The sequence below is a fragment of the Megasphaera vaginalis (ex Srinivasan et al. 2021) genome, assembly GCF_000478965.1.
Lineage (GTDB): Bacteria > Bacillota > Negativicutes > Veillonellales > Megasphaeraceae > Megasphaera > Megasphaera vaginalis.
Genome location: NZ_AWXA01000037.1, coordinates 1 through 113,635, shown reverse-complemented (window position 1 = coordinate 113,635; position 113,635 = coordinate 1). Strand labels below are relative to the sequence as shown.

The window sequence follows — 113,635 nt, the reverse complement described above, 5'->3', positions numbered from 1 at the left end:
TTCATCGGCCGTACGGGCGCCGGACGTGTTCGGCAGGAGCGTAATGCCTTTGGGAATGAAATCCATGATGTTGTCTTTTTGGCCGGCTTCGACACGGCGCAGCGCCATCGTGATGATTTCGGCGCCGCCTGCTTCGACGGCGCTTTGAATCAAGTCGACGCTATATTTGCCGGAACCGAGAATGAAGCGGGACGAAAATTCGTGACCGCCGAGAATGAGTTTATCATCTGTCATCGTAAACACCTCGCTGAAAATGTAGTGAAATTGCAGTGATCCGGTCCTGTTCGTATTTCAGCCGCCGCCGACGAAGTGGACGATCTCCGCCGTATCGCCGTCTTTCAGCAGCGTTGCGGCATAATCGCCGCGCTTGACAATGGCGCCGTTCAGTTCGACGGCAATGCGGTCGGTCCGAAAGCCGCGTTCCTGCAAATACGTCAGCAACGGCAAGGTTGCAGCGGCAATTTCGCTGCCATTGATGTGAATCATCCTGTACGCATCTCCTTTCTCACAAAAATAGGCCGCACGAAGAAATACACCGACGGTGGTGTACCCCTTCGTGCGGCCTTTACGGTCTCACTCTGTTATGAATTATAAACGCTTGCGGAAAAAATTTCAATGATAAGTTGCGGAATTTTCGTTAAGGTGATACAGATTTTCTTGGTTTATGGTAAAATAAAGTAGTATTGTTTGGGCAGAGGAGGTGTCGCATGGCGACGATACGTAAAGATGACCGAAGCGCTTGGGCCGAGTGGTTTTACTGGACCGACGACAGGCTGAAAACGTTTTCTGCGGCGTTTCAGCACGAGCTGGAACGGGCACTGAACGGCGTGGAGGCGGCGTTTTCGGTGCAGCCGTCGTACTTGCCGCTGCCTGCAGGTACGGAACAGGGACTCTACTTGGCGCTGACCTTCGTCGGCACCAAGGTCAGCGTTGGCCGCGTCCGTCTTTTCGGCAAAGGGTACTATATCTTGGAAAAGACGGTGCAGCGTCCCGTGCGGAAGGCGTGTTACGATGACGCTGACGCCGGTACGACGGCAGCGTCGTTTTTTGATTTTCTCGCCGCCGCCGTTGCCGAATGCGTCGGCACAACGCCGCCTTGCGCGCTCGGACTGACCGTGCCGTTTGCCGTAGCGCCGCCTTCGCCGCGAGAAGCGCAGCTGCTTCGGCCGTTGACGGGAAAGGCCGCCGGCGAACTGCTGCAGCAGGCGCTGGAACGGCGCGGCCTGGCGCGGTGCCGCGTGAAGGCCGTCGTCAACGATGCGGCAGCATCGTTATTGGCTGCCGCGTACCGGTATGGCGATGTCGCTGTCGGCGTCGTTTGCGACGCCGGCTTTACGGTCTGCTGGTATGAACCGCGGCGGCAGATGCTCGTCCATGCGGCGGCAGCGTCGTTCAGCGAGCTGACGGGGACGGTCTGGGACCGGCGCGTTGATGAGGCTTCGCCGCAGCCGGGGCGTCAGGTGTTGGGGAAGATGATCGGCGGCGCGTATCTTGCCGAAATCTACCGGCACGTCTTGTGTGATTATTTCGACTGCGCCGATATTCCGTTCTTTACGACGGCAGAGATGAACGGACTGCTACAAACGTCCTGTCTGCGAGAGACGCGGCATTGTATGGGGCGCTTGTGGAATCGTCTCGTGCCGCCGGCGGATGTGGAGCATCTTTGCAAGATAGGGGCCTCTATTTTTGTCCGTTCCGCGCAGCTCGCCGGAGCGTCCGTTTCCGCTGTCTTGCGGCATGTGTACGGCAACGCTGTTATACCGCGACAGAAAATAGCCGTCGCCGGCGGCGTATTGACGGAAGTGCGCGGCAGTCTAGCGGTCATGGCTGACGGCATGCAGGCCTGTCTGGCGGCCGAGCCGAGCCGGACGCAGGCGCTCCCGGCGTACCCCGCCATCAGCCGGAATGGAGAGCTTGTCGGTGCCGCCGTCGCTGCGGCAATGGTCGGCGGCGAAGATCAGCATTGCGGCTGAACGGGTTTCCGTTTCAAGTCGGCCAGCATCTGCGCATCGACGGAAACGGCATTGCCGGAAGTCGTCAAATAGCCGCCGATCATCAGTCCGTTCAGGCCGCTTGTGAGGGCATAAGCCTGGAGGGAGCGCAGATTGGCTTCTCTGCCGCCGGCAGTGCGGATCTGCGCCTGCGGTAGGAGAAAGCGGAAGACGGCGAAGGTCCGCAAAATTTCCCAGGGTTCCAGATGAGGCGCCGCTGCCAGCGGTGTGCCGGCGATGGGGTTGAGGATATTCAGCGGAATCGAATCAACGCCGAGATCACGCAGCGTACAGGCCATTTCAATCCGCTGTTCCGGCGTTTCGCCCAGTCCGATGATGCCGCCGGAGCAGACGCGCAGGCCGGCTTCTCCGGCCATGCGGATCAGCGCGGCTTTGTCGGCGAAGCCGTGTGTCGAACAGATCGACGGGAAGTAGGACGGCGCCGTTTCGATGTTGGCGTGGTAGCGGCCGACGCCGGCAGCTTTCAGTTCGTGCAGCTGTTTGTTCGTGATCAGGCCGAGAGAACAGCACGTTTCGATGCCGACTTCGCTGCGGATGCGGCGCAAAGCGGTCAGGACGGCTGTGAATTCAGGGCCTTCGGTGACGGAGCGGCCGCCGGTAACGATGGAAAAGCGGGTGGCGCCGGCCGCTTTGGCCTTGGCCGCCGCCTGTAGAAGCGCAGTTTCGCTCAGCAGCGGATATTCGCTGACACCGGTGTCATAATGGGCCGATTGCGCGCAAAAACGGCAGTTTTCCGGACATTTGCCGGAACGGCCGTTGACGATGGCGCAGCAATCGACGGCGTCACCGTGAAAGTGCTGTCTGATCTTATCGGCGAAGGCCAGCAGCAGCGGCGTGTCGCTGTCGGGCAGAGAGAGCAGCTCCAGGGCTTCCTCCTTAGTGAGCTCGCCGCCGCCGTTGACGCGTTCCGTATACGTTATCAGTTTTTGAAGTTCCATGTCAGATTCCCCCTCCAGGCAAGTAGATATGGTTAGTATACGGAAGAGAAATCATAATGTCAAATTAATAAATGCAATAACGGGTTAACAATAAAGAGAGAACGAAACGAATATAACGAGTATACTGGCAGGAAATACTATTGCCAGGGAGTTGGGGAGTCGGAGATGCTGCAAATTGATCGGACACGGAAAAAACCGTATTATGTACAAATTTATGAATACTACCGCAAGGAAATCGAGCAGCAGCACATGGCCGGCGGCACGAAGCTGGAATCGGTTCGTGAATTGGCGCAGGCTGTGGGCGTGAGTAAAATGATCGTGGAAAAGGCGTATTACCAGCTGGCCAGCGAAGGGTATATTCTGCGGCGCCACAAGGCGCGGTATGAAGTGGCTCTGCTGGATAAACGGGGACAGGCGGCGCTGCCGCCGCAGCAGCCGGCAAAGCGACTGCAGGCGGAGTGGCAATATGATTTCGGCAGCGGTGCAATGGATCTGAATTGCTTTCCTCTCGATACGTGGCGAAAGCACATGAATCGCGTCCTGTCTTCACCGGAGCTGCTGTCGTCCTGCCAAGACGAGCAGGGCGTCTGGACCTTGCGCGACGTACTCAGCCATTATGCGTATGCCGAACGGGGCGTCCGCGCTTCGGCCGAAAACATCATCGTCGGCGCCGGGACGGCGCCGCTGTTGGCTATTTTGACGCAGCTCCTGCGGGACGACCACGCTTCCGTCGCCGTTGAAGATCCCGGCTTTCGGCTGGGCCGCGAGATTTTTCGCAGCAGCGGCTACGGTATCGTGCCGCTGACCTTGCATCAAGGGGATTTCGATCTTTCGCCGTTGCAGGCAAGTAAGGCCCGGCTGGCTTATATCAGTCCGGCCCATCAATTTCCGACGGGATCGGTCATGCCCGTCGGTTTGCGCTATCAATTGCTCCGCTGGGCTGAAGCCAGGTCGGGACTGATCATTGAAGATGATTATGACAGCGAGCTGCGGTATTACGGCCGTCCCGTACCGGCCTTGCAGAGCCTTGACAGCGGCGGTCATGTCATCTATATGGGAGCGCTTTCCAAGGTGTTGCCTTTTTTTCTTCGCCTCAGCTATATGGTCTTGCCGCCGCAGCTCATGGCCAGATATAATGAACGGCGCTCCCTTTTTCGACAGAGCGCGTCTGTTGCCGAGCAATGCGCGCTGGCAGCGTATATCCGCAAAGGCGATTTGACGCGGCAAATCAGGCGGTTGCGGAAGGAGTATCAAGATAAGGGCGGTCTCATGCGGCGCCTGCTGCAAGCCGCTTTCGGCTCTTCGCTGCATGTGGGCAAGATCGTTTCCGGCGTATACTGCCATGTTTCGCTGCGCAGCGACTGTACGGAAGAGGAACTGCTGCGGCGGGCGGCGGCAAAGGGATGCCGTGTTTTGGCGCTGGCGCCGTTTTATGAAACGAAAGAAGAAGGAGAGAAATGTCAGTTTCTCCTTTCGTTTTCAAAGATACCGGGCGCCGACTTGCCGGCTGCCGTGGCGGCGCTTAAAGCCGCCTGGTTGGGAGAAGGAGATTGATGATGGAAAAATCGTTGCGTTTTATTCAATGCGGTGATCTGCATCTGGGAAGCCCGTTCCGGCGTCTTCCCGAACTCAGCGACCGCTGGCGTCAGATCGTCGGCAACGCGCCGCTCAAGGCCTTTCAGAAAATTGTACAGATCGCTGTCGAAAAGGACGTGCACGCCCTTTTCGTGTGCGGCGATATTTATACCGGCGCCGAGCACAATCTGGCGGCTCAGCTCGATTACGTGCGCCAGCTTCACACGTTGGCGCAGCATAAGATTGCCGTCTTTATGGTTACGGGCAATCACGACCCCCTCAATTTGTGGAAAGCGGAAATTCCGTTTCCGCCCAATGTGCATGTTTTTTCCGCCGCTGCGCCGGAACGGGTGCCGCTGCTCGTAGACGGAGTGGAAGCGGCAGCCGTATACGGACAGAGTTACGGGCAGCGGGAAGTCAGGGAAAATCTGGCGCGACGCTTCAAACGCGGCGCCGACGACAGGTATGCCATCGCGCTGCTCCATACGCAGGTTGACGGCGGTGATTCGCCGTATGCGCCGTCTTCGCTGGCTGATCTGACGGCGACGGGGATGGATTATTGGGCCTTGGGCCATGTGCATAAAGAAGCGGTGCTGCAACAGGATCCGTATGTAGTCTACGCCGGCAATCCGCAGGGGCTCGACCGGACGGAAACGGGGCCGCGAGGGTGTTATTACGTCGAAGTCGGGCCGTACGGTTCGGCGAAGCTGCAATTTATCGATACCAGCGTCGTTCGTTGGCAGGAAGCGGAGATCGCCATCGACGAGTTGTATTCTACGGCTCAGCTGCGCGAGGCCGTTCGGCATTTGAAAGAAGACTTGCGGCGGTCTTTCGGCAAACCTGTGTTCCTGAATCTGACCTTTACCGGAGCGGGACAATTGTACTCCGTCCTCAATGACGGCGACGCCGTCCGTTATTGGCTGGACGCCTGGCAAGAGGAAGAAAAGGGGAAATATGCTTTCGTCATGATCGACAGGCTTCACAATCGGACGCGGCCGCCGCTGAACAGTTCCGAACGGAGCCGACTGCCGGATATGCTCGGTGATTATCTGCGCGCCGCCGATACGCTGTCACAATTGCCGGACGGAGAACGACTCGACAAGCTACGGGAAATTTTAGCGCAGCGTCCGGAATTCGACAGGCTCGGCGAATATGGAAGAAATCTCGGCGATGCCCGTATTCTGGGGGCCTTTGAACGGGCGAAATGGTTGGGAATGGAACGGCTCATGGCAGGCAAGAAGGGGACGGGGCAATGAAAATAGTGCAGATGAACCTTGATGATTTCGGCATTTATCATCAAGTAGAATGGAATCCGCCGCAGCGCGGTCTGATCGTCCTCCACGGTCAGAATGAGAGCGGCAAGACGACATTGATGAAATACGTGCGGTCCATGCTTTTCGGCTATTTGCGCGGCAATTGGCGCGGTTATTTCGGACATATGGATATCTGCCGTGAAGACGGGTCGTCTTATCGAATTTACCGCAATGAAAAGGAATCTTATATTACAGACGGCGCGACTGTTTTTCACGAAGAGCCGTCCGTGTTGTGGTGGCACGGTCTCGACCGCAACGCCTATGACCAGATATTTGCCATCGGCCTTGAAGATCTGCAGGGATTCGGCATTCTCGCCAATGAAACGGTACGCAGTCATTTTTTCAGCATGGAAGGCGGTATTCGCATGAGCGTGATCCGTCGTGACCTGCTGCGTCGTATGAATGATCTTTTTGTCGCTTCACCGCAGGGAAAAAAGCCGATCAATCTCTTGCTGGCGGCACAACAGGACATCGATAAAAAGATAGAGGCGTTAGCTTATGATGAAGAAGAATTTGCCAGATTGCAGGCGGAAGAACGCAAGACGCACGTCGACGCCAGAACCGTTCGCGTTGCCGTAGAGGAAGCGCGGCAGCAGCTGGAGCGGATCGCGATGCCGTTGGCGGCGTGGGAAGTCTATCAGCGCGGCTGCGATGCCTGGGAGCACATGCAGTCCCTCGCCGATGTGGCGCAGTTCCCCGCCGACGGCGCACAGCGCTGGAGAGAGCTGGAAGATAAGGTGAACGAATTCGATCTGGAGATCACGGGGATGAAACAGGGACTGCGCACGAAATCGGCGTTTCGGGAGGAATGGCACCGCTGGCTCAGCGGCAGTGAACAGATAGAAGAGCTGCACCGTCAGGCGGCGGCGTGGAGAGAAACGGCGCAGCGCGTGAACGACAGTGAGGATGCCGCCGTCGACCGCGCCTTTGCCAGCAGTCGCCTGGCCGAAACGCTGCGTCTCTGGTCCGGCTCGGCGACGATTCCGAAAGCGGTTGACTGGCAGCAGGCCGAGACGCTGGCACGGAAGCTGCATTCCGTCGCGCAGGAGCAGGAGAAGTGGCGGGCCGCCGAGCCGAAACCGATGGGATCGGCTCAGCCGGCAAGCGATGCGGCGGAACGGACGGCGGACGGCTGGCAGGAAACGGGACGCCATATGGAAAAGATCCGCCAGTTGCTGACCGTACGGCAGCAGACGGCGGAAAAGCTTGCGTGGTTGCAAGAGGGAATGGCCGGAACGTCGCATACGTACCTCGCCTTATCGGTTCTCTTCGTACTCGTTGCCGCCGTTTTCGGTCTTCTCATCGCGCTGGCCGCCATTGATATGCGGCTCGGCGGCTGCGGCGTTGCTGCCAGTTTGCTGTTGGCCGGTATTGCCGCCGTCTATCAGGGCAAGCGCCGAGGCCGTGTACCGCAGGAAGAACAGCGGCTGTCAGCGGCGCTCGCCGCCTGTGATCGGGAATTGAGCGGGCTGGCCGCGGCTGAAGGCATTGCCTTGCAGCCTACGGCAGCGGCCGCAGCGTGGGATGAAGCGCTGGACGATCTGCGGCGCCGGTACCTCGATTGGCATACACGGGAAAGCCGCGTTTCCTGGGAACGGGAGCAGCATGTCATGTATACGGCCTTGCAGCAGGAATGGCAAGAGCGCGGCCGGCATTGGCGCGAAGAAGCGGCCCGTCTGGATCGGGAATGGCGGGAATGGCAGCAGGGGAGCGGCTTCATTCACTTGAAACCGGCTGATTTGACTGCTGCGGCGACGAACTGGCGGCAGTGGCAGGCATTGGCCGATGAAGAACGCCATTGGCAGGAGACGAAGGGGGCGCTGAATCAGGAACTCGTCTATTATCGCGATAACGGGGAACAACTTTTTCAACTTCTCGGCATCCGCAAGGAGTGTACGCCGGAAACGACGGAAGAACTATATCGCCAATGGCAGCAAATCCGCGTGCAGGCGGAAGTGGCCAAAGAGCAGGACCGGCAGCAGGAAGAGCGACAGGAACAAATAGACCGCTTGGAGAAGGAGAAAGAGATTCGGCGGCAGCAGATGGGGTACCTGATGGAACAAACCGGCGCCGCTACGGCAGGGGAGTTCCGCAGCAAGGTGCTGCGTTACAAGCAATTCCGTCAATACGCCGAAATCCACGAACAGTCGGAGACCCATTTGCGGCTGATTGCCAAAAATCCGGCAGAACTGGCCGAATTGCGCCGCGAATTGAAGGTGCACGAACCGAAATTCTGGAACGAAGAATGTGCTTTTTATGAACGGAAGGCGGCGGAAGGAGAACAGAAACTGGCGGCCATTGCCGAACGGCGCGGCGTCATTGTTGAACGTCTCAGCCGCATGGCCAGGAATGACAGCGCCGCGAGATTGCTGCAGGACAAGGAAAACGGCGCCGCCGAATTGGAACGGCTTGTCGACGATTGGCTGACCGACGTATTTGCCGCCCATATACTTGAAGCGGCGCAGGCTTACTACGAACGGGTCCGCCAGCCGCTGATTATCAGCCGGGCCGGCGAATACCTGGAACGGATGACACAGGGACGTTATACGCTGCAGGCGAGCTTTGACGGACATCAGCTCTTTGCCGTCGACAATACGCAGCGCCGGGTCCCGGAAAAACAATGGAGCAGCGGTCTGGGAGACCAGATCTACCTGGCTATCCGCATCAGCTTGGCAGAAGCGTTTGCCAAACAGATCGAACCGCTGCCGCTGATTCTTGACGACGTTTTTGTCCGCTTTGATGAAGTGCGTCAAAAGGAGGCCCTCTCTTTTCTGGCCGATTTGGCGGCGGAAAAACAGCTGTTTCTCTTTACCTGCTCCGCCGAAACGCAACGATTGGCACGGGATATTGCTGCCGAGCGGGCCGGCGCCGTGCATTTATTTGAAATAGAAAAGGGTACAATTAAGGTAGGATCATGAGAAAGAAGGAATACTGATGACGGCATTGCTATTTGCTTTCGCTTCCGCTGTTTTCGCGGCGCTGACTGCTATTTTGGCGAAAATCGGCATGGATGGCGTCGATTCCACGACGGCCACTGCCGTTCGCACCGTAGTGGTTCTTGTCATGTCGTGGGCCATGGTGTTTATTGCCGGACACGGCAGTTCGCTGCAATCCTTTACGAGTCGGAACTGGTGGTTTCTGCTTCTTTCCGGTTTGGCGACGGGGGCTTCGTGGCTCTGCTATTTCAAAGCGTTGCAGACAGGCAGCGTAGCGCAGATTGTGGCTATCGACAAATGCAGCATCGTTTTTACGGTACTGCTGGCGGCGGTGCTCTTGGGAGAAGGTATTTCTCTGAAAACGGCGGCCGGCACGTTCGTCATGATCCTGTGAGACGGGGATAAAAAAAAGGACCGATGAATCCGTTTCGATTCATCGGTCCTTTTTCATTGGTCGGCAGGGAAATTACGGACAGAGTTTTACCAGCTCTTTCAGGCAAGGCTCTACCTGAACGCCTTCTCTGTAATCCGATTTTGCTTTGTACGTGTAACTGATGGCATGGCTGAGAAAGGTCGTAGCCGTTTTTACAGCATCGTGGAGCGTTTTGCCGCGAAGCAGCGCGCCAGTGAGGACACTGGTGAAAATATCGCCGGTACCGCAGGTGCTGAAGGGGATGCGATAAGTCTTTTCTTCATTGAAAGAAGCGGAGAGTCTGTCGTAGCTGATGTTGCGAATCTCGTCGTTGGCGCCGGGAACGCTGGTGATGACGACCTGCTTCGGTCCGAGCTGCGTCAGCTGACGGTAGACGTCGGTCACTTCTTTTGTGGTCAAGACGTCGGCGGAATACGGACGGTCCAGAAGCAGACAGGCTTCGGTATAGTTCGGAGTGATAACCGTCGCCTTGCCGATCAGCTTGCGCATTTCGCCGACAAAGGCTGTGTTGAAGACGGGATACAACGCGCCGTCGTCGGCCATTGCCGGGTCGACGACGATCAACGTGTCTGTTGTGCCGAAACGCGCCGCCGCTTCGGCGACAATGGCCGTCTGGCCGCCATCAGCCAAAAAGCCGCTGTAAATGGCGTCGTACGTATAGCCGAGTTCCTGCCATTTATCCATGAACTCTTGCATATGCGGCGTGAAATCAGTAAAGGTGAAGGTGCCGTACGTCAGATTGTTGCTGAACAGCGCTGTCGGGAACGGGCAGACTTGAATACCCATGGATGAAATGACCGGCAGCGCGGCCGTCAGAGAGCAGCGGCCGAAAGAACACATATCATGTATTGCAAGGACTCGTTTTGTTGTCATGATGCAACCCTCCATTTTTTATCTGTACTATATTTTACAGAAAAAATAAACAAAAGTAAACGGGACAGAAAGGGATGATTCTGTACTGTTACGGGATAGCGGCCGAAAAGGTGATGTGGTACAATAGCATCAACATATACGAGGGAGGGCGTCCATGGAGCAGGAGAAAAAAGGAAAAATGGGGCAGAGCGTGAAAGCGATGGTTTTTCACGGCGGGAAACTGCTGCTGCTTCAGAAAAATGACGGCCGCCGCCATCACTGGGAATTTCCGGGAGGCGGACTGGAGCAGGATGAAGACTTTATCGCGGCGCTCCGGCGTGAGGTCCATGAAGAAACGGGTCTTGCCGTCGCCGTGTTGGCGCCTGTCGGGATCTGGCATTATTGCTGCGGCGGCAGCTGCCTGAACGGGGTGATTTTCGCGGCGGCGGCGGAAACGGCGGCTGTCCGCCTTTCGCATGAACATTTGCAGTATGCTTGGGTCGGGCCGCAGGAGCTCGGCGGATACAGGCTTCACGGTTCTCTCTGCCGCTCGTTGCGGCAAATGAGGGCGTTTGCCGGTGCCGGCGGCTGGCGGCAGGTGCAGCCGTTTTTGCAGGCTTTCGGAGAGGTTCGTTATGACGGAGAATAGACAGCTGCAGGCGCCTTTTGCCGAAGCCTTGGAAGACTACTGCCGCCGGCGGATGGTGCCCTTTCATACGCCGGGCCATAAGGGCGGCAGAGGCGCTTCGCCATACCAGCGCGAGCTTTTCGGCGAAGCCCTGCGTCGGGATCTGGGTTTGATGTATGCGCTGGATGATCTTTTTCAGCCGCACGGCGCGCTTCGGGAGGCTATGGCCTTGGCTGCCGAGCTGTACGGCGCCGGGCGAACCTTTTTTTCCGTCAATGGGACGACGGCCTGTATTGCCGCCATGCTGCTGGCTGTCTGCTGCGACGGCGACGAGGTCATCATCCCCCGCGAAGCGCATGGCAGCGTGCTGAACGGATTGATCCTCTGCGGCGCCGCGCCGGTCTATATGGAAAGCCGTTTTGCCGCCGCCGAGGAAGTGACGCTGGGACCGACATTGGATTCCCTGCAGCAGGCGGTGGCGGCGCATCCCCGGGCGCGGGCCGTCGTCTTTACCTATCCCACGTATGACGGGATTGCCGTCGATTTGCCCGCCATGGCGGCTTATGCGCATGACCGGGGCCTTCTTGTTCTCGTCGATGAAGCGCACGGCGCTCATCTGGCCTTCGCCGAGGCGTTGCCGCCGGCGGCTCTGGCCTGCGGCGCCGATTGCGTGGCCCAGAGTACGCACAAGCTGTTGGGGTCCGTCACGCAGACGTCGATGCTTCACTGCCGCAAGGGGTTTCCGTATACGGACCGGGTGGCGCGGGCTATGGCGCTGGTACAGTCGACAAGTCCCAATTACTGGCTGCTCGCCTCGCTGGATGAGGCGCGGCGGCAGATGGCGGCAGACGGCGGCAGACTGGTGCCGGCGGCAGTATCGCTGGCGCGGTGCGTACGCCGCGAGCTGAATGCCATCAGCGGCATTCGCTGTTTCGGACGGGAGATCTGCGCCTATGACGGCGTAGCCGCCTTTGATGAAACGAAACTGACTATCGATGTGGCTGCTCTCGGTCTTGACGGTGCGGCGGCGGAAAAAGAGCTGCGCCGGGAAGGAATTGAAGTGGAACTGACGGCGGGACATCACGTGCTGGCATTGCTGACGATCGGCGATGACGCGGCGACGGCGGCGGCCCTGGTGCGGGCTTGCCGCGCCCTTGCCGCTGCCGGCGGCCGCGGTAAGAGTGCGGCGCCTGCCGAACCGCCGCTGCCGCAGCCGCGCGTGGTCCTGACGCCGCGGCAAGCCTGGCAGTCTGCGGTGAGACGCGTCGCCTTTGACGCGGCGGCAGGCGCCGTATCTGCCGAAACGATCACGTTTTACCCTCCTGGCATTCCCGTTTTGGCGCGTGGCGAAATGGTTACGGCGGCGGTGCTGGATTATTTGCGGTGCAAGCTGGCGGCAGGTTACGAGGCGCACGGAGCGGCTGACGGCACGCTGCGGACCTTACTCGTTATTGACGATATCCATGAAAAATGAAGAAGGAAAAACCATGACACGACATTTATTTATTATTGAAGGCGGCGACGGCAGCGGCAAAGCGACGCAGACGAAATTGCTTGCCGCTCGTTTGCGCCGCGACGGATTTCGCGTGAAAAGCGTTTCTTTTCCGGACTATGACAGCGAGTCGAGCGCTCTGGTCAGGATGTATCTCCGCGGCGATTTCGGAACGGCGGCGGATGCCGTCAATCCCTATGCGGCTTCGGCCTTTTATGCCGTAGACCGCTTCGCGTCTTATCAGACTGGCTGGAAAGATTTTCTTGCCGGCGGCGGCATCGTTTTAGCCGATCGGTATACGACGAGCAATATGCTGTATCAGATGATCAAGATTGACGATCAGGCGGAACGGAAGGCGTATTTACAATGGCTTTGGGATTTTGAGTTTACGAAAATGGCGTTGCCTGTACCGGAAAAGGTTTTTCTGCTGGATGTGCCTCTCGCCGTGACGGAGCGTCTCATGGCGCGGCGACAGGGCAAGACGGGCGGTGCTACCGGCGATATTCATGAGCGGGACAGGGCCTTTTTGCGCAAATGTCATGACGCCTATGGCGAACTGGCGGCGCAGTATGGCTGGCAGACCGTCACCTGTACCGCCGGCGGCGAGATGAAGACGGCGGAAGCGATCCATGACGAACTGTACCGTGCCGTAATAAGTGTCCTGGCCTGACGGTCGGGCTGTCGGGGACGGCAGCCGCCGTTTGCCTCGGCGTCCCGCCTTGGGGTGCCGGAGAAGGCTTGACAGGGGATGCGGATTTCTGCTATCATGAACGAGCGTTCTTGGCATCGGCGTTGCGAAGAATTGTAAAAAACAAGTCAAAAACATATTGACAATTGAGGATGGCACATGATAAAATACTTGTTGTCATGCGGAAGTAGCTCAGTGGTAGAGCACCACCTTGCCAAGGTGGGGGTCGCGAGTTCGAGCCTCGTTTTCCGCTCCATATATTCCTCAATAGCTCAGTTGGTAGAGCAATCGGCTGTTAACCGATTTGTCGTAGGTTCGAGTCCTACTTGAGGAGCCATCCAGGGGTATCGCCAAGCGGTAAGGCAACGGACTCTGACTCCGTCATCGTTGGTTCGAATCCAGCTACCCCTGCCAAATTTATGATCCACTAGCTCAGTTGGCAGAGCACCTGACTTTTAATCAGGGTGTCCCGAGTTCGAATCTCGGGTGGATCACCATAATTTCTGAATACGGCCCCTTGGTCAAGTGGTTAAGACACCGCCCTTTCACGGCGAGAACGTGGGTTCAAATCCCGCAGGGGTCACCATTACACGGGCGATTAGCTCAGCTGGGAGAGCGCCTGCCTTACAAGCAGGATGTCAGCAGTTCGATCCTGTTATCGCCCACCAGCAAAAAAGCACATCATGAGATGTGCTTTTTTTGTTTTTTCGTCAGATCCGCTTGTCTTTGCGCAATCGAGGAAAAATCCCCCCCTCTTGCGGGAACGGCAGGCGGAATTTTTTTGCCCTTTTGCGGCCTCTGTCAGTAGGGAGATGATATATCTTTTAAAAAGACAGGTGTATAATAGAAAATAACAGATATTGCCGTACACGACTGCTGCAGAGGAGAATGATGCTGATGATGACAGATGCCGCCACCGTTACCGACCTTTCGATCATGCTTGAACGAGGCTTATATACGCCGCGATTTCTGCGCCTTGCCCAAATGGATGCGGCAGAGATGGAGCAGTTGCTCGCTCAAGTCGACAATACAGTTCTGGCACGGACCGTCCTCGACTGTACGGATGAAAACGGCCGCTTTTTGCCGCAGGCCGTTTTGGACGGCGTACGTCCTTTGCTGCCGGTTTTGCAGGATGAACCGGCCTGCGGTTGGCTGAAATATTGTTATTATTATGTCCTGACACAAATCTATCCGGAGAATGCCGGTTCCTGGCGCGATGCCGATATTGCCGAAATCATCAGCCGTGATCAGCATTATCGGCGCGGTCGCTGTCTGTTTATGCAGCTTTTGCGCGCCCTCTTCCGGTATGAACGGCAGACGCTGCCGTTTGATCCGACGTGGGAGCTCGCCTTCCTTGCGCCGGAGGAGATAGAAGATAACGGCGATGATAAAGAGTATCTGCGTCTCCGCGAACTGAGCACGGAGTTGTATGCCTATGAATTCATGCGCCTCGGAATCGCCCTCACGCCGTTCCATACGCTCGGCCATATCGGCGGCGTTCATTACGTCGCGGTGTATGCGGCGCGTCAATTGCGGCGCGCCGGCGTCGGCGTCGATGTCGGGCTTGTTTCCGGCGCTGCCGCCTGCCACGATATCGGGAAGTACGGTTGCCGGAAATGTGAAGAGCGGCGTGTGCCGTACCTGCACTATTACTATACCGACCTTTGCTGCCGGCGCGTCGGTTTGCCGGCAATCGGCCATATTGCGGCCAATCATTCTGTGTGGGATTTGGAATTGGAGAATCTGCCGGTTGAAGCGTTGTTGTTGATTTACGCCGATTTTCGGGTCAAAAGCACGCGCGCTGACGACGGCCGGGAGATCATCCATTTTTACTCGCTTGCCGAAGCGTTTGATGTGATCCTGGGAAAATTGGATAATGTTGACGAAAAGAAGCGGAGTCGGTATCAGAAAGTCTATGCAAAGCTGGCGGATTTCGAAGCGTACATGACGGAATGGGGCGTCGTCACGGAATTGCCGGCAGATTTTGCGCCCTCGCCGGCGGAAACGAGGCCGCGCCGGCAGCGGGATGCGGCGCTCTTGGACGGGACGGACGTCGTGGACGCGCTGAAGTACGCCGCCATCGGACACAATATCAGACTCATGCGCCTCTTTCGAGATGCAAATGCCTTTACGGGACTGATTGAAGCCGTCCGCAGCGAGCGAAACTGGAAAAATGTTCGTACCTACATCAGTATATTTGAAGAATACTCGACGTATATGACGGAGCAGCAGAAGCTTTTGACGCTGCAGTATCTTTACGAAGCCTTGGCCTATAAGGAAATCGATATCCGCATGCAGGCGGCCAGAATCATGGGGACCCTTGTCGCCGGTTTCAATGAGACGTACTCGAAGGAATTGCCGGAAGGCGTCTCACTGCCGCTGAAAGAAGTGACCGGCCTTTCGCTCTTCGCCCATTACGTCTCGCTTATCACCAAGCCCGGCTGGCGCTTTACGGCACAGCATAAGAGTTGGATATCCTACTGTTTGGGGAGTTTTGTCCGCGCCGTGCTGGAGTCTTGCGACGACAAAGGGCGGCTTGCCTATATGCGGCTTCTGCAGCCGTATTATACGCGTACGAATTATCGCGCCGAGCTTTACATCGTGTTGTTGACGGCGTTGATGGAGATGGACAGCGCTTTTTTTGATGAAGAGTTCTTACCTGTCATTGCCGCTTTTATTGCCGCCGCCGCTGCCGGTGAAGAACTCAGCCTGCGCGTGGCCGCCTTGCGCTGCGGCACGTATATTTTCGATCGGCAAGAGCGGGACGATTACCGGCAGCGTCTGCTCCGCGTCCTGGATCTGCCGCAGGACGATGAAGATTTGGGGGAACGGGAAGGCGCGCTTTTTCTCGACAATCTGAAAACAGGTACACATTGGATTATCAAAGTTTCGAACATGGAGACCATGATCCGTCACCTGGAACGGAGCGATAAGGCTGCGGTCATGCATTTGGGAACGCATCTGGCCAATGTTCTGAAGGTCAGTGACAACCCCTTTGTTCGCCGTACTGCCGGAGAAGCGTTGCTGCAGGTGGCGGAGAAAATGACGTATACGCAGCGCAATGAAATCGTCGTCGAATTGTTCAACGGTCTGGAGCTCGGCGATCTCCGCATCTCCAAATACGTTCCCGAATATTTGGGGGAAATTATTTTACGGCTGTTGCCTCAGGAATTTGACGAATGCATTCTTTCGATGGAACAGCAGCTGCTTACGGCCAATACACAAGTTGCGGCATCGATGGTCCATACGATCGGCGTTATTCTCGGCAGTTTCGATACCTTTGCCGGCAGGCATCGGGAGACGTATGCCGGCGAACACGAAAAAAGGCAGCGGCGGCTGCTGTATCTGATGATCAAGGCCTATGCCCATTACGATACGGAACTCAGCCGAGATGCGTTCCGCTATATTGGCCGCTTTATCTTCAACAACCCGAAGCTGCCGGCGGAACGCGTTGATTTTCTGTTCATTCATTCGTATAAAAAGCTTCTCGTCACGTTGACGGAAAATCGGGAAGGACCGTTGGACTTTTATAGCAATGCCGCCGTATTGAACCATATTTACCGTTATATCGGGTCGCACCAATTCCGGTGCGGCGATTTCGAGCTGCCGAAACGGCAAAAGGTCTGTCTTTATCCCGGCACCTTCGATCCCTTCAGTCTCGGCCACAAGGCCGTGGCTGAAAAAATCCGCGATCTTGGCTTCGAGGTCTATTTGGCCCTTGATGAATTTTCCTGGTCCAAGCATACGCAGCCCCGGCTTATGCGACGGAAGATCATGGACATGTCCACTGCCGATCAGGAGGACATGTACCTCTTTCCCGACGACATTCCCATCAATCTGACGAATGCCGCCGATATGCGGCGTTTAAAAGAGTTATTCAGAGGAAAGGACGTATATCTGGCCGTCGGGACCGACGTGATCGAAAATGCTTCGGCGTATAAGGCAAGGCCGACGCTCGATTCGGTCCATATGATGAATCATATCGCCTTTGCCAGAGAGACGAGAGAAAGTCGTTACAGTACGGGGAAAAAAGAAAATTATCCCATTCAGGGGAAGATTATTACGCTGTTGCTCGATAAATTCTACGAAGATATCAGCTCGACGCGGATTCGTGAAAATATTGACCTGAATCGGGATATATCGAATTTAATCGACGCAGTGGCGCAGAATTTTATTTATGAGAATAACCTTTATCTGCGCGAGCCGGCGTACAAGCATGTCGTCGAAGCCAAGGACATGGGTATCGGCTCATTCAAACAGCGCGGCAGAGAAAGTCTCTGGCCGTTGCGGGAGACGTTGCTGGCTGACGGATATGATACGTCGCTGGTTGAAAATTATATTGAAAGCGACGCCGTGCGGACACTTTATATCGACAGCGCCGGCCAATCTAAGGAAATGGTGGCTTACGCCGCCGTGCACCGCATCGGAGCGCGCAGCCTGTTGACGGAATTCGGCGATCCGACATTGACCGCCCACATTCGCGATACGGCCGACGGCAGTATCGCCGCCATCGGCTTCCTTTATGCCCGCGAGAACGGCGCGATTGCCAATATGGGCGAGATTATCATTACGGAGATTATGACGGAATTGATTGCCAGAGATTTCGCCTATGCCGTCTACCATCCCGTCGACGGCGCCGGGTACCAGCCGGCGATCATTACGGCTCTCCGCAAGCAGGGTTTCGTCAATATCGCTCCTGCCGGCGCGGCGATGCCCGTCTATGCGGTCAGCCTGAAGGCGCCGGTCGTGTTGTTCCGTGACGTCGAAACGGTTATCAAGGCGCCTTTCAACAAGAACCCGCGTGTTTTGCAGGCGCTGGACAGGGCTCATCACAATCTGCTCGCCGTCATGCGCCGCCTTTATCCGGGCAAGCTTATCCTGTCCTTCAACACGAGTATCGTTCACAACAAGATTATCAAGAAGGCCGTCGAGTTGAACGGCGTTTCGCCGGTGCGCGACAATGAACGGCGTTACGGGCCGTACATGTCCGTGCCGTTCGGCAAGACGCTGAGCAGTGTGCTGATTCCGAATACGGTGACGAAAGCCTTGCATATCGAAAAATATTTCAACCGTTACGTCAAAGGGTTCACGATTGCCGAATCGCATCAATATTCTTCCGTCGATAATCAGCTGCGGACAATTAAATCCTTTAACCGTCCCGTTATCCTGATCGACGACTTGCTGCATAAGGGATATCGTATGCAGATGCTGACGCCGGTGCTGGAGCGTAATCAGATTGAAGTCAAGACCGTTCTCGTCGGCGTCATTACAGGTCGTGCCGTCGATATGATGGCGGCCAGAAAGCTCAACGCCGATGCGGCGTATTTTCTGCCGACATTGGAGATATGGTTCAATGAACGGGATTGCTATCCGTTTTTGGGCGGTGACAGCATTGACAATGCCGGCGATTACAGCAGCTATGGCCGCAATCCTTCGATCAATTTGGTGTTGCCTTATGTCAAACCGGGTTTCATCGGTCACGGCGATGACGATGCGGCATTTGCCTATTCCCTGACCTGTCTCGAAAATGCCCGCGCCATTATGGAAACCCTGCAAGAGGAATATCAGAAAAATTATGAAAAGAAACTGACCTTGAAGCGTCTCGGCGAAGTGCTGACAGCCGTGCGGATCCCCGATATTGACGTCGGCGTCCGCTTTGATGAAAATATGGCGCCGACACGTTTTATTGAAAACGACCTGGAACGGTTGAAACGACTGCGCTGGGGCAGCAGCCGCGCGCAACGGAGCGGCGTCCGAACGCCGGGGAAGGAAGAGGTGTAAAAGGTGAGCAAGTATATTCATGATTTGCCGGCAGCCGCCGGCATTGAGGCGCAGCAATGGCAGCCTCACATCAGACAAAGGCATAAAAAAATGCGCGCACATATTCTGGCTCTCGGCGATGTCGGCATGACTATGCTGTTGGGGTTGCGGTTGTTGGGCGGCGATGTCATTTCATCCATCGGGATCTGCGACTTGGATGAAAAGAATCTGGCCCGTTTGGAAATGGAAATCAATCAGGTTCGCTATCCGTTTGGAGAGGTCAGTCTGCCGCCCGTCGATATTGTGACGGAAAAAGAGCTCTTCGCTTGTGATGTGTTTATCTTCTGCGCCAGCAAAGGAGTGCCGCCTGTCGGCGCCGGCGGCGATGTGCGCATGGCTCAGCTTGAAGCAAACAGAGAGCTGATCGGGTACTTTGCCGCGTTGGCTGCCGCCGCGTCCTACGACGGCCTGGTTTGCGTCGTTTCCGATCCCGTCGATCCTCTTTGCGCCGCTTTCCTCGACGCGTCACAACTGTCGCCGACACAGATTCAGGGATACGGTCTCGGCGTCATGCATGCGCGGGCGTGCTATTATGCTGAACGGGAGCGGGAGTTCGGCGCCTATCTTACGGACGGCAGGGCTTTCGGCCCCCATGGGCGGGATCTCGTTCTGGCCAACAGTTTGGAACACTATGACGACGCCTTGTCGCGCCGGCTGACGGAACTCGTCGTCGCGGCCAATGTAGCTGTCCGCGATCTGGGCTATAAGCCGTATATCGCGCCGGCGCTTTCGTCGGCGGCCATTTCCATCGTGCTGACGCTGCGCGGCGCCTGGCATTATGGTTCCGTTTATCTCGGCAATGAACGGGAAGGGGCCTTCTTCGGACTGAAAAACCGGCTGACGTCCGACGGTTTCCGCTATGAAGATATAGCGGCGGCGGGACCGCTCTTCGCAAGGCTGCAGCAGGCCTATGCGCAGTTGTGCGAATTTCGCTGAGCGGCGTTTTCGGCAGGAAGGAGGCTTTTCCATGCTTTACGTCGTCAAACCGGCAGGGCCGGTTTCCGACCGTCTTGACACCGTTCTCGCCTATGCGCTGGCCGGTACGGAGTACTGCGTCGTTACGACTGTTGCCGAATTGACGGCATATTGCCGACGCGGCAGTGTAAAAAAAATTCTCTTTGCCGTTTCGTTAGGGTATGGCGGCATCAATCTTGCTTACGCCGAATTGGCGGCATACCTGGCTTTGGAAAAGGATGCGTTGCAACATACCTGCGGCGGCGTTCTGATAGACGGCGACAGCGAATTGTTTACGAAAAAAGTCGGCCGCGAACTGATCTTTCTGGCCAATCGGGCAGGTTGCCTGTTCCCCGGCAAGCCGCTGGTGGAGGCGACGGGAACGCTGGCGAATTTTGCCGTCCAGGCGGCTCTTCAAGGCGTCGACACGCTGCAGGCCTATAAGTTGAGCGCGCGCCGCCTCGTGCGCAAGGTGACGGCGTTTTCGCCGGCGCCGGTCAGCGCGGAGAACGTACTGGCCCTTCATACCAGCAGCCGCAGCACGTCCAATACGCTGCTGCTGTGGGAAATGGTGCGGCGGCATCTGTCTTCCGAGATCGCCGTCAACGAGATTTCGCTGCGCAACGGCGCCGTCGTGGATTGTCGCGGGTGCAGCTATGAAACGTGTCTTCACTTCGGTGAGAAAGGTGACTGCTTCTATGGCGGGCTCATTGTCGATACCGTTTATCCTGCCGTCAAAACCTGCGACGTCATGGTTCTGATTTGCCCGAATTACAATGATTCCGTCAGCGCTAACATGATGGCCTTCTTTAACCGCTTGACGGCATTGTTCCGCAAGGATTCCGAAACCTTTGCCGGTAAACGGGTTTATGGCATTATCGTTTCCGGTTACAGCGGCGGCGATCTGGTTGCAGAGCAGATATTGGGCGCCATGAACTGTAATAAGAATTTCATTTTGCCGCCTCGCTTTTCGTTGACGGAAACGGCCAATGATCCGCAACAGATTTTGTCCTGTCCGGGCATTGAAGAGCGGGCGAAAATCTTTGCGGCGCAGATCATGAACGGGCAGGCATAAGCCGCAGTCGTTCTCCGGTATTTGTTTTCCCGTATTCGGTGTCGCGCGTGGCGGCTTCGTCCTCGGCAGAGCCGCTCCCGCTCAAGTAAAAGGGACAGCTTGGTAATTCTTATGGAAACACAGGAAGGTAAGTATACAAAATAATCGGCTTCACCCTATTTTCTTCCGTTCCTCTTTGTATTATAATAAAAACCGTGTGAAAGGAAATTTTTGTATCCCTATTATTGACAAGGAGTGTATTTCAATGAGATTTACCGAAGACTTAAAAGCTCGTGTAACGAAGGCGCAGAAGAAGATCGTTCTTCCAGAAACGAACAGCCGTCGCGTGTTGAAGGCTGCCGAACGCGTATTAGCTGACGGCTTTGCCCGAATCATTCTCGTCGGCAAGCTGGATCAGATCAAAAAAGACGCATCCAAGTTCCAGATTGATTTGACCGGTGTGGAAGTAATTGATCCGGAAACGTATTATCGCATGGATGAATTGTGCGAATATTTCGCCAAACGCCGTGAAAAGAAGGGCATGACCGTAGAAAAAGCGCGTGAGATCATGACTGCCAACCATACGATGTTCGGTGCCGGTCTCGTTGCTCTCGGCGAAGCGGATGGCGTCGTATCCGGGGCGGCTACGACTTCTGCCGACGTTATCCGGGCCGGTCTTCAGGTTATTGGTCCAAGTAAAGGCAACAGGACTGTTTCCAGCGCGTTCATTCTCCTGACCAATACGCCGCAGTACGGTGATAATGGCATCCTCGTCCTCGGCGACTGCGGCGTTATCCCGAATCCGACGGCGGAACAGCTTGCCGATATTGCCTGCATCTGCGTATATCGGGCGCGTCGTACGGTGCAGATGTTGGATCCGAAAGTCGCCTTCCTCTCGTACTCCACGAAGGGCAGCGGCAACGGCGATTCGGTGGATAACGTGCGCCGCGCCATAGAAATTTTGAAGGAACGCAACGTCGACTTTGAATTTGACGGCGAACTGCAGGCCGATGCCGCTTTGGTTCCTGAAGTCGGTAAACATAAGGCTCCCGGCTCCAAGGTTGCGGGCTATGCCAATGTCCTCATTTTCCCGAACCTCGATGCGGCGAACATCGGTTATAAAATGGTACAGCGCTTTGCCAATGCGACTGCTCTCGGCCCCTTGGTTCAAGGTCTGGCCAAGCCGATTCTCGACCTTTCCCGCGGCTGCTCATCTGAAGATGTCGCTGACGTTGTTGCCGTATGCTGCTCCGACGCGATTACGGCCGATATCTATGAAAAAGAGTTTGCTGAATCGCAACAGACTCAGCAATCGCAGCAACCTCAATTATAAGCAGGCACTAAAAAACCACGCAGCCTTTCGTTTGCGTGGTTTTTTTTCGGATCTGCCTCTGCCCTTTAACGGCCGGGCCGCCGGCGTATATTGCCGATAACCATATGCGGACTGAGGCTGCGGTAAGCCATGAATGTGAAGAAGAGGAAACCGAAGAGGAAAGCGACGGCATATTCCATCGTCAGCGGTTCCCGAAGCATGTAGAAATAGGCGCAGATAAGGGTCAGCAGGAGACTGGCGTAAAGCGAGACGATAACGCACCAGGTGCGCTGACCGCGGTCGCGGAGCCGGAGAAAGTCCTTCCATTTTACGTAGGCCGTCAGCGTCGACAGCAGTAGCGCGACGGCGGCGACGGCGGAGAGAATCGGCGAGATTGCCGTGTAGAGGGAAATGAGAAGTAAGAGCATAAGCGCGAAGGTGACGAGAAAAATCCCTTCCTGCAGGCGCAGATCCTTTTTCAGTTCCGCGTCGGCAGGCGGTCTCCGTCTTCGTTCGGAACGTTCCATCATGAAGTCAGACTCCTTTCAAAACACAATACATTCTTTCGTTATTATACCACAAAGAGGAGCAGCCGTTCCTAGAGGAGGTATGGATTATGCATGCAGTGAAGCACTATGATGTTATCATTATCGGCGCCGGTCCGGCCGGGATTTTTACGGCCTTGGAATTGGCCGGCAAAGGCCTTCGGATATTGATTGTCGAAAAAGGGCAAGATATCCGCAGCCGTATTGAGACGAGCCGCAATACGAATGCGCTGCCGAAGGATAAGGTGCGTAACGTCGTCTGCGGTTGGGGCGGCGCCGGGGCTTTCAGCGACGGCAAATTGACTTTGACGACGGAATTCGGCGGCAACCTGACGGACTATATGTCGGCAGGTGAGCTGCGCGAAAAGATTGCCTACGTAGACGAGGTCTATTGCCGTTTCGGCGGCGCCGAGCGCAAGGTGTACGGCGGCGGCAATGAGGAAAATATCCGCCAGATTCAGCGTAAGGCCGCAGCCGCTGATCTGCGCTTTATTCCGGCCCGCATCCGTCATTTGGGAACCGACGTGAACGGTCTCATCTTGACGAACATGCGCGACTTCCTCGAAGGGAAGGTCGATATTATGGCCGATACGGCAGTGGAACAGATTGTGGTGGAACACGGCGCCGTCGTCGGCGTCATCATCGCCGAACAGCTTTATCGCTGCCGTTATCTCGTCAGCGCGCCCGGACGGGAAGGGTCGGAATGGTTTGTCAAGGAAGCCGCCCGGATGGGATTGCAGTTGACAAGCAATGCCGTGGATATCGGCGTGCGCGTCGAAATGCCGGCGGAAATCTTGGAGACCATTACGCAAGTCGTCTATGAATCGAAGCTGATCTATTTCAGTCGTTCTTTCGACGATCGGATACGGACGTTCTGCATGAATCCGTACGGCTTTGTCGTGACCGAAAACAATGACGGCCTGCTGACGGTAAACGGGCACAGTTATGCCAACCGCCGCAGTGAAAATACAAATTTCGCCATCCTCGTGTCGAAGAAATTTACGGATCCTTTTCACGAGCCGATCAAATACGGGAAATATATTGCCAATTTGGCGAATATCCTGGGCGGCGGCGTTATCGTTCAGCGTCTCGGCGATCTTCTCGACGGTCGCCGTTCGACGGAAGAACGGATCCGCCGCGGTCTTGTGCGCCCGACATTGCAGGAGGCGACGCCGGGCGACTTGTCGCTGGTTCTGCCGTACCGTCATTTGCAGGACATTAAGGAAATGCTGGAAGCGCTCGACGCCATTGCACCGGGAGCCAATTCGCGGCATACGCTCCTTTACGGCGTAGAAGTAAAATTTTATTCGAACCGTATCGAATTGAACGACAAGCTGGAAACGAAGATTCCCGATTTCTTCGCTATCGGCGACGGCGCCGGCATTACGCGCGGTCTCGTTCAGGCGTCAGCGGCGGGAGTCACCGTAGGCAGAGAGATTTTGCGGCGCGCCGCGCAAGAAAAATAATGAAGAACAGCACGGAATAGTGTATAATAAAGCGGTACCGGTTTTGTAACTTATGACAAAGGAGAGATCCAACGTGATTGAACGTTATACGAAAGAAGAAATGGGCAAGCTCTGGACGGAATACAATGAATGGGATACGCTGAAAAAGGTGGAAATTCTGGCCAGCGAGGCTCAGGCTTCATTGGGGAACATACCGCAGGAAGCTGCTGCCGCTATCAGAGAAAGGGCCGCCTTTTCCGTTGAACGGATTCATGAGATCGAAGCGGAAACCCATCATGATATTGCCGCTTTCGTATCCACGTTGTCCGAAAATATCGGAGATGCGGGAAAATATGTGCATCTCGGCCTGACGTCGACTGACGTCAAGGATACGGCGATGGGATATATGTTGAAAGAAGCAGCGGATATCCTGCTCAAAGATCTGGAAGAATTTCGGCAGGTCCTGCGCCGCCGCGCCGTGGAATTCAAATACACGCCCTGCATCGGCAGGACGCACGGAATTCACGCCGAAGCGACCACTTTCGGGCTGAAGCTCTGCAATTGGCTGGCTGAAACGGAACGGAATATTGAGCGTATGGAGCACGCCAAAAAAACGATCGCCGTCGGTAAAATTTCCGGTGCCGTCGGTACGTACGCCGACGTCGATCCCTTTGTCGAAGCCTACGTCTGTGAACGGCTGGGCATTGCGCCTTCGCCGATCTCTTCGCAGACGCTGCAACGCGACCGCCACGCCGAATTTGTCTCTACGTTGGCCGTAATCGCCAGCTCTATCGATAAATTTGCTACGGAGATCCGTCATCTGCAACGTACGGAAGTGCGTGAAGCGGAAGAATATTTCAGTCCGAAACAAAAGGGCTCTTCCATCATGCCGCACAAACGGAATCCGATTACTTGTGAACGAATGTGCGGTTTAGCCCGCGTTATCCGCGGCAATGCGCAGGCTGCGCTGGAAGACGTAGCGCTCTGGCATGAACGCGATATTTCCCACTCTTCCGTAGAGCGGGTTATCCTGCCGGACAGCACCATTGCGCTGGACTATATGCTGCAAACCTTTACGCGCGTCGTTGACCGCCTGATCGTCTATCCGGAAAAAATGCTGGCAGACTTGAATCTTACAGGCGGCTTGATCTACAGTCCGATTCTCCTCAATACGCTCGTCGAAAAAGGCGCTGTTCGCGAACAGGCCTACCGCTGGGTACAGCGCAATGCCATGAAGCGTTGGCTTGACGGAGAAGACTTCCTGGAAAACCTGAAAGGCGATGAAGATATAGCGAAATTCATGACCAATGAAGACATTGAGGCGACCTTCGACGTCGGCAAAATGCTCAGTCATGTCGATACGATCTTTGCCCGCTTCGGGTTATAAGAAAAAAAGGACAGATGAAAAGCAGTACCGTTATGAGGCGAGTGCCTTGGGCGGTACTGCTTTTTTGAAAAGGAGGCGCCGGTGTGGGAAAAACTATTTTACCGGCAGACTGCCTGTTTTCGAGAGAATAAAAAATCCCTTCGGAGCCAAGTTGTTGACCTGACCCCAAAGGGATTTTGCTGACGTCGCTTCCGTCCAGTAAGAAAAACTTATTTGGAGTACAATTCGACGATAAGTGTTTCGTTGATTTCGATCGGCAGTTCACTGCGTTCAGGAATACGTGTCAGTGTGCCTTCGAAGCCGTCGAAGTTCTTTTCAATGTAAGGAACATCGAAACTCTTCAATTCCTGGAAGGATTTTTTATACATTTCGTTTGTGCGGGAATCTTCTTTCAACGATACGACCGAGCCGACAGCCACATTGGCCGAAGGAATATCGCAGCGTTTGCCGTTGACCAAAATATGACCGTGGTTGACCATCTGACGCGCCTGACGAATGGAATTGGCGAAGCCGATACGATAAACGATATTATCCAGACGGCATTCCAGCAACTTGAGCATGTTTTCGCCCGTAATGCCTTCTTGCTTTCTGGCTTTGTCATAATAACGGACAAACTGACGTTCGAGCAAGTTATAATATGCTCTGAGCTTCTGTTTTTCCAATAACTGTGTACCGTATTCGGACATCTTTTTTTGCCGTTGATCCTTCTTGACCCGTTTTAATGCCTTCGGATGTCCATAGACGTTTACTCCGAAACGGCGACATTCCTTAAATCGGGGTTCTCTCCTCGTTGCCATTTTTCACATCACCTCATTAGTTTAATTTGATTATACATAATGCAACGTAAAAATTATAGCGTTTTGGCGGCTAAAAGTCAATGATGGGGAAGGGGAACGTTGCTTTCCGAGGGAGCGGAGGAGAAAGAGGGCAGCAGGGAGCGGAAGCGGCGTGCGCACGGGATCAACGGGGATGAAAGGGCGCTTCTGGTAACGATTTTGCGTGTATCGCAAAATCGTTACCGTCTTGAAATGATTCATTTTGAAAAAATTTTAATCTGTTTCTAATCAAAATTGCATTTACATTTACGGAATATTTGGTATGATATGGGTGTAGAAAGAATCATCTACGACATGTTGAAGATATAAGTTGTTCATATACCCCTCGAACACCCCTATCTTATATCTGTCAACCCTATGGTATCGTCTTCCCCCGATGATATCTTAGTAAAAGAAACCGGCAGAAATGCCGGTTTCTTTTTTTATATTATTCATGAAATGGTATAAAATATACAAGAAAAATCCAGCCCGCTATGAAGGGCCGATTTTTAACAATTACTGTAAAAGTATAGTTTTACAGTAATTTGAGAATCGATCGCATTAAACAAAACCTTGATAACCATGCCGATCTTTGCGATTTTTTGACGTTGACATTTTCAATATTTCGTGACATAATGTTGGTGACGATGGGGAAGAAAATCCTTCGTGTTATATTGATTTTGGAGGTGAATAAAATGCATGTAGTTTCTGATGAATGTGTAAAATGCGGCGCTTGCGCTGACGTATGTCCGGTTAGCTGCATTACTGAAGGCGAAACGAAGTATGTTGTAGGCGATGCTTGCATCGACTGCGGCGCTTGCGAATCCGTTTGCCCGACCGGCGCTATTGCAGCTGAATAATAGCAGTTTAACCGTCAATGCAGGTGCATTGGCGGTTTTTCTGTTTATCTGGCGGATATGTAAAAGGATTCTTGACAGAACAGAAAATATATACTATACTAGCTAGGTAATCGCCACTATAGCTCAGCTGGCAGAGCATCTCATTCGTAATGAGAGGGTCGTAGGTTCAAATCCTATTAGTGGCTCCAATCAAGAACTAAGCTCCCGATTCTTCGGGAGCTTTTATTATTTTTGCAAGACAGGAGCGTTTATAAACATGAGGAATAATGAAGATTGAAGCGTTTTCGTAGTGCGCTGTGAAGAATGAGAGGGTGTTAGGACCATAAGGTGCGGTACGACATAATAACAGTCCTGCCGGTAGCGGGAATCCTCGGTTGCGATAAGAGGCCTTTTATGTCCGTTTATATGAGTGACCAAAGGGGAGGTGCGATATTGTCGATTTCGTTGTAATACAAACCGCGATAAAAGACATCCTCCGGTATAATCAAGGCATAGCAAAGGAATCCTATGAAGAGATAGGCAGTTCGTACATCAAGAAGGAGGAAGGCTTTATGATTACCAAAGAACATACGTTGGCGCAGATCGTCAAAGAGTATCCGCAGACAATCCCGTATTTTAATGATCTTCATTTCGATTATTGCTGTGGCGGCGGCATTCCTCTCGCAGAAGCCGTTAAAGATACGGATCTGAATGTTGATACGGTTGTGAAGGAAGTGAACGCGTTTATTGCCGAGCATGAGAATAAGCCGGCGTTGGAAGTCGATTCCATCGATCGTTTTAAGCAACAGTCCGTTGCCGCTATGTTGACCGAGCTGGAGGCGACACATCATGTTACGGAAAGACGATTGATGGCGGCCGTTGAGGAAGGCTTAAATAAGATTCTTCTTGTCCATTATCCGCACCACGGCGAAGCTTTGACGCGGCTGCATCATACGTATGCGGCGTTGAAGGCGGAATTGGAGGAACATTTTGCCAAGGAAGAAAAGCTGGTCTTTCCTTTGATGCGCGAACATACGCATCCGGATGCAGCGACGTTAGCCTATGTGCAGCGTTTGGAAGAAGAACACGCTGGAGCTGGCGATTTGATTAAGGACATACAGCAGATGACGGATCAGCTGACCCCGCCGGCCGATGCCTGTCCGACGTTCAAACAGACGTACCGGCTGTTGGGAGAGCTCTTTGACGATGTTTTTGTCCATATTTTTAAGGAAAACGCCATCGTCTTTCCGGAGTATGCGGAACAGTAAGAAATGACTGCCGGTGGAGAAGCAGATCGCACTGCGACCGGTTCCGATGCAGATACGGGGATAAAAAATAATCGATTGACAATGAAACACGTCTATGCCGGTTATCGGCATGGGCGTGTTTTTGGCAGAAGACGCGGAGCGGCGAATGATAACGGAAGAAGCGGTGTTCTTTGCCGAATTACGGGACAAACCAAGATGCTGTTGACCATAGGTTGTTCTGTTGATATAATTATAAAAACAGATACGAACAAAAATAAACATAGCTATTTCAGAAAGAGGAGGAAACGATGCTGCAAGCCGAGCGACACCAGTATATATTTGATACGTCAGAAGCAGGCAAGGGGCTTACGGTGTCGCGTACGGGCAATACGATTCAATACGGTATTGACGGTACGATGATTGATTTATCTGGCAATAGCAGTATTACGAATGTCATCGATAAACTGGGCCAGGGGTTCAAACTAAAGAGCGGAACTACGGAAACAGCGGTGGCTCTTGACGGAACGGAAGCGCCGACTGTAGAATTTGCGTCGGACGACAACCTTTCCGTTAAGTTGGAAGACAAGAAGGTGACGTATGGATTAAATAAGGCCGGTATCATAACGACTTTGGGCGATACTTTTGCGAAAGTGGATGCCAGCAATCTGACAGATGAAAATGTGACCAGCTGGAAGGAAAAACTGGGGATTACCGGCGCACAGTCAGGCACTGCCGCCTCCTGGATGATTGCCGATAAAAACGGTACAGTGACGACGATTGCCAAAGATGGACAGGTGAAATTCGTCGACGGCAATAACACGACCGTTGAAGTTACAAAAGATGCCGACGGCAAAGCCACTGTCAAAGTCCATATGAGCGATGACGTTACGTTCGGGAAAGCAGGCGCAGACGGCAAAGACGGTCATATCGGCGTGAACGGCAAGGACGGTGTGTCCGGCGTCGGCATTGACGGTAAGGACGGCACACCGAGCGTAACAATTTTCGGCAAAGACGGCGTCGACGGTGTGAACGGAGCCGAAGGGCATATCGGCTTGAACGGCAAAGACGGCCTGACGGATATCCGGACGGGATCGGGCGCCGCCGGTGTTGACGGTAAGAACGGCGAAACGGCGACCCGCATCGTTTACAAGGACCCGAAAGGCATTGAGCATCAGGTGTCCACCCTTGACGACGGCATGAAATTCAACGGCGACGACGGCAAGGTAATCGCCAAGAAACTGAACGAGCAACTGTCTATCCGCGGCGGTGCGAAAGGGGCGCTGACGACGGGAAATATCGGCGTTACGGCAAAAGACGGCGGCTTGCAAATCGCTTTGGCGAAAGAGCTGACAGGACTGGCATCGGTTACGTCGCAGACCGTGACGGCGTCGGAAAAACTGGTTATCGGCACGGGTAAAGCGGCGACGACGATCCGTTCGGCGACGGTTACGAAAGGCGACGGCACGACCGGCACGGCCCTTGATCTCGGCGGCGCGCGGCTTACGAACGTGGCTGCCGGCACGGCGGCTACCGATGCCGTAACGAAGGGGCAGGTAGATGCTCTCCTCGGCGGCGTCAACTCGGGCATTGCCGGCGTGGAAAAGCGCATGAATAAGACCGGCGCCGGAGCGGCAGCGTTGGCGGCGCTGCATCCGCAGGATTTTGATTCTGACGACAAGCTGGATATTGCCGCCGGTTACGGGCATTACGGAAACGCCAATGCCCTGGCGGTCGGCGCCTTCTATCGGCCGAATGATACGACAATGGTTTCTGTCGGCGGCAGTTTTGGCGGCGGTGAAAATATGCTTAATGTCGGCGTCACTATGAAGGTCGGCAAGAGCAATCCCTATGCAGGGTATTCGAAGGCCGAACTGGTGCAGACCATCACAAGTCAGAACCGGCGAATTGAAGAAATCGGCAAAGAAAATCGGCAGTTGAAGGAACAGATGGATGAAGTGATGAAACAATTGGCCGCCTTGCAGCAAAAATAAGGCGCAGGCAATAGGAATCCCCGCCCTCCTGAGAGGGCGGGGATTGTTGTTGTCTGCGAAAAACGGTTCGGATTAGGACCGTTCGTTGCCGGACGGCGGCGTTTCGCCGGCCGGGGACAGGTCCTTTTCGTAGACGGGGAAGATCGCCGTGACGACGGTTCCCTCGCCGAGCTTACTGTCCAGTTTGAGGGCTGCATTATTGTTGCGGGCGATGTAACGGGCAATGGAAAGACCGAGGCCGGAGCCGCCCGTGTCCTTTGTCCGCGACGTGTCGACGCGGTAGAAGCGGTCGAAGACGTGGGGAATATCTTTTTCCGGGATCCCAATGCCCGTGTCGCGGACGCTGAAGCTGACCGTGCTCTTTACGACCCGGCAGGAAAGGGTGACGGTGTTGCCGGGGTCCGTGTATTTCAGCGCGTTGTCGGTGAAGATGCGCAGCATCTGTTTGACGCTGGCCGGATCGGCGTAAATGGGGGCGGATTCATTTTCTCCCAATATGATACGGCGGCCGTCGGCGACGGGCAGGAGCTTTTCATACAGGTCTTTGAGGAGTTCCGCCGAATCGATTTTCTCGAAGTGTTCCTGCAAGGTGCCGTTGCTGGAGCGGGCGAAGAAGAGCAGTCGTTCGATAAGCTGCCGCATATAATCAGTTTCCGACTTGATGGCGTCAATGCTCTCGTTTACGATTGCCGGATCGTTTTTGCCCCAGCGGTCGAGGAGATCAATGTAGCCCATGATCACGGTCAGCGGTGTCCGCAGTTCGTGCGAGGCGTCGTTGATGAAGCGCTGCTGGCGGTTGTAGCCGGCCTCAATCCGGTCCAGGGCCTGGTTGATCGTCACGGCGAGACTGCTCAACTCATTTTGTCTGCCTGAAAGAGAAATGCGTTTTCCAAGTTGCGGCACTTCAATTCCTTTCAGCGTCTCCTTGATGCGCTCGATGGGGGCCAGGGCCCGTTTCATCAGATACGTGCCGGAGATGGTCGTCAAGGCGATGCAGATGAGAATGGAGACGACGAGATATTCGGACAGGAGTTCGAGAAATTCATTTTCCTTCGTCGTATCTCGTTCGAAACGCAGATAAAAGGTTTGGCCTTGCGGATTTTTCCAGGTCTGGTAGTAGATGAATCGTTTCGCGTCCTGATTTTGCACGACCGAGGGCAGGGGAGGAGAGCCGTCGCCGGTAATGGTGTCGTCAATGTAGCGATCGCTCAGGTTGCGCATCAAATGGGCCGGCCCATTGTCCAGGAGCAGCTTGCCGGATTGATCGTAGATCTGGAGTTTGACGAAGGGCTGCAAGTTGGCGTGCGTCAGAACGGACGGATCCATTCTGCCGTATGCGTTCAGGTAGGCTTCGGTTGCTTCGGCGCTGGCATAAAGTGAGCTGCGCGCCGATTCGTTAATAAAAAGATGGATGCCCGTTACGGTGATGATGGCGACGAGGAGGAGAATAAAACTGACGATGGAAGAATAGAGAAGCACCATCTTCGTGGATATCGGTAGCGAGATCCGTGTTTTTCTCCATTCGCCGCGTTTAATCTTTTGCCACATAGCCGACGCCGCGAATCGTATAAATATACTTTTTGGCGCGCTCCTTTCCCAGTTTGCCGCGAATATACCGGATATAGACATCGACGACATTCGTATCGCCGATGTATTCATATCCCCAGACTTCTTCCAGGATCCGTTCCCGCGTGAGGACGATGTTCTTGTTGCGGATCAGATAAGACAGAAGTTCGAATTCTTTCTTTGTCAGCAAGATGCGGGTATCGTCAAGCTGTACTTCATGCCGGTCGAGAAATAGCTTCATGTCCTTCAGATGCAAGGTGTTTTCCGCCGGATTTCCGTTGCCCCGTTCCCGCAGCAGGACGCGGATGCGGGCGAAAAGTTCCTGACTGTTGAACGGTTTGGTCAGATAATCGTTGGCGCCGAGGTCGAGGCAGGCGACTTTGGTTTCGATATCGTCTTTGGCGGAGAGCATCATAATCGGCATATCCGTGTTTTCGCGGCTCTGTTTGCAGATCGTCATGCCGTCGATGTCCGGCAGCAGGATGTCGAGCAGCATCAGATCAAACTCTTCACGGCCCAGTCTGTCCAATGCGGCGGAGCCGTTGTATTCGATGGTACATTCATACCCTTCATGTTCCAGTTCCATTTGAATAAAACGGGCGATATGCCGTTCGTCTTCAACGACCAGAATGTGGGTTCTTCCAAACATAGATCCTCCTAATATAACGCATACAGATTATATATATCCTTATTATACATGATAGGCAGTCAAGAAGAAACGGTTATTTGCCGGCTGCGGATTCGCCCTTGCCAGACGGCGGATTCATTGAATTTTATGACGTTCTGTGGTAGCATGATACTATTCAGACGGTTTGTACACTTACTTTTTTCAGGAGGCTTTTGTGCAGGTTATCGGTATCGCCTTGTTGGTTGTTTTTCTCGATCAGGGAAGCAAGTTCCTGATACGGCAGGTCATGGTTCTTCACGAATCGGTACCTGTCGTTCCAGGAATTTTTCATATTTCGTATATATTGAACCGAGGGGCCGCTTTCGGTATTCTGGAGAATCAGCAATGGTTTTTTTTGGCTATTGCCGCCGTTCTCGTCGGTCTGTATGTGCTGTTCCGGCGCAAAATACCGCGGCAAGGCTGTGTGCAGTACGGGCTCGGACTGCTGCTCGGCGGTGCTTTCGGGAATGCCGTCGACCGTTTTTTCCACGGCGCCGTCACGGATTTTTTCGATTTTCGCGTGTGGCCCGTTTTTAACGTCGCCGATATGGGAATCGTCGCCGGCGTCGTTTTGTTGTTGTGGTATTCCTGGACGCATGATCGGGAAGGAGAGAGGAGACCGTGATGGAAACGCGAGCAGTTACGCTGACGGCGGCGGAAGAAGGATTGCGCCTTGATGCCTGTCTGGCGCGGCAGTTGTCCCTTTCCCGCGCTTTTGTGCAGACGCTGATCCGTGAGGGACGGGCGACTGTCGGTGGCAAGGCCGTAAAGGCCAATTATCGCGTGTCCGCCGGGGAGCTGCTGACCGTTTTGTTGCCGGAAGCGGCGGCGGAAACGACGGCGGCAGAGGATATTCCGCTGCAGATCGTTTATGAAGACAGCGATATCATCGTTATCGATAAGGCGCGCGGCATGGTCGTCCATCCGGCGGCGGGAAACCGTCACGGCACCTTGGTCAATGCCTTGCTCCATCATTGCCACGGCGAGCTATCCGGCATAAACGGTGTTATCCGTCCCGGCATCGTTCACCGCCTGGACAAGGATACGTCGGGGATCATGGTGGCTGCCAAGACGGATGCGGCTCATCGCGGACTGGCGGCGCAGATCAAGGCTCATACGGCGCGGCGCAGCTATTGGGCCCTCGTTCACGGCAATATTGTCGAGACGAAGGGGGTTATTGACGGCGCTATCGGACGGCATCCGAAAGACAGGATTAAAATGGCCGTCGTCGCCAAAAACGGCAGAGAGGCGGTTACGCATTTTACGGTGCAGCGGCGGTACGGCGAATACACGTGGGTCGAATGCCGTCTGGAAACGGGACGAACCCATCAGATCCGCGTCCATATGGCCTATATCGGCCATCCTGTCGTCAATGATCCGTTGTACGGCTATAAAAAGGACGCCTTCCCTATTGTCGGGCAGGCGCTGCATTCACATACGTTGGATCTGGTTCATCCCGTTACGGGACAGGCCATGCATTTTGAGGCGCCGGCGCCGGCCGATTTTCTCGCTTGTCTGGCCGCGGCTGCCGGCAGTGAAGGATAGGAGGGCGGAATGGAAAAAATCAAAACCGTATTGTTGGACGAAAAGGCGATCGGCAGGGCTGTTCGCCGTATTGCCCACGAAATTATCGAACGCAATAAGGGGCTGGAGAATACGATTCTCGTCGGGATTCACACGCGCGGTGTGCCGCTGGCCAAGCGACTGGCCGTGGAACTGGAAGCGATCGAAGGTCTGTCCGTGCCGGTCTTCGACTTGGATATATCGGCATACAGGGACGACGGCAAAAGGCGCATCGAAAAAGTCGGCAGCGGGCAGCCGGCTTTTGACGGCGACGGCAAGACGATCGTTCTCGTCGACGATGTCCTGTTTACGGGCAGGACGGTGCGTTCGGCGTTGAACGCCATTATGGAGTCGGGCAGGCCGCAGTTTATCGAGCTGGCCGTATTGATTGACCGCGGCCATCGGGAACTGCCGATTCGCGCGGATTATGTCGGTAAGAGCGTGCCGACGTCACGGCGCGAAACCGTTGCCGTTCGCCTGTCCGAAACGGACGCTGTCAATCAGGTCGTCTTGTGTGAAGAAACGTAAAAAGAAGAGAAGGATGCGCCGTGCATTCTTCTCTTCTTTTTTCGGTTTGGAGCAAGGAAAAAGCGGCCTTCTCATCTGCCGCTTTCGTGTTTGTCGGATACGTGCCGCCAGTACCGGCTTACGGTGACGATTGGGCGATGATTTCTTTGCCGTCAACGTAGACGATCGTCGGATTCGGCCGTTTCTTTTCCAGCAGATCCAGCATCAGGCGCATACATTCTTCGCCGATCGTGCCCATGGGAATGTCGATACGCGACAGCGCCGGTACGGCGAAGTCGTTCATTTCCGGCATGTTGATACCGACGGTAAAGATTTCCAGTTCATCGGGGATGACGGTTCCCAGGGAATGACAGGCATAAAGGACGCCGTGCGCCAAGACGTCGGATTCGCAAAAAAGGGCCTGCGGCAGCCGGTGCGCGGCGTGAAGTTCTTTGAAAACGTCGACGGCGCTGGCCGACGAGGTGCTGCAGAGGATGATCCGTTCGGTCGGAATCGGGTGGCCTGCCGCCGCAAACGTATCGAGGAAGCCGTTCATCCACATGCGCATAATGGGAAACGTCGTATCGTGCGTCAACACGCCGGCATCGTAGATTCCCTTTTTCAGGAAATGCCGTGCCACGTTGCGGCCCACTTCGTAGTTGTCCATCGTCACGCTGCTGTATTTTTCGGACGTGCGGTTAAAGAGCACGACCGGACAGGGAAGGCTGATGGAGTTTAAATAATCCATGTCGCTGTTGGACATGTTGGCAATGATAATGCCGTTAAAATACTTGTTCTGTTCCGTTTCCAGCTGTTTTTGCAGCTGATCGACCTTGTAGGGAACGACTGTCAGATGGGCAATGCGGTTTTGCCGCATCATTTCGCGCTGAATTCCCAACGTAATACGGGCCAAATAGTTGATACGGAAGTCCGTAGCCCAGTAGAAGGCTATGGAATAACCGTCGGCACTGGATGCGCGCAATTTTTTTGCCGATTGGTTCGGGACGTAGTTCATGGCATTGGCGATTTCCGTGATTTTCCGTTGCGTGTCTTGCGAAATTTTCCGTTCTTTTCCTTTTCCGTTCAGGACTATCGATACCGTCGCGATGGAGACGCCGGCCTCCTTGGCGATATCTTTGATTGTCGGCATAGGATCACCTCTTTTTTTTATTGTGACATAAGTAACGCAGTTTTTCAACTCTTTCCTAAAATGATGCGTATTTCATATGATATAATGGAAAAAACAGGATACGTTGTTAAGGAGAGAGAGCTGTGGAAGGAAACGATAAGCATATTAAAACGGCCCATATGGTGTTGGGCCGGGATCTGAATCATCATGACACGCTGTTCGCCGGACAGGGAGCTTCCTATCTGATTGAATGCGGTTTTTTTGCGGCGCAGGGATTTTTGGACACGACGGATATCGTGTTTCTCGGTCTTGACGGTTTCCGCTTTTGGCGGCCCGTCCGTAAGGGGGAAACGTTTGCGCTGGAAAGCACGCTTGTCGCGGCAGGCAGGACGAGTGTTGCCGTCCATGTGCTGCTGACCGTTCATGATGAGGCGGCGGCGGAAGCCTTTGCGACCTTTGTTCGCGTTGACGGCGGCGGCAACGCGACGGCGCACGGCCTGAGCCTGCCGCCGCTGACCGGGGCCGCCGCTCTGTTGCGGCAGCGGTATGACCGCTATCAGGAGGCCGGACGATGACCTTTGCTGCAGAAGTGGATGAACTGCTGCGCAACTTGGCGAAGCCGCCGGGCAGTCTCGGACTCCTGGAAGCACAGGCGCGGCAGGTATTCCTGGCCTGGGGCAATACGGAAACGGCGTTTCGGCCGAAACATATCATTTTTGCCGCCGACAACGGCATTACCCGCTCCGGCGCCGTGCAGCAGCTGGCGGAAATCACGTACATGCAGAGCCGGCAGATGGTGGAAGGCGTATCGGCAGTGACCTGCTTTTGCCGCTGCAACGGGATTCCGTACGAAGTTGTCGATGTCGGCATTGACAGTGATGACGGCGTCGGCATCGACCGGAAGATTCGCCGCGGCACGCGGGACTTCGCCGTTGAGCCGGCGATGACGGCGGCGGAACTGGAACGGGCGCTGGACATCGGCGGTGAACGGGCGGCGGCGGCGAAACGGGACGGCTATACCTGTCTTTCTTTCGGGGAAATGGGCATCGGCAATACGACGACGTCGGCAGCGGTCCTGACGGCGCTCCTGCCCGACCATACGCCGTGGCTGGCAGGCTACGGTTCGGCGCGGGGCAATTACCGACTCCTGCGGCACAAGGAGGAGCTGGTACGGCAAGGACTGCTTGCTTACCCGCAGATACGGGGCAATGCGCTGGAGGCGCTGCGCTGTGTCGGCGGCTATGATCTGGCCGCGCTCTGCGGCGCCATGACGGCCTGCGCCGAACTGCGGCTGCCTTTTTTTATCGACGGCTTTATTACGGCGGCGGCGCTGGCCTGCGCCGTGACGCTGGAACCGTCAGTTCGCGCTTACGCTCTTTTATCGCATTTGTCGCGAGAGCCGGGGATGGCGGCGGCCCTTCGCTATATCGGCCGTGATGAAAACGAGGTTATTTTGCACGGCGGCATGTCTCTCGGAGAAGGCAGCGGCGCCGTTTTGGCTGTCGTACTCTTGCGCTCCATGCTTTATGCCGTCCGGCATATGGCGACGCTGGACGGCATCAATGCGGCAGCGGCGCGGCGACGGGCGGAACGGGACGGGAAAGGAAGGAATGTCGGTGGAAATACGGATAGATGAAGACGTGCGCCGCGGCGCCGCTGCCGTTTTCGAGCGGTTGGGATTGTCGGAGGAAGAGGCGGTCACCCTGTTTTATAAGCGGACGATTGCAGCGGGACGGCTGCCCTTCGGGGCGGCAGGGACGGAGAGCAAGGAAAAGGTCAGGCGCAAGCGGATGAACGAGCGTTTTGCCGAATGGGACGCGCGGTGAACAGGATGTGCTTGCGGAACGGCGAGGAACAAAAAGGGAGTACCGTTACGGTACTCCCTTTAGTATGCCGTTATTTTGCCTGTAAAATGTGTGCGCCGCGGCAGATCTGTTCATCCGTCAGCGTCGATAAGGCGTCGAAGAGACGGCTGTGAAAGGAGCCCAATCCCGGCCCGGCGGCAGCGGCGATTTCGCCGGCAATACCGAGTGTTACGGTGCCGAGGATGGCTGCCCGGAAAGGAGTGCCGACGGCAGTGTAGACGGCGATGAGCACGCCGAGCATACAGCCCGTGCCGGTGAGCCGCGCCAACAGCGGCGTGCCGTTGGCAACGGCGCAGCCGGCGCCGGCAGCGGCGATGATGTCGACAGGGCCGCTCATGACGACGACAGACGTTGTCTTGGTGGCATAGGCTGTCAGCGCTGCCATTTTTTCCTCGTAATTGCCGCGTGTCGGCAGATCTTCGGCGCCGGCGTCAATGCCGATGCCGTGCTGCGGCAAGCCTGCAAGGGTCAGTATTTCCGAGCTGTTGCCCTTGATCACGCAAGGCCGGCAGGCGCTGATGAAGTCGACGGCAAAATTTTTACGCAGCGTGCTCGTCGAGATGCCGGTGACATCGATGAGCGTCGGAATTCCCAAAGAGGCGGCGCGGCTGCCGGCAAGGCGCATAGCTTCCATCCGTTCGTCAGTGATGTTGCCGAGGTTGACGGCCAGCGCGCGGGCCTGGCTGACGACTTCTTCCACTTCGCGGCAATGGGACGCCATGCTGACAGTGCCGCCGACGGCCAGGACGAGATTGGCGCAATCATTCATCGTGATCGGATGGGAAAGGCAGTGGATAAGCGGTTTTTCCGTTTCGATACGGCGGCGCAGCGGTATCAGGTCGGCTGCAACCGACAAATTATTTGGCAAATATATTCACTCCTAATTTTTCCTGCAATTCGCGCAGGACTTTTTGCCGCGTCAGGGCCATAAGCAGCAGGAAGGCAATGGAACCGCCGATCAGGGTGCCCGTAAAGAAGAGGGGAACATAAAAGAACCATGACAGGCCGGCACGGCCGAGAACGAAGGCCATAATGGGGTAAGAAACGATGGCGCCGATAACGCCCGTACCGATGATTTCCCCGACGACGGCAGCCCAGAGTTTTCCCTTTGAATAGCGGTATAAAAGGCCGGATAAGGTGGCGCCGAAGACGGCGCCGGTCAGAGCCAGCGGCGGAATGCCCATAAGCGTCATGCGGATGATACCGATTAGGGTCGCGCAGAGCAGGGCGTACCAAGGCCCCATGAGAACGGCGCAGACGATGTTGATGAGGTGCGCCATGGGGCACATGCCTTCAATGCGCAGAATAGGGGAAATGACGACACCGAGACCGATCATCATTGCCAGAAATACAAGACGCAGTACTTTCTTATCTTTTTCCATAAAAAAACTTCACTCCTTTATCTGTTCCCGTGCGTCCGGTCATGTGAAGTGAAGCCTTTTGGTTGTATACACGCAGGAACGCCCATAGGAAAGCTGAGTAACGGTCGGTACTTACGGTACCCTCTCACCCCGCAACACGGGTTCCCTCGCTGTGACGACATCAATCCAGGGCGCTCCCCCTCGATCCATTTCTTAGTATACACGGAATTTTCAAGTTGTAAAGGCGGCCGAGAGAAGGCCGTTCGCTTTCGGTGTTTTCCCGCATATCCTTTAAGGCCGATTTCTCAGAGTGTCTTCAGCTTCAAACCGGTCATATCCAGCAGCTCTTCCACGGACGAGGCGCCGGTTTCGGCGGCTGCCGCCGCGACGACATGGGCGCAGGCGCGGGCGTCGTCGAGGGCCTGATGGTGGCGGAAGGAAAAGCCGAGATGAGCGGCTACCGTATTGAGTTTGTGATTCGGCAGGTCGGGCCAGACTTTGCGGGAAATCTCGACGCTGCAGGCGTACGTCGTATGGAGCGGTTCCAAGCGGTAGGTCTTAATCAGACTGCGCAAGACGCGTGTGTCGAAAGCGGCGTAATGGGCTACGAGGATGTGGCCGTCCAAATGGCTGCGGATGGCGGGCCAGAGGGCGTCAAAATGATTCTTGTTTTCCACTTGTTGCGGCAAGATGCCGTGAATGCGGATGTTGTCGGGAGAAAAGACCATGAACGGCGGTTTGATAAGCGTATAGCCTTCGCGAATCGTCTTGCTGCCGGCAACGGTGACGGCGGCGAGGGAACAGGCGCTGTTCGGGTATTGATTGGCCGTTTCGAAATCAATGGCCGTAAATTCGAGCATCGGCGTTATCCTTTCTTTTTCCTTTTTTCCATTATACCATGAGACTGCAAAAAATCTTGCCAAGCGCTCCGTTTCGGAAGATAATGGAGAAAAAGCGACAGGAGACGGCTATGGGACAGAAATCAAGAGAGCAGTTGCAGCTGCGTGACGGCGTGATCGTCTATGAGCTGGAACGGAAAGCGGTAAAGAATCTGAATCTCCGTGTGCGCCGCGACGGTACGATCTGCGTGTCGGCCCGGCCCGGCGTCGGCAGAGAACGGATTGAGACGTTTCTGCGGCAGCAGGAAGCGTTCTTCCGGCGCGCGGCGGCGCAGAAAAACATACAGCTGACGTCGGGGACGCAGTTGTATGTCCGAGGCGAGCCGTATGTACTGTCTGTCAGAGAAGGCCTGCGCAGCGCAATGTATCTTGATGGCGGCAGGATTCTGCTGGAAACGCCTGCGCCCGAAGACAACGCGGCCTGCCTGGCTGTATACCGCGATTTTCTGGCGTCGTTGGCGCAGCGGTTGCTGCCGCTGCGCTTGGCGGCTCTGTATCCCCGGCTGGAGCCCTACGGGATCCCTTATCCCGCGCTGCGGCAGCGCCGCATGGTTTCCCGCTGGGGTTCCTGTGTGCCGGCGAAGGCCGTCGTTACCCTCAATACGTATTTGGTCATCATGCCGCCGCCGTGTCTGGATCAGGTCGTGCTTCATGAATTATGCCATCTGGTTCATGGCGATCATTCACGGCGTTTTTACTCTTTGCTGACGGCGGTCATGCCGGAATGGCGGCACTGGCGGCGGCTGCTGCGCGAATACGGGCCGTACTGCCTGTAATTCAGGCGGGGTCAAGGTGGATTGTCAGATCGCAGGGGGCGTAGGTCTGTTTCAATTTATGTTCGACGTTGTCCGAAATGGCATGGGCCGTATGGAGCGGCAACGATTGGTCGATTTCCAGATGCAAGTCCATGAGCAGCGTCTTGCCGACAGTGCGGGTCCGCAAGTTATGAAAGCCCTTTACTCCTTCCGTTTCCATGATCAGACGGCCGATTTCTTCTTCTTTTTCCTGCGGCAGTGAGGCGTCGGTCAAGGTCATGAAGCTGCGGCGGCACATTTTGTAGCCGACGCGCAGAATCGCGAGGGCGACGAAAACGGCGATGACCGGATCAAGCCAAGGCCAGCCGGTGAGCTGGATGAGGACGATGCCGATGAGGACGGCCAGCGACGTCCAGACATCGGCGCGAAGATGCATGCCGTCGGCTAGGAGAGCTTCGGAACGGGTCGCTTTGCCGACGTTGCAGAGGCGGTGGGAAACGACGCCGTTGAGTATGACGGAGACGGCCATGGCGGCAATGGCCCAGGTCATGTGCTCCGGCATGGCGGGGGACCAGAATTTTTCGGCAGCTTCGCGCAAAATGGACAGGGCGGCGACGATGATCAGCAGCGATTCGAAGGCCGCCGAAACGGTTTCGATTTTGCCGTGGCCGTATTCATGCTCCGCGTCGGGAGGTACGGCGGTGGCGCGGACGGCAAGGAGCGACAAAGCCGCCGCCAGCAAGTCGATGCCGGAATGGATCGCTTCGGAAATGAGGCTGACCGTGCCGGTCATTATGCCGATGCACAATTTTCCCGCCGTTAAGAACAAGGTGCTCATAACGGAGAGTCGCGCCGTTCTTTTTTTTATATCTTCCATGTTAGTAGCAGTCATGGCGTTCTCCTTTTCATTACGATAAAAAGCCTGCGGAACTTCGGTATGAGTCCCGCAGGCTTTCCTGCTGCTTTACGCCCGATTGTCTGAACAATCTGTTTCATAAGTCTATATTATCATTTACGTTCTCATTTGTAAAGACGGGGGAATGTAAATTTTACCAGCCCAGCAGATGATGGTGTTCTGTCAGGACCGGTTGTTTTTGCCAGAAGGTCATGATGCAGACGTCTTTTATCGCGTCATGATTGCTGTCAAAGCCGATTTTTCCGGTGGCGCCGATAAAGTCACGCGTATGTTCCAGGCCTTGGATGATTGCCGTATCGCTGCTGCTGTTGCCGCTGCGCATGGCATTGGCCAGCAGCAGCAGGGAATCGTAACTGAGCGCAGCCTTTGCCGACGGCAGTTCGCCGTATTTTTCGTAGAACCGTTCGGCAAAGGTTTCGGAAACGGCGTCGTTAACGTCATTGGCATAATGGTCTGTATAAAACACGCGATTCAGGTCTGCCTCCCGTAGTTGCGGCGCTGTCGAAAGCGCCTGCCAGTCATCGGCGCCGAGGATGACGGTCTCCTTGTCGTGGCGGCGGATGGCGGCGATCAGGGGGACGGCCTTCGTGATATACAGCGGCATGTAGACCGTATCGGACATAGCGGCGGCGGCAACGGCCCGGTCCGCGGCATTCGCGGCGGCCAGATCGATATGGGCCGTTACGGTACCGCCGTGAGCGGTAAAGGATTTTTCAAAGAATTTGGCCAAGTCGAGGGAGTACGGATCGGTACTGTCGCTGACGATGGCGGCCCGCCTTTTTTTCAAGTGGGAAAAGGCGTGTTCCGCAATGGCGCGGGCCTGGACGGAATTGATAAAGGTGGCGCGGAACATATGGGGATATACTTGATGCAGTTCGCTGTTGACGGTAATGTCGGGATGCGTGCCTGCAGGGCTGATAACCGGCAGCTTCAGGGCTTCGGCACGGGTAATGACGGCCAGGGCGGCGGGCGAACGATTCGGGCCGATGACGGCGCAGACGTGCCGTTCCGCAAGGGCGTCCATGGCGGCGGCGGCTTTTTCGGGACTGCCGTGATTGTTCATGGAAATAAGCTGTATCGGTTTGTTCAGAATACCGCCTTCTTCATTGATGACATCTTTCGCGAGTTCAATGCCTTGTTCGGCGGCTCTGTCGGAAAGGGGATCGTTTTCATTCAGGTTCATATTGATGCCGATACGGATTTCATTCGGTTCGGTCAGGCCGCAGCTGCTGCAAAGAAGCGCGAGGGACAGCAGGACGGCGGCAAGTGCGCTGCGCATGCGAAGGTCTCCTTTTACCGGGACGGGAACGGTTTTGACTGTATATGAGCGATATTACCGACAGTCTTAGGAAAAGTGTAGCAGATACGCGGCAAACTGTAAATATGTTCTCCCCATATGCCGGTGCGGCGGCAACGGCGCTGACCGTAAAACTCCCTGCCGTATCGTTCCGTACGGCAGGGAGTTTAGTACAGCATCAGATAGCGACAGGTTTGTCCGCGTTTGTCCAGATCTTGGCGCCGCCGGCAGTTTGGCGCAGCTGCAGCGGGTCGGAGACGCCGTAGAGTTCTTCCAGATCGGTCGGGATTCGTTTGTACGGCAGTTTTTCCAGCAGCGTGTCCATCGCATCGCGCAGGATAGCCGCCGGCGAGTTCAGTACGGAAGCGTCGTCGCGATCATGGCCGTGGCAGGTGTAGACGGCATAGGTGTCCGTGCGGCGGTTGTAGGCGCAGACGGCAAGGTCGTAGTTGTATTCGACGAACCATTCATCATCGTCGCCGTACCAGTCTAGGGAATGGAATTGGTTCCAGTACCAGTTGCGGACGACGGGAACAAGGACGATATCGGCGTCGTATTTTTTGGCGATGCCGTGAAGCGCAGACGGTGTCGCTTCTTCCGGGGCAATGAGCTCGGCAGCGTCCAGACGATTCCAATAGGGGATGCGGAACGGCTGCCGCAGGGCGCGGGACATATAGGCGGCGACAGGGCCTTCCTGCGTTGTGTCGACGATGATGATGTTGCGCATATGGTCGAACAACGGGGCACTGTCGGCGGCTGCTGCAAAACCGGTGAGCGCAAAGATCATTAAGAAAAGAGCGATACATTTCTTCATGATAAGACTTCCTTTCTCCGTTCAGTTTTTTTATATATTATACCACAAGCGGAGAAAGATGATGGAGACGGGACGGCACACGAAGGGAGCGGACAAAAAACAGGATGGCGCAGGGAAATTATTCGCCGCGCCATCCTGCCGATTTCAGCAGATGTTCAGAAATTGCCGTTGTCATTCAGCAGCGGTACCGTATCATCCAGCATGGGGATATACGATTGCAAGGCTGCCAGCATTTTTTCTTTGTCCATCGGCAAGGTGCCGCCGACGGGGTACAGATTGGAAACATGGTTGCTGCGGAAGATGCAGGGGTTCTTCATCTCCGTATGCTGCAAAATCATTTCCAGTTCTTTCAGGAAGCCGCGTGCCGTCAACGGCGTAAACGTCCCGTTTTGTACGTCGCCGTACAGGGGCACGTTATCGGGAATGATCAAGGTCAGGGCGCTGAGCATGGTCGGATTGATGGCTGAAATGACCGCCGCCGTATGCAAGGCGTGTTCCGTCGTTCGCTCTTTGCCGCCGAGCCCGAGGAGGATCATGGCCGAAAGTTTCATGCCCGCCGCGAGCGCTTTCTTTCCCGCCGCAATCGTTTCGGCCCCTGTCGTTCCCTTGTCGACGGCTGTCAGCACGCCGTCGTCGCCGCTTTCGATACCCATGTACAGGATCTGCAGACCGGCTTTTCGAAGGGCTTCCAATTCTTCCGGCGTTTTACGATTCAAGTCGGCAGGAGTAGCGTAGGCGCCGACCCGGGTCAGGGAGGGGAAGGAGGCGTAACATTTTTCCAAAATATGCAGCAAACTCTTGGTCGGCAAGACGAGGGCATCGCCGTCGGCCAGAAAGACGCGGCGTATGAACGGCAACGCGGCGGCGCCGCGTTCGATAATTCCGTCGATTTCCTCCAGAGGACGAATGCGGAATGCGGAGTTTTTGTACATGGCGCAGAAGCGGCACGTGTTATGAGAACAGCCGATCGTTACGCGGAGAATAAAGCTGCGTGCTTCACTGGGCGGACGAAATACGAGTCCGCCGGCATCATCAATTATCATTTGGATCACCTTTCTATATAATCAGCCAATATGGCCTAAGTGATAATAATACTAATTACATATTATACACATTGCGAAATAAAATGCCAATAACTGTTTTGCAATGCTCCTGCAATAACTTGCATGCGTTGGCGCAGACGGCAGGAAAAAACAGGCTGTGAACGAAAAAAAGTTCACAGCCTGTTGGGAAAGCACTTAGTCTTTACCGTATTTTGCCGCAAAGGCGATCATTTCCGCATCTTCGCGAGTATTGCCGTCCGCTTCGGCGGCGGCGATGAGCGTTGTCATTTCTTCATAGGCCGAAGGGATGACTCTGGTCAGGCGCGACAGCGTATCTTCCCAGTCGTCGAGCAGCCGGCGGCCCAAGTCACTGTTCGTACAGACGACATGCTGTTCCAACAGCGATTTGATCCCGGCGGCTTCCGCTTCATCGGTCACTTCTTCCAGTCGGACGAGTTCCGTATTGCAATGGGCCGGTTCCAGATCGTAGACGTAAGCGACACCGCCGGACATGCCTGCGGCGAAATTACGGCCCGTGGCGCCGAGGACCAGAACACGGCCGCCGGTCATGTATTCACAGCCGTGGTTGCCGATTCCTTCCACGACGGCCGTCATGCCGCTGTTGCGGACGCAAAAGCGTTCGCCGGCAATGCCGTTGATATAGGCCTCTCCTCGCGTAGCGCCGTAGAAAGCGACATTGCCGATAATGATATTGTCTTCCGGCGGGAAGAGACTTCCTGCCGGCGGCATGACGATGATCTTACCGCCGGAAAGCCCTTTCCCCAGGTAATCGTTGGCGTCGCCTTCCAACGTAAGCGTCAGGCCGGCGGGGATGAACGCGCCGAAACTTTGGCCGGCCGAACCGACGAAGGTCAGGTTGATCGTGTCTTCCGGCAGGCCGGTTCTGCCATAACGCCGAGTGATTTCGCTGCCCAGAAGCGTGCCGGTTACGCGGTCTGTGTTCTTAATGCGCAATTTGGCGCAAATGTGTTTTTGTTCCAGCAAGGCCGGCCGGCACATGCGCAGCAGCTTGGCCATATCCAAGGTCGCATTCAGCTCGTGATCCTGCGGCGTTGTGTAGTGATGGCTGAGCGCAGGATCCGTATAGGGGCGGAAGAGGAGCTTTTCAAGGTCGACGGAGGCCGCCTTCCAGTTCGGCGCTTTTGTCTTCTGCTTCAGACAATCATAACGGCCGATCATTTCGGACAAGGTGCGGAACCCCAGGCGGGCCATGATTTCACGCAGATCTTGGGCGATAAAGCGCATGAAGTTGATGATATATTCCGGTTTGCCTTTAAATTTCCGACGCAGGTTTTCGTCTTGCGTGCAGACGCCGAAGGAACAGGTATTCAAGTGGCAGACGCGGAGCATGTGGCAGCCGATAGCGACGAGCGGAGCCGTGCCGAAGCCGAAGAGTTCGGCGCCGAAGAGCGCGGCAATCGCCACGTCACGGCCTGTAAGCAATTTGCCGTCCACTTCCAGGCAAACCCGGTTGCGGAGGCGGTTGAGAAGAAGGGTCTGCTGTACTTCCGCCAATCCCAATTCCCACGGCAGGCCGGCGTGACGGAGACTGGTCCGCGGGGAGGCGCCGGTGCCGCCGTCGTAACCGCTGACGGTAACGGTGTCGGCCTTGGCTTTGACGACGCCGGCAGCAATTGTGCCGATGCCGGCCCCGGAAGTCAACTTGACGCTGATGACGGCGTCTTTATTGGCGTTTTTCAGATCGAAGATGAGTTCGGCGAGATCTTCAATGGAGTAGACGTCGTGGTGCGGCGGCGGGGAGATCAGCGTGACGCCCGGTGTGGCATGGCGTGTCCTGGCGATGTCGGGAAATACTTTGTTGCCAGGCAGGTGGCCGCCTTCGCCGGGCTTTGCACCTTGGCCGCATTTGATCTGCAATTCATCGGCATGGATCAAATATTCGCCGGTAACGCCGAAACGGGCCGTCGAGACCTGTTTGATCCGGTCATTCGACTCCTTTGTGAAGCGGGCGGCATCTTCGCCGCCTTCACCGGTATTGCTGCTGCCGCCGAGCCGGTTCATGGCAACGGCAACGCATTCATGGGCTTCTTTGCTGAGGGCGCCGTAACTCATAGCGCCGGTGCGAAAGTGTTTGACAATGGCATCTGTCGATTCGACTTCTTCAATGGGAATACTGCCGCCGGCGGGATATTGGAATGAGAGCAAGTCGCGAAGACGGAAGACGGCGGCGTTGTTTACTTTGGCGGCATACTGTTTATAGAGGGCGTAATCGTTTGTCCGGCAGGCTTTTTGCAGCATCGTTACGGTTTCCGGGTCGATAATGTGCGGCTGGCCGCCTTTGCGGTATTGATAGAAATCGCCGGGCGGCAGCGTGCCGGCGCCGGTGTAGGCCGTACTGTGGCGCAGTTCCGTTTCTTTAGCGATTTCGGCAATGCCGATGCCGCCGATGGGCGAAGGCGTATTGATAAAATACTTATCGATCAGATCTTGGCTGATGCCGACAGCTTCGAAGGTCTGGGCGCCGTGATAACTGCGGACAGTGGAGATCCCCATTTTCGACATGACGGCGAGCAGGCCGTCTTTAACGGCGCTCAGGTAGTTGGCTTGCGCCGCTGCGACGGTCAGGGCCGGCAGCTTTTTCTTATGGCACAGTTCTTTGACCGCTTCGAGAGCCACGTAGGGATTGACGGCCGTCACGCCGTAGCCGATGAGGGTACAGAAATGATGCACTTCGCGAGGTTCACCCGATTCGAGGACGAGGCCTACGTTGGAACGCAGCGCTTTGGCGACGAGAAAATGATGCAACGCTGCCGTTGCCAGCAGCGCGGGGATCGCTCCCATGCGGGAATTGATGCCGCGGTCGGAAAGGACGAGAATATTGGCGCCGTTGCGGATCGCTTTCAACGCGTCGATGCACAGGGATTCGATTGCCGTTTCCATTCCTTCGGCGCCGCTGTTGACCGGATATAGGAGTGAAATCGTATCGCTGTGCAAGGACGACGTTTGCAGGTTCTTGATAACGGTCATTTCCTCATTTGTCAGGAGCGGCTGACTGATGCGCAGTCCCGATGTGTTGGCCTCGTCGGGATCCATGATATTGGCGACATTGCCGAGGATAATTTGCGTCGACATGACGATATTTTCACGGGTGCCGTCAATCGGCGGATTGGTGACTTGCGCGAAGTTTTCCTGGAAATAATCGTAGAGAAGCTGCGGGCGTTCCGACAGGACGGCGAGGGGGACGTCGACGCCCATGGAGTCGATAGGCTGACTGCCGTCACGGGCCATAGGCAGGATGATTTTATCCATGTCTTCCCGCGTATAGCCGAAAACCATTTCCTGTTCTTTCAGATCATAAGGAAGCGGTTGATCCGTCTGGGGGAAGGAGCGCGTGGTCATCAACTCTTCCAGGTCGGTAATATGTTTTTTATACCATTCGCCGTAAGGATGCTCTGCGGCCATTTGTTCCTTGATCTCATCATCGTCAATGAGGCGCTGCGCTTTTGTGTCGACTAGCAGCATTTTGCCCGGTTCCAGCCGCCCTTTATAGAGAATTTTGTCAGGTTGCAAAGACAGGGCGCCGACTTCGGAGCTGGCGATAAGGTAATCGTCGGTAGTAATGTAATAGCGTCCCGGACGCAGGCCGTTGCGGTCAAGCATGGCGCCGACGACGGTGCCGTCGCAAAAGCCGATGGCGGACGGGCCGTCCCACGGTTCGAGCATGAAGCTGTGGTAGCGGTAAAAATCACGTTTGGAATGACTCATGAGCGGATTCTTTTCCCACGGTTCGGGGATCATCATCATCATGGCATGAGGCAACGAGTGGCCGGTCATGTACAGGTACTCCAGGCAGTTGTCAAACATGGCGGAATCGCTGCCGGTCGCGTCGATGACGGGAAACGCCTTTTCCAGATTCGGATAGAGCGGTGATTTCGATTTGCTTTCACGGGCATTAAGCCAGTTGATATTTCCTTGTATCGTATTGATTTCACCGTTGTGTACCATGTACCGGTTCGGATGGGCGCGGGCCCAGCTGGGAAAGGTATTGGTGCTGAAACGGGAATGAACCAGAGCGATTGCCGTTGTAAAATCCATATCGGACAGATCAAGGAAAAAATGGCGCAGCTGCACAGATGTCAACATGCCTTTGTAAACCAGGGTTTTTGCCGAAAGGCTGGCAATATAAAAGTCCGTTCCGTTTTCCTGACTGACGGGGATGATTTTCTTTTCGGCAACCTTACGGATAAGATAGAGATGGCGTTCAAAATCCATCGGTGCCAGATCGGACGGTTTCTGTATGAAGACTTGAAGAAAATGGGGCATCGTCGTTTTGGCGACATTACCGATAAGACTTTCGTCGACGGGAACATCACGCCAGCCTAGGATGGAGAATCCTTCGGCCGTCACGACTTCGGCAAAGGCCTGCATCTGTTTTTTGCGAAACGCTTCATAGGGATGCGCAAAGATCATGCCGACTCCATACGCTCCTTCTGCAGGCAAGGCGATATGAGAGACTTCACATTCGCGGCAGAAAAAACGGTGCGGTATTTGCACCAAGATGCCGGCGCCGTCACCGCTTTGGGCGTCGGCTCCCTCGGCTCCGCGGTGCTTCAGGTTTTCCAGTATCGTCAGCGCATTGTCGATCGTGTCATAGGATTTTTCCCCTTTGATATTGGCGACGATGCCGATGCCGCAGGCATCGTGTTCAAACTTGGGATGGTACAGCCCCTGCGCCTCCGGCAATCCATGTGTTTTTTTCATTTTTGCCATTCCCCCTCTAAACGTGATGCATTTTAAAAAAATAAGGAATATTAAAGTTAATGTTGCAATTATAAAATAAAAAGGAATAAAATACAATAAAAAAGCTAATATTATTTATCAAAAATAAATAATATTAGCGAAAAAGTAAAATGCAATTTATGCAATTCGATGAAGTTCAGCGATTCAGTTCGGTTTCCTGCACCCAGGCGGCGAATTGCTTGCGGAAGAGGGAAGCGCCGCCGTTGGCGGGATGACGCATAACGGCGGCGTCAATGCCGGCGTGTTGCAGCGTTTCTGCAGCTTTTCTGCCAATTGCGCCGACGTGCGGCGTCGTCGGGAAGAGGGCGAGAAGCCGGCGGGTATAGGATAAACCGGCGGCCAGCTCGGCATCGGACGGTGTGCGGTTCGTAAAGGGCGATGCCTTCCGGGGATGGAAGGGGAAAATATTCCATAAGATGACCGTTTCGGCAGCCAGCGCGTTTTGTGCCAACGCGCCCCAGACATAGGTATCGGTCGGTTCGTTCATTCCCTTTTCCCGTTGCGCCCGGGAGGTCATAAAAGCGCAGTCAGGCCGGCTGGTCCGTTTACCCTGCCGGCCGATGATGGCGGCGCCGGTAACCGTATCATGCCTGTCGAGCAGCATTCGTTCACAGGTTATGGCAATGCCCGTGAAGCGGCAACCCTGGTAACCGGCGGCTTCGGCGACAAGGAGATAACGGGCCCCGTGCAGGCGCAGTTGCAGATAGTCATGGAGCTGGCGGCAACGGATCTGCGGCGCTGACGGTCCGCTGTCGCAGCGTTCGTCATAGTCACTCCAAGGATTGAAGACTGCCGGTGCATGGTAGGTTTTCAGAGAGTCAATGAAGTCTGTTATGGTCATGATATTCTCCTAAGGCGTAACATAGAGATGAAAATTTCCGTATGTGCCGGCGGCGCGGAAGTAGTTCTTCAAGGCGGAATGGGCGAACTCCTCGCGGCGGTTGTCCTTGACGATGACCGTTACGGCCTTGCCCTGCTTGATTTTATCGATGATGGCCGTTTCCCCTTCTTCACGGTAAAGATGTTTGCGCTGCCAGACGGCGTCGCGTTTCGGCGGCGCCGCCGTTGCCGCGCTTTCCGGGGCTATCAAAACAGCGCTGCGGCCGGTGTAATAGACAAAGGAGGTACTGTATTCTCCGAAAAAACAGCTATCGCCGCGAAGCTGCGCTGCAGCCGGCAACAGCGCCGTCGTCGAGCGGTAGTCGTAAAAGGGGACCAGAACCTGATAGGTCAGCAGCAGATACAGTACGGCAGTGCCGCAGGCGGCAACAAAGGGGATTGCAGGAAATGCCCGGAAATACTGACAAACGGCCAAAATCGCCGCTGCAGCCGGCAGGAAGACGATGATACCGGTGAGGGGCGGTAAGGCGATATTCTTCGGATCGGACACGCAGGCGGCCGCGAAAAACAGCAGCCACAGAAACAGTACCGGCGCTGTGACGATGAACCAATATTTGCGGCTTTCTGAAGCATAAATACTTTTTATGGCGGCAACGCCGAAATAGAGGAGGGGCCAATTGGCAATATAGGCGTAAGTCGGGTATTTCGTCGCCATGAGGCTGTAGAAAACGACGGTACCGACGGCCCAGATCAGGAAAAGACGATGACTGCCGTCGTCGCGGCGGTGCTGCCATAGCCCGCAAAGGCAGGGGCCTGTCCAGGGCAGGAGACTGACCGGAACGAGAAGCAGATAATAGTACCAGACGTTTGCTTCCGGATGTTCCGAAACGGTGGCTCTGACGATGTTGTTCAAGCCGAGAAAGCCGTCGACGAACGCTGTGCCGTGGAGCGCGTACATCGCGCCGTACCAGGGGGCGGCGATGACGAGGAAGCAAAGGATTCCGAAAGGGTCGAAGATCAGTTTCAAGTAATCTTTCCTGCGGCTGAGCGCCGCAAAGAGGAGGAGAAAGAACCCCGGCAGAACGATTCCGACAGGGCCTTTGGTCAGGACCGCCAAAGCGGAAAAGACATAGGCCAGGCGGATGTAGAACGGCTTCGTCTCGGTCAGAGAGATAGCGGCGAAGAGCATGGTTCCCGTCGTGAAGAAAAAGAGCATCTGATCCGTAATGACGGATTTGCTGATGATCCAGACGGCAATGGACGTAGCCGTCATGGCAGCCATGAGCGCTGCTGCCGCCGTGCTTGCCGCGGCGCGTCGTACGTACCAGGCGCTGAGGACGACGGCTGCGGCGCCGAACAGGGCCGACGGCAGACGGGCGGCAAAGTCGGTAATTCCGAACAGCGTATAGGACAGGCTGATGAGCCAGTAGATAAAAATCGGCTTGTCATACCAGGGAATGCCGTAAATGTGGGGCGAAATCCAGTCGCCGGAAAGGACCATTTCTTTCGCCGTGAGGGCATAATTGGATTCAACGGGGTCGGTAACGGCCAAATAGGCGTTGCCGGAGAGGAAAAAGAGGAGAGAGAGGAATGCCACGAAGAGCAGAAATGAACGCTGTCGCATAGTTGCCTCCTAGAAATGATTGAGCAGAATGAGTTGCGCCGGCAGATCGGCGAGAACCGGAAATTGCGCTATCGCCGAGCCGGCAGCCGTCAATTTGCCGTATGTGTCTTTCGTGATGAGGATGTATACTTTGTCCGGTTTGCTGCGCAGCGATACCGGATCCAGGGCGCTGCAGCCTTTCCATTCCGTGCCGTATACGCCGCTGTAGAAGGCCAGGCCGGGACGCAGACTTTTTTCTATGTAGACGGGCGACGTGCCGTCATAGTGGGCGGCAAGGGCGGCGGCAAGGGGCTGTGACGTTATATATGGCGCCAGAGCGGGCAAGATGGCGGCAAAGGTAAGGCCCGTAAAAAGCAGCATGGAAAGGACTGTCGTGTACAGTGCAAGACGGCGCCGGCGCAGCCACAGGAGCAGACCGGGCAGGATGACGGCAGCCGCCAGCAAGATCGATACGGTAAGGATAGGCTCCTTATAGAAATGCGATCCGGTATGGAGCGGGAGCAGATTGCAAAGCAACAGCGCCGCGCCGACGATAAAGGACGTCGCCGGCCAGAGGCAGGGACGATTATCCGCCTTTTCCAAAGACACGGAATACCAGCCGAGAAGCAGGGCTACGGGCGGAAACATAGGCGCAATATAGGTGACGAGCTGCGTTTTCGAAAGGGAGAAAAAGAGGAAGATGAAGACGGCCCAAATCAGGCAAAAACGCAGTGCGTCGCCATCGGGACCGCTTTCCCGGACGGCCCGGCGAAACGCCGGCGCCAAAGCTCCCGTCCAGGGGAGAAGAGCGCCGAGCAGAATGGGGATATAAAAGAAAAGACTGTTTTTGCCGGGATGTTCCGGCGCCGTAAAGCGGGTAATGTTGTGGTAGCCGATGAAGGTGTCGACGAAGGCGTCGCCGTGTACGTAGGTCATGGCCAGATACCAGGGCAGCCCGATGAGAAAAGCCAGCGCAATGCCTTGTGGAAGCCACATCGAGCGTATGAGCCGCCAGTGCCGGCAGACGGCGATGTAACAGCACATGATTAGCGCCGGGAACGCGTAGCCGACAGGCCCTTTCGCCAGGACGGCAAGACCGCAGAAGGCGAAAGCTTCGGCATAACGGCGGCGATAGAAAGCGAGCATGGCGACAGTCAGCGTAAAGACTAGGGTCATGTCCGTCACGGCCGCTTTGGCGATGTAAATGAAGCCGAGACTGGTCAGGAGGATGAGCGCCGCCCGGAAGGCGACGGCTTTGTTAAAAATGGCCTTCCCCTGCCGGTAAACGGTACAGACCGTAGCGATTCCCATGATGGCGCTGGGGAGACGGGACGTGAAATCGGAAATGCCGAAGAGACGGTACGAAATCATTTCGAGCCAGTAGAAGAGGGGCGGTTTATCGTACCAGAAATCGTTGTAAATTCGCGGGGAGAGCCAGTCCGCGGCGGCGAGCATTTCCCGCGCCGTTTCGCCGTACACCGGCTCATCGGGATCGGTCAGGGGAAACATGCCCAAAAAAGGCAGCAAAAAGATTGCTGCCAAAATGAACAGGCCGATGCCGTAACGATTGTCGTACAGCCAATTCTTCATGATTGGTGAGCCTTGCTGCGGCGGCGCCAGAGAAAAATGGCGGCTGCAATCGCGCAGATGACGGCGATGACGATCAGGAAAATGTGATTGTACTGGATCAGGTCGCGCCAATGACTGCCGAGAATGGAGCCGGCCCAGACCAGGAGCAATGTCCAGGGGATGGTGCCGATGACGGTGTAGATCAAAAATCGACCGAAGGAATAACGGGCGACGCCGGCGGGAAAGGAAATGAAGGTTCGGACGCCGGGCAGACAGCGACAGATCAGGACGGCTGCGCCGCCGTATTTGTTGAACATGGACTCGGCCATGTTGAATTTTTTTTCGTTGAAAAAGATGTATTTACCGTATTTCAGCAGCAACGGCCTGCCGCCGTAAGAGCCGAGCCAATAACTGATGACGGAGCCGACGACGCCGGCAAGACAGGCGACGATAAAGGTGGTCCAGAAGGTAAAAATATGTTGGGAAATGAGAAAGCCGGCAAAGCCGAGTATGACTTCGCTGGGAATGGGAATGTTGGCATTTTCGGCGACCATGGCCAAAAACATAGCGACGTAGCCATATGATTCCATCAGCTGCAATAAGGTGTCCATAGAGATCTCCTGTTTGAAATAGTGATAATTAAGTATCAGTATTATAATACCACAGGAGCAGGTATGAAACCAGTTTTTTTCAGGCACCGGCGGACGCGGGAACGGTTCGTCGCGCCGCGGCTTTGTTATCAGGGCACTGTTACCGGCGTTGGAAACAGGTCAGGCGGAAGAGCAGATAGTTGGCGAGAAAGTAAACGTATACGAGTGTCAGGACGATGGCGAGGGTTACCTTCAAGACGGGACCGACGGTCAGCGGTAAGAGAAAATATGCGAGCAGTTGCAGGCAGGCATTGCCCAGATAGTAAAGGGGATAAGCGAAGAGGGCGAGTTTTTCCGTAGACGGAGAGGTCTTGCCGGCAAAGCGGGCGAAGATCGCCAAAAGAGAGAAAAGGCCTGTCAGCGAAATGAAGACATCGGTAATGGGAAGGCCGAACCCGACGAGAAAAAAGAAGTGCCAGTCGCTGCGGTAAAGGACCAGTGCAAGGAGAAGAAGGACCAGCCACGGCAGCGACGGCGTATAGCCCTGCGCCGTGAACCAGCGATGTTTCATGGCGTAAACGCCGAGGGCGAAATAAAGACAGGACGACAGGAGCAGGTAGGGCGTTACGGCCAGCGTATACATTTGCTCGATAACGTTTCCGTAGAAGCCGGGCAGGACGTACCAAATGAGCAGCGTTCCGGCACTGTGCAGCAGCAAAAAAAGAGGTATGACGTAAAGCGGCAGGAGACGTTGTCCCGGTACGCGGCGCAGGATGTTGCGGCGCAGCTTCTTTGCCGCCGTTAATACGAGCGTGCAGAGACAAAGGAGACCGAGAAACCAGTAATGCCCCTGCTCATAAGCGGGACCGAAGAAGGAAGTCGTCAGGAAAGTCAGCGGCGCGACGTCGGATTGGCGGCTCAGCGCCGAGATATAAGCCAGGATCGGCGCGATAACGACGGCGCCGGCCAGCCAAGGCAGACCGATGCGGTGCAGGCGCCGCTGCAGAAAGGGACGAAAGAGACGGACGCGGAGAGAAGCTGCCGTACAGTAGCCGCTGATAAAAAAAAGACAGGGGACGGCAAGCAGAAACAGGAAGTATGCGGCAAGGCTGACGGCGCCGCTCCGTTCTGCGGCGGGCATGGCGACAAAGGTGTGGTGCGGCGTCATGACGCCATAGCCGATGACGGCGGCGCAGCAAAAAAGGATGATAACGCAAAAGGTGCGGAGATTGTCGAGAAACGGGAGCTTAGGGCTCATAAGCGGCCTTCTTTCTGTGAACGTATATAAACGGGAATGAGTTTATTTTCATTATAATACTTTCGTGCAGGTCGTAAAGAGCGGCGCGCAGTTTGCCCGCAGGAAGCGTCAACTTGTCGGGAAAAGAGGGCGCGTCTCTTCGGCCGCTGTGAAAACGAGAACTCCCGCAGCGAGTACGGGAGTTCATATAGGAGAAGATTACACATAGGAGGCGAAGTAATACACGATGGTGACCAGTGTTTCGCACATGTATTTCAGAGCGCTGCTGTCCCAGTGGAACTGCGGCGAATGGCCGATGACCGGCTCATCCTTGTAAATGCCGACGTAATAAAACACGCTCGGCACGGCAGCCGCGAAATAGGCGAAGTCTTCGGAGCCGCTGCCGCGTTTCATGGGAACGACGGAGACGGAATCCAGACAGTGCTCTTTCAGAATCGCGCCGACTTTCTCCGTCGCTGCCGCATCATTGATGCAGACCGGAGAGAAGGGAGCGAGGTTCAGGTCGAAAGTGCCGCCGTACTGCCGGGTAACGGCATGGAGAATTTCTTCCATTTTGTCGAGAATGAGATGCCTTTTCTTTTCGTCATACGTCCGCAGCGTACCCTTCAGTTCCGCTGTGTCGGGGATGACATTCGGGCTCTGGCCGCTTTGGAATTGACCGAAGGTGAGGATGACGCCGTCGCCGTCGGCATGGCAGTGGTAGACGAAATTTTGCAGATCCTGAATGACGGACAGCCCCATCTGGATCGGACTGACGCAGAGTGAGGGCTGGGAACCGTGACCGCCTTTGCCGTGGAGGGTGATGATGAAGTCATCGCAAGACGAATTAATTTCACCGCTGCGCAGTCCGACGTAACCTCGCGGCAGGCCGCCGGCGACATGAAGACCAAGTGCATAATCGACGGGCGGATTGTTCAAAATGCCGGAGTCGATCATACGGGCCGCACCGCCGCTGCCTTCTTCGGCAGGCTGGAAGGCGAGGCGGACCGTGCCGCGCAGACAGTCGCGGTGGTCCTGGAGAATCTTGGCGGTGCCGAGAAGATTGGCGGCGTGTCCGTCATGACCGCAGGCGTGCATGATGCCGTCAGCGAGGGAGGCGTAAGGGCAGTCGAATTTTTCCGCCAAAGGCAGGGCGTCGATGTCAGCGCGCAGCAACAGCGTCGGGCCCGGCAGTTCGCCGCGGATCAGTCCCGTGACGCCTGTACCGGCGATGATTTTGACGTCTTCAATACCCATGAGGGACAATTCCTGGAAAATCATCTTGCAGGTGTCAAATTCTCTTTCGCTCAATTCGGGATGGGCGTGAAAATATTCGCGCATTTCCATCATATAGGGAAGAACTTTACGAACGGCAGCGCGTATCGTAAAGTCCGGTACGAAGTCTTTCATTGCCGTGACCTCCTTCGGGCAAGTGTGATGTATACTATCATATTCGTGCTGCTGCCGGGAAATTCCTGCTTGCCTGCCGGTCAAATGAAGGATTCGCCGGCGACGAGGCCGAAAAAGCAGAAAATAAAGGAACCGATCACATTCAGGCCGCCGTAGAGGAAAGCGGCGCTGAAATTTTCCGTCCGTATCAGCGTGATCCACTCGAGATTAAATGTGGAAAATGTAGTAAAACCGCCGAGAATCCCGGTGATGAAAAACAGCTTCAGCCAACCGGGAAGCTCCGTATGACAGGCAAAACAAACGGCCAGGACGCCGATGAGGAAAGAACCGATTACATTGACCAGTATCGTGCCGTACGGAAACGTAAGACCGCCGTGTTGGTTGGCCAGCACGGTGACGCCATAACGGAGCGCGGCGCCGATACCGCCTCCGGCAGCGACGGCGAGGATGTGACTCATAACGCAGAACCTCCCATATAATATGTTTATTTATAATTAGCATGAAACAGATACCTTGTCAAGATAGGAAAAACCGCTCCGCGTCTTTCCCGCGCGGTACAGTCGATGAACGCTGACGCAATGCGCGATTCATGCTATAATGGCTACGGCAAGAAGGCAATAAGGGAGGAATCGATTATGCATATCCGCGGGCAATTAGTGCCGACAATACGCCAATTAAGTCATTGGCCACGGTTTCGGCTGCGGCTTTTTTTTGAAGGTACCCTGGTCGGTATCGTCTCGGGGCTGATCATCAGTTTTTTTCGCTGGGCTCTGGAACAGGGAACGGCCCTTCGGATATCCGTATATACAGTTTTGCAGCAAGGAGGCTTGCCGGAGAATATCGCCTGGTTTCTCTTGCTCATTGCCGCCGGATATCTCCTCCATCGGACCGTCGTTTACGAACCGGATGCCGGCGGCAGCGGCATTCCGCAGGTAAAAGGCGTCATTTCCGGCGTTATCCGTATGCGCTGGCTGCGTATTCTGTGGGTTAAGCTGTTTAGCGGCGTACTGGGCATAGGCCTCGGCCTTTCGCTGGGACGGGAAGGCCCGTCAATCCAGATCGGCGCCGTAACAGCTCAGGGGATCAGCCGTTTTTTCGGCCGGACGCGTATGGAAGAACGGTATTTGATTACGGCCGGCGCCAGCGCCGGACTTGCCGCCGCTTTTAACGCGCCCTTGGCAGGCGTGATTTTCGCTTTGGAGGAGCTCCATCGTAATTTTTCCGGCGTCGTGTTGGCGCCGGCTATGGCGGCGGCATTAATGGCAACGATGGTTTGCCGTTTTATTTTCGGAAAGGATTCAATCTTTCAGTTCGGCATGTTGCCGCATTTTCCGCTGCGTTACATGTGGATCGCCCTGATCGTCGGCCTTGTCGCCGCATTTTTGGGACAGCTCTTTAATAAGGGGCTCCTGTCCATGTCGAAATTCTACGGAACGGATTTTTTCCGCAGCGGTTGGACTCGCGTCTCCTTCGCGCTGGTGACGGCCGGCGTGTTGGGCTATATTCTGCCGGACGTATTGGGCGGCGGTAATGATCTGATCAACAGGATGCATGAAATGCCTCTTTCTTTAGGCCTGTTTCTCTTGCTCCTCATCGGCAAGTACCTGTTCACGTTTATCAGCTACGGCTGCGGCGTACCGGGCGGCTTTTTTTTGCCGATGCTCGTTCTCGGCGCGCTTTCGGGAAGCGTCGTCGGCATCTGCCTGATTCAGCTGGGACTGATGGAACCGGCTTACTTATCCAATATCGTTGTCATTTCCATGGCGGCCTTCTTCACGGCTTCCGTTCATTCGCCGATTACCGGTACGATACTGATCATGGAGATGACCAATTCCTACGACCATCTTCTGGTCCTCTGCACGGCTTCGCTTATTGCGCTGATTGCAGCTAAACTTGGCGGCGGCGAGCCGATCTACGATGTTCTCCTGCAGCGGTTGCTGAAAAAAGGGGGGCCTTCGGCTATTGACGATGGAGAACGCAATATTTTTGAACTTACCGTTGCCAGCGGCAGTCGTGCAGACGGCAGGTTTATCGGACATATCGAATGGCCCGGCCATGTTGCCCTGATTGATGTCAAACGCGGTCACGAGGAGATTGTTCCGGACAACAAAGTAAGATTGCAGGCGGGAGATTATATTTATATTCTCACCGATTCGCCAGGTGCGGCGGAAGCGGTCAGGAGTCTCGTGGAAGAAGAAAATGCATAATAATTATAAAAATTATTACCTGGTGATAAAAATAAAAGGAAAACGATGTTTAAAATACAGATTATCATCTGTTTTCAGAATCAAAATATAAAATAAAAATTCAAAATGAATGTGTTAATATTTATTTTTTTGACTTACGAACCTGTTTTTTGCTATAATCGACGTGTGCCGATTTTTTGTATACAATTGTGAGGTGGTTTTTTGAATAAACGAATACGAATACTTTTCACAGCATTGTTTATTTTTGTTTGTTCCGCTGTAGTGTATGCGAAACTTGATGTAGGAATGACTGGCGCTGAAGTACAGAGCGTACAATATATGCTCAGCGATACGGGGTATTTAACCGGGGGAGCGGATGGTGTGTTTGGAAGCGGTACACAGGCAGCTGTAAAGCGGTTCCAAGCAGATCACGGATTAACGGTAGACGGAATCGTAGGCACACAGACGATGGCTGCGTTGTCTGCTGCGAGCGGCCGGGAGGTCAGGGCAGATTCGCAAGGTCAAAGTCAGAAAAAGATAGTTATGGAAGCAACGGCATACTCGGCTGAAGATCCGGGAAATTGCGGGGTCACCGCCATGGGGCATCAGTTGAAACGAGGCTGTGTATCGGTAGATCCGAATGTCATTCCCTTAGGCAGTCGGCTGTATATTGAAGGATACGGCTATGCCGTAGCCGATGATACGGGCGGTTCGATCGTCGGCAATCGCATTGACTTGGCCATGGATTCTAACGCGGAGGCGTTGAATTTCGGCCGGAAGGACGTCGTCGTCCACGTGTTGTAGTTTTTTGTTAGATGATAAAAAGGAGAGGCGAGAGTCTCTCCTTTTTCCTTGTCTGGGGACGATTGAAAAAATTCGGTAAAGTTTATTCCCCCATTTCTCCGAAAAAAGATATATTTTCCCCTTGTTTTATGGTATCCTAAAACAGGTGTTACGGTAATTCATTGCAAGGAGGTTTTTGCATAATGAATGATATAATCGCGTTGATTCTGGCAGCCGGCAAGGGGACAAGGATGAAATCCAAATTGCCGAAAGTGCTGCATAAAGTCGGCGGTGTGCCTATGGTGGAACGCGTGCTGCATACGGCGCAGGCTGCAGGCACGACACGACAGATCGTCGTTGTCGGGTTCGGCGGCGACCTGGTTCGGGATTCTTTGCGCAATCAGGCTGAAACGGCAGTACAGGCGGAACAGTTGGGAACCGGTCATGCCGTATTGCAGGCGGAGCCGCTGCTGCAAGGCATATCGGGAACGCTTTTGGTAACGTGCGGCGATACGCCGCTGCTCCGAACGGAAACGCTCGACGCTTTGCTGGCACAGCATTTGCAAACGCAGGCTGCGGCTACCGTTCTGACGGCTCGGCTGCCGGACCCTTCCGGGTATGGCCGCGTGATTCGCGGTGCCGGCGGGCAGGTCGCCAAAATCGTTGAACAGAAAGATGCAACGCCAGATGAACTGGCCGTTACGGAAGTGAATGCCGGTATCTACTGTTTTGCAATACCTCTGCTCTGGGAGCTGCTGCATGACTTGAAAAACGATAATGCACAAGGCGAGTATTACCTGACCGACATCATCGGCATGTTGACGGAACGAAAAGCCGTCGTCGGCGCCGTCGCCGCTGCCGATTATGCGGAAACGCTAGGTGTCAATTCCCGCCAGCAGCTGGCTGCGGCAGAAGCGATTCTGCGCCGCCGCAAACTTGACGAACTGCTGACCGCCGGCGTTTCGATCATTGATCCGGCGAGTACATACGTCGATACGACGGTTACTGTCGGCCGGGATACGGTATTATATCCCGGTACGATCCTGGAAGAGCGGACGACGATCGGCGAAGACTGTCAGATCGGTCCGTATGTGCGTATGACGAATGTTGTTATGGGCGATAACGACTGCCTCCAATTTACGTATGCACATGATTGTGAAATCAAAAATGGCTGTGAGATCGGCCCGTTCGTCCATTTTCGACCCGATACGATTGTCGGCAACGGGGTTAAAGTCGGCAACTATATGGAAGTGAAAAATTCGAAAATCGGTGACGGTACAAAGTTACCGCATTTGAGTTATATCGGTGACAGCGATGTCGGCAGCGGCGTCAATATCGGCTGCGGCACGATTACTGTTAATTATGACGGCAAGGTCAAGCATCGCACGACGATTGCAGATCATGCCTTTGTCGGTTGCAACAGCAATCTCGTTGCCCCGGTGACCGTCGGCGAGTACGCTTATGTTGCTGCCGGATCAACGGTTACCAAGGATGTGCCGGAACGGTCTTTGGCCGTAGGCAGAGCGAGGCAGCGCAATATTGAAGGCTGGGTAAAAGAGGATACATATAAGAAATGACCGGCTAATCATGTAGATTTACATTTTAGCATACATGCAGACAGTATTTAGGAGGCTGACGAATGAGTTACGAAGACGGGAAAAAGCTGAAAATTTTTACGGGAAATGCGAATCCGCAGTTAGCAAAGGAAATTGCCGCTTATTTGGGTCTGGAATTAGGGAAAGCCTTTGTCGGCAAATTCAATAATGGCGAAGTGCAGATTATGATTGATGAAAGCGTTCGCGGTAAAGACGTGTTTATTGTACAGCCGACCAGCCAGCCGGTGAATGATAACTTAATGGAGCTGCTGATTATGGCGGATGCGCTGAAACGCGCTTCGGCGCGCCATATTACGGCCGTTGTTCCTTATTACGGTTATGCCCGTCAGGATCGTAAGACGCGCGGCCGTGAGCCGATTACTTCGAAGCTCGTCGCCGATTTGATGGTCACTTCGGGAATCACCCGCGTCGTAACGATGGATTTGCACGCAGGACAGATTCAGGGATTTTTCGACATTCCCGTCGATCATCTCGGTTCGGCATCCATTATGGCCAAATATATCAATCAGAAAAAGGAAGATACCGATTTGGGCGACCTTGTCGTCGTTTCTCCCGATCTCGGCGGTGTAACGCGGGCGCGGGATCTGGCTGACCGGGTCAATGCGCCGATTGCCATTATCGAAAAACGCCGGCCCCGTCCCGGTGTTGCTGAAGTCATGAATATCATCGGTAACGTCGAAGGGAAGACCTGTATTATCATCGACGATATCGTTGATACGGCCGGTTCTCTCTGCGGCGGCGCCAAGGCGCTGCATGAACGGGGCGCGTCACGGGTTATTGCAGCCTGTGCTCATGCCGTTTTGACGGATCCTGCCGTACAGCGCATTAACGATTCCTTTATTTCCGAACTGATCATTACCAATACGATTCCCTTGCCGGAAGAAAAGAAGAGCGAAAAGATCAAGGCCCTTTCCGTAGCGCCGCTTCTGGGAGAAGCGATTATGCGTATCTTCCACGACGTTTCTGTCAGCAAGCTCTTTGAAAAGTAAGGAGATGCGCCGGTGCATATGATTGTGGGTCTGGGCAATCCGGGCCGTGAATACGAACGATCAAAACACAATACGGGCTTTTTAGTCGTCGATGAACTGGCGAAGCGTTGGGAAGTGAACTGTTGGCAGTCGAAGATGGAGGCACTGGTGGCGACGGCAACTGTGGGCGGCGAACCGGTTCTTCTCGTGAAACCGCAGACTTACATGAATGAAAGCGGTCGCGCCGTCGGTCCGCTGATGCGCTGGTATAAGATTGATGAACCGGATGTATACGTCATCTATGACGATTTGGATCTGCCCGTAGGCAAATTGCGCATTCGGACGAACGGCAGCGACGGCGGCCATAATGGGATCAAGAGTCTTTTCGCCAACGGCTGTCGTGACTTTACCCGCTTCCGTATCGGTATCGGTCGGCCTTTGCCGCACCGTGACGTCATCGATCACGTCTTGACACCGTTTCCGGAAGAATTGCAGGAACCCTACGGCGCGGGAATTCAAGCGGCGGCGAAGGCTGTCGAGGGTTGTTTGGCACTCGGTGTGAGCAAAGGAATGAATCGGTTTAATCCGAAGAAAAAGAATCGGTGACCAGGTAGGTCGCGTTGTTGCGAGTTGTCGTGACAGTATTTGCCGGGTAGGCGAAAGCGGTACGTCTTTAAAGACGTACCGCTTCTTTGTTCTTTTCGCTATAATCGGAGTTGGAAACGGATTCTTTTGGTAGGTTCGGCTTGTTTCGCTTATGTGCGGATTCGGCGTATTTCTTTTTAGTTTTCGGCGAGCCAATGAGCGGCAGCCAATGCGTGATAGGTAATGATGATATCGGCGCCGGCCCGTTTCATGGACAGGAGGGATTCGAGAACGACGCGCTTTTCGTCGATCCAGCCGTTGGCGGCCGCCGCTTTGACCATGGCATATTCCCCGCTGACGTTGTAGACGGCTACCGGACGGTCGATGCGCTGTCGCGTCTGACTGACGATGTCGAGATAGGTCATGGCCGGCTTGATCATGATGATGTCGGCGCCTTCGGCCAGATCAAGATCCACTTCTTTCTGCGCTTCGCGCGCGTTGGCCGGATCCATCTGATATTGTCTGCGGTCGCCGAATTGCGGCGCCGAATCGGCGGCGTCACGGAAAGGACCGTAGAAGGCGGAGGCATATTTGACGGCGTACGACATGATCGCTGTGTTTTTCAATCCTTTTTCGTCCAAGGCCGTGCGGATGGCGGCGATTCGGCCGTCCATCATGTCTGACGGCGCAATGATGTCGGCGCCGCTTTCGGCCTGGCTGACGGCGATTTTCTGCAGAAGCTCGAGCGTCGCGTCATTGTCGACGTAGCGGCCGTTTAATTTGCCGCAATGGCCGTGTGTCGTGTACTGGCAGAGGCAGACGTCGCCGACGATGATGCTGTCGGGCAGCTCGCGTTTGATGGCCTGCATGGCCTGCTGTACAGGTGAGGTCATATCCCAGGCGGCGGAACCGATGGCGTCTTTATAAGCGGGAAGGCCGAAAATTTCGATGCCGTTAATACCGGCAGCAGCGGCTTTCTTCGCCGTTTCCACGGCGTTGTCTACGGAAAGATGAAAACAGCCGGGCATGCTGGGGATTTCTTCTTTGATGTTGCTGCCGGCGACGACGAAGACAGGGTAAATAAAATCGTCGGCAGAAAGCGACGTTTCCCGAACGAGGGAACGAAGCGCTGCCGTAAGGCGGAGGCGGCGGGGCCGCAGGGATGGCAAAGGAAGCATTTTTTACTCTCCAATCTCTTGGTTTATTTTAGCGGCTAAGCCGGGAATCGTGTACGTGTCGGCAATGATGCGGGGCGCAAGGCCATATTCGGCGCAGGTCTGCGCCGTGATCGGGCCGATGCAGGCAAAGATCACCCCGGCGAGGCGGCTCTTATCGCCGCCGAGGAATGTCATCAGACTGGTTACGGTTGACGAACTGGTGAAGGTGATGACGTCGACGGCGCCGTCGTCGAGGAGTTGCAGCAGACGGGCTTTGTTTTCTTCGGCAGGAACGGCGCAGTAGGCTTCACAGACATCGACTGCGGCGCCCAGTGCGCGAAGGGTATCGGGCAATACGGAACGGGCCTTGCGAGCTCGCGGCAGCAGTATTCTGGTCGTTGTCGAAATGTGGGGAGCCAGGGCTGCGGCCAATTCTTCGGCGTGATAGTTTTTCGGAATGATGTCGGCGCGAAGGCCGTAAGGCCGTAGCGCGGCGTCGGTAGCGGAACCGATAACGGCGATTTTGGCCTGTCCCAAGGCGCGGCTGTCTTTGCCGCTGGCGGTAAGGCGGTCAAAAAAGGCGTGTACTCCGTTGGCACTGGTGAAAACGATCCATTCATAGGCCGGGAGGGTGTCAATGGCCGTATCCAATGCCGCGTAGGCGTCGGCAGGCGGCGTCAGTCTGATCGTCGGTACTTCGAGGCAGCAGGCGCCCATTTCTTCCAGGGCCGCCGTCAGGGCCGATGCCTGGGCCTGCGTCCTGGTAACGACGATGCGTTTGCCGAAGAGTGGTTTGGTGTCGTACCAGGCAAGGTGACGGCGCAGACCGACGACGGAGCCGACGACGAAGACGGCCGGCGGCTTCAATCCTGCTTTTGCTGCATCGGCCGCGGCGGTTCCCAACGTCGTTGTCAGGACTTCCTGATTGGGGCGCGTACCCCAGCGGACGAAGGCAGCCGGCGTAGACGGAGATTTACCGCAGGCCAGGAGGCGGGCCGTCAGGTGCGGCAGGTGGTGAACGCCCATGAGGAAGATCAACGTGTCAACAGCGCCGGCCAGTTTGTCCCAATGGACGGAAGACGTTGTTTTCAGCGGGTCTTCATGGCCCGTAATGACAGCAAATGACGAAGCTTCGCGGCGGTCCGTTACGGGAATGCCGGCATAGGCCGGTGCGGCAATGGCGGAGGAAACGCCGGGGACGATTTCGAATGGGATTTTTGCCGCCGCCAAGGCAGACGCTTCTTCACCGCCACGGCCGAAGACGAAGGGGTCGCCGCCTTTGAGGCGGACGACGGTCTTTCCGGCGTCGGCTGCGGCAATGAGCAGCGCGTTGATTTCTTCTTGGCGCAATATATGGCACGCCGCCGTCTTGCCGGCGTAAATCGTTTCCGCATTGGCGGCGAAAGAGAGGAGCCGTTTGTCGGCTAAGCGGTCGTAGACGACGACGTCGGCCCGCTCCAGCAATTCCTTGCCGCGCAGCGTCAGCAGCTTGTAATTGCCGGGACCGGCGCCTACGAGATAAACCGTCCCCGTCATGGTCGCTCTCCTTGGCAAGGGGCGGTAATGCCGAGGCCGGCAAGGATTTCGCGTCCGCCGGAGGCCAGCAGTTTGTCGGCCAGATTCATTGCCAGTCTTTCCGTATCGGCCGTGACCGGGCAAGTCGCTTTACGGCGGTACAGGACCGCGCCGTCGGCAGAAGCGATGACCGCTTCCAGACTGAAGAGGCGGCCGGAGATATGGCCGAAGACGCCGACAGGAACCTGGCAGCTGCCTTCAATACGGCGCAAAAAGGCGCGTTCGGCAGTAACGGTAAGGGCCGTTGAGGGATCGTTGAGACGGTGCAGCATTCGGCGCAGATCGTCGTCACCGCGCCTGGCTTCCACGGCGAGAACGCCCTGCCCGACAGCCGGCAGACAGAGCGCTGTCGGCAAGTATTGCCGGATGCGGTCATCCAGATCGAGACGCTGTAAGCCGGCGGCGGCCAGGATGATGGCGTCATAGTCTCCGGCATCGAGCTTGGACAGCCGGGTAAGGATGTTGCCGCGCAGGTTTTTGATCGTAATGTCGCGGCGGCAGTGCAGAAGCTGCGCGGCGCGGCGCAGGCTGGACGTGCCGACAATGGCGCCGGCAGGCAGTGTTTCAAAGGTTTTATACGTATTGGAGATAAAGGCGTCACGGTGATCGCCGCGTCTTGTCAAGGCGGCGATGCACAGATCAGACGGCAAACTTGTCGGCATGTCCTTCAAACTGTGGACGGCAATATCGATCGTGCCGTTGACCATTTCTTTTTCCAGTTCTTTAATAAATAGCCCTTTACCGCCGATTTTTGCCAGCGGCGCGTCGAGCAGCATATCGCCTGTAGTGACAATCGGTTTGTACTGTATCTGCAGCAGCGGCGCGATTTTTTTTATTTCAGCGCCGATAGAGAGGGCTTGCCGGACGGCAAGTCTGCTTTTCCTGGTGCCGATGACGATGGTTCGGTTTTCTGTCATATGGTTCTCCTTCCGGACATCCGTAGCGAACCTGTTCGGATGTCTGTTGCTGATATCATTGCCTGCAGTGCAGACGGCGTACTCGCGGAGCTTCCTGTTAACGCGGCGTAAGAAGGCCGCACGGAGGCGGTCTCTTTTGCAAGGGTAATGATTCCTTTCCGGCCAGCGGCGCCGCCTTATCATTCGAACCGGTAGCGGTCAATTGCATGGCGGAGCCGCGCCTCGGCCGCATCGATGTTTCCTGCGGCGACGAGGGCCATGACGTCGTCCGTCAGCGCCTGCCGCCAAAATTGCTGTCTTTCCTGCGGTGTCTTCAACGTTTGCCGCGCTTCCCGGCGAAGTTGAACGAGGCGTTCCAGGAAGAGCCCGTAGCCAGCGCCGATTTCCGCTGCTAAGACCCGGCGAAAATAGCGGGAGAGAGCCGGTGACTTTCCGCTGGTGCCGATCGTGATCAGCAGGTCGCCGCGACGGATGACGGCAGGTGCGGCAAAATCACTGATTGCCGGCACATCACAGACGTTGACCAAGATTCGCCGGCGTCGTGCTTCGGCGGCCGCAGCCCTGTTGACGGCCTGATTATCGGCGGCGCAAATAAGAAGGTCAAAGGCCTTCACGTCGCCGTCGGTATACTCTTTTTTTTGCCAATGCACTTGCCCGCTGTCGGCCAGCAGCCGCAATTCACGACAGAGCAGCGGCGAGATGATCGTCACCTGTGCCTGTGCCGCCAAGAGTCCTTGCACCTTTTGCAGTGCAACGTTGCCGCCGCCGATGACCAGGCAGGGACGGGCTGAAAGAAAAAGGTTGATCGGATACATGAGGAGGTCCCTTCTTTTTGCAAATCATTTCATCAGTATAACAAATATTATAGTATAACAAATATGCGGTAAATGCTATGCCGCAGTTAGAATAAATGATGTTCCGGCATATGAATCAGGCAGGAAAAGGTAGCAGATTGACGGAAGAATGCGGAAATAAATTGACAATATCCGTAATTTGGTAAATAATAACAAAAGATGGCATAAAATATTAATGATAACAGAAATCAAGAAATGAGGATGTGGCAAGGTGATGATTTTTTTTCGTAAACGAGTGCTTCCGACTGTAGTGATGGCTTTCTTTCTGCTTCTTGCCGCGGCGGCCGGTAACGGTGTTCAGGCGTATGTGCCGCCGACAGCGGCGGAAGCCGTGTGCATGCTTGATGCAGATACAGGCAAGATACTCTACCGCGTCAATCCCGATAAATGGGTTCATCCGGCAAGTACGACGAAGATCGTCACCTTTATAACGGCATTGGATCAGGGTGGAGATCGCTTGGATGATCAGCTGCAGATTTCGGCGGAAGCGGCCAATACGGAACCTTCCGTGCTGGGTATCAGTCCGAGCGATAAACTCACGATTAAAGAAGCGATGCGCGGCATGATGGTCGTTTCGGGCAACGATGTGGCGGTGGCGGTGGCGCAAACCTTAGGCGGCACTGTCGCAGGTTACGCGGACATGATGAATGCCGAAGCTGCCAAGATGGGGGCCAGGCATACGCATTTTGTCAATCCGAACGGCTTGACGGCGCCCCGCCATTATACGACGGCTGTCGATATGGCGCGTATGGCTGCGTACGGCTTGAAGCATTATCCCGAATTCCGTTATGCTGTTTCGTTGCCTTCTTACACGGTTAAATACATGGACGGTTCGACAAAGTACGTGACGACGACGAACAAGTTTTTGACCGGCGGGTATGAAGGCGCCGACGGCGTCAAAACAGGCTATACGGATGCTGCAGGGCCTTGTCTCGTCGCTTCGGCGACGCGAGGCGGGCATACGTTGGTCGTGGCTTTGTTTAATGACGACAATCGATGGGAAGATGCGCAGGCGATTCTCGACTACGGCTTTCGGCGCTTGCAGACCGGCGTATAACGGCTGCGCAGCGACAAGGGGGGGGAGGAAGGCATGGCCCGGGTTTTAGTAATTGAAAAAGATGAATTGATTGCCGCCATGGAGCGGGATTTCCTTGAAGACGGCGGTTTTGAAGTAACGGTGACCAAAGATGAAAACGGCGCTGCCAGCGCCGTTGCCAGAGGCAATATAGACGCGATTCTCATCGAGCATGATTTTCCTGCCGAAAAAGGACTGGCCCTGATTCAGCAAGTGCGGGAAAAGACGAATATTCCGATTCTGGCGGTGTCGTCGCTGCAGGACGATGAAGCTGTTTTGCAGGCCCTCGCCGCCGGAATTGACGATTATATCGTAAAGCCCTTCAATCCGACGCTGCTGGTTGCGCGCCTGAAGGCGCATCTGGCAATTCACGACCGGCTTCTGGGCAAGCGGCTGGAAATTGCGGACGGTCATGCGCCTGATATCGAGTGCGGCGATTTGCGGATCTACGTCCGCCGTCGTCAGGTATACAGAGGCGAGCAGGAGATTTTGCTGACGGGAAAGGAATTTAATTTGCTCGTTTTTTTGGCGCGCCATCCCAATCAGGTGTTTTCTAAAAAATACTTGTTTGAAACGATTTGGCATCTTGATGCTTATGGCGAGATGGCTACGGTAACGGTTCACGTCAACCGGCTCCGCGATAAGCTGAATGAGGTGGAACCGGAATTTACGGCTATTGAAACCGTATGGGGCAACGGCTATCGGTTTCGACTTTCTCCATAAAAATAATACCGCATACGAGTATCGTATGCGGTATTATTTTTATGGAGAGCCGGATTAGGCTGCTGTAAGGTAAGGCTCAATAATTTTCGTTCAAAAGTTCAAAAAATGCTTGCGGATGGGCACAGACGGGACATACGTCAGGCGCTTCGGGGCCTTCGAAAATAAATCCGCAATTACGGCAGACCCAGGTCTTGGATTCGTCTCGTTTAAAGGCTTTGCCGCTCTTGATGTTATCGAGCAAAGCGCGGTAGCGTTCTTCGTGATGTTTTTCGATGGCGCCGACTTTGTCGAAGAGGCTGGCAATGTGGTCAAAGCCTTCTTCACGGGCTGTCTTGGCGAAGCCGGGATACATTTCCGTATTTTCGTAGCATTCACCGGCGGCAGCGTCATTCAGGGCGCCGTCAACGTCGGGCATACCGTTGTGGAGAAGCTTGAACCAGATTTTGGCGTGTTCCTTTTCGTTGCCGGAAGTTTCTTCGAAGAAAGCCCGCACCTGTTCATAACCGGCTTTTTTAGCAACGCTGGCGTAATACTGGTACTTCGTATGGGCCTGCGATTCGCCGGCAAATGCAGCCAGTAAATTCTGTTCCGTCTTGCTTCCTTTAAGATCCATGGTAAAGAACCTCCTTTATTAACTAATAACTAATATTTATTATAGCTACATTATTATTATACTTGATATGGGAGAAAAATCAAGGTTTCCCTGTAAAATCCGAATATTACAAAAATTTTTCTGAGCTGCATTTCAGCGGAAACGTTCTTGCCGCAACGCTTTATGACAGCGCCGGCTGACGTAGGAGGTAATCAGAAGGGCGAGAAAAATCGCTGCGGCAACGGCGATCATCGTGGCCAGCTGAAGATCGGGAAGGGGCAAGACAGTGGCATAATTGGGAATATAGTAGATGCCGACGGCAAAGAGGATGGACAGAACCAGTGCGATGCAAAGCAAGGCGCTGAGCAGGCTGAAAATTTTTCCGACTATCGCGTAAAAGGAACGGGTAACGGCTGTCGCCGCCTTATTCATCGCGCTCCGCTCCGGCGGTGCGGCGCCGCCGTCTGCGGCAGGTGATGAAACCGCATCGTTAGCTGTTTTTACGTGTAATTCATCCATGGCGTATCGCTCCTGTCTGTATGAAGATGTTCTGCCGGTTCCGGCGGCTTGATCATAAAGGCCCCGCGGTGCAAGGCGGTTCGCGTCGGCAGCATATCGGGGATTCAGTTTCGCATTGTCGGCGCGGACAATGTGCTGTCCCATATAATAACGGTAAATATTTTTCGGCGAGCCCAGCTGATAACAGGTTTCCTCTTCCGGTATGCCGCGTTTGTCGCCGAGACGGAATTGCTCTTCGCAATCTTCTAAGATTCCCTTCAGATCATCGGGATCGCACTTGCGGAAGTAATAACGCAGTAAATCCATGAACTCATATTTTTGCACGATTCAACCCTTCTGTCCGTTTTTCTCCTTTTCGTACAATTGCTGACAAGTTGCACCGACTTGCCACGAAGCGACGGCAAGAACCATTAAAAGGATCAGAAAAATAAAAACGAAGATTGTCGGCATGGGCGGCAGAAATCTGATCGCTGCCAACGGCTCTTGCGAAGTGGCGATACAGAAGGCCGTCCAGACCAATAACGACACGGTAGTCAGCGAAAAAAGCGTTCCCAAGCCGTAAAGCGTACGGTAAATCAACTTGTAATATGCAGGTGTTCCGGCTGCCATAGAAGACCTCCTTTTCGCCGTACAGCGCAATAATCAATTCTATAGTACCATAGTTTGTATATCGTTTCCACCATTGTCGCCGATAACTTGCATCGCTGCCGCACATACGGTAAGATAAGAACATATGCAGTGAGTATTTGTGAGGAGTCAGTATGGAAATTATTTTCAATCATCCCTTTTGGCAAGGAATGGCAGCGTCTTTTTTGGAACGGGGAAGCCGTATCGCCTTGCTCCTTGTCGGCTTGTTCATCGTACATGCAGTCATTGCGCACGTTCTCGGCGGCGCGCTCCGTTTTCGCTTCGAGAATCTGTCATCGGAGCAGCAGCGCCGGCAGACGACGCTGCTTAAACTGGCGGAGCATTTCATAACGGTATTTTTTTGTTTTGTCGCCGTCGTCATGGTGCTCAACGAACTTTCCGTCGATACGACGTCACTGCTGGCCGGCGCGGGAATTATCGGCTTGGCTATCGGCGTCGGTGCGCAAAGTCTGGTTAAGGATTTTGTGGCCGGGTTCTTTATCATCGCCGAAAACCAGTATTCCATCGGCGATTTTGTTACTATCTGTGAGCATACGGGCACCGTTATGGAAGTTACCTTCCGCACGACGAAGCTCCGTTCTGCCGATCAGGTTCTGCATATTATTCCGAACGGCCTTATTGCCGTTGTCAGCAATTATACGAAAAATCTCTATTTGGCAACGGTACGCATTGCCGTTGAACAGACGGCCGACCCGGACACGGTCCTGGCGGTTTTGACTGCGGCACTGGCGGCATTATCGGAACGGTACGCGTCGGTAGAGGCCGGCGGCAGTATTGGCGGCATCAGCCGGATGGACGGCAATCAGTTCCTGTATGAAGTATATCTTCCTGCCCAACGGACAGAGGCGGCAGCTGTTTGTGCCGCTTACCGCTATGAAGTGGCTAAAGGGTTTTCGCAAAAACATATCTTGTTGTCCGATTTTATCGTAGCCTCAGGTTTGCCTGGACAGTAAAGGAGTTTATATGGCTGATTTTGTTCGTTATCAGGTCGGAGATGTTGTCCGGCTGAAAAAGGCTCATCCCTGCGGATCTGCTGAATGGGAAGTATTGCGTATCGGCGTCGATTTCGTTATCCGCTGCTGCGGCTGCGGTCACCGTGTCATGGTACCGCGGCCGAAGTTTGAGAAGGCGGTCAGGAAAATTGTGACATCCGCCGCCGGTGCTGACGAGAAATGACCGTCTTTGACGGCATTCGGCCACAGCGCCGCGGCGCGTTTCTTCCGCCGGGCGCACGTCTTGCCGCTTAGTTGTAAAGTTGTGCAATAAATCTGTTCAACAAGTGTTGTATTTCTCTGGGAGTGTGGTATAATATGCAACATAAATTCTTTAACAATTTAACGTAATAAAGAAAAGATAATTTGAGGAGATGTTTTCGTTGCAATACGATACCCTTGACGGTGTGAAGATGCTGCGCCATGACGAGATGAAAAATTACGAACGGATCCAGCGGCAGATCACCAAGGTTTTACAAGTACACGGCTGCAAAATTATCGAAACGCCGAGCTTTGAAGACTACGATGTCTATCAGCAATTTTTTCCCGACTTACGCCGTGAAATGGTGAAAACTATTGATACGGACGGCCGGGTTCTCGTACTGCGGCCTGACGTGACGCTGCCTCTCGTTGAAACGGCGGCGCGGGAGTTTCCTGAAAAAAACAGGCTGCTGAAGTTCGGCTATGTGAGTACGGTCTTTCGCGAGTACTGCGGTAAAACGGCGTACGGAAAAGAATTTTTGCAAGGCGGCGCGGAAATTTTCGGTGACGGCAGTGCCGAATGTGACGGCGAAGTTGTCGTGATGGCTGCAGAAATATTAATGGCTCTCGGCGTAGATGATATTCGCATCGATATGGGAACGGCCGCCTATACGCAGGCGCTGTTTTCCGGTTTGCAAATAGCAGAGAAGGAAAAAAAGAAATTGCGCCGCCTCTTGAATGAGCGGAATCTGGTCGCTTTTGCAGCGTATGCAGATACGCTGCCGTTATCGGAGACGGAACGGCAAGCGCTGAATGCCATGCCCGTTCTCTTCGGTTCTTATGAGGAAACGTTGGCGAAAGCCCGCAGCTATTGTTTAAATCCGGCAATGCAGGCGGCGCTGGATCGATTGGAGGCGGTGTACGCCTATGTTGACGCTGCCGGTTATCGGGATAAGGTGTATTTGGACTTCGGCTTTACAAGTCCGCTCGGCTATTATACGGATATGATTTTCAAAATATACGTGGCCGGTGCTTCGTACGACGTTATCGACGGCGGCCGGTATGACGACGTGTCGGCTTGTTTCGGCACGCCGCGGCCGGCGTGCGGTTTCGGAATGAACATTAACCTTTTATACGAATTTATGGATGATGCCGGCCTTTTGGCGGGAACGGAACCGACCTTGCAATTGCTCATCCGTTACGACCGCAGCGATCGGCGGCTTGCGTCTCAACTTGCGTCCTGGCGGCGACGGGGGTACCGCGTCGCCGCCTGCGGCACCGGCTGTCTTGTTGACAAGCGCGATTACAGTTTGGCGGCGGAGTATACTAAAGGAAACTATTATCGTCAGGGACAGGTTCTATCTCCGGAAGAATTGGAAGAATTGATAAGGGGGCTTTGCGATGGCGCTTCATATTGCCTTGGCTAAGGGACGTATTCATAAGGCCGTCATGAACTGTTTGCGAGACAGCGGCTATGACTTTTCAACGTACGCTGAAGACAGTCGCAAATTAATATTTGAAGATACCGGCAAAGCCCTCAAGGTGACTCTGGTGAAGTCGCCTGATGTGGCTGTTTATGTCGAGCGCGGCGCCGCCGATATCGGCATCGTCGGCGAAGATGTACTGGCCGAAGACTGTGCCGGTGCGGCCGTCTATGAGGTGTTCGATCTGGGAATCGGCCGCTGCCGCATGGCTGTCGCCGCTCCGCAGGGACGGAGCATCGACCGGAGCCGCCGTCTGACGGTCGGCACAAAGTATCCGCGCTTGGCTCGGCAATACTTCGCCGCCAAACATCACAGCGTGGATATTATCAAGCTGAACGGCTCTGTTGAGCTGGCGCCTCTGGTCGGGTTGGCTGACGTCATCGTCGATATTGTGGAGACAGGCAATACGCTGAAAGCAAACGGGCTGGAAGTATTGGTGTATTTCATGGATTTCAGTGCCCGCATGATCTGCAATAAGGTGGCTTTCAAGGTAAAATATGAGGAAATTCAGCATTTGATTACCATTATTGGCAGGAAAGAGATACAATAAGGTCATAGGGGGAGATGATGTCATGGAATGGATAGAAGTGCCTGAAGAAGGATTTTCCCTGCAAGAGATACGTCGCTATACCCGGCGCGGTCAAGCCGGTGACGACGAGATACGCGGCGATGTTGAAGCCGTTCTGGCTGCCGTCAGGGAGCGGGGCGACGCGGCGTTAAAGCAATTTACCGAGCGTTTTGACGGTGTTCGCCTGGACCGTTTTTTGGTTTCGGAGACGGAAATCGCGGCGGCGCGGGAACAGGTCGGCGCCGGTTTTTTAGCTGTCCTTGAAGAAGGAAAGCGGAATATCGAGGCTTATCACAGAAGGCAGGTGCAGGAGTCGTGGGTCGATACCTTTCGTGACGGCGTCCGGCTCGGGGCCCGTTATACACCGATTCAGCGCGTCGGCGTTTATGTGCCTGGCGGTACCGCGGCGTATCCGTCGACGGTGTTGATGGACGCAGTTCCCGCCAAAGTGGCGGGCGTTCCGTCCATTGCCATTTTTACGCCGCCTGCTGACGATGGCAGTGTCAATCCGTATATTTTGGCGGCAGCTTCCGTCGCCGGCGTTTCGGAGATTTATAAAGTCGGCGGCGCACAGGGCATCGCCGCCGCGGCTTACGGTACGGAAACGATCGCTCCCGTCTTTAAGATCGTCGGGCCCGGCAATGCGTATGTGGCCATGGCGAAACGGCTGGTTTTCGGTACTGTCGGCATCGATATGATTGCCGGGCCCAGTGAAGTCGGTATTCTGGCCGATGACACGGCGAATCCCGAATGGATTGCCGCCGACCTGTTGGCCCAGGCGGAGCATGACAGTCGCGCCGCCGTTTTTCTGGCGACACCGAGCCGGGCCTTGGCGGCAGCTGTTGAAAAGGCCGTCGCCGCGCAGCTGGAAACATTGCCGCGGCGCCGGATTGCCTCCGCGGCGCTGGCATGTTACGGCAAGATCTTCATTACGACTACGCGGGAAGCCGCCGTCGCCGTCATGAACCTGATCGCACCGGAGCATCTGGAGATCGTCTTTGCCGATGCGGAGACCTATGTCCGGGACATCGTCAATGCCGGCGCCGTTTTTATCGGTCCCTATACGCCGGAGCCGCTCGGCGATTATATCGCCGGTCCCAATCACACGTTGCCGACTATGGGAACCGCCGCGTTTTCATCGCCTTTAGGCGTCTATGATTTTGTCAAGCGAACCAGTATACTGCAATACGACAAGGACGCGTTTGCCGCCGTTGCCGCTGCAGTGATGACTTTTGCCGACGTAGAAGGACTGCAAGGTCACGGCGCGGCCGTAAGGAGGAGGATGACAAATGAATAATCGCTGGCTACGAGATACGATTCGTAATTTGGAACCGTATGCTGTTCCTGTCGTTCGGGAGTCTATCGTCATCAATGCCAATGAAAGTCCGTATAATATCTTTGACTTTCCGGCCGTACGAGCTGAATTCTTCAGTCGACTCAGAAGTCTGGCGTCTAATCGGTATCCCGATCCGATGGCGCAGGAACTTTGCGCCGTTTTGGCCGCGTATGCAGGGGCTGCGCCGGATCAGATTCTGGCCGGCAACGGCGGTGACGAAATTATCGGTTTAGTGCTGCATACCTTCGTCAACCCCGGCGACGATGTATTGATTCACTCGCCGACTTTTGACGTCTACGGTATTGTCGCCGCTTCGCTGGGAGCTAATGTTTGCGCCGTTCCCGACGATCATGATTTTCAGCGCAACGCAGACGTTTTCAGAAAGACTGTTCACGCGATGCAGCCGAAGGTGACATTTATCTGCAATCCGAACAACCCGACGGGGCATCTTTGGCCGCTTGAAGATATTGCCGCCATTGCCGCCGCATCCGACAATCCCGTCGTCGTCGATGAGGCATACGTGGAATTTTCCGGTCAGGACAGTGCCGTTTCGCTGCTGAAAAAGCATGATAACCTCATCATCATTCGCACGCTGTCAAAGGCGTTCGGTCTTGCCGGCTTCCGTATCGGCTATGCCGTCGCCGGGAAACGGGTCATCAATGCGCTGACGTTGACGAAAGAAGCCTATAATCTCAACAGTGTCAGCCAATTGATGGGAATCGTAGCGGTGGGGCACAGCGAGGAAATCTTGCGGCAGACCGTTCCGACTGTAGTTGCCAACAGGACGTACCTGACTGCAGAATTGAACCGGTTGGAGGGGATCCGTGCCTACGACAGCGCCGCCAATTTTATTTTGGTCAAGGTCCCGGACGGACCGGCTGTCACCGCGGCTCTGAAGCGTGCCGATATCTGCGCCCGCGTATATGGCGACGGCGTTTTGGCCGACTGCATCCGTATCAGTGTCACGACGCGGGAGGTAGCGGAGCTTTTGATCACTGTTTTCAGCGGAGGGAAACATTATGCGTAGCGCGCAAGTAGAACGGGAAACGGCGGAAACACAGATCGCCGCCAGCCTTGATCTGGATGGCACCGGTAATTTTGCCGGGACGACGGGAATCGGGTTCTTCGATCATATGTTGAACCTTTTCGCCTGTCACAGCGGTATTGACGTGACGCTTCATGTTCACGGCGATCTCGACGTCGATACACACCATACGCTGGAGGATTTGGCTATCGTTATGGGAGACGCGTTGACGAAGGCCTTGGGGGATAAGCGCGGCATTCATCGTTACGGCTTGTTCTATTGTCCGATGGACGAAGCGCTGACCCGCGTCGTCATCGATTTGAGCGGCAGGCCGTATCTTGTTTTTGACGTGTCTCTGGGCGTCGAACGGATCGGCGACTTTGAAACGGAAATGCTGCGGGAATTCCTTTATGCGTTTGCCGTACACGGTAAGATGAATCTCCATGTGACGAACTTGTACGGCGCCAATGCGCACCACATTGTGGAGTCCGTTTTTAAAGGGCTGGGACATGCGCTGCAAGAAGCGGTGCGCATGGAGGGGGACGGGACGGCCATCCTTTCGACGAAGGGGGTTCTTTAGCCATGAAGATCGCCATTATCGATTACGGCGTCGGCAACATTGCCAACGTGTACAATGCCTGGCGGCGAATCGGTGTTTCCGCCGTCGTCACGCGCGATGCCGCCGTCATTCGTTCGGCAGATATGATCGAACTGCCCGGCGTCGGCGCTGTTCGCGACGCGTTGGCTAATTTGCGGCGTTATGAATTGATTCCCCTTTTGCAGGAAGAAGTCGGCAAAGGCAAATTTTTTGTCGGCGTTTGTCTGGGCATGCAGCTGCTTTTTGAAAAGGAATACGAAGGCGGAGAAGCCGAGGGACTCGGGTTTTTACCAGGCTCCGTCGTACCCTTTCGGATCGCCCTGAAGGTGCCTCACATGGGGTGGAACGAGTTGTCCTTCCGCCGTCCCCATTGGTTGCAGGAGAAGCTGCCGCCGCGCCCGTACGTTTATTTTGTGCATTCTTACTATAAGACGCCTGTCGATTCGGACGACGTCATTGCTGTCGCCGCGTATGAACATGACGTGCCTGCCGTCTGCGGCCGCGATAACATTCTCGGCATGCAGTTTCATCCTGAAAAAAGCGGCTCCGTCGGTGAACAGATTTTGCGAAATATAGCGGCGTACGCAAGGAAAGGATAAAGAGATGATCGTATTTCCGGCAATAGATATACAAAAAGGAAAGGCTGTCCGCCTGCGTCAGGGCGTCGCCGAGGACAGCACCGTCTATTTTGACGATCCCGTTCAGGCAGCCGTAAAATGGTGCGACGAAGGGGCGTTGTTTTTGCATGTCGTCGATCTGGACGGCGCCTTTTCCGGCGCTTCGGAAAATGCCGACGTCATTGAAGCCATTTGCGACGCCGTCGATATTCCCGTTGAAGTGGGCGGCGGCATTCGCACGGAAGAGACGATAGAAGATTACCTGGAACGCGGTGTGAGCCGCATTATTATCGGTTCGAAAGCGGCTGAAGACGAGTCGTTTTTGATCGACATGGCACAAAAGTATGCGTCCAGCCTGGCTGTTTCCATCGACGCCAGGAACGACGTTGTTGCTACGCACGGTTGGGTCGACGGCAGCGATAAAAAAGTCATTCCCTTTGCGCGTTTTCTGCTTTCCATCGGCATCCGGACGCTCGTATACACCGATATCGGTCGCGACGGTATGTTGACGGGGCCGAATCTGGATATGCTTGAAAAACTGCAGCAGCTGCCTTTTATCCGACTCATCGCTTCCGGCGGCATCAGCAGCATCGAAGATTTGAAGACGTTACGGCGTCTCGGATTGTATGGCGCGATTACGGGCAAGGCCTTATACGAGGGCAGGCTGACGATGGCAGAAATTCGTTCATTGCGGGGGATGTAATATGCTGGCAAAACGTATTGTTCCTTGTCTCGACGTACGTGACGGACGCGTCGTCAAGGGCAGACAGTTCAAGGGAATTCAGGACGTCGATGATCCCGTGAAATTAGGGAAGTTTTATTCGGACCAATCTGCCGATGAACTGGTTTTTTACGATATTACGGCGACCCATGAAAAGCGGGAGATTTTTATCGACGTTGTCCGCGCTGTGGCGGAAACGATTACGATTCCTTTCACCATCGGCGGCGGCATCGGCAGCGTCGGTGATTTTCAGGATGTGTTGCAGGCGGGAGCCGATAAGGTATCGGTCAATTCCGCCGCTGTCCGTTCGCCGGTCCTGATTCGATTGGCCGCGGAGCGTTTCGGCAGTCAGTGTGTCGTCCTGTCGATCGACGCGAAGCGGTGCGGCGACGACAGGTGGCGCGTTTTTGTTGACGGCGGCCGTACGGACACGGGCCTTGACGCACTGCAATGGGCGAAGGAGGGCGTGGCGCTAGGCGCCGGTGAAATTTGTCTCAACTCCATTGACGGTGACGGTGAAAAACGAGGTTTTGACTTAGCCTTGAACAGTCTTTTCGCCAGGGAACTGTCCGTGCCGATTATCGCTTCCGGCGGCGCCGGAACAATGGAGGACTTTCGCAATGTCTTTGCAACCGGCGTCGATGCGGCGTTGGCCGCTTCGGTCTTTCATTTCGGACAGATAGCGATTCCGGAGCTGAAACGGTATCTGTCCGGTACGGGCTTACCGATGAGAGAGGTGGGAGAATGATGGAAACTGCAGGGTTGGATACGATCCGGTATGACAGCCGCGGCCTGGTTCCCGCCATTGTACAGGAGGCGCGAAGCGGGGCGGTGCTGATGTTGGCCTATATGAATGCCGAGTCGTTGGCGAAAACGCTGGCAGACGGCGAAACCTGGTTTTACAGCCGCAGCCGCCGGAAGTTGTGGCATAAAGGCGAGACTTCAGGACATTTTCAGCGAGTGAAAGCTATTGCCGTCGACTGTGACGGCGATACGATCTTGCTCCAAGTGGAACAGATCGGCGCCGCCTGTCATACAGGCAACAAAACCTGCTTTTATCGTGCCTTGGCGGGAGCGAAAGGGGTGTATACGGGAAGTCCGGCCGTTCTGCATGCGCTCCACGAAGAGATCGTCAAAAAAAAGAAGCATCCTACGGAGAAGTCGTATACGGCGTACCTATTGCGGGAAGGAATGGATAAGATCTGCAAGAAAATAGGCGAAGAAGCGGCGGAAGTCGTGATTGCCGCCAAGAATGCGGATTATCGCGGCGACGATCCGTCTTTGCGTCAGGAGGTTTGCAAGGAATCGGCGGATCTGCTGTATCACCTTTCCGTCCTTTGGGAAGCGGCGGGAGTCGATGTTAACGAAGTCATGCGCGTTTTGGAAGAACGGTCTCACGTCGAAGGGAATAAGAAGACTGCCGGCCATTTGGACAAGACCTTTTGAGGCGCCGATGAAAACGGTTATTTTTGATGTAGACGGCGTTCTTCTCAGTGAAGAGCGATATTTTGACGTGACGGCGCTGACCATATGGGAATGGTTATACAGTCCGTCTTATATGGGACTTGACGGTGCAGCCGTTCATTTTGACGTTTCTGACGGCGAGATTACCGCATTGCGGCATCAGCTGTTCGGCGCTGACGCCGTCCTGTCCTGGCTGAAGGGACATGGCGTAAACAGTAACTGGGACATGGTCCATGCCTATCTCGCCGTCACGCTGCTCTTGTTGGCGAGAGACTGCCGGCGGCAGCGCGGCAAGAGCGATTTCGTGCCGCCGTTGACGCAGGAGGCGGTGACGATTTTGGGACGGAACTGGCGTGGTCTGTCGGTACCGTCGGCGGCGGAGATCCTCGCGGCTTTGGCGGCGGCAGTACCGGCCGATGCCGACAAGGATGGCGTTTTTGCCGCGCTGACGGCGCAGGCAGTCGATGAATTGGGAGCGTCAGCGGCGTCCTGGCTGCCTCTTCGTTCGCCCTTCTGGCAACTCCATGTCAATGTCTTTCAGCACTGGTATTTCGGCGATGACCTGTATGCCGAGACCTATGGCGGACAGCCGCTTCAATCGGGAAAGGATGGCTTCCTGACACGGGAGCGGCCGTTGGCGCCGGCGGCGGCGATACGGGAAATGTTCGTAACGCTGAGGGAGCGGGGCTATACATTGGCTGTTGCCACAGGCAGGTCGACGGCGGAAACGATGATTCCTTTCCGAACGTATCATTGGCTGGAAGCATTCGACAAGAGCCACATGGCGACGGCCAGTGATGTTGCCGCCGCCTCAAAGCAGCTGGGGCGTTCCCTTGATAAACCGCATCCCTTTGCCTACTATTTGGGAGCCTTCGGCAACGTGCCGGAACGGTACGGCGACTATGTTGAGATGCCGGAACGGTTCCTGAACGGCACCTATTATGTTGTCGGCGACTCGTTGGCCGATGTTCTGGGCGCCCGCTCAATGGGGGCGGTCATGATTGCAACCTTGACGGGACTTGAAGGCGAAGCGGCGCGACCCATGTTTGAACGGGAAGGCGCAGACTTTATCGTTGCCAAGGTTACGGACATTTTGTCGATCCTGACCTGACAGGCAGATGGAAACGTTCTGCCGACGACAAGGGCCGCAACAGCAGGGAGAAAGAACACCTGCTGTTGCGGCCCTTGTTCGTTTATCGGAATGCCCGTCATTTTTCGTAAGATAACGTATTTTTCAGAAATGTTCCCAGACGGAGTTCACGGAAACATTCCTGCAACTCTTCCGGCGTATTCATGACGATGGAACCACCCCAGGTGACGGCTTCGTCGAGACGTCGCGAGCTCATAAAAAGGACTTGTGCGCCCTGATGGCCGGCAGTTAAGGTGACGGCGTCGCCCGGCGAAAGTTTGGCCGCCGTCTTTTCCGGAAGTGTTTCGGCGCCGACGGTGATACTGCCTGTCAGCGTGAAAATCATGACGGACGCATCCGTTTTCGTATCGACAGTGAAGGCGGCGTTGCCGTTGATGTGGATATCATAATAATCCAGCGGTAAATAGCGGCCCTGAAATCCCTGATGCTGTAAATAGCTGCCTGCCAGCAGGCGAAGGAAGCCGCCTGCAAAGGGAATTTCTTCGATTTTTTCAGCAGTGATCGCATGGTAACTCGGCGGCGCCATTTTATCTTTTTGCGGCAAATTCAGCCATAACTGAACGCCGAGCATCCGTTTTGTCGGCGGCAGCTGTTCTTCATGCAAAATACCGGAGCCGGCGGTCATCCATTGGACGCCGCCGTCACTGACCGTATCGGCTGATCCGAGGCTGTCTTTGTGTCGCATAGCGCCTTTATAAACGTAGCTGATCGTCTCAATGCCGCGGTGCGGGTGCATAGGAAAACCGGCTGTGTAATCAGCGGGATCGGTACTGTCAAAGGAATCGAGCAGCAAGATCGGATCGTAGGCGTCTGTCGTCGTATTGTCAAGGACGCGGACTAACCGGACACCGGCGCCGTCCGTCGTATGAACGCCGCAGACGGTATGAATAACGGATCGTTGTTTTTTTGGCATAAATAATCACTCCTTAGAGCTGTGGCAGGAAGGACGCGCCGGTTCAGCGGCAAAACTGCGGTCAGCAAGATGCGTAAGGCATGGACAACGGTTGCCAGCCGGTAACTTCACTGATGCCGAGTCCCGGTGCTTCAGGCAGGAGAAGCATGTCTTCTTCATAACGGATGCCGCCGATGATAGGGTCGGTTTCCTGCAGGTCTGCGGCATCGAGATCGTTCCGGCCGATCGTACCGCATCCTGCCGATAAAGCGGCAGCCGCCGTAACGCCGATCTTGCTTTCCAGCATACAGCCCATCATGCCGATTCCGGCGGCTGAGGCCAGGGCGGCGATCTTGGCGGCTTCCGCGAGGCCGCCGGCTTTGATCAGTTTGATGTTCAGCAGATCGCAGGCGCGAAGCGCCAGCAGCCGAAAGGCGTCCGGCGCGCTGAAACACGACTCATCGGCCATGATATCTGTGGCGACATGGTCGGTAACAAATTTTAAACTGTCAATGTCGTGGGCGCGGACGGGTTGTTCAATGAACTCGATAGAAAAACCGGCGTTTTCAAAGGCGCGGATGAGGCGGACAGCCTCTTTCGGTTTCCAACCCTGATTGGCGTCAAGGCGGAGACGGATCCCGGGACCGAGTGCGCTGCGGACGGCGCGGATCCGTTGAAAATCGAGGGCGGCATCGGTGCCGACTTTGATTTTCAATGTTCCATACCCGCTTTTTACGGCAGCCAGCGCGTCTTTTATCATCGTTTCCGGTTCATTGATGCTGATTGTCAGATCGGAAGAGACCGTGTTGGCGGCGCCGCCGAAGAAGCGATACAAGGGCATGCGATAATGCTGGCAAAATAAGTCGTGGACAGCGATATCGACGGCTGCCTTGGCGGAGGTGTTGTGCGCCATGGCGGTCTGGATAAGCAGACGGATTTCCTGCAGATCCTCAATGTTGGAGCCCTTTATTTTCGGCGCGATCACAGTGCCGATGGCGGCGGCAATGGCGGTCAGGCTGTCGCCTGTTATCGCGAGCGTCGCCGGCGCGTTGCCGTAACCGACGTGCCCGTCGTCGGTAATGATCTTGACGACGAGATCTTCCGCGTCCGTTACCTGGCGCAGCGCCGTCCGAAAGGGCCGCTTCAAGGGAATTTTGACGATACCGAGCTGAATATCCGTAATCTTCATAAGCGCATCAGTCTCCTCTGCATTGGATTGGTATATTCATTATAGTACATATCGGCAGGGGAGAAAATAGCCTTCGCCGTTGCCGGCATCGCCTCGGGCCGGCCGTATCATTGACAGGGTACCCCTTATTTTTTATAATTAAGAAAAGATATGGAAATTCGGGCTGATTTCATGAGGAATCAGCCTGTTTTTCAAGTGGAAATCATTTGGGAGGAATGAGATGCGCTTACGGAGAAAGCCGTGGATCGACGAGGCTGTCAAAGAATTTGAGTCCTTCGTCTGTTTGGATGCGAAAGAAGAGATGAAGGGGCGTTGGCGAAGTCTTTTTGCCGATCCGGCAGCGCCGTTGTGGGTAGAGATCGGTACGGGTAAGGGGAATTTCATCGCGCAAATGGCGCAGCTGCATGGAGATGTCAATTTTATCGGCATTGAGGTGCAGCTCGGCGTCTTGTATTACGCCGCTAAAAAATGCGCTGCCGCCGAAACGGAAAACGTGCGCTTGCTGCGTTTCGACGCGGCGGCGCTGGAATCGATTTTTGCAGCGCAGGAGATCGATCGGATTTTCATCAATTTTTGCGATCCGTGGCCGAAAAAGCGTCATGCCAAGCGTCGTTTGACATATCGCCTTTTTCTCGACCGTTACTGCCGGTTGCTTCGGGCCGGCGGCTGCCTTTGTTTTAAGTCGGACAATCGCGGTCTTTTTGATTTTACGTTGGAAGAACTTACGGCACGGCGCTGGTCTTTGTCCGAAGTGACTTATGACCTGCACAACAGCGACATCGTCAATGAAGCGATGACGGAATATGAAGCGAAATTCAGCGCGAAAGGACAGCCGATTTTTCACTGCCTGGCAACCAGGCCGACGGAGGTGAGACGGGATGAAGCGGAAGAAAAGTAAGGAATTGAGAATCGCCTTCTGGGCGCTCATGACGGCTTTTGCTTTTCTGTTTGTCATCGGCACGGTCAACGTGTACAGCTCAACCTTTGTCGAAGAGATCGGGACGGGAAATACGTTTGGTTATCTGGGACGTCAGGCTTTTCTGGTGTTTATCGGACTGTTTCCCGGCTTTTTTGTGTATTGCCGCGATTACCATTGGTGGAGCCGTCATGCAGGCAAGCTGGCAGTACTGACGATCATCCTCCTGTTGGCCGTTTTTGCAGGAGGGACCGTCGTTAACGGTGCCCGTCGTTGGATCGGCATCGGCGGTGTCACCTTCCAACCTTCCGAACTGGCGAAGCTTACGGTTATTGTTTGTACGGCGACGGCAATTACGAACAAGCTTTCCCGCCGTCGGGCAATCGAATTTTTGCGGCCGCTGCATCGGGAAAGACGGAAAAAGGGACGGGCCCGTGCGGCGGTGTTGCCTACGGAAGAATTATGGCTGCCCATTTTGTTGAGCGCGTTGGTGTTCAAGCAGCCTGATGCCGGGACGGCAGGGGTTATCTTTCTGTTGCCGACCATGATGCTTTGGGCCAGCGGCGCCAAGCTTTCCCAGGCGAAATATCCGTTGCTGATCGCCGGCGTTGCCGGCGTGATTCTGCTCCTCTCGGCGCCGTATCGGATGGATCGCATTACGGCGTGGCTTGATCCGTGGTCTTATGAAAAGACCTTAGGGTACCAGACGGTGCAGGGATTGATCGCCATCGGTTCGGGCGGCTTTTTCGGCCAGGGGCTCGGTGAGGGGATCAGCAAATTCAGCTACCTGCCTGAAGCCCACACGGATTTCGCCTTTGCCGTTTTTGCTCAGGAATGGGGATTTATCGGCGCTCTCGGCATCCTGTTTTTATTCGGCCTGATCATTTACTATGGTTGTTACAGCGCCTGCCACAGTCGCGATACGTTCGGCACTCTGCTGGCGCTGGGGGTAACCTTTTATTTCGGCGGCCAGGGATTTATCAATATCGGCATGGTCAGCGGCATGTTGCCTGTCGTCGGCGTGCCGCTGCCTTTCATCAGTTACGGCGGCACGTCGCTGATCGTCAATATGACAGCGGCGGCGCTGTTGCTGAATATTTGCCGGGACGGCTACCGCCACGCCGAACAGCAGGAACGGTACGGGACTGTCGCCGCGCCGAAACCGATGCGGCAACAGCTGAAGTTGCCTGCGCGTTAATTCGTATTTTGCGGAGGAGTTACACGAATGGAACAGAGAAAAATCATCGAAGTCGACGAGCGGCTGCCGCTCTTGCCGACGATACCGCTCAGTTTACAGCACCTTTTTGCCATGTTCGGTTCAACGGTACTGGTTCCTTTTTTACTGCACGTAGATCCGGCGACGGCCTTGTTCATGAACGGTATCGGCACGTTGCTATACTTGACGATCTGTAAATGGCGGTTGCCGGCATACCTCGGTTCCAGCTTCGCCTTTATCTCGCCGGTACTGGCCGTCTGCGCCACGTCCGGCATGTCCTACGGCGATGCGCAAGGAGGGTTCATCGTTTTCGGTCTCTCCTTTATGATTTTGGCCGCCATTGTCGACCGCGTCGGCACCGCCTGGATCGACATACTGTTTCCGCCGGCTGCGATGGGAGCCGTCGTTGCCATTATCGGTTTGGAGTTGGCGCCCCTAGCGATGACGATGGCAGGATATTTGGGCGATGCTCAAGGCATGACCAACGGAACGGCTATTCTCATCTCGACGTTTACCTTGGCCGTGACCGTTTTGGCAACTGTTCTAGGCCGGGGCTTCATCGGCATTATTCCGATTCTTATCGGTGTTGTTTCCGGCTATGTGCTTTCCTATTTTCTCGGTGTCGTCGACATGGCGACGGTCAGTGCGACGCCGTGGCTTGCCGTGCCGACTTTCTATGAACCGAAGTTCAATATCAGCGCCATCATGATGATCATGCCGGCCCTTTTCGTCGTTTTTGCCGAACATCTGGGGCATCTTTTCGTGACCAGCGATATTGTCGGCCGCGATCTGATCAATGATCCGGGGTTGCATCGGTCGCTTTTTGCCGACGGGCTTTCCAATGTCCTTTCCGGCTTTGTCGGTTCGACGCCGAACACGACGTACGGTGAAAATATGGGCGTTATGGCAATTACCGGTGTTTACAGCACCTGGGTCATCGGCGGCGCCGCCGTTTTCGCCATCATTTTTTCCTTTGTCGGGAAGATTGCGGCCCTGATTCACGGGATTCCGACGCCGGTCATGGGCGGTGTCTGCATTCTTCTTTTCGGCTTCATCGCCGCTTCGGGGATTCGTATGCTGGTCGAGAAGAAGGTGGATTATACGCGGTCGAAAAACCTGATTCTTACGGCAGTGACAATGATCTCCGGTTTGTCGGGGGCGACTGTCGTCCTCGGACCGGTGCAGCTCAAAGGAATGGGATTGGCGACGGTTGTGGCCATGCTGCTCAGTCTGGTCTTCCTCTTTTTCGAAAAGATACACTGGTCGAACGAAAGCTAGGAAAAAGACGATGAATTTAACGGAACTGTTACGCAAACAACGGGCCATGACGCGGCAGGATCTGATCGACCTGCTGAGTCTTACCGATCCGGATGATTTGCAGCAGCTGTATGATGCCGCCTACGCCGTTAAGGCGGCAACTGTCGGTCGTGTCGTCTATTACCGCGGACTCGTTGAGTTTTCCAATATTTGCATAAAAAATTGCCGCTATTGCGGCATACGGCGCGATAATGACGAAGTCGAGCGATTTGATACGGAACGGGACGATATTCTGGCCATGGCCCGATGGTCATACGAAAGCGGCTACGGTTCGCTGACGCTGCAGTCCGGCGAGCGGCAGGACGAGGCCTTCGTTTCCTATGTGGAAGAACTCATTGGCGATATAAAAAAAATCGGCGGCGGCGCTTTGGGGCTGACGCTGTGCGTCGGCGAACAGACGGAAGAAACGTATCGCCGCTGGTTTGCAGCCGGAGCTCATCGGTATTTGCTGCGCATCGAAACGAGCAACCCTTCACTGTATAATATGCTGCATCCGCGCGACGGCCGGCATGAATGGCAGGTTCGCCGCGATTGCCTGCAGACGTTGCGTCGAATCGGCTATCAAGTCGGCACCGGCGATATGATCGGACTGCCGGGGCAAACGGTAGAGGATCTGGCCGACGATATTCTTTTTTATAAACAGTTGGATATCGATATGATCGGCATGGGGCCTTACGTCGTTCATCACCGCACGCCTGTCGGACAGGCGGTTGCGGCCGCCGGACTTGATTCGCCGGACGCGCGGCAACGGCGGCTTCAATGGGGCTTGTCGATGATCGCCGTAACGCGTCTGTTCCTTGTCGATGTCAATATTGCGGCGACGACGGCGTTGCAGGCGTTGCATCCGCTGGGGCGCGAGCTGGGGCTGAGAGCCGGCGCCAATGTGCTGATGCCGGTCGTGACGGTGCCGAAGTTCCGCGCGCAGTATCTGCTTTACGATCATAAACCTTGCGTCGATGAGCGGCCCGATCAATGCAAAAACTGTCTCAGCGCCCGCGTTGCCTCTGTCGGTGACACCGTCGGCTTCGGCAGGTGGGGCGACTCTCTCCATTTTCATAAAAAAGAAAAGCGATGAACGACAGCGCGACGATCTTTTCGTCGCGCTGTTGCTTATTCCAGAGACAAGGAGTCGATGAACGCCTGGGCCAGGCAGGAGAGATACCGGTCTTTCGGCCAGGCCACGGCGATTGACGTATACAACGTAGCGTCATCGATTACCTTTGCCCGCAGCTGGTCATGTTCGGCCAAAGAGAAGGCGGAAGCCGGAATAATGGCGACGCCGAGGCCGGCATTGGCCCAAAGGATCGTCGTTCTGGCATCATCATTCCGGCAGAGGATCGTCGGTTCCAGATCGTGACGCAGCCAGGACTGGCGCAGCAACTTGGCGAAACGGCGATAAATGATGAGGGGTTTCTTGGCCAGGTGTGGCCAGGCGATCGTTTTTTCCCCCGGCTCTTCATCGAAGGCTGCCGTCATTGCGGCGATCATCGGTTCCGCAGGCAGGCGGCGGACGCCAAAGGGAGCGTCGTCAAAGGGCGTGCGGACGATGCCGATTTCAATGATGCCCTTGTGCAGCCAATCGATTACGTTGAACGTATTGCCGTCATAAATTTCGAAGCGGACGTTGGGATATTGACGGCGAAACATTTCCACGCCGCCGTTAAACAGCACGCTTCCCGATGACGAGACCGTGCCGATGCGGAGCGTGCCGCGCCGGCCGCTCTTGAAATCGGCCATTTCCCGCTCCGTTGAATCGGCCAGCGCCAGCAGCTGCTTGGCCCGGATATAAAGGATCTGACCGGCGTCTGTCAGTCGGATCTGACGAGGTCCCCGGCTGAACAAGGTTGAGCCGATTTCCGTTTCCAACAGTTGCATTTGTTTGCTGAGCGGCGGCTGAGCCATGTTCAAGCGCTTTGCCGCAGCGGTGATCTGCCGCTCTTCGGCAATGGTGACAAAGTAATGAAGCTGACGCAAATCCATAACTTGAAAATTTCCTTCCAATAAAATACATATTAAAAAGATATTGAATATAGAGTATATATATATTTTTAGTATATCATCACAAGTGATATAATCAAGATCGGAAAAGCGGAAAAACGCGATCAGGAGGAAATCATGACAGACAGAGCGGAACGGAAAGTAACAAAAGACTTTTACTGGAAGCTGTTTACATCGACCTTTATTATCAGCGCCGTTACTGTCGGCGGCGGTTACGTCATCATACCGTTGCTGAAGGCGAAGTATGTTGATGAATACGGCTGGATTACAGACAAAGAAGCGCTGGAACTGGTCGCCGTCGGGCAATCCATGCCGGGCGTCGTAGCCGTCAACAGCGCGGTTATTCTCGGCTATCGCATGGCCGGCATTGCAGGTACGCTGACGGCACTGACGGCTACGGTTTTGCCGCCGTTAGCGATTATCATGGCCGTTTCTTTCTTCTATGATTATTTCATCCAAAATATCTATATCAAATTCGCGTTGCGCGGTATGCAGTGCGGCGCGACGGCACTGATCGTCAATGTAGGGCTTGATTTGCTGATTAAGCAGGGCAGAAAACGGCTGGCTCTGCCCTTGGCTATTATCGGCGGCACGTTTATCGGCACCGTGTTTTTTGATCTCAATATCATGTATTTGATTTTGTTGGATGCCCTGATAGGACTTCTTTTTATGAAACGCGAAAAATATGATTAGGCGGTGATGACGATGATTTATTGGCTGTTGTTTTGGGAATTCTGCAAAGTCGGCGTTTTCTGCGTCGGCGGCGGCTACGCCTCGATGCCGTTGATTCAGGCCAGCATTGTTGACGGCTATCATTGGTTGACAATGAGTGAATTTGTCGATATTTTTACGATTTCGCAAATGACGCCCGGGCCGATCGGGATTAATGCGGCAACCTTCGCGGGCACGAAGATCGCCGGTGTCGGCGGCGGTTTGGCAGCGACGCTGGGATTTGTCACGCCGTCTTTTTTTCTCGGTATCCTTTTGGCGAAACTCTTTTTGAAATACGGCAACATCGGGCCGATTCGCGGCATTCTCAACGGCCTGCGTCCTGCTGTCGTCGCGCTGATCTGCGCGGCGTCGATCAGCTTTATCTGGTTGGCGCTGTGGAATACGGAAGGCGTTCCTCAGGACTGGAGCGCTTTCAGCGGCGGCGGCCTGCTTATCCTGATTGCCGCCGTTATCGCCGTGCGTCGGAAATTCGGTGTCATTCATATCTTGTTGGGTGCAGGTCTTGCAGGTCTCATCTTGGGTGTGGCCGGAATATTGCAGGTATAACGGTCATGCCGCAACGGGCCGCAGCGGCTGTTGCCGTTGCCGGCGGGCCGGTGTTGCTCTGTTCGATCGGATCGGCGCCGAATTGAAGATAAATCTTGACGCGGCTCTCTTGAATTTGGTATACTTACTTCATTATGGAAGGGTGTCCGAGCGGTTTAAGGAGCTAGTCTTGAAAACTAGTGATACGGCAACGTACCGTGGGTTCGAATCCCACCCCTTCCGCCAAAGTTGCGAAGGCGCAAGCATTGAAAACAATGGTTGCGCCTTTTTTGTTTCCGCATCGGAAGCGGCAAAATTGGGATTACTTGCCATTTTATGCGAATTATGATATATATTTAAGTGTATATCTATACCTAAAAGATAATCGTATTTATGAAATGGGGCAGTGATATGTATCACATATGTGTTCTGACAGGACACCCGGATGAAGATGAGTTTGGAGAGCGGTTGAGCGATATTGCAGAGGTGGAATATTGCTCGGCCGAGGATGAAGAGGATTTAGCGGATCAGTTGGACGGCGCGGAAATTTTGATCTGTCGTGACGAACCGGTTTCGGCGTCGCTTATCGAACGCCTGGAGGATTTGCGGCTTATCGTTGTGCTGTCGGCTTTTACCGATCATGTTGATGTGGCGGCGGCGGCGGCCAAAGGGATCAGGGTTGTTCGTAATACGTCGTATTGTGTTGACGATATTGCCGATCACAGCGCGGCCATGATCTTGGCTTTATTGCGTCAGCTGCCGGAATATCAGAATGACATCCGCAGTAACAGCCGCTGGCAATACGGATCGATTACCTGGCCGATTCACCGTGTCGGTGATACGCTGATCGGTCTCGCCGGTTTCGGTCATATCGGACGGGCCGTGGCGCGGCGCTTGCAGGCTTTCGGCTGCCCGATCCAAGCGTTTGATCCTTTTGTCGATGAACGGGTCTTGCGGGAGGCCGGCGTCAAACCGGTCGACTTTGATACATTGCTGCAAACGAGCGACCTCGTTTCACTCCATCTGCCGCTGAATGAGGCGACGGAAAACCTGTTTCAAGATGAACAGTTTGAAGATATGAAGAAGGGCGCCATGTTTGTCAACTGCTGCCGCGGCGGGTTGGTTGATGAAGCGGCTTTATATCACGCCGTCGATGACGGTCATATCCGCAGCGTCGCCTTGGACGTCTTGTCTATGGAACATCCGAGCCCGATGCTGCTGAAGATGATTGCCCGTCCCGAATTCCTTTTGACGCCGAGTATCGCCTGCCATTCCGTGGAAGCCGACAAACAGCTTGTCGATGACGGCGAACGGTACATCAGACTCTTTTTGGACGGAAAGTATGATGAATTGCCCGTCGTTCATTGTGAACGGACGGAGTGTTGAGGTTCACCGGCCGGTGAGCGATAAAGGAGGACTCGGAATTTTGCGGATTTGGAAATTGCTGTGCCTGGCGGTTGTCTGCTGCTTCGTGTTGGGCGGCTGCGCCTTGCCGGAGAAAACCGGCGGCGAGACGGCGGAAAAGGCTGTACAGACGAAGCAAACGGCGACGGCTGTTCCGGAAAAGGTTCCGGAACAGGGCGTGCCTGTGCTGATGTATCATATGATCGGTGATGTCAAAGATAATGACGCCGTTTTGCTCGAGTCTCACTTTCGCCAGCAGATGCAGTTTCTGAAGGATAACGATTACCATCCGATTACGCTGCAGCAGCTGTATGCGTATATGGTGAACAAGCAGCCCATACCGGAGCGTCCCGTTGTCCTGACCTTTGACGACGGGTATCCGGATACGTATACTGTCGTTACGCCGATTATGAAGGAATACGGTTTTGCCTGTACTGTTTTTATTCCGACGTATGACGCCGATCAGGGGACGCGGCTGACTTGGCAGCAAATCAAAGAAATGCAGGCTGCGGGCATTCAGATTGCGTCGCATTGCCATCATCACGACGAGATGGGAGAAATGACGGCGGAGCAGCTCAGGAGCGAAATTGCCACCAGCCAGCAGCGGCTGAAAGAAGAGCTGGGTATTGACAATGCGTTCTTCTGTTATCCCTACGGCAGCGAAGATGAAGCGGCTGAGAAGGAATTACGGCGAGCCGGCATCAAATTGGCCTTCACGATGAAGTCGGGATGGGCCAAATACGGTGATAATCCCTATGCCGTCAGACGCGTCTGGATCGGCAATGCCGTTGATATCGACAATTTCCGGCAACGGCTTACGACGGAACGATATGCGTCCCGTTAAGATATGCTTAGCAGAGGATTCCGAGGTTACGTATGAAACTATTTCGAGAAATTTTTAAATTTATCATGGTGCTCATGGTGTTTTTTGCAGTGACATCGCCTTTTGTCGCTTTATTCGGTCCGTTTGACAATATTAAGCGTACCGTTGTCGGCGCCATCCTTAAGAGCCGTCATCCACAGTACATTACATGGCTTTTTTCGCAAGAAGAGATTGATGCCATTTTGGGTGGCATCAGTACGGCGCCGAAACAGGAACTTTTTAAATTTACGTCGCGCAGCGATTCTTCCTTGAAACTGAAAAATATTGATTCCAGCCGTTTTAAGGGATTTTTGTTGGAAATACCCGACCCGAAACGAGTAGAAATCGCGACGGCGGCGAATCTGGATGAAAAAGGCGACACGACGAGCGGTATCGCCAAACGGAACAATGCCGTCGCCGCCATCAATGCCGGCGGTTTTTATGATGCCAACGGCACTGGAACGGGACGCAGCCCTTATGGCTTTATTATTCATGACAGCGGCTTTATCCTGGGAAAAGAATCGGACGACAGTGAAGTGAACGAGTTTGTCGGTTTCACGAAGGACGGCAACCTTATTGCCGGCAATTACAGCAAAGGCGAGCTGGTTTCCATGGGAGTCAAGGAGGGAATCACCTTCGGACCGCCTTTAGTTGTCAACGGGGAAAAGATGATTACCAGCGGCGACGGCGGCTGGGGCGTCGGTCCGCGAACCGCCATCGGCCAACGCAAAGACGGCACCGTCCTCTTTCTCGTTATCGACGGCAGGCAACCGTCTTATTCCATCGGTGCAACGCTGCGTGATCTGCAAAATATTATGTATGAAGAAGGCGCCTATATTGCAGCCAATCTGGACGGCGGGTCCAGTTCGACCTTGTATTTGAATGGCGAAGTCGTCAATAAGCCGGCGGATCTCCTGGGAGAACGCATGATTCCGACGGCCTTCATCGTAAAGTAGGAGGCGCCCATGAAGATCGGTAATGTATTGTTGACCTTTATCGCCGGTGTAGCGATTCAAGCCGGCGTTTACTATTATCTGGACAGTTTCCTGTTTGCACCTACGTCGGATTATAAGATCGGCGGAACCAATCAGCAGGAGGCGCTGGGATTCGGCGTAGAGCCGAACGGGCAGTCCTATTATTCTTATGACAAGCGATTTATGGCCGTAATCAGTAATGAGAATGTGTCGATTTACGAAGCGGGAAAGAAGGGAAATCCTCAGCGTATCAGCCTGCACGGCAGAAATGTTTCTTTCTTTGAATGGCTTCCTGACAGGGATCTGGCTATCTTTGCCACTTATGGCAGGAGCAGCAAGACCGGTGCGTACGGCGTCTTTATTGCCCAGTATAACCCGCAGGCCCCCGACAGAGAGCTGGATACGGAGATTGAAGATGTGCCGCGTGACAGCAAAATCACGGACGTCGCCTATTCGACGGCAACGAATGTCATCTACATGAAGTTGCAGATTGAAGAAGGGCGGTATCGTATTTACCGCACTGATGCGAACTATGATACGCGTCGGATCCCCGTACAGGCGGAGGATATCGGTAAGATTGCCGTCTTTTATGACCAGGATATTCTCTTTTACGACAATTTGAAGCGCGGTATCGTCTACATGTTGGAAGGCGCGACGGGGACGTGGCGCGAGATTTCGCCAAACGGTAATTTCCGCCTCGTCGGCATAGACGGGCAGGAGATTTACATTGCCGAAGTGAATCGTGACGGTAAGGCCGTTGCGGCTTATCGCGGCCGTTTAAAAAAGGGCTTCACGAAGATTGCGACATACCAGACGCCGGAAGAGTTTTCTTCCCTGACACTGGACAGTATGCATGAAGCATCAGATAACATGGATAAAGAAAAGTAAGAAAAGGGGCATATATGGCTAAGCATAAAATACCTAAAAACCGTTCCCTTGAGGATATGTTTGCCGGCGTGAAAGAGGAGCTCACTTTTGAAACGGCAGACTGGGATGACGGAGAACCGCGGCGCTCGCCGTCCGGGGCCGCCAAGGCGGCACGGCAAAGTCCGGGCGATTTTCGCAAACAGTTTTTTACGGAAGACTTGCAGGAAAAAGTGGGAGCCCTGCTGTTGGAGATCAAGATGGCTTACTATAAAGACGGCGTCGGCGATATTTCACTCCAGGCCGTCAGAGACGGCCGCAATATCGTCATCAAAACAGCGCCGAAAGCCGTTAAAAAAGGAGGCGGATTACAGTGATAGCATATAAGCGGATCGTGGTTCCCGTCGACGGCTCGGAGAACGCCAAACGGGCGTTGGAACATGCCTGTGCGCTGGCCGTTGCCGCCGATGCGTCGCTGATCCTGGTGTATGTCGCTACGATCATTTCGGCGACGCCGAGTTTCGGTTCTCTTTTCGGCGGCTATGCGGCGGAGCGGGTGGCAGTGGAACTGCAGGAAAAGGGGGAACGGATCCTGCAGGAAGCGGCTGCATCTGTGCCGCACCGGGTGAAAGTCGAACGGGTTTTTGAAGTCGGCGCCCCTGATGCGATCATTCTTTCCGTCGTTAAGGAAAAGGCGGGCGACATGATCGTCATGGGCTGCCGCGGCCTGGGAAAAGTGGAAGGGTATGCCCTGGGATCTGTCAGTCAATATGTCATGAATCATGCCAACGTTCCCGTCATTTTGGTAAAATAAAGGAGCGTGAGCAAAGCATCGCTTTTTTTATCAGGAAAGCGATGCTTTTTTTATGATTCGGCGGCGTTATTGGCAGCCGCGATACGATCCGCGATGGCGTGTTATTTACTATAAGAGGAAATACAGGTGATACCGTGTTTGGTACATATGGCAAGCGACATGATTTTCAGCTGAATGCGCGGAAGGCGCTGAAGTATATCGGTCCGGGCATTTTGATTACTGTCGGCTTTATTGATCCCGGCAACTGGGCGGCCAATATAGCTGCCGGCGCCGAGTACGGTTACGCCCTTTTATGGATGGTGACACTGGCTACGATTATGCTCATTTTTTTGCAGCATAACGTCGCCCATTTGGGTATTGTTACCGGTCTTTGTCTGGCAGAAGGCGTGACGCACTACCTGCCTCGCCGCCTGGCGCGGCTGGTTCTTGCCACTGCCGTTTTGGCGGCGGTGGCTACGGCAATGGCGGAGATCCTTGGCGGCGGGTTGGCAATATCCATTTTGACGGGACTGCCGGTCCTGCCTGCTTGCTTTTTCACGGCAGCGGCTTGCTTTTGGCTCTTGTGGACGAATTCGTACAAGCGATTGGAAAAAATTATCATTACCTTCGTGTCGCTGATCGGTCTGTCTTTTTTGGCCGAAGTGACTCTCGTCCATATCGACTGGCAGGCGGCGGCGCCGGCTATGGTCATGCCGTCGCTGCCGGCGGGCTCGGTCATGATCGTCATGAGCGTACTCGGTGCCGTCGTCATGCCTCATAATTTGTTCCTCCATTCGGAAATCGTGCAGAGCCGCCAATGGAACCTGCAGGATGAGACGGTTATCAGCGAACAGCTGAAGTATGAATTTTTAGATACGATTTTATCCATGGGAATCGGTTGGGCTATCAACAGTGCGATGATACTGATTGCCGGAGCAGTCTTTTTTTCGCAGGGTATCACCGTGACGGAGATCGGACAGGCTCAGGCTATGCTGGAGCCGATGCTGGGCAAGGCGGCGGCGTTGCTCTTCGCCTTGGCACTTTTCTTTGCCGGCCTGGCTTCGACGACGACGGCCGGTATGGCCGGCGGAACGATCTATGCCGGTATTTTCGGCGAGGCCTACCAGATCAAAGATTATCACTCATGGCACGGTGTCGCCTTGACGTATCTTCTGGCGCTGGTCATTATCTGTCTGATCGTCGACCCGTTTCAGGGACTCGTTTATTCCCAGATCGCCTTGAGTGTCCAGTTGCCGTTGACGATTTTTACGCAGATATATTTGACTTCAGCGCATAAGGTCATGGGGAAATTTGCCAACACGACGCTGCAAAAGACGATTCTCGGTACGATTGCCGTCATCGTGACGCTGCTGAATGGCTTGCTTCTGTGGGAGATGCTGCAATAAAGGGGATATTGATGCAAATGCCTTGCGTTTGCAAATGGGGCGGTCTATAATAAAACGAACCTGTATGGGGAGGAGGTAGCGTTGTGATTGACTTGGAACATATGTATTACGCCTACGATTTGGGCGCGCCGTTTATCTTGAAGGACATTACGCTGCATATTGATAACGGCACCTATCTTTCCGTTGTCGGTGAAAACGGGTCGGGGAAGAGTACGCTCCTGAAACTTTTACTGGGCCTGATAAAACCTGTGCGCGGCAGGATGTACAATGATTTTTCCCGCACGGCCTATGTGCCGCAGCGTTTTGAATCGCTGAACAGCCAATTTCCGATTACGGTGCGGGAAGTCATGAATTGTTACCGCAAGGTGCTTCATATCAAGGACAGTTCCGTCGTAAAAAACTATTTGGAACTCGTCAAGATGGAAGCGTTCGGCGACTCGCTGATCGGCAATCTTTCCGGCGGTCAATGTCAAAAAGTCTTTATTGCCAGAGCGTTGATGGCCCGTCCCGATCTGCTCATCCTCGACGAGCCTTCCGTCGGCATTGACGTTAAAAGTCAAGCCGAGCTTTACCCGTTTTTGAAAAAATTGAATACAGAGCAGGGGATTACCGTCATTGCCGTAGAACATAATTTACGGGCGGCGATGAAAAATTCCCGCTACCTGTACCATCTCGCCGGCGGCAGCGGGCATTTATGTTCGCCAAAAGAATATATTAAGGAATATGTGACCGAGAATACGGGGAGTGAATCGTATGTTTGAATATACTTTTATGCAGAATGCCTTCGTCGTGGCGATTCTCATTTCCATCGTTTGTCCGCTGATCGGCATGTTCCTCGTGCTGCGTCGTTATTCCATGATCGGCGACGCTTTGTCACATGCTTCTTTGGCCGGTGTGGCTGTCGGTCTTTTGCTCAATGTCAATCCGATTATCAGCGCTTTTTTTCTGACGTCTTTTTTCGGCATTCTCATCGAAGTGCTGCGCAATCAGTTTCGCCGCTACGCTGAACTGATCCTGGTTATCGTCCTGTCATTTTCCGTCGGCATCGCCATTACGATCATCAGCTCCGGCGTAGTTCACGCTAACGTAGAGTCCTTTCTTTTCGGCAGTATTCTCACGGTGTCCCGCGAAGACGTGATTTCCGTTATCGTTCTCGGCATCGTATCCATCATTACGATCGTATGGCTGTATCCGCAGCTGGTCATGCTCACTTTTGATGAAGACGGCGCAAAGATCGCCGGAGTCAGGAGCCGGCTTATTAACTACATCTTTGCCGTTCTTGTAGCGGCGACGATTTCCGTTTCGATCCGCGTTGTCGGTATTCTCGTCATCAGTTCGCTCATCGCCTTGCCGGTAGCCACGGCGTTGCAGCTTAAGAAAGGTTTTCGCCGGACTTTGCAGCTATCCGTTCTTTGCAGTTTTGTCGATATTCTTTCCGGTCTTTTCCTGTCGTACTATATCGACGCGGCTCCCGGCGGCGTGACGGCCGTATTGTCCGTGCTGATGCTGTTGGCGGTCATTGCCGTGCGTCAGTGCCGTCAGGCGCTGCAGCGGCGCAGAGAAGGGAGGATTAACGGTGATGGATGAAAAGGAATACGGTGCGTTGCTTCACAAGCACGGTTTGAAAAACACGCGGGCCCGCAATTGGGTGTTGCATGTGCTGCTCGCTCGAGAAGGCGTTCTTACGGCGGAAGAAATCTATCAGAACATCGATCAGAACGGCGGCAAAGTAAATTATTCGACTATTTACCGAATTTTGGAATTATTTGAAACAGCGTCGCTTGTGGAGAAAACCTTTTTACCCGATTTAAAACGGCACGGTTATGCGCTTCGTTCCATAGGGCACAGGCATCGGCTGATCTGCCTGCGCTGCCATAAGACGGTGGAAATTTCCGCATGTCCGTTGGCGTCGTTTGAAGAGCGGATTGCCGCTGAAACGACATTTCAGATCGTAGGACATAATCTGGAACTTTTCGGGTATTGCGGCGACTGTCGTCGGCAACTCCGGAGAGAAGAGGAAGGAGACGGCGTTTATGAATGAAACGCTGCAGCAGGTATGCGACGATTATTGGCACGGCGCCGGCGAGCTTGCCGTTTACTGCCGGCGTCTCGGCGGCGGGGAACCGTTTTTGCTGCGAGACAGGCCGATGGCGGCGGCCAGTCTGATCAAGATTCCGATTATGATTGAAGCCTTCCGGCAGGAACGGGCCGGGAGAATTTCTTTTTCCGCACGCTGGCCCGTACGCGCCGCCGTTCCTGGCGGGTCTTTCTATACGCTGCCGATCAACACGCCGGTGACGACTGCCGTGTTGATCGAACACATGATCGTTGAAAGCGACAATACCTGTGCCAACATGCTCTTGGATATACTCGGCATGGCCGCCGTCAATGACTGCATCGACGGTCTCGGTCTGAAAGGGACCCGGCTGCGGCGGAAAATGATGGACTTTACCGCCGCAGCGGCGGGCCGAGAGAATGTGACGACGCCTGGCGATATGGGGCGGTTGATGACGCTGCTGGCAGAAGGTCGTTGCCTGGGCCGGCGCGCCGATGCGGCTATGTGCGGCATTCTTTCCCGACAGGAAGACAATTGCGTCATACCGGCGCAGATGGTCCGCAGTCTCCGCATCGATCATAAAACAGGCGAGTTGGCCGGCGTCTATCATGACTGCGGCATTCTTTATGCGCCGCAGGGCAAACTCATTCTCTGTCTCATGGCTGACGGCATAAAAAATGAGGCTCAAGCCATTTACGACATGTCGTATTTGGCTCGAGCCTTGTATGACGCGGTTGCGGCCGCTCCGGTTATTTGACGAAGATAACGTAGTCGTCTTTGCGCGGCTTCGGCGGCGGTGCCGTTTCGGCGGGGTAGCCGAGGATGCAGTGGCCGACGCCGACGAGATGTTCCGGCAGTCCCCATTTTTTCAGCAGCGCTTTGCCTTCAGGCGAAGCGAACTCTTCTTTGGCGCGGTTGATCCAGCAGGAGCCGAGACCTAAGGCTGCCGCGGCGTTCATCAGATTGCCCATGACGAGGCAGCCGTCCGACCAGGCATTGGCGGAACGCTCCGGATCGGCAAAAACGATGACGACTGTCGGCGCACCATAAAGAGGATCGCTGTCGGTACCCAGAATCTTTGCGTTCATGGCGGAAATGGCGGCGATGACAGCTTCATCCTGGATGACGACCATCGAGGCGCCTTGCAGTCCTTTGGCGGACGGAGCATACATGCCGGCTTCAAGAATCTGATTCAATTCCTGATCGGTAATCTGCTCTTTTTTATACTTGCGGATACTGCGGCGTGAGAGCAACGTTTGAAGGGATTCGTTCATAACTGATCATCTCCTTGTTTTAATATATTTTTATTATAACATAGGATGGTTATTTTTGTGATGTAAAAAAACGGCGGTCCCGTTTTTACGGAAACAAACCTGCGCGCCGGTTCGATTGCCGCCGCCGAGTATGGTATAATACAGTCAGCGGAATTGCGTCGGAACGGTAAGCTTGCAGGCAGAGAATGGAGAGAAACTCGTGACAGAAAATTACACTAAACAACATCCTTTTGAGGACGAAAAAGACATTTCCGTCTTGGAAGAGTATACGCAGCCTTTAGCCAACTTGTTTAAAATCCTCGGCGACCCGACACGGCTGCGCATTTTGCAGGCATTGATGAAGAGTGAGCTTTGCGTATACGATATTGCCGATACGATACAAATGGGGCAATCTGCCGTTTCCCATCAATTGCGTATTTTGCGTGATTCTCATTTGGTGCAATTTCGCCGCGACGGCAAGACAGTGTATTATTCATTGGCCGACGATCATGTTTATACGATGCTTCAAGTCGGTTTGGAGCACGTTGCCGAATAAAGGGACAGTCAAAAAGGGGGACAATGTCATGTATGTTTGTCTGATGCGGCACGGCAAGGCGGAAAAAGCGCATGCCGGCTGTGCAGATGCCGAACGCAAACTGACTGACAGGGGGCGGTGCGATGTGGCGGCAATGGCCGAGTTCGCAACCAATTGGTGGCCTTCTGGCAAAAAAGCAATGGAAGTGAGTCCTTACGTGCGGACGAAAGAGACGGCGGAGATTATCAGCCGCCGTCTTCATTGCCGCAATATGCATGTCAACGACGCGTTGGTTTCAGGCGATTTATCTCGCCTTTACCGGGACGTCCTCTCCCGGCGGGACGCCGATCTTCTTTTGCTTATCGGACACTCGCCGTACTTGGAAAACTGGAGCGCCGAATGGACGGGAACGACCCTTGATTTTAAGACGGGCGGCATGGCGTTGTTTGATTACGATCCTTATGACGGCGAAGTCGGTACGGCTTCCCTGTTATTTTATATTCAGCCGGCTGCAGTCAGATTGTTGCTGAAGCTGCAGCATTAGGAGGTAGAAACATGAAACATGTCTTATCAATTGCCGGTACGGACCCTTCCGGCGGCGCCGGTGCGGCGGCGGACTGCAAGACCTTTTGCGCGCACGGTTGTTTTGCGCTCAATGTCATTACTGCCGTCGTTTCGCAGAATACGCAGGGTGTGCGGGATTATATGGATGTTACGCCGCCGCTGATCGCATCTCAGATTGACGCCGTCTTTGAAGATATCGATGTCGATGCCGTCAAGATCGGCATGGTCAGCGTCGTCGAAACGATCCGGATCATTGCGGCCAAGTTGAAACGATATCAGCCACCCTTTGTCGTCATTGATCCCGTCATGGTGGCGACGAGCGGTCATCGGTTGCTCCGCCCGGAAGCGGAAGAATCGCTGCGTAAAATGCTGTTGCCGTTAGCGACGGTGCTGACGCCGAATATTCCGGAAGCGGAGGTGCTGACGGGCAAGGAGATCCGCGATTTCCGCGATATGGAAGAGGCGGCTCGCGCCATTGCCTCCATGGGAGCGCAAACGGTGCTGGTCAAGGGCGGTCATCGTACGGAGGATGCTACGGATTTGTTCTTTGACGGCAAGGAAATGCATTACTTCAAGGGACGCCATATTGACAGCACGAGTACGCACGGAACAGGCTGTTCTCTTTCCAGCGCCATTGCGGCCGATCTGGCGAACGGCATGACGCTTACCGATGCCGTTGCCGCGGCGAAGGCGTATGTTTTTGACGGTATTGCGCACGCTGAACCGATCGGCAAGGGGCATGGGCCGATTCATCATTTCTACGGGTTATACGAAAAAGCGGGAATCGTTTAAGAGAGGGAACAACATGATTGGAAACTATATCAAGAAAACGCTTTGTCTTTTTGCCGCCGCCGCAACGGTTACCGGCAGCGCCTTGGCGCTGACGCCGGCAGAGACGTACGAGGCGGCGGCCCGCAATATGGCGGCGCATCCGCAAGGAGAATACACGGTACAAATGAATGTGCAGGCTCCGTTCATGTCGGTGGGACGGCTGAAAAACAAAATCGACATACAGGAAATGCCGTTCAAAGTCAAAAGCACGGCCAGCGTTGGTTTTCTCGGCAACGAAACGTTGAGCGGCACGTCCTCCCTTTATGCCGAGCAGGACGGCGCTGTCGTTCACGTTTACTACGGTTACGGTGATGAGGACAGCCGGACGTGGCAGTCGTATGACCGCCCTTTACGCGACGCGATGCCGCTGGCTGCAACGTTGCGTGCTGACGGCAATGTGCTGGCAGGCGTGAAAACGGTCACGGCGATTTCGGCGCATACGTATCGGGTCGTCTATGACATGTCCCGCCTGTATGCGACAGGTGATGAAGCGAAGTGGGCTGAAGCGGGCCTTTCCGGGGAAGAAAGGAAGGCATTGAAGGAAGCGCTGCTGGCGTTGCAACAGAGTGGCGATATCCTTGCAGACGTCACGATTGACCCCGCAACGGCGCGCATCAGTCATATCTATTTCCCGCTGACGCCGCAGCTGCGCAGTATTGCAGCACTGATTGCGGCCAATGCCAATGTCCCGGAAGCGCAAAAGGCGTTGATCGGCCGGATTCTGGCCTACAGCAGCGTGAATGTGACCGTTGATTGTGCGCCTCTGCCGGAAAATATCGACTTTACGGTACCGGCTGCGGCCCAAAAAACGAGATAATTGTGGAATTTTTGAGGAGGATAATTTATGAATAGGAAGTCGTTATGGCTGAAAAATATACTGCTTACGGCGGCGTCGACGTTACTGCTCAGTACGGCCGCGTTGGCGGCAGACCCGTTGGCGACGTATACGGAGGCAGTCCGTCATAGGGCTGCAAACCCGGACGGCCAATATACCGTACACGTCGCCTATGATATGCCCTTTTTTAAAGGCGCCGTGAAAGAAATGATTTTTCTGCAAGCGAATCCGTTTGCCGTGAAGGTGACGGCGCAGGCGGAAGACGCTTCACTTCCGACGTTGGCGACGACGGTTACCGCTTATAGTGAAGTGGCGGATAAGGAATACCATTTTTACTACGGCGTCACCAGTATGGGTGCAACGCAGTGGTATGTCGTCTCCGGGACGGCTGATGCCGCCATGGTCGGACAAAGCCTGACGTCTCTGTTCCAGGTCTTTGGCGACGGTATTACGGCGGTTCGGCAGACCGGCTCGCATACGTACGTCGTCGAATATGATACGAATCGGCTCGGGTCCATGCTGAAGCCGCCTGCTGCCGAGAATAAGACGGCCGATAAGATTTTGCGGGCCTTGAAGCAAAACGGCACGTATACGGTTACGGCGACGTTGGATTCGACGGACAAGGCGTTGCAGCAACTGACGTTTCCCATGACGCCGCAATTGCAGGGCCTGCTTGCCGTATTGGCCGAAGACTATCCGCGGTTTACTCCGCCGGAACGGGAAATTATCCGGCAATATGCCGAGAATGCAACGCTTGATGTAACGTTGACTATTGCACCGCTGCCGCCGGGAGAAGATCTGCGTGTGCCGGCTGCCGTCAAGAAGGTGGCTGTACCGATAACGGATGGCGCCGCGACGCGTACGGATACCGTCCGTGAAGGCGATAAAGCGGGTTCGTCGCCGCAGTCTGCCGGACAGGGGCAGGGCTGATGACGGCTCGGAAATAGCCGGTCGCTGTTTCGCGTGCCCGTATTCGTTCGAGAAGACGATGCAACAAGTGAAGTGCCGGTGCGTGAGGCTTTGCGCATTTCGCCGGCGCCGAAGGGAGCGGCAGTGCAGCTTTGCTGCGCGATTTAAATGTAAGGCGGGCGGATTATTTCGTCAAATCTGCTCGCCTCAAATTGTAAAGAGAGTATATGAATCTTTGGAAATATGTTGACAGAGAGCTTAAAATAACGGAAAATGGTATAAACGGGACAAACGGACGGATGTTTATGAATTATGGGGTGTTTGTACGTATTACCGATTCACATTGCAGAACCATACGATATAGGAGGTAGAAAAAAATTGGCTAAGAAGGAAAAGCTCTTTGTAATTCCATTGGGAGGCCTGGGAGAAATCGGGAAAAACATGACGGTTATCCAGTACGGAGAGGATATTGTCGTCTTGGATGCGGGATTGGCGTTTCCCGATGATGACATGTTCGGCATTGACCTGGTCATTCCCGACATGAGCTATTTGATCGAAAATCGTGACAAAGTCAGAGCCGTCGTTATTACGCACGGACATGAGGACCATATCGGCAGTTTGGCATATTTATTGAACGAGATCAACGTTCCCGTTTATGCTACAAGGCTTGTGTGCGGTCTGATTGAAGGGAAGCTGAAAGAAAATCGCATTTCGAATTATTCATTGAATGAAGTGAAGCATGGCGATGAAGTGGAAATCGGCTGTATGAAGGTCGGCTTTATCCATACGAATCATTCCATTCCCGATGCAAGCGCCATTTATTTTAAAACGCCTGTAGGTACGGTCGTTCATACCGGTGACTTCAAGATCGATCTGACCCCTGTCGATGATCAGTTGATGGATATCCATAAGTTTGCCGATCTGGGCAGGCGCGGCGTGTTGCTGCTCATGTCGGACAGCACGAATGCCGAACGACCGGGGTATACGGAGTCGGAAAAAACGGTCGGACAGGCTTTTCTCCGTGAATTCAGCCAGGCCAAGGGACGGATTATCCTAGCTACCTTTGCGTCGAACATTTCCCGCATTCAGCAAGCGGTCAATACGGCGGTTCTCTATAAACGAAAGGTCGCCGTTCTGGGACGGAGCATGGTCAACAACGTTCAGATCGCCACGGAATTGGGCTATTTGGATATTCCGGAAGGAGTCCTTATCGAGGCTGACGAATTGAATCGGTATCCTGCCGATCAGGTGCTGATTCTGACGACGGGCAGCCAAGGGGAACCGATGGCCGGATTGTCCCGGATGGCTTTCAACAATCATCGCAGTGTCAGCATCATGCCCGGCGATACCGTCATCATTTCGGCGACGCCGATTCCCGGCAACGAGATGGGCGTCAGCCGCACCATTGATAATTTGATGAAACTCGGAGCCCATGTCGTTGCCGGCAGAGACAAAAAAATACACGTTTCCGGTCACGGCAGCCAGGAAGAATTAAAAATCATGCTCGGTTTGATTAAACCGAAATATTTCATTCCCGTCCACGGCGAGTACCGAATGCTTAAGAAGCACGGCGAAATGGCTGTGGAAATGGGAGTCGACAAAGCGCATATCCTCATTGGCGATAACGGCCAGATTTTCGAGTTTACGGGACGCAGCGGGCAAAAAACGGGCCGTGTCAATGCCGGCCGCGTTTTCGTCGACGGACTCGGCGTCGGCGATGTCGGCAACATCGTCATCCGCGATCGACAGCAGTTGGCCATGGAAGGCGTCGTGATCGTTGTCATGACCTTGACGAAAGGAACCAGTCACGCTTTGGCGGGCCCCGATATCGTTTCCCGCGGCTTCGTTTATGTCCGTGATTCGGAAGCGCTTCTGGCGGAAGCGCACGAACGGGTTGCTGCCGTTTTGGAACGATGTGAAGCGGGCAATATCCGCGAATGGGCCGTGATCAAGTCCCAAGTCCGCGATACGCTGAGCCGATATCTCTTTGAAAAAACGAGACGCCGCCCCATGATCTTACCGATCATCATGGAAGTTTAAAATCTGATAGCATGACAGCATACAGCGGGGGTTTTTGCCTCCGCTGTTCTGAATGTAGAGAGAAAGACAGGATGAGACGATGGACGATATGAATGTAAAAGCAATGACGACAGCCGGGCTTTTGGCTGTCATAATGGTATTTTTAGGCGTACTGGGCTACGTGTCGCCTTTATTCGCGCTGATCGGTTATTTTGTGTTTCCCGTACCGATGATCATCGTTTTCCTGAAATTCGGCGCCAAGTGGGCAGCACTGTTCGCTCTTGCGGCAGGCCTTTTGCTGGCCTTATTTATTTCACCGCTTTTCGCGCTGATCATGTTTCTCTCCTTCGGGATCATGGGAACGGCCATCGGTTGCGGCCTGCGGCGGCAATGGCCGCTGGGGCGGCTGATCGCTCTTGCTGCAGGCGCTTTGTTGGTATTGACCGTTTTGTTGTCCCTGTTGACGTATGCCGTTAACGGCGTTAATGTGATTGCCGTTACGACGGATGCCTGGCGGCAGACTTTCGATTTGGCCTTGGCGTCGTACAGCAGCCGGGGGCTCTCGCCGGAGGAAGCGTTGGCATTGCAGGAACAGGTCGATGCGATCAAAGAAACCTCGGCCGTTCTTCTGTCGGCGGCGGCAGTAGTCAGCATGTTTATCTTGGCTTACGTATATATCAAGGCGGCCGTCATTATCCTGCAGCGGCTCCATCTTCCCGTTCGTCCGCTGCTGCCTATTCGTTATTGGGAAATACCGCGCATTATGGTATACTTATATGTACTGGCACAGGTCATGCGCTACTGGGGATCGACAAGATCCGTTGAGTGGCTGAACCTGACCGGTGTCGGTTTGAGTTTGGTTTCTTTTTTCTTTATTTCCATCGAAGGTATCGCTTTCTTTCTGTTTTTGGCAGAGCGCAAGTTTCACCTGAAGTCGACGGGGCAGGGAATGATCCTTGCCGCTTACTGTCTTTTTCTGCCTCTTTTGCAGAATGCGGCCTTCATCGGCGGGATTGTCGAGATGCTGCTGCAATACCGCAAGAAACACGGGGGTCTTTGACCCCGGGGAGCCGACGCATGTTTAAAAAACTATTGGGCAGTCGATTTGAAAGGTATTATCTGCTTGTCATTTCCCTTCTCCTGTTGATCATTGCCGTGTATAACTGGGTAGTCGCCGCTTTGGCGGTAATCCTGATCATCGGCGCATTTTTCTTAAGCCGCAAAGATTCCAATGAGCGCAATCGCGAGATCAGCCGCTTTTTCGATGCCATTTCGCGCAGTGTCGATCAGGCGACGACATATGCCGTTCAAAATCTTCCCATCGGTATTGCCATCATTGACTCGGAATCGGCGCTTTGCTGGTCGAACAGTGTTTTCATGGACTGGTTGGCGGCTGTCGACGACGGACAGAAAATGAGTCAGATCATGCCGAATTTGAATCTCGATAAGGTTTGGGGAAAGTCGGGGTATTTTTTTGAAACGATCAATGACCGGTACTATCGCGTGGTTTACAAGTATCTGCAAACTGATGCATCGGAAGACGATAATTATTTGATCCTGTACTTCGAGGACATTACCGATACGGAACGACAGAAAGAAAATGCCCTGCAGACTATGCCCGTTTTTGCGGAAATTGTCATTGACAACATGGAAGAAGTGGGCAAGGGGATGTCGGCTGTACAACAGGCGACACTTTGGACCGACGTCAACAACTGCATTGTCGGAGAAATGACGGCGCTGGGCTGTTATATCCATGTATACGGCAATGAAAACTATTTTGTCTGCTTAACGAGGAAGGCCTTCGAAGGGTTGAAGAAAAATCATTTCGCCATCCTCGACAAGATCAGAGCCATTCACACCGTGAACCGCATTCCCGTTACTGTCAGCATGGGTGTGGCGGCAGTACCGGAAGAAACCTTTACCCGAGGCTTATCCGATTTCAACGAGCTGGCCGACAAGGCTCATGCCGGCGTTGACTTGGCGTTGGGACGCGGCGGCGATCAGGTCGTCGTTTATGAAGAATCGGGAGAGGTTCATTTTTTCGGCGGCAAGACGCAGTCCCTGGAAAAGAACACCCGCGTTCGCGCCCGTATTGTTGCCCAGGCCCTGCATGAATTGATCGATACGAGTGAAAACGTGCTGGTTATGGGACACGAACGGGAAGATTACGACTGCATCGGTTCCGCCATCGGCGTGGCTCATATGGCGCGTATTGCCGGTAAGTCCGTGCATATCGTCGCCAGTAAAGAAACAGATGCGATTCAGCCGCTGTTGGATAAAGTCAGCGAGGTGGAACTTTTCCGCAATCTGCTGATTACGCCGGAAACGGCGGAAATGATGTGCACCGAAAAAACGCTTCTTTTTATTACCGATACGCATCGGGCCGATATGACGGCGGCGCCGAAGCTTTTGGAAAAAACGAAACGCCGCGTCGTAATCGACCATCATCGGCGCAGCAGCGATTTCATCAAGAAGCCCCTTTTAACGTATACGGAGACGTCGAGCTCCTCGACGAGCGAACTCGTTACGGAGCTGATCCAGTATTTCAGGGATGATGTGGAGCTTGAGAAGGTCGAAGCAACGGCCTTATATGCCGGTATCGTCGTCGATACGAAGAGCTTTGCCGTGCAGACCGGCGTGCGCACTTTTGACGCCGCCGCGTATTTGCGGCGCAGCGGCGCCGATCCGACGATCGTGCGCGGTCTTTTCAGCTCGGATTTCGCCCTGGTCAAGACGAAGGCGCAAATGCTGGCCGACGCGGTTATTATGGACAGTATTGCCATGACGAATTGTCCGCCCGGCGTGGAGAACGCGCCTGTCGTATCGGCACAGGTGGCGGATATGCTGTTAGGAATCAATACGGTCGAGGCGAGCTTTGCTTTTTATGCGCTTTCTGACGGCAATCTCGGCGTCAGCGCCCGCTCTCAGGGCAATATCAACGTGCAGCTGGTCATGGAAGAACTCGGCGGCGGCGGTCACCGCACCGTCGCCGGTGCGCAGCTGAAAGGACTGTCTCCGACAGAGGGACAGGCTGCCGTGCGGAAAGCATTGCAGCAAGTTGCAGAAAAGGAGAGTACAACGATATGAAAGTAATCTTATTGCAAGACGTAAAAAAATTAGGAAAAAAAGGGAAAATCGTCGAAGTTTCCGACGGATATGGCCGTAATTATCTGTTGGCGCGTAAGTTGGCGGCACCCGGTACGGCTGAAAATATCAACGATGCCAAACAGAAAAGCGCGGCGGCGCAGCATAAGGCGAAGGTGGCTTCCGACGAAGCGGTCATCCTGGCCAGTCAGCTGAAGAAAGTCGAATTGACGATTCCCGTGCGTACCGGTGAAGGCGGCAAGGTCTTCGGCGCCATTACGGGAAAGAACATCAGCGATGCCGCAAAGGAACAATACAACCTTGATCTGGACAAGAAAAAAGTGGAGATCAAAGACCCGATCAAGGCCGTCGGGACGTATGATGTCATCATCCGTGTTCATCCGACGATTACAAGCGTGATCAAAGTTCATGTCACCGAAGGATAAGGTATGAAAGAGTTATTAGATAAATTACTGCAGCGCCATAAGTATCTGGAACCGACGGCGGAAGAGGAACTGCGCCGGCAGGTGAACGTGTTGTACGGCGCTTTTACGGGTCTCATCGGTCCGGAAAAAATGGTTCTTCGCGCCAGCAAATATTCCGCTTTGGCCTACGTTCACTCCGAAGATCCCCGGCAGCGCCTGACAGGGCTGCAGCGGCTGATTTATGAAGATGCGTCGTACGATAAGGTACCGACAGACGAAGAGGTTGTCGACGTGTTGAACGAGTTGGAAACCGTTTTGGCGGAGATGCTGGCGCGGCAGGCCGTGGAAGAACGGCTGGAAAAGAAGATTTCCCAGCGGATGGAAGAAAAACAGCAGGAATATGTCCAGGAAATCAAGATGCAGCTGATCCAGGAAGAGTTGCATGACGTCGAAACGCCGCAGACGAAGCAGAAGTTGGAGGCCTTGCAACGGCTCGATACGATCCAGTTGGCCGCATCCGTTATGGAACGGGTTCGACCGAAAAAACTGTCGGCTATCGTCGGGCAGGAGCGGGCTGTAGAAGCGATGCAGAGCAAATTGGCATCCGTCTATCCCCAGCATCTGCTCCTTTACGGACCGCCAGGTGTCGGTAAGACGACGGCTGCCCGCATTATTTTGGACGAGGCCAAAAAGTTGCCGTTTACTCCCTTCGGCGCAGATGCGCCTTTCGTGGAAACGGCAGGGACGACCTTGCGCTGGGACTCGCGGGATATGACGAATCCCCTGATCGGTTCCGTTCATGATCCCATTTATCAGGGAGCGAGGCGGGATCTGGCCGAAACGGGTATTCCCGAGCCGAAGCCGGGGCTTGTAACGGAAGCACACGGCGGTATTCTCTTCATCGATGAAATCGGCGAAATGGATCCCATGCTGCTGAATAAATTATTGAAAGTATTGGAAGATAAACGGGTGAAATTCGAATCGGCTTATTATGACGAATCGGATCCGAATATTCCCGAATATATACGCAAACTCTTTGCCGACGGTGCGCCGGCGGACTTCATTCTCATCGGGGCCACGACACGGGATCCGTCGGAAATCAATCCGGCTATCCGTTCGCGTTGCGCCGAAGTGTTCTTCGAGCCGCTGGTACCGGCCGATATCGTTCGGATCATCGTCAATGCCGCTGCGGAGTTGGGGATTTCTCTGGCTGACGGTGTGGCGGAAAAGATCAGCACCTTTACGATTGAAGGGCGTAAGGCCGTCAATATTTTGGCTGATGCGTACGGTCATGCCGTTTATCAGCAAAAAAGCACGACGGATATACAAATTACGCTGGAGACCATTCAGCATATTGCTCACGTCAGTCGCTTAGTGCCGTATGTGCCGGAACGGGCGTCGTCGGCAGGCGTCATCGGCAAGGTCTTCGGCCTCGGCGTTGCCGGTTATCTCGGTTCGACGTTGGAAATCGAAGCCGTCGCCTTTCCGGCGCAGACAGCGGGCAAAGGCTATTTCCGCTTTAACGATACGGCCGGTTCCATGGCGAAGGATTCCATGTTTAATGCCGCCGCCGTCGTTCGCGCCGTGACAGGCAAAGAGCTGGCTGATTTCGACATCAACATCAATTTTATCGGCGGCGGCAATATTGACGGACCGTCAGCGGGAACGGCGATTACGACGGCGCTGATTTCCGCCATTACCAAGGTGCCGGTACGCCAAGATGCGGCCGTTACGGGAGAAATTTCCGTACAGGGACAGGTTAAACCTGTTGGCGGCGTCTTTGAAAAAGCGTATGGCGCCAGCCGTGCCGCAATGAAGACCATTATTATTCCGGAAGAGAATAAAGAAGATATACCGGCAGATCATTTGGGGCTTGAAGTCTGTCCCGTCAAGACGATCGGCGAGGTCTTGGATCTGTTGCTCATCAAACAGGAGTCGTAAAATGGAACAACGAATACCGCCGCAGAATATAGAAGCGGAACAGGCCGTTCTCGGCGCGATGATGTTGGAACACGACGCGGCGACGTTGGCTGCGGAGAAACTGCTTCCCGTCGATTTTTATCGTGAAGTACACCGCATTATTTTTGAAGCGATGGTCAATTTGCACGGCGAACGGAAAGAAATCGACGTCATTACGCTTCCGGAAGAGCTGCGGCGCATGAAAAAGCTGGACGATGCGGGCGGCCTGGAATATGTGCTGAGCTTGCCGAATCTCGTGGCGACGGCTGCCAATATCGAATACCATATCAACATTGTCGTGGAAAAGTCATTGGCCCGCAAGCTCATTTCCACCTGTACCGATTTGGCAACGGAAGCTTACGACGGCGAGACGGCGGCGAGTGAACTGCTCGATAAAGCGGAGCAGAAAATCATGGGGATCTCCGACAGCAACAATCGCAGCGATTTCGCGCCCGTCAGCGACGTCGTCAATGAGACGCTCGATAAGATTACGAAGCTTTATGAAAATAAAGCGGGGCTGACAGGCTTGCCGACGGGATTTCGCGATCTCGACCTCCTGACGTCGGGGTTGCAGCCGTCCGATTTGATCCTCATCGCCGCTCGCCCCAGTATGGGGAAGACGGCCTTTACGCTGAATATCGCCCAAAACGTCGGGGTGCGCCAGCAGAAAACGGTTGCTTTTTTTTCGTTGGAAATGTCCCGGGAACAGCTGGTACAGCGATTGCTCTGCCAGATTTCTCATATTGATTCGCAGAAGCTCAGGACCGGTCAGCTGAACAGCGACGAAGAATGGGGAAGACTGACGGAGGCGTGCAGTAAATTATACCAAGCGCCGATTTATATCGACGATACGCCCGGCATCGGCGTCGGAGAAATGCGTTCCAAAGCGCGGCGGCTGAAATCGGAAAAAGGCCTTGATCTGATTATCGTCGATTATCTGCAGCTCATGCAGGGGCGCAATGCCGAAAGCAGGCAGCAGGAAATCTCCGATATTTCCCGTTCCCTGAAAGCGCTGGCGCGTGAGCTGAAAGTGCCGCTCATCGCTTTGTCGCAGCTGTCGCGAGGCGTTGAGAGCCGGCAGGACAAACGGCCCATGTTGAGCGATTTGCGTGAATCGGGGGCGTTGGAACAGGATGCCGATATCGTGTCCTTCCTTTACCGCGAAGATTATTACGATAAGGAGACGGAGAATCAGCACATTACGGAAGTCATCGTGGCCAAGCACCGCAACGGCGCGACGGATACGGTGAAGCTCTACTTCAAAGGAGAGTACACGCTGTTTCTTAATCTCGATACGCATCACAGCGAAGAATTTTAATAACCAAAAAGGGATACGAGACGATCATCTCGTATCCCTTTTTGGTTGGGTTGCCGGCGGTTCGGCATAATTTTATCCGGATGGACCTGCTGGAAAAGGCGGCGGTGTTTCCCCGTTTTCTTTCAAATACGCCAAGTTGCGCAGCAATATTTTTTTACCGCGCCAGGCAAAGGCGCGGTTGCCGTAAGCGGCGCGGAACTGGCCGTTCGTAATGGATTCCAAGGCGGCGGCATCGATGTGCGTCAGCAGCTGCTCCCTGAATTCAGGCAGCGGCGTTACCGGCACGTCCCGATTATGAGGGCAGACGCGCTGGCATTCATCACAGCCGAAGACGAGGGGCGTTTTTTGTATAATCGCGATTTCCGCAGGGGATAAGTCGCCTTTTTTTTGCGTTAAATACGATTTGCAACGCTCATAGGTGTAGGATGTGCCGGTAAAGCAATTGCCGGGGCAGGCGGCGGCGCAGGCGCCGCAGTGGCGGCATTCGCGCTGGTTCGGCGCGTCGGCGTCCAGGGGCAGGGTAGTCAGCAGGCTGCCGATGAAGCAGTACGTGCCGTAGGTTTCGTGAATGAGGCAGCGATTGTCGCCGAAGAAGCCGAGGCCGGCGCGCTGGGCCAAATAGCGATCGGCTAAGGGCGTCGTATCGATGACGGCGACTTGCCGGCTGTCGGGGAAACGGCGGCGAATGGCCGCGTCGAAGCGTGTCAGATAGTCACGAATAATCTGATGATAATCGCGGCTCTGGCAATAGAGGGAGAGGTTGGCCTTGCCTGCCTTTTGGCCGTGGTAGTAGGGAAATAAGACGACGATAATGGCACGGCATGCCGGCAGCAGGCGCTTCGGTTGCCAGCGGTCCTCGCCGTGGCCGGCGGCGAGAGGGCAAATCGGCTCGGTCGACACTTCTGCCGGCAGTTCGGCGGCGGCAATACCGATGCAGTCGAGCCCGAGTTCCCGTCCCAGCGCTTTGATGAGGCGACTATCCATGGAGAGAGTCGCTTTCCTTGATTTTCGGCCTGACGATATAACTGTACGCGGAGGTATAACAAATATGCAGGTGGTGGCGCATGGCGATCTCCGCTTCTTCAGCGCTGTGCCGTTCCAGGGCTGCGGCGATGGCGGCGTGTTCATTGGCTGCTTCGGCGACGCGGCTGGTACGGCTGTAAAGGGAATTGATGCCGGTTCGCTTGATATTATCCCGAAGTTCCTCTACGACGTATCGAAGAAGGGAGTTGCCGGATGCTTCAATAATGGTATTATGAAACTCCGTGTCGCTGAAAATGAACTCCTGGTATTTCGGACTGTCATATTCCGCCAGTTTGCGCTGTTGTTCTACAGACAGACGCAGTATCTCCAGCTGTTCCGACGTGATATGGGAACAGGCCAGCTGGACGGACAATACTTCCAGTGCCGTGCGGATCTGAAAAATATTAGTTAAATTTTTGGCGTCCAAACTTTTGACGATAATTCCCTTCTGCGGAATATAGCGGACCCAGCCTTCCTTCTGCAAACGCAGCAACGCTTCACGCACCGGCGTGCGGCTGACACGCAGTTCATCGGCGAGCGTCCGTTCCGAAAGCAGGTGACCGTCTTGATACTTTTGATCGAGCAGGCGTTTTTTGATAATCGTGTAGATTTGATTTTTTAATGACTGCGCATGATAATTGACCATACGGACCTCCCTTTGGACGTAATGGAGAAAAAGACTGGCATTCCCCGG

The 113,635-nt window shown here is 54.5% G+C and carries 108 protein-coding genes and 8 tRNA genes (1 of these 116 cut by a window edge); 79 read left to right on the top strand and 37 right to left on the bottom strand.

Features of this window, described 5'->3' with window-relative positions:
* Both HMPREF1250_RS06635 and thiS read right to left on the bottom strand, forming a co-directional pair.
* A protein-coding gene (locus tag HMPREF1250_RS06635) for a thiazole synthase (protein WP_023053822.1) crosses the window boundary here: on the bottom strand, positions 1-234 show its 5' portion. 534 nt of this gene lie to the left of the window's left edge; 234 of the gene's 768 nt are visible here — the first part of the coding sequence; its start codon is at positions 232-234; its stop codon lies off the left edge, out of view.
* A 57-nt stretch (positions 235-291) separates the two neighbouring features.
* Positions 292-486 carry a sulfur carrier protein ThiS gene (thiS, locus tag HMPREF1250_RS06630; protein ID WP_023053824.1) on the bottom strand — a complete coding sequence of 65 codons (195 nt, stop codon included), beginning with the start codon at positions 484-486 and terminating at the stop codon, positions 292-294.
* A 221-nt stretch (positions 487-707) separates the two neighbouring features.
* Here thiS and HMPREF1250_RS06625 point away from each other — a divergent pair, with 221 nt between their 5' ends.
* On the top strand, positions 708-1,973 hold the full coding sequence (locus HMPREF1250_RS06625) for a hexokinase family protein (RefSeq protein ID WP_023053862.1): 1,266 nt from the start codon (positions 708-710) through the stop codon (positions 1,971-1,973).
* Here HMPREF1250_RS06625 and bioB read toward each other — a convergent pair.
* Positions 1,958-2,950, bottom strand: a complete 993-nt coding sequence (gene bioB / locus HMPREF1250_RS06620; RefSeq protein WP_023053765.1) for a biotin synthase BioB — start codon at positions 2,948-2,950, stop codon at positions 1,958-1,960. The genes HMPREF1250_RS06625 and bioB overlap by 16 nt on opposite strands.
* Positions 2,951-3,115: 165 nt before the next feature.
* Between bioB and HMPREF1250_RS06615 the strand changes: the two genes are divergently transcribed.
* Genes HMPREF1250_RS06615 through HMPREF1250_RS06600 form a run of 4 tightly spaced genes read left to right on the top strand, consistent with a single transcriptional unit; the run spans position 3,116 to position 9,168 of the window.
* Positions 3,116-4,504: a PLP-dependent aminotransferase family protein gene (locus tag HMPREF1250_RS06615; RefSeq protein WP_023053803.1), complete on the top strand. Its 1,389-nt coding sequence runs from the start codon at positions 3,116-3,118 to the stop codon at positions 4,502-4,504.
* Complete coding sequence (locus tag HMPREF1250_RS06610) at positions 4,504-5,781, top strand: metallophosphoesterase family protein (RefSeq protein WP_231391296.1); 1,278 nt, start codon at positions 4,504-4,506, stop codon at positions 5,779-5,781. Before HMPREF1250_RS06615 ends, HMPREF1250_RS06610 begins: the two co-directional genes overlap by 1 nt.
* On the top strand, positions 5,778-8,756 hold the full coding sequence (locus HMPREF1250_RS06605) for an AAA family ATPase (RefSeq protein ID WP_023053833.1): 2,979 nt from the start codon (positions 5,778-5,780) through the stop codon (positions 8,754-8,756). The genes HMPREF1250_RS06610 and HMPREF1250_RS06605 overlap by 4 nt, the downstream gene beginning before the upstream one ends.
* Positions 8,757-8,772: 16 nt before the next feature.
* Entirely contained in the window at positions 8,773-9,168 is a 396-nt protein-coding gene (locus HMPREF1250_RS06600) for an EamA family transporter (RefSeq protein WP_023053801.1), read from the top strand.
* A 72-nt stretch (positions 9,169-9,240) separates the two neighbouring features.
* Here the strand turns inward: HMPREF1250_RS06600 and HMPREF1250_RS06595 are convergent, their stop codons facing one another.
* The gene (locus HMPREF1250_RS06595; RefSeq protein ID WP_036242870.1) at positions 9,241-10,080 is read right to left on the bottom strand and encodes a pyridoxamine kinase; all 840 of its coding nucleotides are present in this window, start codon (positions 10,078-10,080) and stop codon (positions 9,241-9,243) included.
* A 154-nt stretch (positions 10,081-10,234) separates the two neighbouring features.
* Between HMPREF1250_RS06595 and HMPREF1250_RS06590 the strand changes: the two genes are divergently transcribed.
* The 13 genes from HMPREF1250_RS06590 (at position 10,235) to pta (ending at position 22,028) form a co-directional block, all read left to right on the top strand.
* Complete coding sequence (locus HMPREF1250_RS06590) at positions 10,235-10,708, top strand: NUDIX domain-containing protein (protein WP_023053848.1); 474 nt, start codon at positions 10,235-10,237, stop codon at positions 10,706-10,708.
* Positions 10,695-12,161 (top strand): aminotransferase class I/II-fold pyridoxal phosphate-dependent enzyme, encoded by a 1,467-nt coding sequence (locus HMPREF1250_RS06585; RefSeq protein ID WP_023053887.1) that lies wholly within the window; start codon positions 10,695-10,697, stop codon positions 12,159-12,161. Before HMPREF1250_RS06590 ends, HMPREF1250_RS06585 begins: the two co-directional genes overlap by 14 nt.
* Before the next feature lie 13 nt (positions 12,162-12,174).
* A complete protein-coding gene (locus HMPREF1250_RS06580) occupies positions 12,175-12,849 on the top strand; it encodes a dTMP kinase (RefSeq protein ID WP_023053838.1) in 675 nt (224 codons plus the stop codon).
* A 199-nt stretch (positions 12,850-13,048) separates the two neighbouring features.
* Positions 13,049-13,123, top strand: a tRNA-Gly gene (locus tag HMPREF1250_RS06575).
* Positions 13,124-13,128: 5 nt separating this feature from the next.
* Positions 13,129-13,204: transfer RNA gene (locus HMPREF1250_RS06570), tRNA-Asn, on the top strand.
* 3 nt (positions 13,205-13,207) lie between these two features.
* Positions 13,208-13,281 (top strand) — tRNA-Gln (locus HMPREF1250_RS06565).
* Between the two features lie 7 nt (positions 13,282-13,288).
* A tRNA-Lys gene (locus HMPREF1250_RS06560) sits at positions 13,289-13,364 on the top strand.
* 14 nt (positions 13,365-13,378) lie between these two features.
* Positions 13,379-13,453: transfer RNA gene (locus tag HMPREF1250_RS06555), tRNA-Glu, on the top strand.
* 6 nt (positions 13,454-13,459) lie between these two features.
* Positions 13,460-13,535 (top strand) — tRNA-Val (locus tag HMPREF1250_RS06550).
* Positions 13,536-13,764: 229 nt separating this feature from the next.
* A complete protein-coding gene (locus tag HMPREF1250_RS06545) occupies positions 13,765-18,648 on the top strand; it encodes a phosphohydrolase (RefSeq protein WP_051356076.1) in 4,884 nt (1,627 codons plus the stop codon).
* Positions 18,649-18,651: 3 nt separating this feature from the next.
* Positions 18,652-19,623 (top strand): malate dehydrogenase, encoded by a 972-nt coding sequence (locus tag HMPREF1250_RS06540; RefSeq protein WP_023053811.1) that lies wholly within the window; start codon positions 18,652-18,654, stop codon positions 19,621-19,623.
* Between the two features lie 31 nt (positions 19,624-19,654).
* Entirely contained in the window at positions 19,655-20,716 is a 1,062-nt protein-coding gene (locus tag HMPREF1250_RS06535) for a flavodoxin family protein (protein ID WP_023053823.1), read from the top strand.
* A 244-nt stretch (positions 20,717-20,960) separates the two neighbouring features.
* Complete coding sequence (pta, locus tag HMPREF1250_RS06530; protein WP_023053781.1) at positions 20,961-22,028, top strand: phosphate acetyltransferase; 1,068 nt, start codon at positions 20,961-20,963, stop codon at positions 22,026-22,028.
* A 65-nt stretch (positions 22,029-22,093) separates the two neighbouring features.
* On the opposite strand, the gene HMPREF1250_RS06525 is transcribed toward pta, so the two are convergent.
* Positions 22,094-22,537 carry a hypothetical protein gene (locus HMPREF1250_RS06525; protein ID WP_023053807.1) on the bottom strand — a complete coding sequence of 148 codons (444 nt, stop codon included), beginning with the start codon at positions 22,535-22,537 and terminating at the stop codon, positions 22,094-22,096.
* 86 nt (positions 22,538-22,623) lie between these two features.
* Here HMPREF1250_RS06525 and HMPREF1250_RS06520 point away from each other — a divergent pair, with 86 nt between their 5' ends.
* Both HMPREF1250_RS06520 and purB read left to right on the top strand, forming a co-directional pair.
* The gene (locus HMPREF1250_RS06520; RefSeq protein ID WP_023053871.1) at positions 22,624-24,018 is read left to right on the top strand and encodes an NAD(P)/FAD-dependent oxidoreductase; all 1,395 of its coding nucleotides are present in this window, start codon (positions 22,624-22,626) and stop codon (positions 24,016-24,018) included.
* A gap of 73 nt (positions 24,019-24,091) precedes the next feature.
* The gene (gene purB, locus HMPREF1250_RS06515) at positions 24,092-25,384 is read left to right on the top strand and encodes an adenylosuccinate lyase (RefSeq protein ID WP_023053800.1); all 1,293 of its coding nucleotides are present in this window, start codon (positions 24,092-24,094) and stop codon (positions 25,382-25,384) included.
* Between the two features lie 209 nt (positions 25,385-25,593).
* Here purB and rpsD read toward each other — a convergent pair whose 3' ends face one another.
* Positions 25,594-26,181 (bottom strand): 30S ribosomal protein S4, encoded by a 588-nt coding sequence (rpsD, locus tag HMPREF1250_RS06510; RefSeq protein WP_023053790.1) that lies wholly within the window; start codon positions 26,179-26,181, stop codon positions 25,594-25,596.
* A gap of 713 nt (positions 26,182-26,894) precedes the next feature.
* Here rpsD and HMPREF1250_RS06505 point away from each other — a divergent pair.
* From HMPREF1250_RS06505 to HMPREF1250_RS06490, 4 genes are all read left to right on the top strand, one after another.
* Positions 26,895-27,059 carry a DUF362 domain-containing protein gene (locus tag HMPREF1250_RS06505; protein WP_036242868.1) on the top strand — a complete coding sequence of 55 codons (165 nt, stop codon included), beginning with the start codon at positions 26,895-26,897 and terminating at the stop codon, positions 27,057-27,059.
* Between the two features lie 112 nt (positions 27,060-27,171).
* Positions 27,172-27,247: transfer RNA gene (locus tag HMPREF1250_RS06500), tRNA-Thr, on the top strand.
* Positions 27,248-27,610: 363 nt separating this feature from the next.
* Entirely contained in the window at positions 27,611-28,306 is a 696-nt protein-coding gene (locus HMPREF1250_RS06495; RefSeq protein ID WP_023053847.1) for a DUF542 domain-containing protein, read from the top strand.
* A gap of 287 nt (positions 28,307-28,593) precedes the next feature.
* Complete coding sequence (locus HMPREF1250_RS06490; RefSeq protein WP_023053792.1) at positions 28,594-30,276, top strand: YadA-like family protein; 1,683 nt, start codon at positions 28,594-28,596, stop codon at positions 30,274-30,276.
* 72 nt (positions 30,277-30,348) lie between these two features.
* Here the strand turns inward: HMPREF1250_RS06490 and HMPREF1250_RS06485 are convergent, their stop codons facing one another.
* Positions 30,349-31,824 carry a sensor histidine kinase gene (locus HMPREF1250_RS06485; RefSeq protein ID WP_051356075.1) on the bottom strand — a complete coding sequence of 492 codons (1,476 nt, stop codon included), beginning with the start codon at positions 31,822-31,824 and terminating at the stop codon, positions 30,349-30,351.
* Entirely contained in the window at positions 31,808-32,491 is a 684-nt protein-coding gene (locus HMPREF1250_RS06480) for a response regulator transcription factor (protein WP_023053876.1), read from the bottom strand. The genes HMPREF1250_RS06485 and HMPREF1250_RS06480 overlap by 17 nt, the downstream gene beginning before the upstream one ends.
* Positions 32,492-32,684: 193 nt before the next feature.
* On the opposite strand from HMPREF1250_RS06480, the gene lspA reads away from it, so the two are divergent.
* The 3 genes from lspA to pyrR are packed head-to-tail and all read left to right on the top strand — an operon-like array spanning position 32,685 to position 34,600.
* The gene (gene lspA / locus HMPREF1250_RS06475; RefSeq protein WP_023053786.1) at positions 32,685-33,134 is read left to right on the top strand and encodes a signal peptidase II; all 450 of its coding nucleotides are present in this window, start codon (positions 32,685-32,687) and stop codon (positions 33,132-33,134) included.
* Entirely contained in the window at positions 33,134-34,054 is a 921-nt protein-coding gene (locus HMPREF1250_RS06470) for an RluA family pseudouridine synthase (RefSeq protein WP_023053860.1), read from the top strand. The genes lspA and HMPREF1250_RS06470 overlap by 1 nt, the downstream gene beginning before the upstream one ends.
* Positions 34,055-34,063: 9 nt before the next feature.
* On the top strand, positions 34,064-34,600 hold the full coding sequence (gene pyrR, locus HMPREF1250_RS06465) for a bifunctional pyr operon transcriptional regulator/uracil phosphoribosyltransferase PyrR (RefSeq protein WP_023053826.1): 537 nt from the start codon (positions 34,064-34,066) through the stop codon (positions 34,598-34,600).
* Positions 34,601-34,718: 118 nt separating this feature from the next.
* On the opposite strand, the gene HMPREF1250_RS06460 is transcribed toward pyrR, so the two are convergent.
* The gene (locus HMPREF1250_RS06460; RefSeq protein WP_023053894.1) at positions 34,719-35,729 is read right to left on the bottom strand and encodes a LacI family DNA-binding transcriptional regulator; all 1,011 of its coding nucleotides are present in this window, start codon (positions 35,727-35,729) and stop codon (positions 34,719-34,721) included.
* A 122-nt stretch (positions 35,730-35,851) separates the two neighbouring features.
* On the opposite strand from HMPREF1250_RS06460, the gene HMPREF1250_RS06455 reads away from it, so the two are divergent.
* The 3 genes from HMPREF1250_RS06455 to HMPREF1250_RS06445 are packed head-to-tail and all read left to right on the top strand — an operon-like array spanning position 35,852 to position 37,534.
* Positions 35,852-36,283: a hotdog domain-containing protein gene (locus tag HMPREF1250_RS06455; RefSeq protein ID WP_023053813.1), complete on the top strand. Its 432-nt coding sequence runs from the start codon at positions 35,852-35,854 to the stop codon at positions 36,281-36,283.
* Positions 36,280-37,344 (top strand): nicotinate-nucleotide--dimethylbenzimidazole phosphoribosyltransferase, encoded by a 1,065-nt coding sequence (locus HMPREF1250_RS06450; RefSeq protein ID WP_023053769.1) that lies wholly within the window; start codon positions 36,280-36,282, stop codon positions 37,342-37,344. The genes HMPREF1250_RS06455 and HMPREF1250_RS06450 overlap by 4 nt, the downstream gene beginning before the upstream one ends.
* The gene (locus tag HMPREF1250_RS06445) at positions 37,325-37,534 is read left to right on the top strand and encodes a type II toxin-antitoxin system RelB/DinJ family antitoxin (RefSeq protein WP_023053846.1); all 210 of its coding nucleotides are present in this window, start codon (positions 37,325-37,327) and stop codon (positions 37,532-37,534) included. The genes HMPREF1250_RS06450 and HMPREF1250_RS06445 overlap by 20 nt, the downstream gene beginning before the upstream one ends.
* A gap of 70 nt (positions 37,535-37,604) precedes the next feature.
* Here the strand turns inward: HMPREF1250_RS06445 and HMPREF1250_RS06440 are convergent, their stop codons facing one another.
* The 3 genes from HMPREF1250_RS06440 to HMPREF1250_RS06430 form a co-directional block, all read right to left on the bottom strand.
* Complete coding sequence (locus HMPREF1250_RS06440) at positions 37,605-38,441, bottom strand: hydroxyethylthiazole kinase (RefSeq protein WP_023053777.1); 837 nt, start codon at positions 38,439-38,441, stop codon at positions 37,605-37,607.
* Positions 38,431-38,955 (bottom strand): energy coupling factor transporter S component ThiW, encoded by a 525-nt coding sequence (gene thiW / locus HMPREF1250_RS06435; RefSeq protein WP_023053804.1) that lies wholly within the window; start codon positions 38,953-38,955, stop codon positions 38,431-38,433. Before thiW ends, HMPREF1250_RS06440 begins: the two co-directional genes overlap by 11 nt.
* A 284-nt stretch (positions 38,956-39,239) precedes the next feature.
* Positions 39,240-39,794, bottom strand: a complete 555-nt coding sequence (locus HMPREF1250_RS06430) for a 3'-5' exonuclease (protein ID WP_023053883.1) — start codon at positions 39,792-39,794, stop codon at positions 39,240-39,242.
* A 110-nt stretch (positions 39,795-39,904) separates the two neighbouring features.
* Here HMPREF1250_RS06430 and HMPREF1250_RS06425 point away from each other — a divergent pair, with 110 nt between their 5' ends.
* Positions 39,905-40,609 carry a M48 family metallopeptidase gene (locus HMPREF1250_RS06425; protein WP_023053888.1) on the top strand — a complete coding sequence of 235 codons (705 nt, stop codon included), beginning with the start codon at positions 39,905-39,907 and terminating at the stop codon, positions 40,607-40,609.
* Between the two features lies 1 nt (position 40,610).
* Here HMPREF1250_RS06425 and HMPREF1250_RS06420 read toward each other — a convergent pair whose 3' ends face one another.
* From HMPREF1250_RS06420 to crcB, 12 genes are all read right to left on the bottom strand, one after another.
* The gene (locus HMPREF1250_RS06420) at positions 40,611-41,480 is read right to left on the bottom strand and encodes a cation diffusion facilitator family transporter (RefSeq protein ID WP_023053844.1); all 870 of its coding nucleotides are present in this window, start codon (positions 41,478-41,480) and stop codon (positions 40,611-40,613) included.
* A gap of 157 nt (positions 41,481-41,637) precedes the next feature.
* Positions 41,638-42,783 (bottom strand): ABC transporter substrate-binding protein, encoded by a 1,146-nt coding sequence (locus tag HMPREF1250_RS06415; protein ID WP_023053774.1) that lies wholly within the window; start codon positions 42,781-42,783, stop codon positions 41,638-41,640.
* A gap of 196 nt (positions 42,784-42,979) precedes the next feature.
* Positions 42,980-43,615 (bottom strand): hypothetical protein, encoded by a 636-nt coding sequence (locus tag HMPREF1250_RS06410; RefSeq protein ID WP_023053867.1) that lies wholly within the window; start codon positions 43,613-43,615, stop codon positions 42,980-42,982.
* 155 nt (positions 43,616-43,770) lie between these two features.
* Positions 43,771-44,658, bottom strand: coding sequence for a radical SAM protein (locus tag HMPREF1250_RS06405; RefSeq protein WP_023053809.1), 888 nt, complete (start codon positions 44,656-44,658; stop codon positions 43,771-43,773).
* Between the two features lie 195 nt (positions 44,659-44,853).
* A complete protein-coding gene (gene gltB / locus HMPREF1250_RS06400) occupies positions 44,854-49,401 on the bottom strand; it encodes a glutamate synthase large subunit (protein ID WP_023053849.1) in 4,548 nt (1,515 codons plus the stop codon).
* Between the two features lie 175 nt (positions 49,402-49,576).
* Positions 49,577-50,281, bottom strand: coding sequence for a uracil-DNA glycosylase (locus tag HMPREF1250_RS06395; RefSeq protein ID WP_023053779.1), 705 nt, complete (start codon positions 50,279-50,281; stop codon positions 49,577-49,579).
* A gap of 9 nt (positions 50,282-50,290) precedes the next feature.
* A complete protein-coding gene (locus HMPREF1250_RS06390) occupies positions 50,291-51,904 on the bottom strand; it encodes an ArnT family glycosyltransferase (RefSeq protein WP_023053828.1) in 1,614 nt (537 codons plus the stop codon).
* A gap of 9 nt (positions 51,905-51,913) precedes the next feature.
* On the bottom strand, positions 51,914-53,473 hold the full coding sequence (locus HMPREF1250_RS06385; protein WP_023053866.1) for an ArnT family glycosyltransferase: 1,560 nt from the start codon (positions 53,471-53,473) through the stop codon (positions 51,914-51,916).
* Positions 53,470-54,063, bottom strand: coding sequence for a DedA family protein (locus HMPREF1250_RS06380; protein WP_023053875.1), 594 nt, complete (start codon positions 54,061-54,063; stop codon positions 53,470-53,472). The genes HMPREF1250_RS06385 and HMPREF1250_RS06380 overlap by 4 nt, the downstream gene beginning before the upstream one ends.
* Positions 54,064-54,202: 139 nt before the next feature.
* Positions 54,203-55,300 (bottom strand): acyltransferase family protein, encoded by a 1,098-nt coding sequence (locus HMPREF1250_RS06375; RefSeq protein WP_023053869.1) that lies wholly within the window; start codon positions 55,298-55,300, stop codon positions 54,203-54,205.
* A gap of 198 nt (positions 55,301-55,498) precedes the next feature.
* Positions 55,499-56,689: a M20 metallopeptidase family protein gene (locus tag HMPREF1250_RS06370; protein WP_023053816.1), complete on the bottom strand. Its 1,191-nt coding sequence runs from the start codon at positions 56,687-56,689 to the stop codon at positions 55,499-55,501.
* 80 nt (positions 56,690-56,769) lie between these two features.
* Complete coding sequence (crcB, locus tag HMPREF1250_RS06365) at positions 56,770-57,147, bottom strand: fluoride efflux transporter CrcB (RefSeq protein ID WP_023053865.1); 378 nt, start codon at positions 57,145-57,147, stop codon at positions 56,770-56,772.
* A 177-nt stretch (positions 57,148-57,324) separates the two neighbouring features.
* Here crcB and HMPREF1250_RS06360 point away from each other — a divergent pair, with 177 nt between their 5' ends.
* The 5 genes from HMPREF1250_RS06360 (at position 57,325) to pth (ending at position 62,848) form a co-directional block, all read left to right on the top strand.
* A complete protein-coding gene (locus HMPREF1250_RS06360; RefSeq protein WP_023053820.1) occupies positions 57,325-58,896 on the top strand; it encodes a ClC family H(+)/Cl(-) exchange transporter in 1,572 nt (523 codons plus the stop codon).
* Positions 58,897-59,097: 201 nt separating this feature from the next.
* Positions 59,098-59,679 (top strand): peptidoglycan-binding protein, encoded by a 582-nt coding sequence (locus HMPREF1250_RS06355; protein ID WP_023053879.1) that lies wholly within the window; start codon positions 59,098-59,100, stop codon positions 59,677-59,679.
* A 182-nt stretch (positions 59,680-59,861) separates the two neighbouring features.
* The gene (glmU, locus tag HMPREF1250_RS06350) at positions 59,862-61,235 is read left to right on the top strand and encodes a bifunctional UDP-N-acetylglucosamine diphosphorylase/glucosamine-1-phosphate N-acetyltransferase GlmU (protein WP_023053892.1); all 1,374 of its coding nucleotides are present in this window, start codon (positions 59,862-59,864) and stop codon (positions 61,233-61,235) included.
* Positions 61,236-61,297: 62 nt separating this feature from the next.
* Positions 61,298-62,263 (top strand): ribose-phosphate diphosphokinase, encoded by a 966-nt coding sequence (locus HMPREF1250_RS06345; RefSeq protein WP_023053783.1) that lies wholly within the window; start codon positions 61,298-61,300, stop codon positions 62,261-62,263.
* 18 nt (positions 62,264-62,281) lie between these two features.
* A complete protein-coding gene (gene pth / locus HMPREF1250_RS06340; RefSeq protein WP_036242885.1) occupies positions 62,282-62,848 on the top strand; it encodes an aminoacyl-tRNA hydrolase in 567 nt (188 codons plus the stop codon).
* A gap of 176 nt (positions 62,849-63,024) precedes the next feature.
* Here the strand turns inward: pth and hemB are convergent, their stop codons facing one another.
* The 4 genes from hemB to HMPREF1250_RS06320 form a co-directional block, all read right to left on the bottom strand.
* Positions 63,025-64,005 carry a porphobilinogen synthase gene (gene hemB / locus HMPREF1250_RS06335; RefSeq protein WP_023053770.1) on the bottom strand — a complete coding sequence of 327 codons (981 nt, stop codon included), beginning with the start codon at positions 64,003-64,005 and terminating at the stop codon, positions 63,025-63,027.
* Between the two features lie 3 nt (positions 64,006-64,008).
* The gene (gene cobA / locus HMPREF1250_RS06330) at positions 64,009-65,520 is read right to left on the bottom strand and encodes a uroporphyrinogen-III C-methyltransferase (protein ID WP_023053881.1); all 1,512 of its coding nucleotides are present in this window, start codon (positions 65,518-65,520) and stop codon (positions 64,009-64,011) included.
* Positions 65,517-66,476 (bottom strand): hydroxymethylbilane synthase, encoded by a 960-nt coding sequence (hemC, locus tag HMPREF1250_RS06325; RefSeq protein ID WP_023053766.1) that lies wholly within the window; start codon positions 66,474-66,476, stop codon positions 65,517-65,519. Before hemC ends, cobA begins: the two co-directional genes overlap by 4 nt.
* Positions 66,477-66,655: 179 nt before the next feature.
* Positions 66,656-67,291, bottom strand: a complete 636-nt coding sequence (locus tag HMPREF1250_RS06320) for a precorrin-2 dehydrogenase/sirohydrochlorin ferrochelatase family protein (RefSeq protein WP_023053835.1) — start codon at positions 67,289-67,291, stop codon at positions 66,656-66,658.
* 253 nt (positions 67,292-67,544) lie between these two features.
* Here HMPREF1250_RS06320 and HMPREF1250_RS06315 point away from each other — a divergent pair, with 253 nt between their 5' ends.
* Positions 67,545-68,387, top strand: coding sequence for a D-alanyl-D-alanine carboxypeptidase family protein (locus HMPREF1250_RS06315; RefSeq protein WP_036242867.1), 843 nt, complete (start codon positions 67,545-67,547; stop codon positions 68,385-68,387).
* Positions 68,388-68,420: 33 nt separating this feature from the next.
* A complete protein-coding gene (locus HMPREF1250_RS06310) occupies positions 68,421-69,128 on the top strand; it encodes a response regulator transcription factor (protein WP_023053885.1) in 708 nt (235 codons plus the stop codon).
* 76 nt (positions 69,129-69,204) lie between these two features.
* Here the strand turns inward: HMPREF1250_RS06310 and rbr are convergent, their stop codons facing one another.
* From rbr to HMPREF1250_RS06295, 3 genes are all read right to left on the bottom strand, one after another.
* Entirely contained in the window at positions 69,205-69,741 is a 537-nt protein-coding gene (rbr, locus tag HMPREF1250_RS06305) for a rubrerythrin (protein WP_023053787.1), read from the bottom strand.
* A gap of 132 nt (positions 69,742-69,873) precedes the next feature.
* Positions 69,874-70,563 (bottom strand): HAAS domain-containing protein, encoded by a 690-nt coding sequence (locus HMPREF1250_RS06300; RefSeq protein WP_023053858.1) that lies wholly within the window; start codon positions 70,561-70,563, stop codon positions 69,874-69,876.
* A gap of 3 nt (positions 70,564-70,566) precedes the next feature.
* Complete coding sequence (locus tag HMPREF1250_RS06295) at positions 70,567-70,848, bottom strand: hypothetical protein (protein ID WP_023053870.1); 282 nt, start codon at positions 70,846-70,848, stop codon at positions 70,567-70,569.
* A 152-nt stretch (positions 70,849-71,000) separates the two neighbouring features.
* Between HMPREF1250_RS06295 and HMPREF1250_RS10950 the strand changes: the two genes are divergently transcribed.
* The 12 genes from HMPREF1250_RS10950 (at position 71,001) to HMPREF1250_RS06235 (ending at position 81,003) form a co-directional block, all read left to right on the top strand.
* A complete protein-coding gene (locus tag HMPREF1250_RS10950) occupies positions 71,001-71,840 on the top strand; it encodes a mechanosensitive ion channel family protein (RefSeq protein ID WP_023053784.1) in 840 nt (279 codons plus the stop codon).
* A 10-nt stretch (positions 71,841-71,850) separates the two neighbouring features.
* The gene (locus HMPREF1250_RS06285) at positions 71,851-72,063 is read left to right on the top strand and encodes a DUF951 domain-containing protein (protein ID WP_023053882.1); all 213 of its coding nucleotides are present in this window, start codon (positions 71,851-71,853) and stop codon (positions 72,061-72,063) included.
* 199 nt (positions 72,064-72,262) lie between these two features.
* On the top strand, positions 72,263-73,507 hold the full coding sequence (locus HMPREF1250_RS06280; RefSeq protein ID WP_023053808.1) for an ATP phosphoribosyltransferase regulatory subunit: 1,245 nt from the start codon (positions 72,263-72,265) through the stop codon (positions 73,505-73,507).
* Positions 73,482-74,114 carry an ATP phosphoribosyltransferase gene (gene hisG, locus HMPREF1250_RS06275; protein ID WP_023053840.1) on the top strand — a complete coding sequence of 211 codons (633 nt, stop codon included), beginning with the start codon at positions 73,482-73,484 and terminating at the stop codon, positions 74,112-74,114. Before HMPREF1250_RS06280 ends, hisG begins: the two co-directional genes overlap by 26 nt.
* Before the next feature lie 22 nt (positions 74,115-74,136).
* Positions 74,137-75,429, top strand: a complete 1,293-nt coding sequence (gene hisD / locus HMPREF1250_RS06270) for a histidinol dehydrogenase (protein WP_023053821.1) — start codon at positions 74,137-74,139, stop codon at positions 75,427-75,429.
* Positions 75,422-76,495, top strand: coding sequence for a histidinol-phosphate transaminase (hisC, locus tag HMPREF1250_RS06265; RefSeq protein WP_023053791.1), 1,074 nt, complete (start codon positions 75,422-75,424; stop codon positions 76,493-76,495). The genes hisD and hisC overlap by 8 nt, the downstream gene beginning before the upstream one ends.
* Positions 76,488-77,072 carry an imidazoleglycerol-phosphate dehydratase HisB gene (gene hisB, locus HMPREF1250_RS06260; protein WP_023053799.1) on the top strand — a complete coding sequence of 195 codons (585 nt, stop codon included), beginning with the start codon at positions 76,488-76,490 and terminating at the stop codon, positions 77,070-77,072. Before hisC ends, hisB begins: the two co-directional genes overlap by 8 nt.
* A gap of 2 nt (positions 77,073-77,074) precedes the next feature.
* Entirely contained in the window at positions 77,075-77,689 is a 615-nt protein-coding gene (gene hisH / locus HMPREF1250_RS06255; protein WP_023053764.1) for an imidazole glycerol phosphate synthase subunit HisH, read from the top strand.
* Positions 77,690-77,693: 4 nt separating this feature from the next.
* Positions 77,694-78,410 carry a 1-(5-phosphoribosyl)-5-[(5-phosphoribosylamino)methylideneamino]imidazole-4-carboxamide isomerase gene (gene hisA / locus HMPREF1250_RS06250; RefSeq protein WP_023053818.1) on the top strand — a complete coding sequence of 239 codons (717 nt, stop codon included), beginning with the start codon at positions 77,694-77,696 and terminating at the stop codon, positions 78,408-78,410.
* Position 78,411: 1 nt separating this feature from the next.
* Complete coding sequence (gene hisF, locus HMPREF1250_RS06245) at positions 78,412-79,176, top strand: imidazole glycerol phosphate synthase subunit HisF (protein ID WP_023053856.1); 765 nt, start codon at positions 78,412-78,414, stop codon at positions 79,174-79,176.
* Positions 79,173-79,874 (top strand): bifunctional phosphoribosyl-AMP cyclohydrolase/phosphoribosyl-ATP diphosphatase HisIE, encoded by a 702-nt coding sequence (hisIE, locus tag HMPREF1250_RS06240; protein ID WP_231391295.1) that lies wholly within the window; start codon positions 79,173-79,175, stop codon positions 79,872-79,874. The genes hisF and hisIE overlap by 4 nt, the downstream gene beginning before the upstream one ends.
* Positions 79,875-79,881: 7 nt before the next feature.
* Positions 79,882-81,003 (top strand): HAD hydrolase-like protein, encoded by a 1,122-nt coding sequence (locus HMPREF1250_RS06235; protein ID WP_023053780.1) that lies wholly within the window; start codon positions 79,882-79,884, stop codon positions 81,001-81,003.
* A gap of 97 nt (positions 81,004-81,100) precedes the next feature.
* On the opposite strand, the gene HMPREF1250_RS06230 is transcribed toward HMPREF1250_RS06235, so the two are convergent.
* Together HMPREF1250_RS06230 and HMPREF1250_RS06225 are read right to left on the bottom strand one after the other, a co-directional pair.
* Positions 81,101-81,955 carry a pirin family protein gene (locus HMPREF1250_RS06230; protein WP_023053863.1) on the bottom strand — a complete coding sequence of 285 codons (855 nt, stop codon included), beginning with the start codon at positions 81,953-81,955 and terminating at the stop codon, positions 81,101-81,103.
* A gap of 61 nt (positions 81,956-82,016) precedes the next feature.
* Positions 82,017-83,123, bottom strand: a complete 1,107-nt coding sequence (locus HMPREF1250_RS06225) for a dipeptide epimerase (RefSeq protein WP_023053827.1) — start codon at positions 83,121-83,123, stop codon at positions 82,017-82,019.
* Positions 83,124-83,343: 220 nt separating this feature from the next.
* Between HMPREF1250_RS06225 and trmB the strand changes: the two genes are divergently transcribed.
* The 4 genes from trmB to hydE are packed head-to-tail and all read left to right on the top strand — an operon-like array spanning position 83,344 to position 87,647.
* Complete coding sequence (trmB, locus tag HMPREF1250_RS06220) at positions 83,344-84,021, top strand: tRNA (guanosine(46)-N7)-methyltransferase TrmB (RefSeq protein WP_023053773.1); 678 nt, start codon at positions 83,344-83,346, stop codon at positions 84,019-84,021.
* A complete protein-coding gene (locus tag HMPREF1250_RS06215) occupies positions 84,002-85,237 on the top strand; it encodes an FtsW/RodA/SpoVE family cell cycle protein (protein WP_036242865.1) in 1,236 nt (411 codons plus the stop codon). Before trmB ends, HMPREF1250_RS06215 begins: the two co-directional genes overlap by 20 nt.
* A 27-nt stretch (positions 85,238-85,264) precedes the next feature.
* Positions 85,265-86,533, top strand: a complete 1,269-nt coding sequence (gene uraA / locus HMPREF1250_RS06210) for a uracil permease (RefSeq protein WP_023053793.1) — start codon at positions 85,265-85,267, stop codon at positions 86,531-86,533.
* Positions 86,534-86,543: 10 nt separating this feature from the next.
* The gene (hydE, locus tag HMPREF1250_RS06205) at positions 86,544-87,647 is read left to right on the top strand and encodes a [FeFe] hydrogenase H-cluster radical SAM maturase HydE (protein ID WP_023053825.1); all 1,104 of its coding nucleotides are present in this window, start codon (positions 86,544-86,546) and stop codon (positions 87,645-87,647) included.
* A 35-nt stretch (positions 87,648-87,682) separates the two neighbouring features.
* Here the strand turns inward: hydE and HMPREF1250_RS06200 are convergent, their stop codons facing one another.
* The gene (locus tag HMPREF1250_RS06200) at positions 87,683-88,552 is read right to left on the bottom strand and encodes a LysR family transcriptional regulator (protein WP_023053868.1); all 870 of its coding nucleotides are present in this window, start codon (positions 88,550-88,552) and stop codon (positions 87,683-87,685) included.
* Between the two features lie 135 nt (positions 88,553-88,687).
* Between HMPREF1250_RS06200 and HMPREF1250_RS06195 the strand changes: the two genes are divergently transcribed.
* The 14 genes from HMPREF1250_RS06195 to HMPREF1250_RS06130 all read left to right on the top strand — a co-directional run bounded on the left by HMPREF1250_RS06195 (position 88,688) and on the right by HMPREF1250_RS06130 (position 98,943).
* Entirely contained in the window at positions 88,688-89,263 is a 576-nt protein-coding gene (locus HMPREF1250_RS06195) for a chromate transporter (RefSeq protein ID WP_023053796.1), read from the top strand.
* 12 nt (positions 89,264-89,275) lie between these two features.
* Positions 89,276-89,848 (top strand): chromate transporter, encoded by a 573-nt coding sequence (locus tag HMPREF1250_RS06190; protein WP_023053785.1) that lies wholly within the window; start codon positions 89,276-89,278, stop codon positions 89,846-89,848.
* Between the two features lie 136 nt (positions 89,849-89,984).
* A tRNA-Ser gene (locus tag HMPREF1250_RS06185) sits at positions 89,985-90,073 on the top strand.
* 165 nt (positions 90,074-90,238) lie between these two features.
* The gene (locus HMPREF1250_RS06180; protein ID WP_036242864.1) at positions 90,239-91,213 is read left to right on the top strand and encodes a C-terminal binding protein; all 975 of its coding nucleotides are present in this window, start codon (positions 90,239-90,241) and stop codon (positions 91,211-91,213) included.
* Between the two features lie 40 nt (positions 91,214-91,253).
* Positions 91,254-92,075: a polysaccharide deacetylase family protein gene (locus tag HMPREF1250_RS06175; RefSeq protein WP_023053806.1), complete on the top strand. Its 822-nt coding sequence runs from the start codon at positions 91,254-91,256 to the stop codon at positions 92,073-92,075.
* Between the two features lie 32 nt (positions 92,076-92,107).
* The gene (locus HMPREF1250_RS06170) at positions 92,108-93,049 is read left to right on the top strand and encodes a phosphodiester glycosidase family protein (protein ID WP_023053886.1); all 942 of its coding nucleotides are present in this window, start codon (positions 92,108-92,110) and stop codon (positions 93,047-93,049) included.
* Between the two features lie 9 nt (positions 93,050-93,058).
* Positions 93,059-93,955 carry a hypothetical protein gene (locus HMPREF1250_RS06165; RefSeq protein ID WP_023053830.1) on the top strand — a complete coding sequence of 299 codons (897 nt, stop codon included), beginning with the start codon at positions 93,059-93,061 and terminating at the stop codon, positions 93,953-93,955.
* Positions 93,956-93,969: 14 nt separating this feature from the next.
* The gene (locus HMPREF1250_RS06160) at positions 93,970-94,308 is read left to right on the top strand and encodes a hypothetical protein (protein ID WP_023053893.1); all 339 of its coding nucleotides are present in this window, start codon (positions 93,970-93,972) and stop codon (positions 94,306-94,308) included.
* On the top strand, positions 94,305-94,745 hold the full coding sequence (locus HMPREF1250_RS06155; protein WP_023053771.1) for a universal stress protein: 441 nt from the start codon (positions 94,305-94,307) through the stop codon (positions 94,743-94,745). Before HMPREF1250_RS06160 ends, HMPREF1250_RS06155 begins: the two co-directional genes overlap by 4 nt.
* Before the next feature lie 134 nt (positions 94,746-94,879).
* Complete coding sequence (locus HMPREF1250_RS06150) at positions 94,880-96,130, top strand: Nramp family divalent metal transporter (protein WP_023053880.1); 1,251 nt, start codon at positions 94,880-94,882, stop codon at positions 96,128-96,130.
* 83 nt (positions 96,131-96,213) lie between these two features.
* Positions 96,214-96,891 carry a metal ABC transporter ATP-binding protein gene (locus HMPREF1250_RS06145; RefSeq protein WP_023053853.1) on the top strand — a complete coding sequence of 226 codons (678 nt, stop codon included), beginning with the start codon at positions 96,214-96,216 and terminating at the stop codon, positions 96,889-96,891.
* The gene (locus HMPREF1250_RS06140) at positions 96,884-97,717 is read left to right on the top strand and encodes a metal ABC transporter permease (RefSeq protein ID WP_023053789.1); all 834 of its coding nucleotides are present in this window, start codon (positions 96,884-96,886) and stop codon (positions 97,715-97,717) included. Before HMPREF1250_RS06145 ends, HMPREF1250_RS06140 begins: the two co-directional genes overlap by 8 nt.
* The gene (locus HMPREF1250_RS06135; RefSeq protein ID WP_023053797.1) at positions 97,710-98,171 is read left to right on the top strand and encodes a Fur family transcriptional regulator; all 462 of its coding nucleotides are present in this window, start codon (positions 97,710-97,712) and stop codon (positions 98,169-98,171) included. The genes HMPREF1250_RS06140 and HMPREF1250_RS06135 overlap by 8 nt, the downstream gene beginning before the upstream one ends.
* Positions 98,164-98,943 (top strand): serine hydrolase, encoded by a 780-nt coding sequence (locus HMPREF1250_RS06130; RefSeq protein ID WP_023053817.1) that lies wholly within the window; start codon positions 98,164-98,166, stop codon positions 98,941-98,943. The genes HMPREF1250_RS06135 and HMPREF1250_RS06130 overlap by 8 nt, the downstream gene beginning before the upstream one ends.
* Here the strand turns inward: HMPREF1250_RS06130 and HMPREF1250_RS06125 are convergent.
* Complete coding sequence (locus HMPREF1250_RS06125) at positions 98,936-99,460, bottom strand: nitroreductase family protein (RefSeq protein WP_023053864.1); 525 nt, start codon at positions 99,458-99,460, stop codon at positions 98,936-98,938. The genes HMPREF1250_RS06130 and HMPREF1250_RS06125 overlap by 8 nt on opposite strands.
* Positions 99,461-99,707: 247 nt before the next feature.
* Between HMPREF1250_RS06125 and HMPREF1250_RS06120 the strand changes: the two genes are divergently transcribed.
* The 11 genes from HMPREF1250_RS06120 to dnaB all read left to right on the top strand — a co-directional run bounded on the left by HMPREF1250_RS06120 (position 99,708) and on the right by dnaB (position 111,918).
* Positions 99,708-99,995 (top strand): ArsR/SmtB family transcription factor, encoded by a 288-nt coding sequence (locus tag HMPREF1250_RS06120; protein ID WP_036242878.1) that lies wholly within the window; start codon positions 99,708-99,710, stop codon positions 99,993-99,995.
* 28 nt (positions 99,996-100,023) lie between these two features.
* On the top strand, positions 100,024-100,518 hold the full coding sequence (locus HMPREF1250_RS06115) for a SixA phosphatase family protein (protein WP_023053837.1): 495 nt from the start codon (positions 100,024-100,026) through the stop codon (positions 100,516-100,518).
* A gap of 11 nt (positions 100,519-100,529) precedes the next feature.
* Complete coding sequence (gene thiD / locus HMPREF1250_RS06110) at positions 100,530-101,330, top strand: bifunctional hydroxymethylpyrimidine kinase/phosphomethylpyrimidine kinase (RefSeq protein WP_023053889.1); 801 nt, start codon at positions 100,530-100,532, stop codon at positions 101,328-101,330.
* A 13-nt stretch (positions 101,331-101,343) separates the two neighbouring features.
* Positions 101,344-102,186, top strand: coding sequence for a hypothetical protein (locus HMPREF1250_RS06105; protein ID WP_023053831.1), 843 nt, complete (start codon positions 101,344-101,346; stop codon positions 102,184-102,186).
* A 27-nt stretch (positions 102,187-102,213) separates the two neighbouring features.
* On the top strand, positions 102,214-103,134 hold the full coding sequence (locus HMPREF1250_RS06100) for a hypothetical protein (RefSeq protein WP_023053794.1): 921 nt from the start codon (positions 102,214-102,216) through the stop codon (positions 103,132-103,134).
* Positions 103,135-103,491: 357 nt separating this feature from the next.
* Positions 103,492-105,153, top strand: a complete 1,662-nt coding sequence (locus tag HMPREF1250_RS06095) for a ribonuclease J (protein ID WP_023053815.1) — start codon at positions 103,492-103,494, stop codon at positions 105,151-105,153.
* A gap of 79 nt (positions 105,154-105,232) precedes the next feature.
* Entirely contained in the window at positions 105,233-106,192 is a 960-nt protein-coding gene (locus tag HMPREF1250_RS06090) for a DUF2232 domain-containing protein (protein WP_023053890.1), read from the top strand.
* Between the two features lie 17 nt (positions 106,193-106,209).
* Positions 106,210-108,219, top strand: coding sequence for a DHH family phosphoesterase (locus HMPREF1250_RS06085; RefSeq protein ID WP_023053814.1), 2,010 nt, complete (start codon positions 106,210-106,212; stop codon positions 108,217-108,219).
* Entirely contained in the window at positions 108,216-108,662 is a 447-nt protein-coding gene (gene rplI, locus HMPREF1250_RS06080) for a 50S ribosomal protein L9 (RefSeq protein ID WP_023053839.1), read from the top strand. Before HMPREF1250_RS06085 ends, rplI begins: the two co-directional genes overlap by 4 nt.
* Before the next feature lie 3 nt (positions 108,663-108,665).
* Positions 108,666-110,582 carry a Lon family ATP-dependent protease gene (gene lonC, locus HMPREF1250_RS06075; RefSeq protein WP_023053819.1) on the top strand — a complete coding sequence of 639 codons (1,917 nt, stop codon included), beginning with the start codon at positions 108,666-108,668 and terminating at the stop codon, positions 110,580-110,582.
* 1 nt (position 110,583) lies between these two features.
* On the top strand, positions 110,584-111,918 hold the full coding sequence (dnaB, locus tag HMPREF1250_RS06070; protein ID WP_023053829.1) for a replicative DNA helicase: 1,335 nt from the start codon (positions 110,584-110,586) through the stop codon (positions 111,916-111,918).
* A 72-nt stretch (positions 111,919-111,990) separates the two neighbouring features.
* Here the strand turns inward: dnaB and queG are convergent, their stop codons facing one another.
* Positions 111,991-112,902 (bottom strand): tRNA epoxyqueuosine(34) reductase QueG, encoded by a 912-nt coding sequence (queG, locus tag HMPREF1250_RS11200; RefSeq protein WP_023053878.1) that lies wholly within the window; start codon positions 112,900-112,902, stop codon positions 111,991-111,993.
* The coding region (locus HMPREF1250_RS06060) for a GntR family transcriptional regulator (RefSeq protein ID WP_328512815.1) at positions 112,895-113,635 on the bottom strand (741 nt) is incomplete at its 5' end. The genes queG and HMPREF1250_RS06060, both read right to left, overlap by 8 nt.

Excerpts from the sequence above, each read along its gene's own strand:
- hisG (WP_023053840.1), top strand. The coding sequence starts at position 73,482 with ATGGCGCTTCATATTGCCTTGGCTAAGGGACGTATTCATAAGGCCGTC.
- HMPREF1250_RS06580 (WP_023053838.1), top strand. The coding sequence starts at position 12,175 with ATGACACGACATTTATTTATTATTGAAGGCGGCGACGGCAGCGGCAAA.
- pta (WP_023053781.1), top strand. The coding sequence starts at position 20,961 with ATGAGATTTACCGAAGACTTAAAAGCTCGTGTAACGAAGGCGCAGAAG.
- HMPREF1250_RS06505 (WP_036242868.1), top strand. The coding sequence starts at position 26,895 with ATGCATGTAGTTTCTGATGAATGTGTAAAATGCGGCGCTTGCGCTGAC.
- HMPREF1250_RS06495 (WP_023053847.1), top strand. The coding sequence starts at position 27,611 with ATGATTACCAAAGAACATACGTTGGCGCAGATCGTCAAAGAGTATCCG.
- hemB (WP_023053770.1), bottom strand. The coding sequence starts at position 64,005 with ATGCTTCCTTTGCCATCCCTGCGGCCCCGCCGCCTCCGCCTTACGGCA.
- HMPREF1250_RS06380 (WP_023053875.1), bottom strand. The coding sequence starts at position 54,063 with ATGGACACCTTATTGCAGCTGATGGAATCATATGGCTACGTCGCTATG.
- cobA (WP_023053881.1), bottom strand. The coding sequence starts at position 65,520 with ATGACGGGGACGGTTTATCTCGTAGGCGCCGGTCCCGGCAATTACAAG.
- thiS (WP_023053824.1), bottom strand. The coding sequence starts at position 486 with ATGATTCACATCAATGGCAGCGAAATTGCCGCTGCAACCTTGCCGTTG.
- HMPREF1250_RS06610 (WP_231391296.1), top strand. The coding sequence starts at position 4,504 with ATGATGGAAAAATCGTTGCGTTTTATTCAATGCGGTGATCTGCATCTG.
- HMPREF1250_RS06105 (WP_023053831.1), top strand. The coding sequence starts at position 101,344 with ATGATTGGAAACTATATCAAGAAAACGCTTTGTCTTTTTGCCGCCGCC.
- HMPREF1250_RS06370 (WP_023053816.1), bottom strand. The coding sequence starts at position 56,689 with ATGAAAGACTTCGTACCGGACTTTACGATACGCGCTGCCGTTCGTAAA.
- HMPREF1250_RS06405 (WP_023053809.1), bottom strand. The coding sequence starts at position 44,658 with ATGATAATTGATGATGCCGGCGGACTCGTATTTCGTCCGCCCAGTGAA.
- hisC (WP_023053791.1), top strand. The coding sequence starts at position 75,422 with ATGAATAATCGCTGGCTACGAGATACGATTCGTAATTTGGAACCGTAT.
- HMPREF1250_RS06520 (WP_023053871.1), top strand. The coding sequence starts at position 22,624 with ATGCATGCAGTGAAGCACTATGATGTTATCATTATCGGCGCCGGTCCG.
- HMPREF1250_RS06100 (WP_023053794.1), top strand. The coding sequence starts at position 102,214 with ATGAATAGGAAGTCGTTATGGCTGAAAAATATACTGCTTACGGCGGCG.
- lonC (WP_023053819.1), top strand. The coding sequence starts at position 108,666 with ATGAAAGAGTTATTAGATAAATTACTGCAGCGCCATAAGTATCTGGAA.
- hemC (WP_023053766.1), bottom strand. The coding sequence starts at position 66,476 with ATGACAGAAAACCGAACCATCGTCATCGGCACCAGGAAAAGCAGACTT.
- HMPREF1250_RS06375 (WP_023053869.1), bottom strand. The coding sequence starts at position 55,300 with ATGAGCCCTAAGCTCCCGTTTCTCGACAATCTCCGCACCTTTTGCGTT.
- HMPREF1250_RS06625 (WP_023053862.1), top strand. The coding sequence starts at position 708 with ATGGCGACGATACGTAAAGATGACCGAAGCGCTTGGGCCGAGTGGTTT.
- trmB (WP_023053773.1), top strand. The coding sequence starts at position 83,344 with ATGCGCTTACGGAGAAAGCCGTGGATCGACGAGGCTGTCAAAGAATTT.
- HMPREF1250_RS06425 (WP_023053888.1), top strand. The coding sequence starts at position 39,905 with ATGGGACAGAAATCAAGAGAGCAGTTGCAGCTGCGTGACGGCGTGATC.
- HMPREF1250_RS06085 (WP_023053814.1), top strand. The coding sequence starts at position 106,210 with ATGTTTAAAAAACTATTGGGCAGTCGATTTGAAAGGTATTATCTGCTT.
- HMPREF1250_RS06595 (WP_036242870.1), bottom strand. The coding sequence starts at position 10,080 with ATGACAACAAAACGAGTCCTTGCAATACATGATATGTGTTCTTTCGGC.
- HMPREF1250_RS06460 (WP_023053894.1), bottom strand. The coding sequence starts at position 35,729 with ATGCCGACAATCAAAGATATCGCCAAGGAGGCCGGCGTCTCCATCGCG.
- hisB (WP_023053799.1), top strand. The coding sequence starts at position 76,488 with ATGCGTAGCGCGCAAGTAGAACGGGAAACGGCGGAAACACAGATCGCC.
- crcB (WP_023053865.1), bottom strand. The coding sequence starts at position 57,147 with ATGAGTCACATCCTCGCCGTCGCTGCCGGAGGCGGTATCGGCGCCGCG.
- HMPREF1250_RS06285 (WP_023053882.1), top strand. The coding sequence starts at position 71,851 with ATGGCTGATTTTGTTCGTTATCAGGTCGGAGATGTTGTCCGGCTGAAA.
- HMPREF1250_RS06450 (WP_023053769.1), top strand. The coding sequence starts at position 36,280 with ATGACCTTTGCTGCAGAAGTGGATGAACTGCTGCGCAACTTGGCGAAG.
- hisA (WP_023053818.1), top strand. The coding sequence starts at position 77,694 with ATGATCGTATTTCCGGCAATAGATATACAAAAAGGAAAGGCTGTCCGC.
- hisIE (WP_231391295.1), top strand. The coding sequence starts at position 79,173 with ATGATGGAAACTGCAGGGTTGGATACGATCCGGTATGACAGCCGCGGC.
- dnaB (WP_023053829.1), top strand. The coding sequence starts at position 110,584 with ATGGAACAACGAATACCGCCGCAGAATATAGAAGCGGAACAGGCCGTT.
- HMPREF1250_RS06315 (WP_036242867.1), top strand. The coding sequence starts at position 67,545 with ATGATTTTTTTTCGTAAACGAGTGCTTCCGACTGTAGTGATGGCTTTC.
- HMPREF1250_RS06130 (WP_023053817.1), top strand. The coding sequence starts at position 98,164 with ATGAATGAAACGCTGCAGCAGGTATGCGACGATTATTGGCACGGCGCC.
- HMPREF1250_RS06215 (WP_036242865.1), top strand. The coding sequence starts at position 84,002 with ATGAAGCGGAAGAAAAGTAAGGAATTGAGAATCGCCTTCTGGGCGCTC.
- HMPREF1250_RS06415 (WP_023053774.1), bottom strand. The coding sequence starts at position 42,783 with ATGCGCAGCGCACTTGCCGCCGTCCTGCTGTCCCTCGCGCTTCTTTGC.
- HMPREF1250_RS06125 (WP_023053864.1), bottom strand. The coding sequence starts at position 99,460 with ATGAACGAATCCCTTCAAACGTTGCTCTCACGCCGCAGTATCCGCAAG.
- HMPREF1250_RS06140 (WP_023053789.1), top strand. The coding sequence starts at position 96,884 with ATGTTTGAATATACTTTTATGCAGAATGCCTTCGTCGTGGCGATTCTC.
- pyrR (WP_023053826.1), top strand. The coding sequence starts at position 34,064 with ATGGAAAAAATCAAAACCGTATTGTTGGACGAAAAGGCGATCGGCAGG.
- HMPREF1250_RS06160 (WP_023053893.1), top strand. The coding sequence starts at position 93,970 with ATGGCTAAGCATAAAATACCTAAAAACCGTTCCCTTGAGGATATGTTT.
- pth (WP_036242885.1), top strand. The coding sequence starts at position 62,282 with ATGATTGTGGGTCTGGGCAATCCGGGCCGTGAATACGAACGATCAAAA.
- HMPREF1250_RS06170 (WP_023053886.1), top strand. The coding sequence starts at position 92,108 with ATGAAACTATTTCGAGAAATTTTTAAATTTATCATGGTGCTCATGGTG.
- HMPREF1250_RS06615 (WP_023053803.1), top strand. The coding sequence starts at position 3,116 with ATGCTGCAAATTGATCGGACACGGAAAAAACCGTATTATGTACAAATT.
- HMPREF1250_RS06600 (WP_023053801.1), top strand. The coding sequence starts at position 8,773 with ATGACGGCATTGCTATTTGCTTTCGCTTCCGCTGTTTTCGCGGCGCTG.
- thiW (WP_023053804.1), bottom strand. The coding sequence starts at position 38,955 with ATGGAAAAAGATAAGAAAGTACTGCGTCTTGTATTTCTGGCAATGATG.
- HMPREF1250_RS06090 (WP_023053890.1), top strand. The coding sequence starts at position 105,233 with ATGGACGATATGAATGTAAAAGCAATGACGACAGCCGGGCTTTTGGCT.
- rpsD (WP_023053790.1), bottom strand. The coding sequence starts at position 26,181 with ATGGCAACGAGGAGAGAACCCCGATTTAAGGAATGTCGCCGTTTCGGA.
- HMPREF1250_RS06320 (WP_023053835.1), bottom strand. The coding sequence starts at position 67,291 with ATGTATCCGATCAACCTTTTTCTTTCAGCCCGTCCCTGCCTGGTCATC.
- HMPREF1250_RS06410 (WP_023053867.1), bottom strand. The coding sequence starts at position 43,615 with ATGAAGAAATGTATCGCTCTTTTCTTAATGATCTTTGCGCTCACCGGT.
- HMPREF1250_RS06470 (WP_023053860.1), top strand. The coding sequence starts at position 33,134 with ATGGAAACGCGAGCAGTTACGCTGACGGCGGCGGAAGAAGGATTGCGC.
- HMPREF1250_RS06585 (WP_023053887.1), top strand. The coding sequence starts at position 10,695 with ATGACGGAGAATAGACAGCTGCAGGCGCCTTTTGCCGAAGCCTTGGAA.
- HMPREF1250_RS06115 (WP_023053837.1), top strand. The coding sequence starts at position 100,024 with ATGTATGTTTGTCTGATGCGGCACGGCAAGGCGGAAAAAGCGCATGCC.
- glmU (WP_023053892.1), top strand. The coding sequence starts at position 59,862 with ATGAATGATATAATCGCGTTGATTCTGGCAGCCGGCAAGGGGACAAGG.
- hydE (WP_023053825.1), top strand. The coding sequence starts at position 86,544 with ATGAATTTAACGGAACTGTTACGCAAACAACGGGCCATGACGCGGCAG.
- HMPREF1250_RS06395 (WP_023053779.1), bottom strand. The coding sequence starts at position 50,281 with ATGACCATAACAGACTTCATTGACTCTCTGAAAACCTACCATGCACCG.
- HMPREF1250_RS06525 (WP_023053807.1), bottom strand. The coding sequence starts at position 22,537 with ATGATGGAACGTTCCGAACGAAGACGGAGACCGCCTGCCGACGCGGAA.
- HMPREF1250_RS06180 (WP_036242864.1), top strand. The coding sequence starts at position 90,239 with ATGTATCACATATGTGTTCTGACAGGACACCCGGATGAAGATGAGTTT.
- HMPREF1250_RS06295 (WP_023053870.1), bottom strand. The coding sequence starts at position 70,848 with ATGGCAGCCGGAACACCTGCATATTACAAGTTGATTTACCGTACGCTT.
- HMPREF1250_RS06390 (WP_023053828.1), bottom strand. The coding sequence starts at position 51,904 with ATGCGACAGCGTTCATTTCTGCTCTTCGTGGCATTCCTCTCTCTCCTC.
- rbr (WP_023053787.1), bottom strand. The coding sequence starts at position 69,741 with ATGGATCTTAAAGGAAGCAAGACGGAACAGAATTTACTGGCTGCATTT.
- thiD (WP_023053889.1), top strand. The coding sequence starts at position 100,530 with ATGAAACATGTCTTATCAATTGCCGGTACGGACCCTTCCGGCGGCGCC.
- gltB (WP_023053849.1), bottom strand. The coding sequence starts at position 49,401 with ATGAAAAAAACACATGGATTGCCGGAGGCGCAGGGGCTGTACCATCCC.
- HMPREF1250_RS06200 (WP_023053868.1), bottom strand. The coding sequence starts at position 88,552 with ATGGATTTGCGTCAGCTTCATTACTTTGTCACCATTGCCGAAGAGCGG.
- HMPREF1250_RS06590 (WP_023053848.1), top strand. The coding sequence starts at position 10,235 with ATGGAGCAGGAGAAAAAAGGAAAAATGGGGCAGAGCGTGAAAGCGATG.
- hisD (WP_023053821.1), top strand. The coding sequence starts at position 74,137 with ATGGAATGGATAGAAGTGCCTGAAGAAGGATTTTCCCTGCAAGAGATA.
- HMPREF1250_RS06535 (WP_023053823.1), top strand. The coding sequence starts at position 19,655 with ATGCTTTACGTCGTCAAACCGGCAGGGCCGGTTTCCGACCGTCTTGAC.
- hisH (WP_023053764.1), top strand. The coding sequence starts at position 77,075 with ATGAAGATCGCCATTATCGATTACGGCGTCGGCAACATTGCCAACGTG.
- HMPREF1250_RS06235 (WP_023053780.1), top strand. The coding sequence starts at position 79,882 with ATGAAAACGGTTATTTTTGATGTAGACGGCGTTCTTCTCAGTGAAGAG.
- HMPREF1250_RS06360 (WP_023053820.1), top strand. The coding sequence starts at position 57,325 with ATGCATATCCGCGGGCAATTAGTGCCGACAATACGCCAATTAAGTCAT.
- uraA (WP_023053793.1), top strand. The coding sequence starts at position 85,265 with ATGGAACAGAGAAAAATCATCGAAGTCGACGAGCGGCTGCCGCTCTTG.
- HMPREF1250_RS06545 (WP_051356076.1), top strand. The coding sequence starts at position 13,765 with ATGATGACAGATGCCGCCACCGTTACCGACCTTTCGATCATGCTTGAA.
- HMPREF1250_RS06430 (WP_023053883.1), bottom strand. The coding sequence starts at position 39,794 with ATGCTCGAATTTACGGCCATTGATTTCGAAACGGCCAATCAATACCCG.
- HMPREF1250_RS10950 (WP_023053784.1), top strand. The coding sequence starts at position 71,001 with ATGGAAATTATTTTCAATCATCCCTTTTGGCAAGGAATGGCAGCGTCT.
- HMPREF1250_RS06165 (WP_023053830.1), top strand. The coding sequence starts at position 93,059 with ATGAAGATCGGTAATGTATTGTTGACCTTTATCGCCGGTGTAGCGATT.
- HMPREF1250_RS06485 (WP_051356075.1), bottom strand. The coding sequence starts at position 31,824 with ATGTGGCAAAAGATTAAACGCGGCGAATGGAGAAAAACACGGATCTCG.
- bioB (WP_023053765.1), bottom strand. The coding sequence starts at position 2,950 with ATGGAACTTCAAAAACTGATAACGTATACGGAACGCGTCAACGGCGGC.
- HMPREF1250_RS06190 (WP_023053785.1), top strand. The coding sequence starts at position 89,276 with ATGATTTATTGGCTGTTGTTTTGGGAATTCTGCAAAGTCGGCGTTTTC.
- HMPREF1250_RS06385 (WP_023053866.1), bottom strand. The coding sequence starts at position 53,473 with ATGAAGAATTGGCTGTACGACAATCGTTACGGCATCGGCCTGTTCATT.
- HMPREF1250_RS06480 (WP_023053876.1), bottom strand. The coding sequence starts at position 32,491 with ATGTTTGGAAGAACCCACATTCTGGTCGTTGAAGACGAACGGCATATC.
- HMPREF1250_RS06225 (WP_023053827.1), bottom strand. The coding sequence starts at position 83,123 with ATGAAGATTACGGATATTCAGCTCGGTATCGTCAAAATTCCCTTGAAG.
- queG (WP_023053878.1), bottom strand. The coding sequence starts at position 112,902 with ATGGATAGTCGCCTCATCAAAGCGCTGGGACGGGAACTCGGGCTCGAC.
- HMPREF1250_RS06490 (WP_023053792.1), top strand. The coding sequence starts at position 28,594 with ATGCTGCAAGCCGAGCGACACCAGTATATATTTGATACGTCAGAAGCA.
- HMPREF1250_RS06420 (WP_023053844.1), bottom strand. The coding sequence starts at position 41,480 with ATGACTGCTACTAACATGGAAGATATAAAAAAAAGAACGGCGCGACTC.
- HMPREF1250_RS06195 (WP_023053796.1), top strand. The coding sequence starts at position 88,688 with ATGACAGACAGAGCGGAACGGAAAGTAACAAAAGACTTTTACTGGAAG.
- HMPREF1250_RS06230 (WP_023053863.1), bottom strand. The coding sequence starts at position 81,955 with ATGCCAAAAAAACAACGATCCGTTATTCATACCGTCTGCGGCGTTCAT.
- HMPREF1250_RS06605 (WP_023053833.1), top strand. The coding sequence starts at position 5,778 with ATGAAAATAGTGCAGATGAACCTTGATGATTTCGGCATTTATCATCAA.
- rplI (WP_023053839.1), top strand. The coding sequence starts at position 108,216 with ATGAAAGTAATCTTATTGCAAGACGTAAAAAAATTAGGAAAAAAAGGG.
- HMPREF1250_RS06135 (WP_023053797.1), top strand. The coding sequence starts at position 97,710 with ATGGATGAAAAGGAATACGGTGCGTTGCTTCACAAGCACGGTTTGAAA.
- HMPREF1250_RS06345 (WP_023053783.1), top strand. The coding sequence starts at position 61,298 with ATGAGTTACGAAGACGGGAAAAAGCTGAAAATTTTTACGGGAAATGCG.
- HMPREF1250_RS06310 (WP_023053885.1), top strand. The coding sequence starts at position 68,421 with ATGGCCCGGGTTTTAGTAATTGAAAAAGATGAATTGATTGCCGCCATG.
- hisF (WP_023053856.1), top strand. The coding sequence starts at position 78,412 with ATGCTGGCAAAACGTATTGTTCCTTGTCTCGACGTACGTGACGGACGC.